This is a genomic window from Cytobacillus oceanisediminis 2691 (assembly GCF_007678455.1).
In the GTDB taxonomy this organism is placed as follows: Bacteria; Bacillota; Bacilli; order Bacillales; family Cytobacillaceae; genus Mesobacillus; species Mesobacillus oceanisediminis_A.
On sequence record NZ_VEEP01000002.1, the window covers coordinates 464868 to 580210 of the forward strand.

The window sequence follows — 115343 nt, forward strand, 5'->3', positions numbered from 1 at the left end:
GCATGAATTAAGACAAACGATCGAGGCACAAGAGGATGTAATGGAGACGATTAGTTCCGACAAATTCCCGTTCACGAATGAGGAATCAGGCTATTTCATTAAAAGCCTGAACAATAATTATGCTCGGATCGTTAGCGCTCTCGACACCTTCAAGGAAAGTTTAAACAGCATTTTCAATTTACAAATGACGCTCAAAGCCGACCATTCCAATACAATCATGAAGACGCTCACTCTCGTAAGTGTCATATTTTTGCCTATGACGTTCCTGGCCGGTTTATATGGAATGAACTTTGAAATCATTCCCGAATTGAAGTGGAAGTTCGGCTATCTTTACGCACTGATCCTCATGCTTGTGACGGGGTTATCCATTGCCTTATACTTCCGAAAAAAAGGCTGGTGGGGGAAAGGAGAGTAATAGTCCAATCTTGAGCTATGAAGTTCTAGAACCATCGGATGCCAATTTTCATTATTCTTGCAAATCTTGTGTTACAATGCTTGAAAGGAATGTTCCATAAAGGAGGACGGGTGAAATGGCGTTTTTTATTTCCCTTATTTTCATTGTGATTTCCGTGTTCATTTCCCTTATTTTTAAAAATGAGCTCGAGCGGATGTTTCTGAAAGGAAAAGAGTTTTTCCCCTTTCACATATGCAATGTCCTAATCACCTTGATGGTCGCATTCGCCTCCCAGGCTGTTATGACAATCTATGTTTTCGAACACCAATTCCATATCATCCGAGATGTGCTGATCCTGATCGCCATCATTTTGCCTGTTTATATCTCTGGACATTTAGCCTTTGAAAAATACAAATTCGTCTTCCGCAAATTCTCCGCTTCCGATAACGGAAAAGTGCTGGTACTGAACGAAAAGTACTTAAAAAAGAAAAAACGGTTCAAAAACCTTGAACACTATAATGCTATTTCCAAGGAAAAGTAAATAATCGCCTGCCAAAAACGAAAATGCCAGCAACATTAGCCGGCATTTTCGTTTTTTCGATCACTTTTTAAATTAATTTGGCGAATTTTTAATTATTTCGACCACATTTTGGGTTTATTCGACCACATTTTGATTTATTTCGACCACATTTTCGAATAATTCGACCAGGTGAGGAATATTCACCAAATTGTCAGCTTTTATCAACATCAAAATATACAAAAGGACATGCAGTCCTTCCGCATGTCCCTGTTTGTTTTCATTACCCTATACTCATATAGACCCGTTCCGGCCGCCCAACAGTGCCGTATGTTAAATCCGCTTCAATTTTTTCGATGGATACGAGATGTTCCAGGTAACGTCTGGCGGTTGTCCGGCTGACGCCGATTTCTTTTGCGACGCTTTCCGCCGTAAGTCCCGCTCCACCCTTGCCAATGACCTCCATGACTTTTTCAAGTGTCAGCGGGTCGATTCCTTTTGGAAGGTATGATTTTTCATTATTCAATTCATTCATTTCTTTCCGCAGCAGTTTATCGACTTGCTGCTGTGTCACGACAGGATTGGCTTTACCTAATTGCGATAATTTTTCATGATAATCCTGATATCTCAGCAGGGATTGCTTGAATCGTTCAAACACTAAAGGCTTGATAATATAATCGAAGACTCCAATACTGATCGCTTCTTGTACTTTTTCGATTTCCCTCGTGGCCGTGATCATGATGACATCGGTTTGTTTTGAATGCAGCTTGAGTTCCCTCAACAATTCGAGGCCGTTCATATCTGGAAAATAAACATCGAGCAAAAGCAAATCCGGCTTCAAAATATCGATTAAGGTTATAGCGTCTACATAACCGGCTGCAATCCCGACGGCCTGAAACCCTTCAATCTTTTCAATGAACCGCTTTTGGATTTCGGCTATCCTTAAATCATCCTCGACGATTAGAACTTCAATGTCCTTTTTCCCCATCGTTCATTTCCCCCTGCTTTTTGGTATCGCCACAGTGAAAATTGTGCCTTCCCCCGGATTAGATGAAAAGGTGATGTATCCACCTAATTGATTTATCGCGTTTTGCACAAGGCTTAGACCAATACCTGAATTACTGTTGCTGTTCTTCGTTGTAAAACCTTCTTGAAAAATGTGTTCGTTGTTTTCACTTTCTATCCCTTGCCCGTTATCTTCGACTTCAATGATCAGCTCTTTGCCAAGATCGGTCAGGAACAGCATGACCCTTTTTTCGGCTTTCCCGTTCTCCCTGACCGCTTCAAATGCATTATTGACCAGGTTCCCAATAATCGTCACCAAGTGATCTCTGTCAATTTCATTTGGCACATCTTTAAAGCTGCTCTCCCTGTCAATTGTAAAATCAACCTTCAATTCGCTTGCCAGGCTGAACTTTCCAAGGACGAAGGCAGCAATGATAGGGTCTGGCACTTCCTTCATTAAAAATTGAATGAATCCCTGGGCTACATCGACTTCCTTAGAAATGAAGTCGATGGCTTCCTTGTAAGAGCCGAGCTGAATCAGGCCAAGGAGAGTATAAAGCCGGTTGGAATATTCATGGGTCTGGGCACGCAACCCCTCCGCATAGGCTTTTACATGCGACAATTCCTGCAGTAAATTCGCCAACTCCGACTTGCTCCGGAAGCTTGCGACTGCCCCGATCACATCCCCTTTCTTATTAAAGATAGGTATTCTATTCGCTAAATATATTTCTCCTAAAATCATAATCTCCTTATCGTACTCTGCTTGTCCTGTTGCAACGACTGAAAGAAGATGCGTATTCTCCAACACCTCATCGATTCTTTTTCCGCGAAGAAGGATTTCATTCGGCACCCTCAATATCTTGTGAGCGTTTTCATTCACGACCGTGATGCGACCATCGGTATCAATGGCAATGATGCCTTCATGAATGGATTCTAATATGGCGTGTTTCTCCTGATACATCCAGGCAATTTCTTTTGGTTCAAGACCGAACAGAGCCTTTTTTATATTCAACGTGATCAGGAAGGCCACCATTAAGCCTCCTATTAAAATAAGAAACGTAGCAGTGAACATTTTTTTCTGTATAGCTGAGATTTCCTTTTCGATATCGGTCTGAAGATATCCTACAGACACCACGCCAACAACTTCTCCCTTGCTGAAGATTGGCGCTTTTCCCCTTAGAGAAGGGCCCAATGTCCCAACAGATTCGGAAATAACAGCTTCTCCGTTAAAGACACGGCCATTATCGCCACCGACCATTTTTTGTCCTAATCGAACTGGATTGGGGTGAGAATAACGTACCTCATCCCTGTTGCCAACCACAATGAATTCTGCTCCTACCTGTTTCCGGATCCTTTCAGCAATCGGCTGAATAACAGCAGCTGGATCATTCTCGTAAAAAGCTTCTTCAATTTCTGGCATATTGGCAATGGATTCCGCCACAGCCAGCGCTTTAGAGCCAATTTCCTTCTTCATGTTCGTCTCGAGAATATTTTTGAAAGTGATTTCGAAAATACCGCCAATTAAGAGAATAAGGATCACAATTAAGAGCATTAATTTAGAATGCAGCCTCACATCAACACCTCTATCCTCATTATAGTAAAAAAACTCCTTATAGAAAGGAGTTTTTTTACTATTTAAACTATTTAACCTTCTATATTGATAATGACTTCTTTCCCTCGCCTTTTCATTAAGAACGGAATCACTAGCCATAGGAGAGTGATTAGGAGAAAAGCGAGAGAAATTGGCCGTGATACAAAGATACTAAAATCTCCATTGGAAATCGTCAATGCTCTGCGCAGGTTATTCTCAACCATCGGCCCTAGCACCAACCCGAGAACAAGCGGAGCAATGGGATAATCATTTTTACTCAGGAAATAGCCGAAAATTCCACATGCCAGTAACAGCAAAAGATCATTTGTTGATACCTGGACAGCATAAACACCAAAAATCGAGATGGCAATAATGATTGGGATCAGGAATTGTTTTGGTGTTTGGATAATCTTCGCAAACACTTTTACGAGCGGAAGATTCAAGACCAACAGCATGACATTGCCGATAAACATACTGGCAATCAGTCCCCATGCTACCTGCGGATGGTCCTCGAATAATAACGGACCGGGCTGGACGTTATACATCATCAGGGCTCCCATTAAAATAGCCGTCGTCCCTGAACCTGGAATCCCTAATGTCAATAACGGGATCAGCGCACCGCCGGACGCGGCATTATTCGCCGATTCCGGTGCTGCCACACCTGCAATGGTCCCTGTTCCGAATTTTGAAGGAGTTTTCGAGATCTTTTTTTCTAAAATATAAGAAAAGAAGGATGCGAGAGTCGCCCCTGCTCCCGGCAAGATCCCAACAAAGAAGCCTAATATGGAACCACGTGCAATCGGTGCAGCAGATTCTTTTAACTCAGCCTTTGAAGGCAGCAAGTTATTAATCCTCGCGATTTCTCCCTCTTCTTCATCTTTTTCCAAAATCGTCTTAAAAACCTCACCAAGCGCGAACAGTCCTACGGCGATCGTCAGGAACTCTATCCCCTGATAAAGCCACGGAACATTAAAGGTGAATCTGGCAATACCTGAAACACTATCAATACCAATTGTCCCAAGCAACAATCCAGTAACGGTCATGATCAATGCCTTTGTCACTGATTTTCCGGCCAGGCCGCTGACAGCTCCAAGTCCTAAAAGCATCAATGAAAAGTATTCTGCTGGACCAAATTTTATCGCCACCGATGATAGTGGCTTGGCCAATGCAATAAGGGCGAAAAGCGTAACGATCCCGGCGACAAAGGAACCAATTGCCGCAATCGATAAGGCACTGCCTGCTCTCCCCTTTTTGGCCATCTGGTAACCGTCCAGCGTTGTGACCACCGAAGAGGATTCTCCTGGTGTGTTCAATAGAATCGAGGTGGTTGAACCTCCATACATGGCTCCATAATAGACTCCCGCAAGTAAAATGATCGCACTGGTGGCAGCGGATTCCGGCGGCAGCCAGCCAGTAGCTGATGCGGTTACAGGAATAAGCAGCGCTACTCCACTCATCGGCCCAATCCCCGGAAGAACGCCAACTGCTGTCCCAATCAAGACTCCAATGAAGGCAAATATGAGATTATACCAAATAAAAGCTGTTCCAAAGCCTTGAAATAAATATTCAAGTGTACTCAAAATTCTACAACCTCCAGCGGAAAGGCTGCTCCAAAACTATGAAAGCCAAATTGGCCATCCTGGCAGCGTTCCTTTTAATACTTCTACATACATAAAATAAACAAATCCGGAAAAACAAGCAGATATGATAAGGGAAGTCATCACCTTAGTGCGTTCCATCGTTTGAAAACAAACAAATAAAAATAAAAACGTTGTGATGACGTACCCGATTGTTTCCAATGTCAAAATATAAACCAATGTAGCGAAAAAAATGATCAAGAAAGGTTTATACAGTAATTTTTCTTTCGAACTTTGCTGGGTTTTTGCTACCATGGTTTCATAAAACAAACGAATGCTTAACAGAACAAGAATGATACCAAGTAATAAAGGAAAAATATCAGGACCAACGGAGCTGCCATATGATGAACTCGCAAGCTGTCTGCTCCCAACAATAAAAAGAACACCTGTAGCCAAAAATAGTATCGAGGCAATCCGATCGAATTGAATACTCATTGCTTACTCCTTTCAAGAATGGGGGAAGGGAGGAAAACCCTCCCCCTTTTTGGTTACTTCTGCATGCCCAGGACTTCTAATAATTGCTGAACCTGGCCTTCCTGGTCTTCCAGGAACTTTTTGAAATCTTCGCCATTCTTATAATCAAGATCCCAGCCCTGCGTCTCTACTTCTTTCTTCCACTCTGGGGAGTTTGCGAGCTTTTCAAGTGATTTCTCCCAATAAGCTTTTGCATCATCAGACATTTTTTCAGGACCAAACACACCGCGCCAAATCGTAAATTCAGCTTCCACTCCCTGTTCTTTTGCTGTTGGAACATCTTTGAAATCACCTGCTAAACGTTCCGCAGAAGTGACCGCCAATACCCTTACCTTGCCAGCCTTCAAGAATTCCTTAACACTGGAAGCGTCCGTACCAATGACATCAGCGTTACCGCCAAGCAGAGCAGTAATCGCTTCTCCGCCGCCATCATAAGAAACATATTTCACTTTAGTCGGATCAACGCCATATTTATAAGCTGGCAGGATAGAAATCAGATGGTCCATCGAACCAGGCGCAGATCCGCCGGCAAATGTAAGTTTACTAGGATCCTTTTTTACCTCTTCCAAAACAGATTTCAGGTCTTTGAATTTCGAGTCCTCTTTTACAACAATGGCTCCATAATCTTTTGTCAGCTGGGCCAATGGCGTTGTATTTTTGACCCCATATGGGCTGTTCCCTTCTTTTTTCAGATTGTTGATGATAATCGGAGGTGAATTGACAAAAAGCATCTCATTATTTTCTGCCTGCGCCGTAGCATATTCAGCCATAAACACAGCACCGCCGCCACCCGGCTTATTCTCCACTGTCATAGGCTGTTTCACAATCTTTGTTTCACTCAGTACCTTTGTCAATGAACGGGCAGTTAAATCCCATCCGCCGCCAGCTCCAGATGGCGCCACCACCGTAATAGCTTTAGTAGGATAATCTGAACCTTCCTTTTTAGCAGAGGATGCTGGAGCATCACTGCTGCAAGCACCCAGGCTAACCGCCAGTGCACCAGCACAAAAAACCGCAGAGATTTTTTTCATAGAAAACATTTTAACTCCCCCTTGTAAGCGTTTTCTTAATTTTACAAAGTTTTTGAAAATAGGAAAGATTATTCATTTAAACAGCATTAAAAACTTAGTTAACATTTTGTTCATTTTGTTCACGGGGGTTAATTTGGTCATTTTATTAAAATACATTCCTTAAAGAAAACAAGATGCCTCCTCTAATACCGAGGGGCATCCTGTTTTCACATATATCAAACGCCGTTTCACCATTTGAATTACAAGCCAGATTGGCTAAACAAACCGTGGAGACTTCCGCTGGCCAAATCTTTTTTACTAATTATCATTAGCTGGCTCTATCCCTTGAAACAATACTAATCTTCCAAATAATCCCCATACTTTTCATTTAATTCACCAATCATTTTTTTATGTGCTCTTGAATGAACTTTTTCGTAATGCTTAGTTTCTCTATCCTCAAGTCTATGTCTTTCGTTATTATCCTTTTCAAAAGCAAACTTCCCCATAACCACTCCTTGAATGTTGAAAGAACCTACAGCAGGTCCTTTTTCCGAATCATTCGGTTCGAGAAATAGCATGTATTGTTTATTATCTTCCATCGGTAAATAACCACTTACACTTAATATCTGATCATGATTTTCATCAAAAGCACTGGTTTCTAATATAGACACTTCTTGATTTTTTTCTATTTTCCGTCCTGTATTATTTTTTAATGACTGATTCAACCTTAAAATCTGAAACTGTAAAATAATAATTCGGAAATCCTTCCTCATCTCTATCGATAATTGATTCTCCACTTATTTTTTTCCCAATTAAATTTAAGGAGTTTGTTTTTCCATATCATCCAAAAATTCATAAGAATCCTGCAGTTTTCCTTCAGATACTACTACATTAGTTAAATCTTTATTACTGTACACATATCCCTCCTACTACTAGAGCCCCTATTAATATTAGTTTTTTCATTAGTGCTCCTCCTAATATGCATAAATCGAATTTATACCATTATAGTCATCCGTTTGAGGGTAGATACAGTTATACCAACCATCTGTTTGCTAATGTCCTAAAGTCTTAACGGCAGTTCTAAGGTTTCAATAAAGAATCGAGAGTTCTTATTTTAATAAACATTTGCATTAAAAAAGCTAGAGTAAATAAAACCCTAGCTTCCGCTTGTTCGATCTATTTATAACCACATTTCTTCGGATAAAAGGACATCCCCATTCCTTCCAAAATGAATCACAGCCCACGGTGTCTTCTTTCACAAGACCACTAAGTATATTGATGAAGTTTATCAAGAACTGTTTTGACATAATGCTCTTTCCCATTCATAGCAAAAAGCATACACGCTTTATCCATTAGTTCCTTGCCTTCATGAATGGCTTTTTCCTCTAAAAGTATTAACCCCTTCTGATACAGCAATTCTCCTAGCAAGTAATTAGATTCATTGTCTAACGCCAATTTTATTCCCTTTTCCGCAATCAGTATAGCCTCCATGTTTTCATTCAGATTATAATACACTTTACTCAAGTTGTAATAGATTTTTATCAATATCGTAAAGCCAATCGGATATAACAAATTCTTTGAAATATTTAATGCTTCGAGGAAATATAATACGGCTTGCTCCCACTCTCCCTCTTCACCATACATGATGCCAATACTATTCATGATTTGAATATCCTGTTTCGTCTTCTGAAATGAGCACTTAAGATTCAATGCATTCATTAACAAGTTAATAGCTTTAGAAAAATCATCTTCTAAGTAATATGTATAAACTCCTTTATGCCAATATAAGAATTGAACCTCCTCAAGTTTTTTAAAAGACGGATGTTTTTCTAATCGTCTAATTAATTTTTTTACCTCAACATACTCTTTTTTCTTTGTGTACTCTCTAATTTTCATTTTAGAATGCTCTACAAATTCATATTGTTCTTTACAGATTTGGTTAATAAAATAGTTTGGATCCATCCCAAGCCTATTGGCGATTTTAACCAAAGTATCTATATAAGGGCTTATTTCGCCTTTTTCTATTTTGCTGATTTGTGATTGACTGCAAATTCCTTCTGCTAGTTCTTTTTGGGTTACATTTAGCTTTACTCTAATTGTATGGATTGTATCACCAAGGTTTTTGAAATTGAATTCATTCATAATCTTGACTCCTTCCCATCATCTCAGAGTTTCTTTACCATTTTCCTTCTTCAAGAATATTTGGAAATATATTACTTTAACAATAATCATATAACACCTTTCATCCAGAAGAAAGGTGTCTTTTCTATTATTAGAAAAATTTCTTCTAAAATAAAATATTCTTATATGAATAAAGAACTATAAAAATCATCGCATTTTTACAAATTATTGAATTTCATCAATTACATATTACTATGTTGCACCATCTAAGTTTCTTAACACTATGCTATATTTCAATTAGGAGGGATAAAAATGAAAAACTTATCAAAGATTATTGTAGGACTAACTCTTATAGGCCTTATTACTTTAAACGGAATTAATATTGATATCATCGTTTTAGATCCATTGTATGACTTGCCTTTTGAACATTAAAAAACCACATAAAATAAGGCTGAACCAAGATGGTTCAGCCTTATTTTTTATGAAGTTCTTCTTGCTTTAACAGCAATAATTAGTGCACTAGCCAACAGTGCAATATGCATGGAATATAAAACTACTGAGTATTTCGAATCAACAACAGACACAGCTGCCAATGTAGAACTCGAAAGGAGAACCAATACAACAATATTTAATCTGATTTTTTTTTTGTTCCTGTTCCTGATTAACAAAAATAATATAAGACTAATAGAAATTGCATAAATGATGATTAATAATGTTTCCATACGGTGATTTCTCCTTTCTTGTTTGATTTTACCAGTTAAGATAGAAACAAGTTGCAATAGCACCAGTACTCATTCCAAGAGCTACTGCGAGACATGGCAGGCAGAGGACTCCAGTGAGACAAGCAATAGCGCAAATATTACCTAATTGCCAGCCAACAATAGAAGGGAGACCCAAACATTTGACGAACCCGCTAAAACTAAAGCCCATAGTGGAAATAGCCCCATCCTGGCTGTCAAAGTACTCTGCTGCTGTATAAAACGTTTCATCAGTCACTTCGTTGAAAGTTTCCTCACCATTAATATATGCAATTGTTTGGAAAGTATCAATCTCAGATTTCTGGATTAATATCTCTGAATAAGATTCCACTTTTCCTGGCTTTAGGAAATGCAGAGCTACATTGCTTATTTCATGGTGGCTTTCGCTAGATACAGGAATCGTTACAGAATGAAAGTCATTTTCCTTATAAGTAAATACTTTAGCATTCTCAAAATCTAATTCAGTAGAATAGATTTTAACTTGTCCTTTTTGAATTTGTTTCTCTGCTCTTTTAACCCATTTACTCTTTTCCTTCTTATCCGTAACCTCAACAAGTTTTTCTAATTGATATTTCACAGAATCCTCCAGCTGCGCAAGAGGATCATCTGATGTTACCTCAGCATTTACTTGACTTTGAGGGGTTGACATAGAAACAAATAGTAAAACAACTAATGAAACTAGAAAACTTTTCTTAAGCCACACTATTTTCCAACTCCTTAATTATGATAATGTTAATCCCAATATTGACCTAGACAAGCCAGTGCTGTACCACCCGTTACACCAATCGCTGCTGTGACACAGACAACACATGCAGTCCCCAAAGTGATTACACACGTTGCTCCACAAATGTACGATAACCATCTTGCTGCCATTCCTGAAATACCAAGACAATCACCGACTTTATTCCAATCCACACCTAGAGCGCCTATTTGTCCAGTTGAATTTTCCCGAACTTCTTTTTCAGTCATGAATGGATCCTCTGTAAGCTCGTTAATCTGTTCTTTTCCGTTAACATTCAAAAGGATATGGAAAGTATCTTGTTCTGACCTCTTAAATTCCATTTCTGTATAGGTTTGCAGCTTTTTAGTTTTTTCATTAAAATAAATGGACACATTGCTGACCTCGTGATGGTTACTACTTACAATCGGTATTCCAACAGCAACATAAGGACTATTGTCGATTTTATAAACTTTAGCAGTTCCATAGGAAAGATGCTCTTCCTTGACACTTACTTTTTTTGTCCCGATGACCTGCATAGCACGTTTTGTCCAAAAGGATTTGTCTTTACCATTTGTAACTTCACTGATTTTCTCTAAGCTTTCTAGTAACTTAGAATTCGGATCTTGTTTTATCTGATCACCGCTTTCTCTTGGCACATCAGTCGTTGCTTTTACAGTTAAGCCTTCCACATTCATGCTGAATAACAGAATAGTTGTCAGTGTGAGTAAAAATACTTTTTTCATTACATTCATTTACTTACTTCCCCCTTTTCCATTTTCTTCATATGGTACATTTCTACCATACGTAAATTAATCAAATAATCCGAACCTTCCTATTGCTCTTGTGTCATTTCAATTTCTTTTTTCTACTTTATATACTTCATATTACGGAAAGGCTTACCCTTTTATAGTTTTATAGGAATATTTCCCACTTAAATCATTATCACCACTTCTTGTATAAACTCGAGTAAAACAACTCATTATTTCTAAAAGACACATTAATCTTGAACCTGTAAATAATAAAAAGGATCCCTTTTCAGCTAAGGAATCCTTCATATAATATTAAGAGGTAACGAATGAGATACATTGATAATCCTTATGTTCTCACAAAAGATAGTATTCTGAACGATGCATGGATTAATTCTAGGCAACCGATAAGGATTTAAAGCCTTTTATGATAATCCAGGTCGATATCAATGCTATCCAATGCCGGATCATCAAAAGGATGCATTTTTCTTTTATAGTACTTCACACTTTTCCCGTTGACGGCTTCTTCGTAAAGGGTGAGGAACCTAGTGACCGGGGTTTCTGGCATATCCAATTCCGGTTCGGTTGTATAGCTGAGGAGGTCCTCCTTTTTTGACTCCGCAAAATCATGGATCAGGTCGCTTTTAAAGCCATGTTTCTCGTAAGTCCTGATGATTTCCACCAGCTGCTTGATTCTTGTTTCCGCCGGAAGGCCAAGGTGATACTCCACTCCTTCTCCTCCATCTGGATACAGAACCTTGCTTGTTTCAATTAGCTCCCAGCCTTCTTCAATCAGCCGATTCACACGATTAATCTCTGTATGCACAAAAATCTTCAAATATTGCTTCATGCGAGGCACCTCCGTTATTTTTCAAAATACGCTTTCAATGTTTTTTCCATTGCGGCTTTATTTTCAGCGAACTGGCGGTGACGGTGGCCATTCCCTCCTGATGGGTGCGGAAAACCACTTAGGATGCTTTCAGGTGAAAGGCGGTTGTTGGCAGCCAGAAACGCTAGTACCTTTTCGACGTTCACTCCTAAAGGTATGATCAAAGGATTTTTCAGGCTTTCAATTTCCCTTGCGAATCCTTGTAGGATATAGTCCCTCAGCAATTCAGTCTTCAGGATGTTCGGGGTCGAGCCACTGTAATTCTTTCCTTTGTGAAAAACAGGATAGGTAATGACTGATGTAGTATGTACCAGGCTGCTTGCCTCTCCAAACAATTCGCTGGTTGACGACAGCCCAAGATGTTTATGTAAATTCAGTTCATCGAGCATCGTAATCAGATTTTTCCTCATCGGCCCTTCAAAGCTCGAATTTTTCTTCACTTCATGAAGAATTGTTTCGTTTTCCGTTTCCTGGCCTTTAAAATCCAACACGGTTGAATAGGATTTTTTCATCTGGTGCAAGCCAGGGGTGATCCCCGCAATCACCACCTGAGCATGCTCATTCACATGTTCAAAAGGTGCATAATAGATTTCCAGCTGCTTCTTTTCATCCTTATCCAGCAAAAAGGACTCACTGATGAGAGCCTCATCCTCTAAAGGAAGTGATAAGGATTGAATTTCCTCTTTAAAACTATTAAATTTCGAAAAAGCTGCAATTGCCAAGACGGTTTACCCCCAAGCTCTCAAGTTGTTTTCCATTATACATGATTGATAGAGCCATTTAAGGCGGATGAATAATTTAAAATTGGTAAGAAAGCACCTGCCAATTCTCAACAGACAAGTGCTTCTTTCCGCTAAGGTTTACTCATTCTCCTCCATATCATCCGGGAACACAATCTGATCAAATTCTTCGCCGGTCGCCTGGTCCTTGACCTTAATCGTCACTTTATAATCATCTTTGTCAGCACCATTGAACAGCTGATAGTAGGCTCCGGAAATACCAAGGCCGAATACCGCAAAGCCATCCATGCTATTTTCATAGGTTTTTTTATCTACTTCCAGGGTAAATTCAGAGAAGGTTTTATTGTGATTCACATCCTTGATTGAAGCAAAGTCCCCACTCGTCTTCATTTCCTCAAGTGATTCCTGGATGCCTGTTTCAAGCTCCTTCATCATTTCTTTATGCTTGGATTTGGACATCTTGTAGGTGACGGAACCATCGTCATTCTTGATGACTTCCTTGACGCCTTCCGCTTTCACTTCCTCAATGGCACTGTCAATGTCTTCACCTTCAAACATCGATGCAGGTAAGGTCACTTCCACGTTAAAAAGGCCTTTATCCACCTCGACTGAACCTTCATCTTCTGCTTTGGCTTTATCCCCTTTTCCAGTCTGTTCCGTTTTAGTCGCTTGCCCACTTACTTTTCCCTCTGATGAACATGCTGCAAGCAAGGCGCTAAGTGTTAAAAGTAACACAAGTACTAGTTTATTCATGTCAATCTCCTCCTGTTGTGATATCCTTACTTCAATTTGATTTCGAACTCGTACTCCTTGGTCTCAGCTTCAAAATCATCTTCGTCACCCTGGTGCCCGGTAAAACTCATCTTGATCCATTCAATTGCTTCGGCATTACCTCGTTCCAGGTACCAGATGATATTTCCTTCTTTAATTACACCTTTATCAATTTCTCCTCCAATAGAATCAGACACCCACATATCAGGCATGTCGATCTGTTCACCAGTACTTGTAACCAAAACAGCCTGGTCTGGATAAAAAGTGAACTTTCCATCTGTCGTATTTTCCATCCTGAACTTTACTCCAACCGCAGAGGCATTAGCATTTTCATCATCCATAGTGGGGGCTTTATCACTCACAACGACCTTTTGGACTTCCAATTTCAGTCCATTATAATCATCAGACCATTTGGCGTTATCATAATATGTCCAAATATCTTCCGCCTTTTCTTCTTCCTCATCTTCTTGATCCTCATCAGCTTTTGATGCCTTATCCCCTGTCTTCGCTTCCGCCTTGTTTGTATCATTCTTTTCCAGCTCATTCTTTGCCGAATCTGCTCCACAGGCAGCCAACATGACCATCAGAAAAATGGTTCCTAAAACCAAAAACATCTTTTTCATTCCAGTTCATCCTCCTTGTATTAAATGGGTTAATCAATTGATAAAGTCATTTTACAACGTTTTTCCAGCCCACCCTTACCAAAAACGGGAAGGGTCACAAATCTGCGACCGTAAGTGATGACTCTTCTTCTCTTTGGGCGCAAAACCTCGAAAGGTGTGACCGTATTTGACAACGATCCTTTTTTTCGGGCGCAGAACCACGAAAGCTGCGACCGTATTTGATAACGATCCTTCTTTTCGGGCACAGAACCCTGAAAGCTGCGACCTTAGTTGACAACGCCCCTTCTTTTTGGGCGCAGAAAATAGAAAAACACCTGCGAGATTGCAGGTGTTACTGATACACTTTATAAAACCTTTCAACCTCTTCTTTTATTCTTTCCACAAGTGTTGGCGGGGTCATGACCTTGGCATCGCTGCCCCAGGTCATCAGCCACCTGACGAGTCCATCGCTGATGATGGCTTGGGTGGAAATCCTGAATTTATCGTCTCCGACTGGGCGAATATTTACGCCGCGTCCGAACCGGTCAATCACGACATTGATTAAATCCGCGTTAAACTCGATCTCGACCAGCGCTTCTTCCCCGGAATACATATGAAACAATTTTTCAGTATACTTCGAGACATCAAACCCCGGATCCGGGACAAAGGTTTCCTCCAGGGCCGCAACCTCTCTCATCCGGTCAACACGGTAATGGCGGATTTCCTCAGTCGGCAGGAATTCACCAATCAAATAATAAAAGTTATTATGCCACACAAGCGCATATGGCTTTAGCTGATAAAAATTACCGTTATTGCTCAGCTTGAATTTCTTTTCCAGGTTATATCGTCCATATTTGAACTGAATATAACGGTTTTCAAGAATCGCCGTGTGTAGCATATGAATTGAATATTTAATTTTCGTATTTTCATTCTTGGAGTTCTCGGATAAAACAATCCGATTCCCCAGTTGCTTAGCCTGATGGATGCTTGTCAGCAGCTTGATTTTATCCACCAAATCCTCGGTTTCCTTGGTGGAAATAAATTTCGCGGATGAAACCGCATCGATCAGCAGGCGCAGCTCATGGATTTCAAACAACCGCTGCTGATGGCTGTAGTACTTCTCCACCCCGTCCTTCTCCTGGTTCACCGTCACATCAAATAAATCGGACTCCTCCAACTCCTTCAAATCATCACGAATTGCCTTTTTTCCGGCATGAATCATAAACTCTTCGTAAAATAAATCCAGAATCCCATCCAATTTAAATTGGTTTTCTTCATCTGTATATTTTCTTAACACTTCCTGTAGTTTAATCAGCCGTTGTTTGGAGGAAAGTTTAGTCGTAACAACCTCATCCTGTTTTGTGCTCAACGATAACTCACTCCTTTATGTTTGCTCCGTCGTATAATTGTCAATATTAGGATAACATGATTCAACTGAATTTTTTCAGCTTTTTTCCATTTACCTTCACACATTAAGACCTCCCCAACAGCAATAGAAAAAGCAATGGAATTTAGTCTCCATTGCTTTTATGATCATCCTATTAATTTTTATAGCCAAAGCTTCCCATTGTTAGTCACCGCGCAATGAGGATACAAAGACGTTTTTCACGTCCTCCTAATTTCCCTATTCACCACCACTCACCCGGATACTTCAATCCCCACTGCCCCCTGATTTCATCCATCAGCTTCATGATTTTCAAGGATTCATCAAGCGGCACGACTGGGCTTTCTAACAGTCCTTGATTCAGGCATCTTCCTACTTCTTCTATTTCAAATGCATATCCTGCTGATTGCCGGTCATCCTTGAATGTCTCTGCTTCCTCACCATTCTTATATAAGCAGGCAGATTTGGCACTATGGAAAGATGGAATTCGAATAGATCCTTCTGTTCCATAGATGTGAGCTTCATTCGTTAAATCAATCCGGAATGCCCCATTGAGGGTAGCGGTTTTTCCAGAAGGATAGGACATGAGAATGGAAAACTGTTCATCGACACCCGTTTCACCAATATGTGCCGTACTCAAGATTTTCTCTGGGTTGGTTCCGAAGATCATGGTTGCAAAGGTTACTGGATAAATCCCTACATCAAGCAAGGCCCCTCCACCAAGGGCCGGATTCAGCAATCGGCGCTCGGGTTCCCACGGTGCACGGAAGCCAAAATCCGCTTTCACCATCAGGACTTCACCAATCTCCCCGCTGTCGATCCATTCTCTCACTTTTAAAATCGGCGGCAGGAACTTTGTCCACATTGCCTCCATCAAGAAAAGCTTTTGCTCTCTGGCAAACTGAATGACTTCTTCCAGCTCTCCGCTATTGATGGTAAAAGGCTTCTCGCAAAGCACAGCCTTGCCAGCACGAAGACAGGCCATTGCATTTTCTTTGTGAAAAGGATGCGGCGTCGCAATGTAAATGGCATCGACATCCGGATCCTGCACCAGTTCTTCGTAGCTTCCATAAGCCCTGGCAATGCCATGCTCCTCCGCAAACTTTTCCGCACTCTCTTTTGTACGAGAACCAACTGCAAGCTTCTCGGTATTTTTAGCAAACTCTAAATCCCTCGCGAATGCACTGGCGATTCCACCTGTTCCTAAAATCCCCCACTTGATCACTTTTCCGCCCATAGTTTCATCCAACTCCTTAAGTATCTAGTAGCCCAATTGGGATCAAACCTTGTTCGTCCATTATACTATTAAGTTTTTTCACAAGGACACCGGGAAGGTTTTTGCTGTCCGCTTGCTCTTTTAGAGTAAAGCTGGGAACTTCCCTATAACTCATCAAGTCTAAGGAAGGCTCTCATTGGAAAGAATTCTACTAAAAGCTAGAAGAGGTTTTTTCAGAAATGTATTTATTAGTGGTTATTGTTGTTTATATCATATTTGCAATAAAATTCGTTAAGTGGAAAAAGTGGAAAGAGTACTACCCAACAATTCAGTTCTATATTATCTGTAACCTTCTGTATAACTTCCTCTTCTATCAACATACTTTATGGAAGTATAAAGCTGTTACAGTAGACTGGTTAAACCACACTCTGATCGAGATTGCCTTCACATTTTTCATTATCCCTGTCGTCTTGATGCTTTATCTTGAATATTTTCCAAAAGAAAAAGGCAGAGGATTTTTGTATTTGATGGTCTGGGTGGCCTATTTCTCTGTGATTGAATATCTGTTTAAAACAAAGGGACTCTTTGTTTATGAAAATGGCTGGAGTACCTGGTGGTCTTTATTGTTTAACATCATAACGTTTACTGTCATTCGGATCCACTACAAAAACGCTCTGGCAGCATTCCTAGTGTCGGCACCCATTATTGCGATTCTCCTTTTGTTTTTTCATCCAGCGTTACATGATTTGAAATAGGAGGTGATTCGATGGATTCACTGTCCACCCCCTTATTCCTGTTTCTACTGTTTTCCATATACATAGGCATGGCTCTTTACCTGGAGAAACTGAGGAGGAGAAAAAAATAAAAGGTTCCGCTGTCTCAGCAGGAAACCTAAATAGTTATTCTTGTATAGACCTGAAATCGTCGCAGGTCTCATTTTCACCCATGGTTATTCCTCTAATTGCAGCTGATACCCCTGGCTCTTTAGAGTCTTATAAAGCTGCTCGATATGTGCATGGTCTTTTGTTTCTACTGAGATTTCCACCAGCGCATAACCCGGATAGATATGCTTGCCGATCCGGTGCAGATTGACAAATTGCACGTTCGCGTCCATCTCGGTTACGGAACTTAACACTCTTTGTAATTCTCCAGGCTTATCTTTTAAGGTCATCGTAAAATGTGCAAATCTTCCTGATTCAACCAACCCGCGTTCAATAATTCGGGAGATGAAATTGACATCTACATTTCCCCCGCTTAAAATTGCAGCAATCTTCTTGCCGCTAAGATTCGCCTTGTCATATAGCAATGCTGCAAGCGGGCTTGCCCCCGATCCTTCAACCAGCAGTTTGTTCCTCTCCAGGACGAGAAGCATGGTCCTGGCGATTTCCATTTCATCCACACAAAAAATGCCATCTACATACTCTCTAATGATCTCAAAAGTCTTCTGCCCGGGTTTCTGGACAGCAATTCCATCTGCCATTGTGGGAGCAGCTTCAACAGCAACTGGCCGGTTTTCTTTTAATGACTGTTTCATGCTCGGACAAGCAAGTGTCTGGACTCCATATACCTTAATTTCAGGATTCTTCTCCTTTACCGCCATCGCAACACCTGCTATAAGGCCGCCACCGCCAACAGGGCAGATGATCGCCTCAACGTCTGGAAGTTGATCAAGAATCTCTAATCCCACTGTTCCCTGCCCGGCAATGACTGCCTCATCATCAAAGGCATGGATAAAAGTAGCGCCTAGCTTGTCTTTCAGCTCCAGTGCATAGGCCAGAGCTTCATCAAAAACGGCACCTTCCAGGATGACTTCGGCACCATATTGCCGCGTTGCCAGTACTTTGCTAAGTGGAGCCCCTTTCGGCATGACAATGGTACATGGAATGCCAAGCATCTGGCTCGAATACGCAACACCCTGAGCATGGTTTCCCGCAGAAGCCGCCACCACTCCCTTTTGAAGCTCTTCAGGTGACAAAGAAATCAGTTTGTTATATGAGCCTCTCACCTTGAAGGAACCTGTCTTTTGCAGATTTTCAAGCTTCAAGAAAATTTCATTATTCGAGAGGGTGCTAAATGTTTTAGAATAATCAAGAGGGGTCGAATGCACAATCCCCTTCATTTTTTCACGCGCTAAAATCACATCATCCAAATTCATTGTGAAGCCCCCTGATCTCCATTCATTTTTTTATAGGTTGCTCAGGGAAAGGAAAAGTATGTAAAATGCTATTTGTGGGATGACTCGGTAAGAGATAGAGCCGCCCTTTGATAAAAGACAATAAAACATGAAATTGGTGGAACTTATATGGAAAACTATGTTAAAGCTTTATACCAGGCTGCTTTAAAACACCAGAATGAAGAAGAAGCAATCAGGCTATCCAATTACATGCGGAATCAGTTCAGCTTTATTGGTTTGAGAGCGCCGCAGCTGAAAGAAGTATTCAAGCAGCACGTGAAGAATCATGGCTTGCCAGCTAAAGAAGAATTACACGAGGTCATCACTTCTCTCTGGGAGCTGGAAGAAAGAGAGATGCAGATGGCCGGTCTTCTCTTGTTGGATTTGATGAAGAAACAGTTCACAGAAGAGGATCTTTCCCTGTTAAAATACATCATCACGACCAAGCCCTGGTGGGACACGATCGACCATATTGCGAAAAAACATTTCGGTTATTATCTTGAAAAGTTCCCGCTTACCAGGCAGCCGATCGTCGACAGGTGGATTGCCTCCGAGAACATCTGGCTGATCCGTTCTTGCATCTTATTCCAACTGGGATATAAAGAAAAAACGGACGTGGCTATGCTAGAGGATATCATCTCAAGAACATGCCACACCAAGGAATTCTTTATCAACAAAGCGATTGGCTGGGCATTAAGGGAGTACGCTAAACAAGACCCGGAGAAAGTGATCGAAATAACCAATACATATCCTCTGTCAAACTTGAGCCGGAGAGAAGCATTGAAGCATTTGAAGGTAGATTAATTAGAGAGCTGGGGGATTCATGAAAAAAGCAATTCTTTTGTTTATATTTTGGTTCCTCATCATTTTTTCCATCATTGCTCAGCTGTCTGATCGGTTCATTTACTGGCTGAGTCCAAACGCACTTTCTCTCATAGATGAAAGAATGACCTATACGTTTGTGCCTGTGCTGATCAATTTCTTCATTGTATTTTTACTGTGGAAAATAAGAGTTTCAAAATCTCTTTTCAATATGGTGTTAATCACCAACACTATTTTTTTCTTGTTTTATTTTTATTATCAATATGGCGATACGGGCCTTGGAATAACAAGATAGATTTCAGGCCCATTAACGCCAAAAGGGAGCACAGGGTACGTCCCCCATGCTCCCTCTTCAAATTATCCTCTTTTTTTCAAAGAAATAACCAGTGCCAGCAATCCTGCAATCAAAGCAGCGATCGAAAGGTAAAGCGGCAAATTGTTTGTTGCCGATTTTGCTTCCGTGTCATTTGCTAGGTCTCCAGCAGCATTGTGGTCTTTGGATGGCTCAGCTGCTGCAGCTCCATGTCCGTGATCCGAAGATCCATCAGCGGGATTTACTGTTGTCACTGAAGCTGGCTTGTCTGCGTCAGGTGCCCCGATCCATTCCACTGTACTGCCATCGCTGTAGGTTTGATAGGCTTTCCAAACGATTTCAGTCGCTTCATCGCCAACTTTTCCCTGGATGTTGAATTGAACGAATTCAGTTGCTGACAGGCCTTTTTCTTCCGCTGCCCACACAACACTTGTTATTTTTCCAGTGTCATCTTTTTGCACTTCATATGTCCAGCCTGGTTTGTCTTCAAAGCGGGTGATGTTCACCTCTTCAGGGAATTTCACTTCCACTTTCGTCGTTTGGGCATCCTCTTTTTCAGAAGGAACCCGGACAGTGAAGACTTCATAATTCCCTTGTGAAGTCTCCTGAGGCTGAACGGATACATGCGCGCTTGCCGCACCGGCAAAAAGTATGATTGCACCAATCATTGCGATCGTTAAGGTTAAAATTTTTTTCATGATGGAATCTCCTATATCTTCATTTTAATAAACAATAAAATCCTTATGGAACACCTTTTCATTATCCTCGGAATCTATTATTCGAAGCTCCGCTGTCCAGTTCCCTTCAATTGGCAGATACGAGCCATTGATCTTGAATTGGACTTTCCTGGATTGTTCGATTTCGGAAAAAGGAACTTGAATCGGTTGGATTTCAAGGTTGTCTTGATAGATTAAAAATAGTTCAATCCTTTTAATCTCCAGGTTTTCTTTCTGCGCATTTGCGGTCACTTTAAAATGATTGTAGCCAGGTGCCTTCGGTGAGATCGATGTCGTGAAATCAATATATTGATCTTCATTTTTCCAATCCAAAGGTTCATTTTCCGGAAGTGGATTCAAGTGGGTTAAGACACCAACAATCCCTAAAATGATGACCATCACACTGAAATCGATTTTCACCAGGATGCTGAGTGAACCTTCTTTTTTCTTTTTCATACTATGGCGTAAAAGTGCGCCAATCATGAACACAAGTGTGACCAGGCCAACTTTGACTAGAAGCAGTTTTCCCCATAGTGCATGGAGCAGATAATTGAGCTCCGGCAAGAAGATTAACGTGTAAGACACTCCCGTTAAAATCAGGATCAGCATGCTGATCAGAGCAACCTGCGAAAAGAATGGAAGGAATTGGCCAACGTGTTCCCTCTGCTTTTTCCAGTAGGCCAGAATATACAGGATGCCTCCTGCCCATATCGCGGCTGCGAGTAAATGGACGACATCCAGCTGCAATGACATCGAGCGGATTTCCGTTTCAAAGGCGGCAGCATGTCCGTTAAAACTCTTTGCTGACATCACCGCCAATACCCAAATCAAGTCGAGCCATTTGAAACGAAGCAGTAGCGGTAAACCTAATAGAGACAAAAGCACAGAAGCGACCAGGGACAACCCGACTGTTGTCCCTGTCAGAACCGACCCGATTTCAGTCAGTGTCCAGTGATCAACCAAATCGGATAATTGGACGAATACCAATCCCACAGTGGTGATCAACAGGGCAATTTGCAATCGAAACGCCCGCTGTCTAAAGGATGGCTTCATTTCTTTTTCCAAAGTATGTATGGCTCCCCATATGATCCAGCCAGTCGTCAGGATCATTGACATATAAAACAGGATCCTCACCGACGACTTCAATACATTAACTGCAGCCGAGCTCTCTTGCTTTTCCAGGACCTGCTGGTTAATATCCCTTTTGAAGACCGTTTCTTCCCCTATGGAGACGACATAAGAACTCTTTATGGGATGGCCATCCGCTGAAATGACACTATAGGAAATGACATAATTCCCGTCTGGCAGGTCAGGCAACGGCTGCGTGATGAATTTTTGATCCTTGCTCATCTCCGGCTTGCCGTTGACAACCATTTCCCCTTTTTCATTAAAGACCTTAATCGAATAGAGTTCGTTTTCAAGCCTTTCATCGAAGGTCAGAACAATCTTTTCCGGGGAATCTGTTAATTCACTATCAGGGGCAGGCTCAGCCATCTTTAGCGTCGCATGGGCAAAGACTTGTTGCGGAACCATAAAAATGAATATAAGAGAACATAATATAAAAAGATTACTAATAGCACTTCGCTTGCTCACAATAAATACCACCTGCCTTTTTCAAAACTCACATACCCATTAGTGTATCACTTGATTCAATACACTATCAATAAAAGGTTTATGATAAAAAACATAGGCACAGTGCTTTTCGCTACAAAGGGATTGTTCTGCTGTCTAATGAAATACATATTTTAACCCATTATGAATAAATCCCTTCATATGAAAAAAGAAGCATCGGTTACGTCCCATGCTCTGGTGAAGATATTAAAGTAAAAAAAAGCACCCGTTCCTCCATGAACTGGCACTCTGCTTCTACAGAAAAGACGGTTCTCGATTTCATGTTTGGCTATTTTCACCATTTCATGAACCAGAAGAACCGTCCTCGTTTTTATTTGCTTTCCTTCAACCGTTTATACTGTTCAACTATAATGTTGAAAAGTGGTGATTCCGGGGAAATCTGGGTAAAAGTTGCGATTGCTTTTTCAAACCCATTTTCCTCAATTGTGTTCTGGATTTTAACTGCTTCTTCGTCACCCTGGAAATCGTATAAGAAAGCTGCGGCTACTCCTTTTAGCAGGTTGACAGGTTCTTTGGCGACTACCTCGGAATACTGTCTTGCCGGACTTACAAGGCGGTCATTCGGACCGAGTTTCCTGATTGGGGAACGGCCGACCCTTGTCACTTCATCGACGATGTGCGAATTAGAGAAGCGCTGAAGAATCTTCTGAATGTATTTAGCGTGATCTTCAGCATTGAATCCGTATTTTTTGACTAGAAACTCGCCGCTTTCGTTCAGCGCACCTTCAACCAGCTCACGGATATGAGGGTTTTCCATTGCCTGATTAATGGTTTCTTCCCCGAAGTAATAACCAAAATAGGCTGCCAGTGCATGACCCGTATTTACTGTGAACAATTTACGTTCAATATAAGGGACCAGGTCCTGAACATAGGTGATTCCCTTAATTTCCGGCTTTCCGCCGACAAGCTTTGTTTCTTCTACTACCCATTCATAGAATGGTTCTACCTTCACCATCAATTTATCTTCATTCGTCTGGTTCGGGACAATCCGGTCGACAGCTGAATCCGGGAATCCGAACTGGCCGTCAAACTGAGCGATTTCCTCTTCCGATAATTTCTCAAATACCTTCTCTTTTAAAAGGGAACTTCCGCCAATCATATTCTCACATGCAATGATGTTCAGCGGTCTGTCAGACTGCGCAGCCCTTTTGCGCAGGCCCTCAGCTACCAATCCCGCAATCAAAGGAAGAATATTCGGCCCAATCGCAGTTGTGACCAAATCAGCCTCTGCAATTGCCTGAATCACTTGATCCGGATTCTCTGCGCTGTTGATGGCTCTGACATTCTTAATGACATCTTCTTGTTGGCCAGGCTCTGCGAGAACCACTTTATACTCATTCTTTTCATTAAGCAAATTAACAATTTCAGCGTTAACGTCTACAAAAACCGTTTCATAGCCTGAGTGATATAATAAATTCCCGATAAAGCCCCGCCCGATATTCCCAGCTCCAAAGTGTACTGCCAGCATATTAGTTTACTCCTTCAAAAATCTCTATAATTTCTTCTGGTGATTTTGCTGAAATAAGCTTTTCGATATTTTCCTCTTCAGAGCAAACGATCGCAATATTAGATAAGATGCTCAGGTGCTCATCGTTTTTGCCAGCAATACCGATCAGAAGCTTGACAATATTTCCTCCTCCGAAATCGACGCCTTCTGGCACCTGTACAAACGAAATGCCAGATTCTTTAACAAACTGCTTGGAATCCTCCGTGCCGTGCGGGATCGCTACGAAATTCCCCATATAAGTTGATGTAAGCTCTTCCCTTTCCATCATTTTTTCAATGTAACTGGGTTCGACATATCCTCTTTCGACCAGGACACTGCCTGTCAGCTTGATTGCTTCTTCCTTTGTGTTAAGAGACTTATTTAATAGAATGTTTTCTTTCGTTAAAATTGATGACATGTTCATACACTCCTTAGATGTTCTATTTTTTCGGTGAAAAATTGCTCGAATCTGGTTGAAAGATAGGATGAAATTTGATTTTCATCATTAGATTCGAAAATAGCTGTACTTTCTTCACTTTCAATCAGCAACGAACTTAAATGGCTAAGCACTTCAAGCGTTTTTTCATCAGGTTCCTCAGGAGAAAGCATCAAGAGCAGGAATCTGACTCCCATTGGGGAACCATCCATGCCAGCAGTGATGATGGGATGCTCCAGGGAATAAATCGTGAAGCTCGAGTGAATGACGCCCGGGGAACGGGCATGAAAAAGTGCCATGGCAGTACCCGGAATACCTAATCCCCCTAATTGTTCCCTTGCTTTCAGCGCATCTACCACAAGATCGATATGTTCTACTGCCTTTTTCCGGTATAGCTGTTGAACAGCCTGATTTAGGATTTCATCAGTAGTTTTCCGTTCCCTTATTTTAACCAATTCAAAACCCAAAAGAAGTTTTGAGATCGTTTCACTATATTTTTGAACAGTCTGTAGTTCTTCAATGAAATTTATTGCGTTTTTTGTCTTTCCAGTTTTTTGGCTCGAAAAAGGAAGACTTCGATCGGAACGGTTGATGAGTTTATATTTATTGATGAAAGAACGAATCTTTTCAATTTCGTCCTTGTTCAGCATTGGACTGACAATGATGTAGTCATTGTAATCAGGAATTGGAATCGTCGAAATGACGAGCTGGTAATCAGATTGCTTCAACTTTTTGAATTCCATGACTGATACATTTTGGACATTCTTCAGCTCCGGAAATTCCTTTTGCAGTCTGGTGACAAGCATTTTAGATGTGCCGATGCCGCTCGAGCAGATGACCAGTGTTTTAAAGTCAGCAAGTTCCCTGCGCCCCAGTACTGCTGCACCAAAATGCATGACAAGGTAACCAACTTCCTCATCAGGAACATGATGTTCCGGGAAAACTTCCTCTACCGCCTGTTTAACGATCGAGAACAGTTTAGGATAATCCTTTTTAACCTTCTCTGTTAAAGGGTTACTGATGCCCATCCCCTGTTTGATACGGTACATCGCTGGCTTCAAATGCATGACCAGCCCTTCAAATAATGAACGGTTCGCCGATAGTTCTGTTTCTACTTTTTTTTCAACATAATCAATCAGGTGCTTCGCCTTTAGCGCAACCTGCATGTTTGATTCTTCCATCAGATACTCATTATCATGTCTTAGCTTCGCGCCCTTAAGGTGCATGGTGATGTATGCCACTTCTGCTTCAGGAATTCCGATATTGAAAACCTGCTCCAATTGGGCAACGATTTTTTCGGCGAATTTATATTCCTTTGAGGATTGCTGATCCTCCATATAAGATGGATTAATGGCAATTCCTTCACCTTTTTGGATTCTTTCGATTGCCAGAGCAAGATGGACAACCAGTCCAATATAGGCACTGTCCGCCATTGCAAAAGGCAGCTCCTGTATGATGGAATCCACTACTTTTTCAACAATCAGCAGCTTCTGCTTTTCGACCAGGCCCAACAGCCTATCAGAAATTGTGTTCAATTGCTGGGTTGATCGCTTTTGGATGGTCTCCCTTGCAAGGGAAAGGATTTCTGATTCATCCAGATGAGCCGAAATCAGGTATCTCATAGCCCGCCTTTTTGCAGCTTCGTCTCCCTCAAGTTCGACTCCATACCCTCTTTTTCTAATCAGGCTCAAACCGAAGGATTCCAGCTTGTCCTCTAATTTTGATAAATCTGTGCTGACAGTGGCAATCGTGACGTTAAGGTCATTGGCCAGTCCGAGCAGCTTCACCGGACCCTTTGTTTCCAACAGTTCACACAGGATGATTGTCTGCCGTTCGTCTGGAGTATATTCTGTGTGAAAAAGATTAAACAGGAAAAGCTCCAATTGATGTATTTTCTCTGGGTCACCAGATATTTGGACGCCGACCCCAGCTTTTTTCAGCAAGGTAAGCTCATATTCCGCCAGGATATCTTCTATATTTTTCAAATCCCGATGAACGGTCCTTCCGCTTACACCAATCCTGTCTGCGAGATCTTTCACTGTCATTTCTTCTTTTTCAGTCAGCAAGATTTCTAAAACCTGTCTCTCTCTTGCTGAAATATACATAAAGGTCACTCCCGTCTGATGAAATCCAACTCCTCTTAGGTTGTTGACAAAATTGATATTTCATACTGACAATTCTATTTTAAAATGCAAAATCCCCTTATACAACAAATGATAAACGAAAATTAGTCAATTGAGTTGTTGACAAGATTTAATAAGTTAAAAGCCCAACCACAACTGGCTGGGCTCTTTACTTATTTTTTCAGTGAATTGATCAATTCATCATATTTAGGACTGTTCAGGAAGTTTTCAACAGAAATATGAGTAGCATTTGGCAGTTTTGCCTTCGCACGGTCTGTCAAATCTTTATGTGTAATAACAATGTCTGCGTCCTCTGGAAGATTATTAATCGCAGTATTGATGACTGTTTGATCAAGTCCTGCTTTTTGGACTTTATTTCTTAGGATTCCAGCGCCCATCGCACTTGAACCCATCCCTGCATCACAGGCAAACACGATTTTGTTGACATCAACAGCTTTCACTTCAGCAGGCTCACTTGTTAATGCAGATGAAACAGAGCTCTTCTTGCCTTTCATTTCTTCCATTTTAGCTGCAGCTGCAGTCAAATCTTCCTCTGTCGCCTTGCTTGTTTTCAAGATCAGCGATGCAACTGCGAATGAAACGGCTGCGGCTACGATTACACCAGCAAGAGTTGCGAAATAACCGCCTTTTGGTGTCATCGCAAGTAATGCGAAGATACTTCCTGGTGATGGAGCTGCCACTAGACCTGCATCAAGAAGATTGAATGTGAACACTCCGCTCACACCACCCGCGATTGCAGCAAGGATCAGCATTGGCTTCATCAGGATATACGGGAAGTAAATCTCATGGATACCACCAAGGAAGTGGATAATGACTGCACCAGGTGCTGTTTGTTTTGCTGTTCCCTTTCCAAATAACCAGAATGCAAGCAGGATACCCAAACCAGGTCCTGGGTTTGTTTCAAGCAAGAACAGAATTGATTTCCCAGCATCTGCTGCCTGGTCAATTGCCAATGGGCTTAAGATACCGTGATTGATTGCATTGTTTAAGAATAAAACTTTTGCTGGTTCGATAAAGATGTTAGCCAATGGCAGCATTTTTGCATTGATAATCGCTTCCACGCCGCTTGCAAGTACATTGCTTATTCCTTGTACAACTGGACCGATTCCCTTATATGCCAATAAAGTTAAAAGGCCGCCAAGAATACCAGCTGAGAAGTTATTGACAAGCATTTCAAAACCAGATTTTACTTTTCCATGGATGGCCTGGTCAAACTTCTTGATCACCCATCCGCCAATAGGTCCCATGATCATTGCGCCAAGGAACATGGGAATATCCGTACCGACGATGACACCCATTGTTGCTGTCGCACCGACTACACCGCCTCGGACATCATAAATCATCTTACCGCCAGTATAACCAATCAACAGTGGCAGCAGGAATGTGATCATTGGGCCAACCAGCTTTGCCAGATCCTCATTCGGAAGCCAGCCAGTCGGGATGAATAATGCCGTAATCAAGCCCCATGCGATAAAGGCTCCGATATTCGGCATCACCATGCCGCTTAAATAACTACCAAATTTTTGTATCCTTACTTTGACATCTTGTTTATTATCAACAGATTCATTCATCTAGATTCCCCCTCCAATTAGAAGAATTAACTTTATAGTTTTATATTAAAGCGTTTACAAATCTGTTTCAATTTAATGAAAAGTGCATTTTGGCAAAAGGATTGTTGACAAAATTAAAAAGGGACCAAAAAGCCTAATTCAAAGAATGGCTTTTCGGTCCTTTATGATCATTATTCAACCGTCACCGATTTGGCTAGATTGCGCGGTTTATCAACATCGCATCCCCTGTGAAGAGCTGCGTAGTAAGCAATCAATTGCAGTGGAATGACTGAAATAAGCGGAGTAAGCACCTCATGTACTTTCGGGATGACAAAGCTGTCTTCATCCATATTCAGCCCCTTCATGGAGATGATACAAGGGTTTGCTCCTCGCGCTGCCACTTCTTTGACATTCCCGCGGATACTTAAATTCACACTCTCCTGGGTTGCCAGGGCAATGATTGGAGTGCCTTCTTCAATCAAGGCAATGGTTCCATGCTTTAATTCTCCACCGGCAAAGCCTTCAGCCTGAATATAGGAAATTTCCTTCAGCTTCAGGGCTCCTTCCATACCGACAAAATAGTCGACGCCCCGGCCAATGAAGAAGCAATTAGGTGTTACTGACAAGAACTCAGTCGCGATTTGTTCGAAAATTTCCTTGGAATCGCAAAGGACTTCCATAGCATTCGCGATGATCCCAAGTTCTCTTAAAAGCTCAAACTTAACTGGAATTTGACGGCTCTGCGCGGAAACATCCGCTAAGATGGCCAGAACAGCAAGCTGTGCTGTATACGCTTTGGAAGAAGCGACAGCAATTTCAGGGCCTGCATGCAGGAGCAAGGTAAAATCCGCTTCGCGTGATAAAGTTGATCCCGCAACGTTCGTTATCGTTAATGCAGGGTAACCTAATTCTTTCACTTTTACAAGCACAGCGCGGCTGTCAGCTGTTTCCCCGCTTTGGGAAATAAAGATGAACAACGGCTTTGCAGACAGCAAAGGCATATTATAGACAAATTCGCTGGCAATATGGACTTCAACCGGCTTTTTAGCAATCGTCTCAATGAATTGCTTTCCTACCAGTCCGGCATGATACGATGTACCCGCAGCAATAATATAAATACGATCCGAATCATTCACTGCATTTACAATGTTGGGTTCAATCGTTAACTTTCCCTCTTCATTTTGATAAGTCTGGATAATCTTCCTCATCACCAAAGGCTGTTCATCAATTTCCTTTAACATGTAATGCGGATACGTACCTTTCTCGATATCCGTCGCATCAATTTCCGCGAGATAAGGTTCTCGTTCAATGCTTTCTCCATTTCGATCCTGAATCAGCACTTGATCAGCTTTTACAATGACCACTTCTTTATCCATAATTTCCACATATCTGTTCGTAACCTGGATCATCGCCATAGCATCGCTGGCAACCACATTGAAGTCATCGCCTAATCCAACGAGTAACGGGCTTTTATTCTTTGCGACATAAATCGTTTCATCGTCCTCATTATCGATCAGTGCAAGCGCATAGGATCCTTGAAGCAGATCAAGCGTTTTCTGGAAGGCTGTTAAAACCTCCTGTCCTTCCGAAACAAAACGTTCCATCAACTGCACAATCACTTCGGTGTCCGTTTCACTGGCAAAAGGAACATCACTCAAATACTCACGCTTCAACAAATCGTAATTCTCAATGACTCCGTTATGAACAAGTGTAAAACGCCCTTCAGCGCTTTGATGGGGATGCGAATTCACTTTACTCGGCACACCATGTGTCGCCCAGCGAGTATGGCCAATCCCCATGGAAGCGTCAATATTCTCATCTACGATCGCTCTTAAATCAGCAATCCGGCCCTTTTCCTTAAAAACATGAACACCCTCGCCATTCATGACAGCAATTCCGGCGGAGTCATATCCCCTGTATTCAAGCTTCTCGAGACCCTTCAATAAAATTTCCTTCGTATCTTTATTCCCAATATATCCTACAATTCCGCACATGTTAGTATCCTCCAATGAAGGGGCAGAACGCTTTAAGGGCTTTTCTGCCCCAATAATTTTTCGCATATCCTTCTCTTTGTCCAAAGGATTGCCCCTCTGTTTTAAAGAAGAAATTTCGGTTGTGCGAACCAACCGAGAGGTATCCGCCGAAAGTTCGATAAACCTCTTCCTCGTCAACTAACCACTTCCAGGTTAGTCCAGGCGCTTTCACTTACTAAAAACCTTCACAACCCACCTTTCTAAATCTGAAGTTAAAAGAACAACTTAATACTACCTGATGGCCAGAAATCCTACAATGCAGTTCATTAATTCGTCAATTTTCATTTTCCTGGCACAGCCACTTTAGAGTAGTGTGACAAGTTATGTCATCATACTCCCGCTCCCTAAGGTAGCAGGACTTAACCTACAGCTTCAACCATAAGCCAAGTCTGCCTGAGAGTAAAATGAAGCTGGCAGACGTGAAAAGAAGATAATTTTCTTTTAGACAGAGGGACGGTTCTGTAGTCTCACACCCTTAAGTGTAATGTATTCCCCGACCCTCATTAAAGAAACATGATGTACCAAAATACCTGTGTAATTGACTCCGTTTCGAGTCGTCTACACAGGTTCTTTTTTGGATGTTTCCGCGATTATGGTTTGATTCTTGCCGTTCCTTTTCGCTTGATACAAGCTGTCATCTGCTGCTTTGAAGAAGTTTTCCTTACCGAGGCCCACTTCGTATGAGCACATCCCGACACTAATCGTGACATTCACGCTGGCCCCAGTTTATGATTGAAACGCAACAGAGAAAGTGAAATGGCTCTTAATAGACAATTTATCCCCTTCGCATACGGAATTACTAATCAATTAAACCTGTAAAAAATGCTAAATGACCATTCCATGAGTTTGGGAAAAAGTTACCTGAACGATGTATTCATCGACTTAAAGGTGTGAAAATAGGCGCAAAAAGACGGACTTAAGAGATTACTAGATAAAAATAGAAAGCGGCTCGCCTTTTTAATCAGTTCTTATTGATAAAGCTTTCCTCCGGCTTTTTTAAATTCCTCTGCTTTTTCAACAAGTCCCCTCTTGATTGCGTCCTCCGGCTCTAGCTTATGCTCTTTTGCATAGTTCCGGATATCATGGGAGATTCTCATGCTGCAGAATTTAGGTCCGCACATAGAACAGAAGTGAGCAGTTTTTGCACCTTCAGCCGGCAATGTTTCGTCGTGGTATTCCAATGCGCGTTCAGGATCCAATGAAAGATTGAACTGATCTCTCCAACGGAATTCAAAACGGGCTTTCGACAGGGCATCGTCCCTTTTTTGCGCTCCAGGATGGCCCTTTGCCAGATCAGCGGCATGGGCGGCAATTTTGTAGGTGATCACACCCTCACGCACATCGTCTTTGTTCGGCAGTCCCAAATGTTCCTTTGGCGTTACGTAACAGAGCATAGCTGTACCGTACCAGCCGATCATCGCAGCTCCGATCGCAGATGTAATGTGGTCATATCCCGGCGCGATGTCAGTGGTTAGCGGTCCTAGTGTATAAAATGGAGCTTCCTGGCAAATCTCCAGCTGCTTATCCATGTTCTCCTTGATTAAATGCATCGGAACATGCCCGGGTCCCTCAACCATTACCTGTACATCATGCTTCCACGCAAGCTTCGTCAACTCCCCAAGTGTTTTGAGCTCAGCAAATTGGGCCTCGTCATTGGCATCAGCAATCGATCCCGGGCGCAAACCATCTCCCAGAGAGAAGGCCACATCATATGCCTTCATGATTTCGCAGATTTCTTCAAAGTGTGTATAAAGGAAGTTTTCTTTATGGTGATGAAGGCACCATTGAGCCATGATCGAACCGCCTCTTGAGACAATTCCAGTCAATCGTCTGGCAGTCAGCGGAACATACCGCAACAAGACGCCTGCATGGATGGTAAAGTAGTCAACCCCTTGCTCAGCTTGTTCAATCAGGGTATCTTTGAACACTTCCCAGCTAAGGTCCTCAGCAATGCCATTCACTTTTTCAAGCGCCTGGTAAATCGGAACGGTGCCAACCGGAACAGCTGAATTCCGGATAATCCATTCGCGTGTCGTATGAATGTTTTTTCCTGTAGACAAATCCATGATTGTATCTGCACCCCATCGGGTAGCCCACGTCATTTTTTCCACTTCTTCCTCAATGGACGAGGAGACGGCCGAGTTCCCAATGTTCGCATTTATTTTGACATGAAAGTTGCTGCCGATAATCATGGGTTCAGTCTCAGGATGATTGATATTGGAAGGAATGATGGCCCTGCCCCTTGCCACTTCAGATCTCACAAATTCCGGGTCCATATTCTCCCGTATCGCTATGAACTCCATCTCCGGCGTAATGATTCCCTTTTTGGCATAATGCAGCTGGGTAACATTCTTCCCTTCCTTCGCCCTCAATGGCTTACGGGATAGGTCCGGAAAAACCTTATCATTTGCCCTCGGGTCATGCTCACTTGAGTATCCATTGTCCTCGGGCTTTATTTTCCGGCCCTCATACGCTTCAACATCCCCTCGTCTCTGAATCCACCTGCTCCTCAGTGGAGGAAGACCCTTTCTAAGATCGGGTGTATAAGCAGGATCCGTATAGGGACCGCTCGTATCATATACGCGAACCGGCTCATTGGTTTCCTCTCCAAAAGATCCGCTGGTCGGACTTAATTCAATCTCTCGCATCGGAACCCTAATATCAGGCTGCGAGCCCTCCACATAGACTTTTTTGCTCCCAGAGAAGCTTGCCATAATCGAAATGCTGTCCTGGTTTAATGATTTTGCTGTTTTCACTGATAATCTCTCCCTTTTTTTAAAAATTGAGGGACGAGATCTGGCACCTGGGAAGTTCCCTAGTATGTAAAAAAGCCGGCCCATATAAAAATGGACCGGCTTTAACCGCGAATGTCTCTGCACAAAAAAACTGTGCACTTGTCAACTTCCCCACGCTGGTATGATCCAGATCAGGTCCAAAGAGTCAAGGAACTTTAACGCGTCCCTTTCTCAGCCCAAGCTATTGGGCACCCCTAGTTATTGCTATTCAGTTCCCTTCGAGTATACACAATACGAAAAATAAAGAAAAGTTTTTTAAGCAATAGAGTGCTTATTGCCTATATGGACAATAGAACACACTTTCAAGGAGTTTAGCTAAAGAAGCCCTTAGACAAATACCGACCAAATTCTCCCTCTTCCCTAGAGAGTACAAATAACTACTTGAAAATTAATATTTAAAAAACATGAAGACGATTAACACAGCTTCGTAAAGGCTGGTTGATTTATGTTATTAATCATTTTTAAAAAATCCCTCATTTCAAGTTCATACAGTACCTCTTCTGTTGAAAAAGCCATATTAAACATAAGTTTTACAATAGGGAAGTCCAAACAACACGGGTGCATTCCTAAATTAGGCAAGAAGGCATGAGGTTAACGCATCTGCTCCGATAAATTATTGTCATCCTCCTGCAACAAAAATCACTTTAATGCAGGCATGTGATTCTCCCTTCCAATACCACAATAAATTATTAAATATTGGGTTTCTTAGTTACTTGGCAACTCTATAATAAAAGTACTTCCTTCATGATCTTTACTATTCACCTTAATTTGACCATCATGAAGTTTAACAACTGTCCAGACAATCGAAAGCCCAAGTCCTGTTCCCTCGGTTGTCCGTGTTCTTGATGTATCTGCCCGATAAAAGCGATCAAAGATCCTCTCTATTTCTGTTTTGCTCAATCCTATTCCTGTATCTTCAAAGGTTACTTCGATCATTTCTCCTTTTTCTTCAATCGATATGTCAATACTGCCGCCAGATTGATTATATTTGATGGCATTCGTCAATAAATTATCCCAAACAGTATTCAGGAGAGAAGGGTCTCCGTTGATTTCAATGTCTGGTAAGGTGTAGCTGAGCATGATATTTTTTTCATTTACCAGCCATTGATAACTTCGCAGCAACTCCTTGATTTGCTGGCCCACATTATAACGTCTTTTTTTCAATATATCCTCATTACGATCTAACGACGCAAGGATTAATAATTGTTTGGTTAAAGTAGACAGCCTTCTGATTTCACCATTAATAATGGAAAAGTAATGGCTTCTTTCTTCTGCACTTACTGATTTATTTTCCAATAGATTTGTATATGCTTTTATATTAGAAAGAGGGGACTGGATATCATGAGAAATGTTCGAGATGAACTCCTTTCTCATGTCTTCCATTTGCTCCAATCTTCTTGCCATCCGTAAAAAACTATGTGAAAGCTCTCCTAATTCATCATGGCGAGTGATCTCGAGTTCGACATTAAAGTCGCCATTCGAGAGCGATTTTGTGGCTGTTGTTAATTTCGAAATAGGTTTGACCAAATACTTGGTACTGACGAGCACGATGACGATACTTAACATAATCGTGATTAAAAGCATCCATCCAAATAAAAGATGCATCTCATTAAAAAGAAATTTGATATCAGGCCTGACGAAAAGAGCATAATTCACTCCATTATGTGTTAACGGAACACCAATTGTATTCTTTAATTCATTTGCAAAAAAGCCTGTTACAAACGTTTTTTGCGGAAAATGAAGAATACCATGATAATCATTGCCGTTTAATACGGACTCTTTTGTTGAAACAAAAAGACTTTTGTCCCTGAACGGAGAGCCAAAGAAAGCTTCTTCTCCCGAATGGTCAACCAAGTAAATCTGATAGCCAATTGCAGAGATATTCTCCAGGTACTCGTTCAGGTTGGCATCAGGATGCTCGTCCGTGTACCTGGCAATCGAATGAGCAATCATTGTGATTTTTTGATCGTTCTGCGGCTTCAAATTTTGCTGGTAATAAGCATTGGATACGATAAAGGCCAGGATACTGCTAAAAACCATGATTCCGATCGTAATGACAACAAACTTCACATAAAGAGATTTCATTGGCGCTTAGCCTCCAGTGAATAGCCGACACCACGGACTGTTTTTATTTGAAAGTCATCTGTCAGTTTAGAAAAGCGCTCTCTTAACCTTTTTATATGCACATCAACCGTCCGCTCATCACCTTCATAATCCAAACCCCAGATATGTTCAATCAAATGGTCCCTGGTAAACACCTGCATCGGTTTGGACATGAGAAAATACAAAAGTTCAAACTCCTTTAAAGGAAGAAGGATTGTCCGTTTTCCGATTGTTACTTCATAGCTTTGTTTGTTGATCATTGTACTGCCGATGCGGAGGATGGATTCATCTGTTTTATGATCATATCGGCGCAGCAGAGCTTTAATTCGGAAACTTAACTCCTTCGGTTCGAAAGGTTTAACCAGGTAATCATCCGTACCTGCCCGGAATCCTTGCTCTTTATCCTCAATTTGACTTTTAGCCGTTAACAGGATCACTGGAATATTAAACTGGCTTCGAATTTTTTCAGTCAATGTATAGCCATCCATAAAAGGCATCATCACATCAACAACGGCCAGATCACATACTTCCTTATTAAGAATGTTCAGCGCTTCGAGTCCTTCCTTTGCCTTGTATACTGTATAACCCTGTTCAGATAAATGGATAGTTAAAAACGTTAAGACATTCACATCGTCGTCAACAATCAAGATATTCGCCATATTCAGATCTCCTTGGGTAAAAAGTTGCCGTCCACTTTTATTTCGTCACAATAAGCTATGATTCAAACAAAAAATAGCCTGGCGCAATAAGCCTGGGCTGTTTTTTGTGATAAAATACTGCTTTTCTCATTTTGCAATTTGGCCATCACTCATTTTAATGATGTGGTCAGCGTAACGAAGCATTTCCTCATCATGAGTGACCATTAAGGTAGTAATATTTAATGTCTTGGTTAAATCTCTGATTAATGTCATGATATCTTTAGATCTCTTTGAATCCAGGCTTGCAGTTGGTTCGTCTGCAAAAAGAACTTTAGGCTTATGAATGATGGCACGGGCAATTGCCACCCTCTGTTTTTCCCCGCCTGATAAGGAAGATGGATAAGCATTTTTCCGATGTTCCATTCCCACCAATTCCAGAATCCGTTTAATTTCTCTTTTTTGTTCCCGTTTCTCTAACTTTGCTTCCGAAACATCTAACATCAGCATGAGTTGTTCTTCAACGGTCAGGAACGGGACAAGGTGTGCAAATTGAAAGACAAAACCGAATTTACTTGCCCTTATTTTTCTGACCTGCTCTGGACTCATGTCCGTCAAATTTTCGCCTTCAAAAATAACATGTCCTTCCGATGTAGGCTGGAGGCCAGCAGCAATTGTAAGCAGCGTACTTTTACCAGAACCGGATGCACCCACTAAGGCGATGATTTCTCCTTCTTTAAGGGAGAGGTTGATTCCTTTTAGTATTTCTTCTTTGACTTCCCCATTCGTAAACGTCTTTCTCACTTCATCAATTTGAAATAATGCCATTTTACACCTCTCCTTGTTGTATCGCATGTAGTGGCTCGACCTTTTTGATTTGAATACCAGACAGTGTAGCTCCGATAAATCCAATGACCAAAAATACGACAGACAATTGTGCTGTTGTCTCAATTGGCAAACTGAAAGGCATTTCTTTTGGTGCTATCATATTAAAGATTTGACTGAATGCAATAGACAAAGCAAGTGACGTTCCTGTAATAAAAATCATTTGGGCCCACATCATTTTGAATAATTTACTTGTCTTCAGACCGATTGCCTTTAAAATACCGTACAAGCCAATCTTTTGAACGTTCATCATATAGAAGAAGATCGCGAACAGCATTCCACTAATCACGACTAAGAACCAGACAATCATGTTAAGAGACATCTGTTCCGCATTATAACTTGGAATACTATTGAGAAATTGGTTCTTGGAAAATGCCTGTAAACCATTCACTTCTTCTGCTTGATCCTCACCAGGTGCGAATACCAATTGCATTTCCTCTACTCGATACATTTCTTTGTAGTTCTCACTATTAATGAAAGCAACAGGTGCATGGCTGAACTTCGTTTGTTCAACAAATCCTTTTACAATGAACTCGCCACTGAATTGATTGTTCGTTAACGTATCCCCAACTTTTATCCCTTTATCCTCCATTGAACGGTCCAACCAAACTTCTCCGGCTTTGACATCCTTAAATAAGTCTGACTCTGTTGAGGTGACAAAAGCCACACTTTGCTGTTTTCCCTGCTCATCATTCAAAAAGCCCATTTGGATCGAAAGTGCCATAGCATCTTTCTGATCGTTCAGTAACTTTTCCTGGACCTCGCTATCTATTTTAGACAGATTAAAGGTTTCATCTGCCTCTTCATTCATATAAAAATATCCGTCTGGTAAATCTTTGATTAAAGAAGCATTATCCTGCGACAATCCATTCGCTAAACCAGAAATAATAAAGGTTAATAAACTAACCAGAAAAACAATCGAACCTAATATCAAAAATCTTACTTTATTTTTCTTCATTTCTTTCCAGGCAAGGTTCATCATTACATCCTCCATTCTCTCTTTGACTTCCTTAGAATAAACCTCTTATATGAATGGACGATGAACGGGATGTTACATTTTAAGACCTGGATTAACAAGGACATTGTGTCCCCAAAAATCGATTTCCTGATTAGGAATAAGATGACTCTCCCCCTGCATGTTTTGCTCTTACTTAATTAAAAAAGCATAAATTCTTCGGGCTATATTTTTGGTTAGCGAACCTAAAAATATGTTAGTATCCTGGGGAAGTTTTTTTCTACCGAGCTGAAGTCTTTATGGAAACGCGGGCATAGCCAGGTATTTTCATTTTCAAAGTAAAAAAAAGAGCATGCATCGATGCTCTTTTACCACCTATATCGGTTTGTAAGAAGTAACCTACTCCTTTTTAGCTGGCATCTGTCAGCCACCTTCAATGCAAGTAGCGCTTGAGCTGCCGACAACAAGATTGAGCTCTGATAACAAGGCAGATAGAACCGACTCTTGTACCAGCGTACCCAGTGTTTTTTCAGAGATTGGGACATTGTATTTTTTAAAGGTATTCTCTGTGTTTCCCCACACTTCAACAATTGCTTTTGGAGACATAGTTGATTGAATTACCACCTCTATCACTCCCTCTTTTACATTGTACCACTCTCTATTTCTATAGAACATACAACTTTATTTTCCCTGAAACTGCTTTTTCGATTTGAAATAGCTACTAATTTCTCACACGAAATCTCACAAAAAACAGGCTTAAAATCAAATAAAACAGACCACTCCGTCTCCTGCGGAATAGTCTGTTTTTTAACTGCTGCTTTTACCCCATCAGAAGGGAACCCGTTAGGATGGACATGCTGTCCATTAACATAAGCGACAAGCTGTACTGTCAAAAGCAGCCTGCCCTATTTAACTTGATGGAGCATTTTTTCAAGATGCTTGACCGTAGGAGTCAGATTAACAAGAAAATAGGATTCTCTTAATCTTCTTGATGGCGCACTGTACTTCAGATAACCCGCTCCGCCTTGATGAAGCATGCTGCCATGAGCAGCTTTTGAAGTTAGATAGGCAGTACGCAATCGTAATTGAAGGAGGTCTTTCCATTGTTGCAAGAGAGTCTCTCCGCCAGCAAGCTTATATGTTTCTTTACGGATTTGCTCTAATTCTTTTTCTAGATCATCAGGCTGAATGGAAAGATAGTCATTGCAGCCTCCCTGCTTATTGCAAACCTGACGGATGGAAGCGATCGATGCCTCTGTTACACCCAGACCAAGCGGGATTTGATATAGGACAAAGGCCGGCCTGATTTTTTCAATGAATGTATCCACATCATGCGAGACAACCCATTTCTCAGGAATTGTCACTTCATCGAATGCACATGAATAAGTGGCACTGCCGTTCACGCCTAAATACTCAAGCTTTGCTTTCAAAGTAAGTCCCTCTGCATGGCAAGGAACTACTGCCATCATTCTTTGATCGGGGCTAACCTCTGCAATGATCCCGAACCAATGGTCCTTACCCAGATTTGAAACAGAAGGCAATTGCCCATTCACCCTATATCCTTCATTCGTTTTCGTCGCTTTTAAATGCAATGTTTCCAGCCCGGCATAATACTTCATCGGATTGGAAAGCCCGGTCCCGCCCAGAAGCTGGCCATTTTCCAACTGAGGTAAAATTTCTTCCTTTAAGTACCTATTATCACTATTTCGGATATAAGTTAATGATGCAAGGTGGCACCAAAGGTTAAAACCAGTTGTCATGCAGACTTTAGATACTTCTTCTACCACATGGACTTCTGTTGAAAAGTCTACCCCAGTATCGGAATTCAAGAATCCAGCTTTGCCAATGCTTTTAAGAAATTCCTCCGCATAATAGGCTTCAGCGTCAATCCTGCGCACGAATGGCTTAAGCTGTTCCTGGATTAAGACCGCCAAACTCGTCATATCTTTCAAAGCTTCCCTCTCCCTTTTCATGCCGTTTTAAAAAGAAAACCTCCAGAAAAGGAGGTTCCGCACTTATGACAATTCAGTAATGGTATCGATCGGCGCCTTAACAGCTTCGCGAGCCTTCTTGACTGTAGACTCATCTGGAGAATCATAGAAGCAAAGGCATTTTGTCATATCTTCACATACATAGGTCCTTGAGAATGTGACTTCAGGAACTTCCGAATAGTGAACGGAATTCTTGGATTTCCTTTCTAGGTAAGCATCCATTGTCAGGTTTTCTGGAAGGTTCCATTCAACAAGGTAATTCACTTTGTCTGCCTGTTTCTTTACTTCCTCTAAATCCCTTCCGACAAGACGGACAGGCTTGATTAGAGTGACAGGAACTCCTAATGCTCTTAAACCTTCATTGATGACATTTCGCTCTTCCGCCTCAAGAATAAAGAAAGCCCTTGATAAATCCTTTGCCACTTGGACCTCAATTAAAGTGGCATTTTGCTTGCCTAACTCATCACGGATCTCACCGGCCTTCTTTTCAAAAGCCTCTTTATCTTTCACTGCACTGTTAAAAATTGATTCCACTAAATATAAAGTTGCCATTCCTTATTCCTCCTTAGTGTATGTGTATATATCCAATCTGTTTACTTGGTATTACTTATAGATTATTTTATTATACTAAGTAATAAAAAACAACTTAGTTGTTTGAAAATTTTTATGATATGATTTATTTAACCAAGCTTCGGAGGTTTTATCTATGAGAGAATCTAAATATGATTTGCCATGCAATATCGCCCAGACCTTGAATATCATTGGAGATCGGTGGACCTTACTGGTATTGCACGAAATCTTAGCAGGAAGAACCACTTTCAATGAAATAAAGAAAGAACTCAATGGTATTTCATCCAATATACTGTCGGACCGCTTAAAACATTTGGAGCAGGCGGGACTCGTGATCTCTTCCCTTTATTCAGAACATCCCCCAAGATATGAATACAGGCTTACAGAAAGCGGCAAAGAACTCGAAGGAGTTTTTAATGCCATGATCATGTGGGGCAGGAACAATCTTGAAAAATGCTACAAGAAGTTAATTCATACAGAGTGCAAGCACGAAGTGGAGTTAGCCTACTATTGTCCCCACTGCAAAAGAAATGTTGATGAAGTTGAAGCAATCGAGCTTGAAAAAGTAGACACAACTGGACTCAAATAAAACATCATTGAGACAGAGAGCGATCATGCCCTCTGTCTTTTCTGTTTAATTTTTCCCTATCCCCCATTGCCGGTTAATCCAGGCTTCAAATACACCCACTGCTTTATCCAGGAGCAGCCCGGAAATCCCAATAAATACAATGCCTGCCATTACTAAGTCAAGTCTCATTGAGTTTCTTGCATCAATGATCAAATATCCCAACCCTGATTGCGCCCCGACCATCTCGCCTGCCACTAGAAAGATCCAGGCAGTTCCAACCGCAATATGAAGGCCATTCGCAATATAGGGGAAAGCTGCCGGGAAAATGATTTTCGTCAATAGCTTGAACCCCTTAATTTCTAGGTTCTGAGCCACCTTCAAATAATTCCGATCCACTTTCCGTACGGCCGAAACTGTTGACAGCAATACAGGGAAAAACGCAGCAATAAAGATAATGACGATTGCCGGGATATCCCCTATTCCGAACCAAAGGACAATAAAAGGTGACCACGCAATCGGAGAAACTGGACGTAAAATCTGGGCTACCGGGTCAAGAACATTCCATAGTAATGGGATTCGCCCAAGAATCAAACCAAGCAGGACCGCTGCTAGGACCGCGGATAAATACCCTGCAAGGAACCGGTATAGACTGACCTGAAAATGTGTAAACAGGGTCCCGTCTTGAATCAGGGAAAGGATCCCTTCCCACACCTTGATCGGGGGAGGAAACAGGACCTGATCGTAATCGCCAATCACAATGATCAATTGCCATACTGCAATCAATAAGGAAAATCCTATGACCGCATTCAAAATAGTTCTGAGTTTCATGATTTTCACTTCGCTTTATCTATTAAAGAATGGTCGACAAATTCACTGTAAGTTGGAGGGTTTTCCATCAATCCCATTTCGATGAGATTTTCCCTAAGCTGCTCAAATTCCGCTTCCTTGATTTTCAAATCATCATAAGAGATCCATTGGAATGAGAGATCAAGCACATCCTTCTCAACTTTCATATACTTTGAAGACATATCCTGGGTCTTTTCATCCTTTAACTCGGCCACATCACCAGCCTTGACATACTGGTCGACAAATTCCTGCGCAATCTTATTTTCCTTTTTGATAAAATCATTACGCAACACCAAAGTGCAGTCGATCGAGTCTTTCCAAACGTCCTGATCCTGGTAAAGGACCTTGCCCTTATCAATGGAAACGGAAATGGCACCAAATGGTTCTGCTACTACATAACCGGCTATCCTTCCTTCTGCCAAAGCTGCCGGCATTTCTGCAGGCGGCATTTCAACTGCCTTTACATCCTCATATTTCAGCCCATTTTGCTTTAACATCTGATACAACAAAATGTTGTGAGTCGAAAATTTATGCGGAATCGCAAAATTTTTCCCTTTTAGATCTTCTGCACTGTTGATATCGTTTGCTGTGACGAATACATTTCCATCTCGGTGTCCCAAGGCGACGGCACTTAAATCAATCCCCTGTTCCTTCGCCTTCATCGCTAATGTAACCAAAACAGAAGCTCCATCTATTCGGCCTGTATTCAATGCATCCATCAGTTCTGGCCAGGAACCGAATTTGACAAGTTCCAAATTGAAATTCTCGTATTCTTGCATTTCTTTTTCAATATAAAGCGGGACAGCGTGTGTAATTGGCAGATAGCCAATCTTAACCGTTTTTTTCTCGCCATCTCCTGTTGATTGTTTGCTGCCGGAACCGCATGCAGCTAATGACAGGGTGAGGATTGAAACCAGCATAAGCAGGATGACTTGACGCATTGGCTTTTTCATTAAAATTCTCCTTTGTCTTTTAAAATAGTTAAATATGATACTCAATCGATGAGTTTGCACGATTAAAATGGAATTCTTCAAAAATCATCTTTCGGTAATGCTGAAAATCGCTGTGGCTGCGATCACGAGGTTTGGACAAGTGGATGTTGATTTCCTTGTGAATCCTGCCTGGATTGGCTTGCATGATAAAAATGCGATCCGACAAATAGATGGCTTCGTCGATATCATGTGTAACAAGGGCAATCGTTGTTTTTTCCTTGGATTGTATACGAAGTAGTTCGTCTTGAAGATAGTAGCGATTAAATGTGTCCAGTGCCGCAAACGGCTCATCCATGAGAATCATCTCAGGCTGCAGTGCAAGAGCCCTTGCAATCGCAATTCTTTGCTTCATCCCGCCTGAAACCTCATGGGGGAACAACTCACCTTTATCTTCTAAGCCCACCAGCGCCAAATAATGTAAAGCCCGTTCCATTCGCTCCTTTGCATTAAGGTTCAAGCCCTCAAGTCCAAGTTCGATGTTCTTTACAGCAGATCTCCATGGGAGCAGACCATAGTTTTGGAACAGCATGACACATTTGCGTGTCGGCTTGGTCACAGGTTTTCCTTCTAATACGACTTGCCCAGAGTCAACGTTTTCAAAGCCGCCGATGATGTTCAATAAAGTACTTTTCCCACATCCGCTCTCCCCCAAAATCGAAACGGTTTCCCCATGGTTGATATCAAGTGAAATATCGTCCAGAACCTTCATGCTCTTATTGTTGTTAGGAAAGCTTTTACTTACTTGATTCACTTTAATGATCGGACCCTGACTCACGTTCCTTACACCCACCTTCCTGACACACTTTATAATAATTATATTATTCCTATAAAATTAGTATGAATTAACTTTAAGTTATTTTATTATACTTTGTTCATTTTTACAACTTATAATGGCAGAATATTTTTTCAACAATTAGAGAGCGCTCCGGTTCCTGTTTTTGGTCCATTTATGGGACACAAGAACCGTTCCCGTGACTCTCAGGACACCGTTTCGGCTGCTTTAAGAAGTGGTATATAGAAAAGGGAATTTAAAGATAAGAAAAGGAGATTTTAAAATAAAGGGGGAAGAAACATGACGGAACATAAGGATATGCCGAAAGAGACAGGATTGATTGAAAACTTCCGCCTCCTTAGGGAAGGCTATCAATACATAATGAACCGGAGTGATAAGTTCGGCACTCCGGTTTTCGAAACAAATCTTTTAGGGGAAACCGGCATTTGTCTGATTGGAAAAGAAGCGGCGGAGATTTTTTATGACAATGATCGTTTCAAACGGGAAAATGCAGCCCCTAAACTCGCGCAAAAAACTTTATTCGGTGAAGGTGGCGTACAAGGGCTGGACGGCGAACGTCACCACAACAGAAAAGCCATGTTCATGTCCCTGATGTCAAAAGAGTCTCTTAATGAAGTTCAGGCAATTTTTGCAGAAAAGTGGGAGCGTTATAGCAAGAAGTGGGAAGCCGAAGAGGAAATCATCCTTTATCATGAAGTAAAGAAAATGTTGACTGAAACAGCCTTCGAGTGGACGGGCGTCCCGCTTCAAAATGATGAGTTAGTGGATTGGACAGACGAGCTCAGCGACATGTTTGAAGGCGCAGCGAATATTGGCTGGAAGCATTGGCAGGCACGTCGGTCCCGCTCAAAAGCAGAAGAATGGCTTGAAGCATTAGTGGAAAAAGTCCGCTCTCAAGAGATTCATCCGGATGAACAAAGAGCGCTTTATCAGTTTTCTTTTCATACAAATCCAAATGGAGAATTACTGGCTCCCTCTATTGTTGCGGTAGAACTCTTAAATTTATTGCGACCCATTGTCGCCATCTCTGTTTATGTCGACTTCACTGCTCTGGCTGTTTATGAATATCCAGAGGAAGCCGCGAAAGTGAAAAATGGAGGCAAGGAAGAACAGCAGCGCTTCATTCAGGAAGTGCGGAGGTTTTATCCGTTTTTTCCTTTTGCTGCAGCCCGAGTGAAGCGGGATTTCAAATGGAAGGGCTATATGTTCAAAAAAGACACCCTTACACTCCTGGATTTATACGGCACCAACCATCATCCGGAAGTATGGGAGCAGCCGGAGTTATTTGCTCCTGATCGTTTCCTCTCGTGGTCCGGCAGTCCGTTTGATTTCATCCCTCAAGGCGGAGGAGAATATGAGATTGGCCACCGCTGTGCCGGAGAGTGGATGACTGTGCATCTTCTCAGGGTGGCGGTTGATTATTTAGTCAATCACTTAAGCTATACCATCCCGAAGCAGGATTTAAACTACAGCATGAACGATATTCCAAGTCTGCCTGAGAGTAAAATGAGGCTGGCAGACGTGAAAAAAATATAATTTGCTTTGAGACAGAGGGAACCTTTTGCTCCTAAAAAAAACTAGAAAAGTGCCTGTTCTTCAATGAACAGGCACTTTATACATCATACTCCCATAACCCAAGCCTTCCTTTGGCAGGAATGAAGCTGTCCAGCATCTTCATATCGCTGACTTCCCAGACGTACCCTCCCACTTTAAAATCACCGAGGAAAAAGTCATTGCCTGAGACGATCCGTCCATCCTCCAGCACCGCCCATGTCTCGTGGCTTTCCATCACCCTCAAACAATCCTCAAGCAGGCAGGTGGCAATGATCACACCAGTTGGAAGGTCATCAGCAATATACCCATGCTTTGAAAGCAGCGACTTGATTGCCACATGACTGCAGACAACCTTATCGACCTTTTTGCTGGTATGAATCGCAAGAGGTCCGCGATACTTCGTACTCCATGACCTCGTTTCATATTGAGCCTCGCGCAAGACAAACAGACTAGCCCAAGGCTGAATCATCGACAACACCTTCACTCCAGCCACCCTCACCCTCAACAACTATTTAGTCTATAGCATTTCCCGGCAATCGCCTAATCAAACAGGGGGTGGTGACCCTGCCTTATGGGCCAGAGGGACAGTTGTGACGTCCCACGAATTCCCGGAATTTCCACTTCATCCATATACATTATCTTTTCCTGCACGAGCAAAGGGACCATCAAAAGGGCTGCCTTCATGTAGAGGCAACCAAATTCTTGAGATTAATAGAAGGTTAAAGTTGGCCAGAAGACTCCGCCACTACATCTTGCTCCACAACCCTATCCACAAACTCCTTTACAGCCAACCCTGCCTGTTCCGGGAGTTGCATCCAAACATAGGCATGCATGGAACCTTTGATGTTGATGATTTCATAGAAATCCACAAGCTTTGAAAAAGCATCCACGCTACTCCTGACTTTTTCATCAGCCCATTCTTCTTCGCTTGGCATAAAAAGGACCGGACATTTTATTTCCTTATAATAATCCTGGAATTGAAGCTCCTAATATTTTTCCATGTACTCCATCCTGACATGATTCCGGTAATGACTGGTTATGAAGCCATCTCCATTTTCTTCTGCTGTGCTTTTCAGGTAGGTCAGGAAATGTTCATTCAAAATCCCCATCCATTCAATAGGTATCTTCGCCTCAGCCAGGAATTCGGTGAGAGAAGGATGTTCTGGCATTCTTCGTTCCAATAACTTCTCCCTTTGCCTGTTTTTTTCAGCGGTAATCCCCTCAGCTATCCCATTGAAAATTCCATAATCCCCAAACTCATTGTATAGTGCACCTTCACAAACAATCGACTTCACCATGTCTGGATGGGACGCTGCCAAACTCAACCCCACTTCTGCCCCCATCGAACTGCCTACAACATGACACGTCTTGACATCTAGGGCTTGGAGCAGCAAGTATAAATCATTGGCCAAATCATCAATATGATATCCCGTAGGTGGTTTGGCCGATTTGCCATGCCCTCTAAAATCAGGAGCAATAATCCGGTATTCCTTACTGAAAATCGGCAAGATGCCATCCCACATATTTAAAGTCCCTCCGCTAAAATGAAGAAATAAGACTGCGGGTTTAGTTGAATTTGAATACTTTACATTCAATGCGATTGAATTAGATAACTGGATTTTACTTTCTGTTAGCATTAACGACCCTCCATGCTTCTTCTACTTGCATTCTTTCAGACAGGCTAGTTCTTGGATGCCCATTGATACTATTGGCCCTGGCTGTCAAGATGGTCTCTTCATTGCTTTTTCCTCTTAAAATCTTAAGAGTTGAATCCAATATTTTTATTTGAAGGACCTTGGCCGTTTCCAATACAGAAGCCAATTGTTGTGGCTGATATTCCATCTCAAAAAAACCAACGGAGATAGATTCATATGTTTTTCCTTGCCCTGAATCGATGAATATCCGATCATGCTCTTCCTTCATTAACTGCTGATAAGCCAATGGATTTTCCCAGAAAGCGATAATCCAGGCTGTGTTTGAATCTTTTTCACACCAGCCGCCCAACTGTCCAAGAAATCCTTTCATATGGCCGAGCTGCTCCCATTGTGTTTGTCCGTCTGAAAATAATTCCTTCTTTTGTTCTTCCACCTGGCACCGGATTGATTTTATGAGCATGATTTTTCCCCTAACCCAATCACAATAGATTCTGCAACCCATTCGTATCCAATTTCCTGATAGATTTTATTTGAAGTAGGATTGCTGAGGTCGGTATACAAGCTCGTTGTTTGGTAGCCCTGGTCCAGCATCATTTGTGAGAGTGCTGCAACACAATCAGAAGCAAAGCCTTTCTGTCGATGCTTGATAGGGGTGTAGACAAAATTGATGTTGATGTTTCTTTCCGTGGGCCTTGAGGCATTTGCCATCGAAACAATCTCCCCTTCTACTTCCCACCCCAGTAATCTTCCTCTCCGAATTAATTCATCCGCTTTGGCTTCCGCTTCATCCATGGTAATCGGCAGGTTCACGTCTTCGCAAAATTGATACACCCACTCTTTTACCAAAGCATGTTCCTCTCCTGGCAGTACCCGAGGCCTTCCTTTTGATACGATATTTTTCTTCACCTTATCCAGTTTGTATAATCCCTGGTTCATTTCCACAGTCGCCGTCACATCTCTTAGCTTAGAAAGATAGCCAGAGAGTTCAATAATCAGCTTCCTGTCACCTATAAGGCCAGGTATCCTCTCCAGCTCGTGATGCATCCGTTGTGCAATCTGGCGAAGTTCGTCCGGTGAAAAAGAAGCAGCTTTCGATAAGATGATCTTATCCGGCTGAGTTTGAAGCATAACCCACACAATTTCTTCATCCCTTTTCACGACAGCCATTAACAGCGGGGGTTTTCCTGCAGAATTCAGCACTCCCAGAGATAAATTATTGACCACTTCATCCTGTTTCAAAAACGCGGTTACCTCTTCTTTAAACTGCAAGGGATTTTCATATTTTTGCAGCTTGATCATTCCATCATCCCCATTCCATTGCCTTTCTCAACGTCTTGAATATCAAATCTATATTCGCTATTACAAAGTTTTATCCTGCTTTTACGGTGAAAGGACCAATGGAACGGTTTTGCTGTCCCCGTATTTTTCATGAGATGCTGTCACCGTCTCCATGTTTCATTCATAACTATAAAAACTCTTTTTCGAAGATATGTATGTGCTTGCGAGTTCTAATGCTTTTTCTTTTTCCCCTTTTTCAAAATAGTACTTAAAGAGCTTTCTTTCATAATGGTCGATGAGGATGACGTATCCGATTTGTTTTAAATGGGGGATTACTTTGTCCTCCAGGAATTGATAGTATTTCTCTTCTTGATTTGTCAGCTGATATATATGGAGCTGGAAGTCGATCCAGGTGTGTGAGTTGCTTGTTTTGGCATGTTTCAGGCCTTTTTCGGCGAGTGGGATGAGGGCAGCCTCTGAATATAGCTTACCGCTGGAACATGTCATGATATAGCCATCTAAACTGGTTAAGTAATGCGGCGAGGCATCTCCCATTAAATCGATTGCTTTTTGGTAGTAATCGGCAGACTGTTTATACATCTTGCGGCGGTAGCATTCAAATCCGAGATTGTGATAGATCTTTCCGATCCTGTCTTTTGAATGAAGCGATTCGCTCAATTTGATCAATTGCTCGTACTTGGCCTTCGTTTCGGCAAAATCGTGGAGCTCTTTGGCATTCAGCTGAACAATCAATAGCATTTCCGTATCAATAATTCTCAGGATATTTAATGTCCTTTGGAAATAGGCCAAAGCTTTTTTCCCGTAATAATAAGCGGTGATATTTGAGTGAATGGAATGATAGGCAATCGCTAAATGATAGTAATATTCTTCATTGCTGTATTGTTCGGGGTTGATGGAAGTTAAACAGTCGATACAATCTCGATATTGTCCCTTTAAAAAGTAATAAATCCCAAGGATATGCTTAAGTGTGTTTTGATCCTGAGGAGACATTTCAGCCTCATGCTTTTGCAGGGTTTGTACTATAGCAAATGCAGGTTCTAGTTTGTGCTCAAATAAGTAATGCCTTGCAGAAAGCAGTTGAAATAAAACCTGGAACTCTGGCATATCTATTAAACTCTCTTTTTCAAGTTCCTCCTTTAAGGCCCTCGGATCATTTTCACGCTGCATGATGATGGATTCTAACCACTGATGCAATTTCTGTGATGATTGATGATAGCGAATGATTTCATCTTCAAGGCTAATGTTCAGTTTCTTTGCCAGCAGCGCCGTTATTTCCGGAGAATATTCGGTAATTCCTCTTTCAATCTTGCTGATATGGGTAACCGAGCATACTCCATGGCATAGCTCTCCCTGTGTCAACCTTGCTTTTTCTCTGTAAAATTTAATGATTTTCCCCTCTATCATACGGCACCTCGACGGAAAATAGTTTTTAACATTATAACAAAAGCGGGAGACATTTCTCCCGCTTTCCTGCTAAAAATATTTATTCCTTTGGTTCAAGCCCAATCATCTTCAAAAAGTCTTTTAATCCCTTTTTCCCAATGGTCGCTATCGGCTTTGCACCTGTTCCTGCTGTCTGGCCTTTGGACATGAAGTTCTTCTCAATGAATCTTACATCGGTTTCATTGACCACGCCATCCTGATTGAGATCCAAGTTGATATTGTCTGGGTTCTTTTCACCATAATGATTTACAGCCTCTTTCAGGTCACGGATATCAATGATTTGATCTCCCGTCACATCTCCAGCAAGATTATCTTCCGGATTGTCCCTCCAGTAAATGCCACGGTATTCGCCCTCTGCTACAATACCGCCCATGACATTCTTCACCTGTGTCAAGTGTCCCGGAATTTCTGCATATATGCTATAAGAAACATCTGCAGGAACAACCACTTCATATAATCCGCGATCATCGATATCGGCAGGATAAATACTGCCGTCTTTTCCTTTTGCATAAACCTTGGCATTCAGCTTTGTTAAATCGTATTTCCGGTCGACCCAGCCGCCAGGCGTCAAGAAGGCCTCTGGTCCCATGTTTCCGGTCAACCGTGTATGCCTGGAAATGACCTTGAAGCTTGATAGGCCATAGGCCGGAATTTTCGTTAATTCTGCCTTCCCATATTCTTTATAAGTCAATTCATTCAAGCGGACTCCCAGGCTATCATTGCTGAACGTATCATCAATAAGTTTGAATGTAACATCAAGGAACGGTGTATCCCCACTGATTCCCTCAAATCCTTGTTTTTCTACTGCAGCTCCAACCTTGACGGTATTATCACCTACAACCGCTTCGTCCAGCTTCACTTCTGCGCCCATGCCAGCTGCGAGCTTTTCAAATTCTTCATTTACTTTAACACCCTGGAATTCCAATGTATCAACGTACGTTTTGATATCCAGGGAACCCGAAACAAAGTTCTTTACATTATTCAAGTCCAGGGTTACTGTGACCTCGTCATTTAACTCCAGGCGTTCCTTATTAAACCGGCTTGTTGCATACCCAGTTCCCTCTTTTATAAAGACGTATTTAGGAGATCCTAAGCTGTCTGCTGCGGTTGCTAAATCCCATGGCATCAAACCGAGCTGATATGGCTTTGTCCCATATTCTTCAGGAAGTACCCCAAATTTCGTGTCACCATTATCGGCAAGACGCAGGAATCCCATGATGAATGGAAGGCCATTTTCATAATAGCCTACAGTATTTGATTTCTGTGTGTAATCAAAGCCTCTTTGCTGCAGTAAATCGACTGTTGAATCGGTTACCTTTCCATGTACCCAAAGAGCGCGGGCACCATCTTCCTCTGTCAGCATGCTGTCACTCACTTCTGTTACGCCAGGTTCAATATCAAGCTCCACCTTTGGCGGTGTATTATCGACTAGCCCAACACTTTCAGAATGATAAGTTTTTCCGTCTTTATCTGTACTGATCAGATCAAGGACATATTCACCTTCCGGAAGCTTGTGAATATAGTCGGCAATTGGCTGCTTCTTATTCCCTGTAAAAGAATAAGCCAGCCCTCTATGTCCGAAGTAAATAAGGTATTCTTTATCAGGAGCAGCAGCTCTTGCATCATAGCTGCCGATCACGCCAACAGCCTCCCCTGTTTTGGCATCTTTTGCAATCAGGTCAAAACGCTCCATCGGGCTTTTGAACTTGAAAACAAAATGAGTTCCAGGTGAATAGTATTGATGGAACGGTGTATCATTCGAGACGGAAGGCGAGAGCGGTTCGGCATAAGCAATGCCTTTATCCGTTACCCTGATGGCAAAAGGAATCTGGTAGCTTTCCTCCGGATTTGCTTCATTTGTAAAATGAATATACCCCTCGTAGCGCCCTAGTTCAGCATCATGCGGAACTAGAATACTGGCTTCGACCTCTTTTACCTCTCCCGCTCCTACCGAGATGGTTTCCGGAAGCTGAACCTGGATTTGATTCTTAATCCCATCCTGCACACCTTCCCTAGCCTGATGATACTCGACTTCTGCCTTGAAGGATTGACTCGCAGTTCCTTCGTTCGTCACTTTAATGGTCCGGCTGTCCTGGACATCCCCGTCCTCTATGTAATGGTTTCCATAGCTGATCGAGCCTGTGATCTCATCGACTTCCACATATTCGCCATTTTCGATGTTGTCTGTTTGATCCATCACCTTAAAAGATACCTCAGAATGGACCGCCTGGTAGGCATCCAAACGGCCTGTCCCTACCTCGTAGACCGAATAATCGCTCTTCAGATCATCTGCCGTGTTCATAAGGGCAGTCTTTACTGCGAATGGGTCAAGCCCGGGATTTTCTTGTAAAATCAAGGCCGCTACACCAGCAACATGAGGGGTAGCCATCGATGTCCCGTTCAACCGGGCATAGGCAGCTGTGTAATCAAGGCCGTCCTCCGGGCTATTCATGAACTCAGGATATGTCGAGAAAATGGATACTCCAGGCGCAACCAGGTCAGGCTTAATGTCATAGTTGCTGTTAACCGGCCCTCTTGAGCTGAAGTCCGCAAGCGAATCTCCTTCTGTTTTAATAGAAGATAGCTGATTGAAAGTAATCGATGCATCATTCCTGCCCTTAAGCTGCTCTCCGTCCGCTTTTGACAGCTGGAACGTCGGTATATATTTCGTATTTTCACCGATATATACTGGGATTTCACCTTCTGCGTTGTTGTAGATGATCACGGCAATAGCCCCAGCATTTTTCGCATTTTGGACCTTGGCTTCAAAGGTCAGCTCTCCACGTTCAATCAGGGCGATTTTTCCGGGCAGATCCTGGCCATTGAAATCCTCTGGCTTGCCCAATCCCGCGAACACAAGCGGATACGATTTCCCTTCTAATTCCTTCAGGTTATCGGTAAAATTTTTCGCAAGCAGTTTCATATTTTCAAAGTTTAAATTCCCGGCACTCGCTTTAAAGGTCGGAATCGACATTGCTGCGTCACTTGCGCCAACTGTAATTCCAAATGCACTTGCACCAGGAGAACCCAGCGTTTTTTCATTCGGACCGTTATTTCCTGCAGCAACAACCGAAACGACTCCGGAAAGCATGGCATTATTAATCGCTACCGAAGTTGGATATAGAGGATCGTTGACGGCTGCTCCAAGTGAAAGGTTGATGACATCCATCCCATCAGCAACCGCCTTATCAATTCCTGCCAGTACCCCAGCAGTCTGTCCGGATCCATAAGGGCCCAACACTTTATAGCCATATAAATCCACATCAGGCGCAACGCCTTTTACCGAGTAATCCACATTGTTATGCTTCTGCGCAGCAATCGTCCCTGACACATGTGTACCATGGGATGTATAGTAGGCTCCTCCTGTATAGCTGAATTCCGGATTCTTTGTTGCCTTCCAATCTGCATAGGTTGTCTCCATCGGATCCGCATCATTATTAATGAAATCCCAGCCCTTTACCGAAGCCGGATCGACGGTTTTAGGATCAATCCCCTCCTGTCCGCGGAAACCTTTATAGGAATCTGCTAAATCAGGATGAGTATAATCAAGACCTGTATCCAACACCCCAACTTTGATGCCTTTTCCCGTTATACCTTCAGCATGCAGTTTATCCACACCAATTTGCGGAATGCTGTCTGCCATCTTTGGGGTAATTTTCGGCTGCTCACCTTTTGGGAACTCCAGCTGAACCTGGGCATTGCTCCAGATTCTTTTTACCGCCCCTGATTGAAGAAGCTCTTCAACGGCTGTTCCAGGCAAACTCATAGACACTCCGTTAAAAGCATTTTTGTATTCTCGTTTAATTTCGATTGTACTAGGATCATAGAGGGTGCCACTTCTCTTACTCTTCAAGGCATGTACATGCTGCTTGAATTCCTTGTGGGATTGCTCTACTTTGTCCTTCGCAGTAACAAGAGCCAGCTTCTTCCCCTTCAAAGATGCTTTCTTCACCTCAACCTTTGCTGGCGCCTGGCTGAACTCGACGATCACATCTACTAGTTCAGGAGTTTTCGTATTCACTTCGGGTGAAATGATGAATCCTGGACCTACCTCCAGCTGCTGCAGCGCCTCTCTTTGTTCTGCAGATAGACTGTTAAGGATCTTCTCAGCTTCTTCAACTGTAACTCTAGGTTTCTCTGCCATAACATTGAAAGGTACAGTAGCTGAAATCATCAAACCAGCTGCCAAGGCACCCGTTAATAGGTTTTTACGTCTCTTCATGCTCATCCCCCTGATTTCTCAAATTGATAGAAAAGTAAAAATACTTTCTATATTTATAGTAAGGGGGCTAATGCTAGGCGTAAATGGGGGTAATGAAAGCGGGACTAATGAGATATGCAGACGCTTATTCTGACCCTGTCCTTCCTGTTAAATGGTGATTTATCAGATAAAAGTACCCATCAACTTGGCCTGGTCTGAGCAAAGTAAAAGGGAAGCATTATTTTGCTTCCCTTTTTCAAGAGACATCGGTCATCTCTGGGTACGATCTTGTGCTTCTTTATATGCTTCCCTTCCGTTTTTTTAAGAGGGGCTTTGGAACATTCACATTTTTAAACTTTTCGGGTTCTGACTTTATGAGGGAGGTACATTCTGCAGAGAAATCAAAAGGAATAAACTGTTGAAAATCTATGGCGAAAATATCAGCATCAAAATTTTCCCTGTACTGCTGATCAATTGCCCGCATGCCATGGTCTTGTTCTCTCTTTAAAAATTTAATAATCTGATGTCCGATTGCTCTTCCTAATTCAATTCCTTCTGAGTTGTCAGAGGGAAAATGGACTCCGGCCAATAAACGGCTTAATGCATCTTCCTCAGCAATTCTTCCCAGCTTCTTTTTTTCAGCAGGAAAGTAAGAACTCAAGATGACTTCCGCACAACCAGACACTGCAGCATGTCCTGACGGATATGTTGGAAACCTGGGGGTACATAAAATGGTTTCCAATTCCTGGTCATACTGATTAGGCCTTGCAACATTCCATTCATACTTCAAACTCCATACAACAACCATTGTATCATTGATCGCTCCATGCAATACGGCCTGGATTCGAGCCGCCTGAGTAGGAGTAACACCATACGTATCAATTAGGCGGTCAGCGACAGGAGTCCACTGTTTAGTCGGTACTCCTGTCCCATAATAGATTGCTATTTTCTCCTGGGTTGGAGTTAGATTCTCGAGGGTCCTTTGTACGACCTTCAATTCTTTTTCAAAATTTATCAATCGTGGATGTCTTATGGGAAGCCTCAGCCTTTGTCCAAAAGGATCAGAAAAATATCCTTCTTCATCTCTTTTCAAAAAAAATAGCGGCCACCGTCCCGCTAAAGGTGTAACCGGATCGCGTGGAGATGATTCTTCTCCAGCATATGGCACTTCAGACCACTTTAAATAACTATATCTCAAATGTTTTCACCTCCAGATTTTTTTATCATTATATGAATGAAAATAAAATGTGGATAGACTTCGGCGGATTTACTTGGAGGGTCATAGGGACGGTTCACGAATATATAGAATTAGCTTCTCACCGGCTCCTCTCCTTTTCCCCACGAAAAAAAGCATAGGGTACGTTCCCATGCTCCGCTATCGTTTAATATAAGCCACTCTTCTCTACTGAAAATTCTATCAACCCAGACCCCGGATCAAACTCCGCTTCGTCTTGAAGCACACCATTCATTTGCACCTTCAACTCTTGGGTTGCTCCATGGACAACCAAACTCATCCGCTCCCATTCAGGGTCATACTGATTGTGTAAAACATCGACCGTGATTTCCAGGGAGTCTGCTGTTCTTTTGCCGTCGATCACCATTTGAAAATAGCTGCCCTGCTTATAATCAAAGGTTTTGCCGTCGTCTTCATAATGGACAAACTGGTCTAATCCGTTCTCTGAAGGATATAAATGAACCTTGATTTCCGATTCTTTCTGCTCGGTCGTATTTTTCACAGAGCCATGAACAAGAGTTGCCCCTTCCTTCACGAAAATCGGCATCACCGCTATGTCGGCTTCAACCAGGTGGTGCTTGCACCCCTCCAGTTTTTCGTCAGTCCAATAGTTCACCCAACTGCCCTCTGGCAAATAAACAACCCTGTGATAGGTGTCGGGCTTCATGATCGGCGCGACAATCACATGTGAACCAATCATGAATTGATCGGAAAGGTTGAAGGTATGTTGATCCTCTGGATATTCGAACACCAGCGGACGCATGACCGGAACTCCAGTCAGACTGGCTTCACGGAATAAGGTATACAGATATGGCAGCCACACATACCGCTCTTGAATATACTTCCTGATGATTTTTTCATACTGTTCCCCGAATGACCATGGTTCCTGGCGGATCGAATCGAGCACACTATGATTCCGGAAATACGGAGTGAACATGCCGACCTGTGTCCAGCGTGTCAGCAGCTGCCCGGTTGTATCATGCGCAAAACCGCCGACATCCGGACCGCAGAACGGAACACCAGACATCCCAAGATTCATGCACATCGGAAGCGACATCTGCAGATGCTCCCAGAAGCTGCGGTTATCCCCGGTCCAAACCGTGCTGTACCGCTGCACTCCCGCAAAACCAGCCCTCGTCAGTAAAAATGGCCGTTTACCATCGAGCTGCGCCTTCATTCCCTCATATGTCGCCTCACCCATCAGCAGGCCATAAAGATTATGCAGTTCCCGATGCGTCTTAGGGTTGCCATCATTCTTATGCATGACCTTCAAGTCCATCGTTTTCGTTTCGTTAAAAACGGCCGGCTCGTTCATATCATTCCAAATTCCTTCAATCCCCATCTTGGAATAGAGCTCATGCTTCTTCCCCCACCATTTCCGCACATCCTCACTCGTAAAATCAGGAAAAGCACTTTTGCCAGGCCAGACATCCCCGAAGTAAAGATTCCCCTCAAGATATTTGCAAAAGTAATCCCCGATCACACCCTCCTGGTAAATCGGATACTCCGGGTCCTCCTTCACGCCAGGATCGACTATCGGAATCACATGGATCCCTTCCTGCTTCAAATCCTCAATCAATTTCTCCGGATTCGGGAACCTCTCTTCATCAAAGGTAAAGACACGATAACCATCCATATAATGAATATCCAAATAAATGGCATCCAGCGGAATGTCCCTCTCCCGGAACTCCTTCACAAGCTCCCTCACTTCCTGCTCCGACTCATAGCTATACCGCGATTGATGATAGCCCAGCGCCCACTTAGGAGGAAGCGGCATCCTTCCGGTGACTTCCGTATACTGCTCCACCACATCTTTCGGCTTCGGACCTGCAAAAAGATAATAGTCCAGCTGCCCGCCTTCTGCCCAGAAAGAATACGTGTCGTTCCATGTCTTCATGTCAAAAACGCTCTTGAACGTGTTATCAAAAAACAGCCCATACGCCATTCCATTGCGTATACTCATAAAGTAAGGAATAGACTGATACAGCGCATCAATCTCAGGATTATGCGGAGCATACACATCCGTGTTCCACATCGTCATCTTTTCTCCACGCTTATCCAGGAAGCTCGTCTTCTCCCCAAACCCATAGAAATGATCATCAGGATGCATCTCTTTAAAACAAATAACCTCTTTCTTCTCATTGAATCCCATCGAAGGCTCATGATCGCGCACGATGGTCCGTCCCTGATCATCCAGCATCGTAATTTGTATCGGGCTTTTATGTATGACAACCGTAAGCTTCCCACTCGAAAGCTTCATTTCACCCTCACTCTCGGTAAAAGAAACCTCCACATCTTCAGGCTCTTTTACCACCGCGAAGCTTGATTGCAATGAAGGTTGCTCCTTAGGATTCATCACAACCCGCATGATGTCATCCCGGTAAAAACGAACTGTTACATACCCATTTTCACAACTTAGGTTCAGTTTGTTGTTTTCAAACTTACTAGAAACAACAGCTCCCACACTGCGAAAAGCTGGTCCTTTAGTTTTACTCTTCATTCCTGGCTGAATCGCAAAGCTAGTATCTTGCATGTATCTATCCTCCAGACTTGTGGTGTACCATTTAGTATTATTCCAGACAGCGGGGCGTCTTCGCTGTACCTCGAGTGAAGTAATTCAACACTCATTCAAAAAATCGCCCTTCTTCATCAATATACCTTATTTCTTTCTGCTTGACTCCCCCTTTGCCAGCCATCTGTCAGTACCTTCTTTGTAATTTTTTCTTAAAGGAATTTTTAAGGAATTCGGGAAGATGGTACTGTGTTTTGAGCATGCTTCGGATTGATTAACACCCAATTTCTTGAATATACAGAAAAAAGACCTGTTAGTAATCTCCTATGGAGCCAGTGAAGAATCTTTCTGGGTTTACATATATTCACATTAGCTTAAAACACCCCCTGTATAATCTGGTTTGTATTCAAAATCATTTTGCAGAGGGGAAGGTTTTACAATGAATGAGAGACCGTTTGATGAAATGATCAGCAGCTGGAGTCAAGAAGGTTTGAAAAAGAACATGGACCGCCGCAGCTTTTTGAATGGGGCTGGCAAGCTTGCAGGGCTTTCGCTTGGACTTGCGATCGCTCAATCACTTGGAGGCGGATTCAAGGTCAATGCTGCCCCAGTGTTTAACGAATACCCATTTAAGCTTGGAGTTGCTTCCGGAGATCCTCTTCATGATAGTGTCGTGCTTTGGACAAGGCTTGCGCCAGACCCGCTTGCAGGCGGAGGAATGCCTCAGCATTCTGTACCGGTAAAATGGGAAATTGCCGCGGATGAACACTTCCGCCAAATCATCAAGCGTGGAACTCAACTTGCTACACCTGCTTTAGCCCACTCTGTCCATGTCGAAGTAACAGACCTGAAACCGAACACCGTTTATTTTTACCGTTTTAAAAGCGGAGAGGAATTCAGCCCGGTCGGTAAAACCAAAACGCTTCCTCTACCTGGAGCAAATGTAGCTGCGATGACCTTTGCCTTTGCTTCTTGCCAGCAATACGAACACGGCTACTACACTGCATACCAGCATATGGCCAAAGAAAATTTAGATCTTGTTTTTCACCTGGGAGATTACATATACGAATATGGCCCGAATGAATACGTGTCGCCAACCGGCAATGTCAGGGCACACAGCAGTTCAGAAATCGTCACTCTTGAAGACTACCGCAACAGGCATGCACAGTATCGTTCGGATGAGCATTTAAAAGCTGCCCATGCTGCTTTCCCCTGGGTAGTCACATGGGATGACCATGAAGTCGAAAACAATTATGCCAATATCATCCCGGAAAAAGGGCAGTCCGTTGAAGAGTTCATCAAGCGCCGGGCAGCTGCCTATCAAGCGTATTACGAACATATGCCACTGCGCGTTTCTTCCATGCCGCATAATGAAGGAATGAAACTTTATCGTGACTTTTCGTACGGCAACCTGGCTGATTTTTATGTACTCGATACACGTCAATACCGTGATGACCAGGCAAATGGGGATGGAACAAAACCACATTCTGAGGAATCACTCGATCCGAATCGCACGGCACTTGGCGAAGAACAGGAAAAATGGCTCCTTGGTAACCTGGGTAAATCAACTTCCCACTGGAATGTACTGGCCCAGCAAATTTTCTTTGCCCAGCGAAAATTCGGGACAAGCACTGCCCCGAAATACAGCATGGACTCATGGGACGGTTACCCGGCTGCCCGCGAACGCATCATCGATTTTGCCGCAAGCAACAGCATCAACAACCTTGTAGTACTCACGGGTGATGTTCATGCAAGCTGGGCGTCAAACCTTATGGAGGATTTCAATGACCTGAATGCGAGGATTCTCGGTGCGGAATTTGTCGGCACCTCGATCACCTCTGGAGGCAATGGCTCTGACGTCCGTGCCGATACAGCGGCAACGCTTGAGCGGAATCCGCATATTAAATTTTTCAATAATTACCGTGGTTATGTAAGATGCCATGTAACGCCGGACAAGTGGCAGGCAGATTATCGCGTGGTTCCTTTCGTCACCGTGCCAGGGGCCGATATCTCAACCAGAGCATCGTTCGTGCTTAAGAAGGATGAGCAAGGAATCAAGGAAACTTCGTCCACGATCGTTCCAAACGGTGTCAAGCTATCAAGTGAAACAGAGGAAGACCGCCATAATGCACATGCCAAAGCGCATCAAAAACAGCTCGAAAAAAAGAAGCAAAAGGTCACTAACTAATAGCCTTACATGAGGAATGGAGGTACACTTTTATGCTGCAAAACATCGGGATTCCAGGGTTAATCCTTGTTCTTGTCATCGCCCTGATCATTTTCGGTCCATCGAAGCTGCCTGATATCGGGCGTGCATTCGGCACAACGATTAAAGAGTTCAAGAAATCAACGAGGGAATTAGTAGAAGATGCAGAATCGGAACAAGACAACAAAGAGAAGAAAACAGTTTAAACGGGAAGATGCAAGCAGTAATTGTACTGCTTGCATCTTTTTTTACGCTTAATTTGCATTGATCGTTACATCCCTTTTATAACCCTGCCCGATTTTCTTTCTGATAGACTGACCATCATTCCGCTATATGAAATCAGCATACATTGATCATGAGCGTCTATCTGAAAAATAAATAACCATAAAAAAGAAGCACTGGTACGAAGAAGTGAGCTCCAGTTGTTAGAGACACCTAACAACTGGAGTTGCAGTTCCCGTCCCAATGCTTCTTTCTCAAGTACAATTTCCGCTATAGCATACCTTTCTAATACATATGGATATCCCACATTACTTAGGAATCATCTATCCATTCCAGCTTTTAAAAAGAACTATATTTGCCAACTATAAGGAATGACTAGAGCAAAAGTCAGAGAGCAATTGAATCCTGGGTTCTTTTTGTACCTGTACTAATTAGACAGGAATCCTAGGATAGCCGCTGAAAAGACCTCGTGACATTTATTTAACGACTGTCACGGCCCTATCTATCCACTCAAGTTTACGCTGCGGATAGTTCAGTTCCCTGTTTTCGACGGTATACCACCTTCGATAATAAAACACTGCATTCATACAAAAATAACAGCGGGAGTATGACAAGTATGTCTGATAGAAAGTCTGGGGGTGTGATAAGAACCGCCGTTACGATCAACATAAAATAAGAATACTTTCTGGCTTTTTGCAGTCTGTATGGATTTAACACACCGAGGCTTGTCAGAAACATAATAATGACAGGCAGCTCAAATAAGAATCCGAAGGGCAGGATCATGTTCAGTAAAAAACGAAAGTATTTCTCTGTTGTGAAAAATTCCATGAACATGTCTTCCGACAGCGATAGCAGGAATTGAAACACAAGCGGAAAAATGACGAAATAACCAAAACTAATGCCCATTATAAAAAGCAAGAATAAGGCCGGTATGTAGGCTACTGTTACCTTTTTCTCCTTTTCTGATAAGGCAGGCCGTACAAAAAGCCAAATTTGATGGGCAGCGATGGGAATCGTACCTGCTATAGCAATCACAGCTGCAAGCATCATATAAACCCACAAAATATCACTCGGACCAAGAACGGCTAATTTAATGGATAAATCCTGGATTAACCATTGGTAAATATTCTTAACATAAATAAGAGCCAAAATGACAAATAGCATAAAGCTTCCAACAATGATCATCAAACGTTTACGCAATTCGCTCAAGTGGTCCACAAGATTCATCTGTTTTCCATCCATGAAATCACCTCTTAAAAAAGAAGATGAAAGGTAGTTACCTGCATCTTCTACTATTTCTATTGAATTTGCCTGCTTTTCTTTTCATCCTTTTCCGGCTCATCATCTGAAACCAACTCACGTGTTGATTTTTTAAACTCTTTTAATGTAGACCCAAACGCCCGGCCTATCTCAGGAAGCTTGGATGGACCAAAAATAATTAAGGCAATGACTAGAACTAAAATTAAGCCAGGTATCCCTATATTCTGTAACATTTCATAACCTCCAATTCTTCAATTCTTTCAAGTTCGGCCACAGCTGAGATGTTAAAAAGATGTAAACCATACAAAGTGTTCAGTTTACATCTTTTTAATGGTATCTATTCTATCGTTTTAAATCATTTTAACTCCGTGTCGCTCAAATGCCGCTGCTTCAAGAATGGACATACCTTGCGCCTTGGCCGCCTCAGCCACTTTTCCAGAAACCTGTGGTGTAAGATTCGCGGGTGCAGCAAAGGACATTTCCCTTGCGCGAGCAACATTACGGCGCTGGAACGGTCCCCAAATGGCAAATGTTTTACCAGGGGTTTGAATATTAACGAATAGCGTATTTCCATCTGGAGAGAAGGTCGGACCAGCCAATTCAGAATCGCTTAAACGGTTGGCCGCAAAAGGATATACCTTGCCCTCTGGAGTAATTCCCATAATCCGGTCCTGGCCAGAACCATCTTCTGCATACCAGAGGTCTCCCCAAGGGGTACAGCAAATATTGTCCGGATATTCCATGTACTTTTTGTCATTTCCCTCATAGAAAAGCTCCAATGTATTCGTGTGCGGAACATATCGGTACACGCGGCCAAGCTTTTTGTCACCAGCAGATGTGTCATCGAACCAGAAAACTCCTTCTTGAAAAAAGGCTCCCTCAAGCCTGGAGAACACAATACAGTTTTGCGCAGCAGCTTCTTCACGGCACCAGTGAGGATCTACTTCCTTCCAAACAATTTTAAAAGTTTGTCCTGTCTTAAATGTGCTGGCTGAAGGGTCAACAACTTCCTCAATCGCAGCTGCATACAGCTTGCCGCCTTTTTGCAGCGCACCCGGCTTTTGGCTTAAGTCATTCGGGATAAAACGATACAGGAAGCTTGGACTTGCATCCTCGGTTAAGTAGACATATCCTGTCGCTGGATCAATGGCACATGCCTCATGTGCAAACCTTCCCATTTCCTTGATTGGCGTTTTGGACATATCGTTTTCAGGCTGTGTTGGATCCACTTCGAATACATAACCGTGGCCCTCGGATCGGTTCTCCTCGCAGGTTAGCCAAGTACCCCATGGTGTCGCGCCACCCGCACAATTTCGGATCGTACCTGATGACGTCACATATTCTTTAATCACTTCACGATTTGCCCCTACAACTAGTGCGGTAGTTCCACCCTGGGCATTTGCATCATAAGGATTTCTGCCAAATGCCGGACCGGATGACAATTCATGGTTGCGAACAAGAATCGTCGTGTTGTTCGGTCCTTCAAAAGCTGCCATTCCATCGAATGCACCAGGAATCTTGGTTCCGTCTGTCATCAAGCTGCCTTCTTTGGAGATAATTTTGTAATGGAAGCCTTTTGGAAGATCGAGGATACCATTAGGATCTGGAACCAAATCTCCGTATCCGCCAAATCCGCTCGCTGGATTTTCAGCAGCATCCGCAAGTGCTGTTGAACCCAGTCCCATTACCCCAGTGGAACCAAGAGTAAGAGCAAGCGCGCTCATCCCACCCGCTTTCAAGAAATCCCTTCGGTTCAAGCCATTATTAGACATTTGATCAGTCATACCTTATCTCTCCTCATCTATGTATTTTTGAATCTAGTAATAGATTAAAAGGAAATTATTAAGACATAACCAGATTATTGTAAAAATTCAGTTTAAAGATAGTAAATGCAAATTAACAATACCTATTTGGTAGAGCTATCACCTTTCTAAGCCGGTGGAAGGAGCCATTCTCAATGTGGCGATTCAAATAAGCAGAGGGAACGAACAATGCTATATAAAATTGAAAACGACTAGAAAGAACCACAATAGCCGCAGACAGCAAATCATCAAAAGACTTTATCAGATGATTATTCATAACCACTCCTGAAAATTTGGCCTAACCAATATATAATTCCATAAATATCCAAATACCCCTTTCGGAAAAATATGAGGCTAAAGACTCAAAAGTCGATAAAAAAAGCTTGCTATCCATTTGCAGGTTAGCAAGCTAATGTATCTTCGAGACAGTATCACATGTCTAATATTATAAGGTTACTTCATTGACGGCTGCCTTTTTAACTCAAATTTTTGTAAAAATAATACCAAGCAACGCTGAAAAAATTCCAACGAGCTGGTACATTTTGATTTTCTCCTTGAAAAGCCAGATGCCAGCAAGTACTACGACCAGGCAATTCAGGCTAACAATCGGGAAGATGATGCTGGCTGTTCCATTATGCAACGCATAAAAATAACAGCTGTAACCGATGACACTGATCAGCCCAACGAGTGAACCGATATTGGCTTCCGTCCGCTGCCAATGCTCTTTTTCCCGAATGCTGTTAATCCCCAAATAAATACTTCCGCCTCCATACATGCAAATTAATGTATTAAGCGAACTGATTTGCAAATAAGAAGTAGTCTTCATCAAGATTCCCAGAACCCCAAACGAAAGAATGGCCAATAGTACCCTGAAAAGCCATGGACCATACTCGGTTCCGCGGTTCGAGCCTGGCGAATATTGAATCACTAAGGCTGAGCCCAGTATGAAAACAATGCCTAGCCATTGGAGCAGGCTGATCTGTTCGTGAAAAATAATCGCTGCACCAAGAATGGGAAATATCGCGTTTGCTCCTACCAGAGGTGATGTCAGGCTGGCCGGTCCGTTCTCAAATGCCCTCGACATTTGGATATTCCCATTTGCATTCAATATTCCAATCAGGCCGCCAAGGACCATTGCCAGTAAGTTAAACTCCAGCGCACCAGACACCACTCCATAACTAAGGGTGACCAGAAAGGCTATCAAGTAAAAGAAAAACTGAATATGTACCTTTGATAGATGTCGTGCAGTGCTCCACTTAAAAAGTGTATTATTGATCCCAAAGCTCAACGTCGTTACAAATGCCGCGGCAATCCACATGCTGATCCTTCTCTCTCTATCACTTTGACTCCCTCATTTTAAAACTCTATCAGAGTATTCGCAATCTATTTTTTCGTGTTTCTAAATAAAAAAAGAACCTCAATTAAGGTTCTTTTCACTCTACCACGGATAGCCTGATAAAAAAGTGCCCCTATCCAGAGTTTAGTGTGTTTCAATAGATTGAATGAATGAACATTCCTCGCCTTTTTCTTCAGTTCGTCCTGGTATTCATTTATTATTTTTGAATGTCTTTTATTCTGCATTTTGCGGTTGAAGTGGATTATTTTCTAAAATGTTTTCTACTTCTTCATACCCCTCTGGAAATGCATAGTTATATCTAGGTGGAAGTGCAAAAACATACTTATTATTTTGTCCCAGGATTGATGGGCGAACAGGTGCTGCTCCGATATGAAATTCCCCCTTTTCAAGTAAGGACCATTGATTAAGTGTAAAAATCATGATCGGAATATCTTGTTTCGGTTTTTCCTCCATCCATTTAGGATGTCTAATTGAAAGGATTTGGCCACTTTCAATTATTTGTTGATCAGTAGAAATACCTTCCCAGGAATCAGAGACAATCTTGTAACCCTCCCAACTTTTTGGAAGTTCAAAGTTGAATCCATATTCTGTATTTTCATAAAGAATCGTATCTGTTACTTTATCATCAGGTTCGTTCTGATCTAGAGGATCTTTATTATCGTCCACTTTGTTTTCATCTATTGGAGGATTTCCCTTGCTTTGTTGCCCTTGTTCATTTGAATCAGGACTTGATGGACGTTCCTCATTAAACGGAATAATAAGGATGGCGAATAATAGTATAGCAGCTACACTCGCTAAACCCGCTGTAATCCTTTTCATTGTCGCAGCTCTCCCTTTTTTCTTCTTATCATTTGACCTTGCAAATTTCAGCAGATTTTCATGGATAATATCTTGTGTATCCTTAGTGAACTTTTTATCATAATCAGGTTCTGGTAATGATTTGATTTTTCTCTCTAAATCATAAAATTTCTCATGGTCTTTCATAGTGAAAATCCTCCTTCGCTTTTTTGCAGTATCTTTAACGCACGATGGTAGTTAATACGCACCTTATTTTCAGTCCAATTTAAAATGGATGCTGTTTCAGATACAGAAAGTTCTTTAATACCTCTAAGGATGATGACGTCCCGATAATTTGCTTTAAGCGATTGGACTGCTTGATAAAGCAATCTGTTATTTTCATTAAGCTGGAGGATTTCCTCAGGCGTTGCCTTATCTGTTTGGTCATCCCAGAACCTGATCATTTGCTTCACCCTAAGACGCTTCCTTTTTCTAATTTCATCTATCCCCACATGGCGCGCAATCGAAAAAAGCCAGGTTTTGGGACTTGATTTTTCCTGATACGTATCAAAGCCTTTAATTGCCCGCATAAAAACTTCCTGCACCAGATCTTCCACATCATTTGAGCCGATATAATAAACTAAAAAATGGTATATATCTTTGTTGTACAAGTAAAACCACTCTGAAATTTTGTTGCTAATCATCAGCTGGTCAACTCCATTTTCCCATCAATTTTTTATACTCATAAATTAGTCGAATCCGAACAACATTTATTTCACTTTTTACAGTAATTTTAAAAATTATTTTTAATTAGTTTAATATGAAAATTAATGTCCCACGCTAAACTTTCTGAAAGATAAATAAAAAAAGCAACGGAACTTATCTCCATTGCTTTTCTGTTGAAATTTAATTGTGATCGCTAAAGCTCCCCACTGCTTCTCCTGCTGTGGAGTATAAATTTCATAAGTGCCCTCTACCATCTCTTTCATTGTCCAACCTTCACAATCAAAGTCATGGAATGGAATATTTTCATACATCTCTTTGAAGGTATCATAGCTCCGCAGTTCTGTTACTTTTACAGTCAATGTTTCATCTTGTTCAGGCACCTTAACAAATTCGATCAGATTGCCTACTTGAATTTTTTCGTCTCTTTTCATCGTTCAAACGAACTTCTACTTTCTTCTTCCCCTCAATGATCGATTAAAGGTATTCTTCATACAAACCCATACGATGCAGCACGTACTACACTCAGAAGAGAAAACAAGACGGTTCCGCTGTCCCACAAAACGGCCACAAGTCTCTGTTTTATTACATAGAAATCACCTTTTTGTTTTTTAAGCTAGATAACTTTTCAATCCATGTTGTACAGAGCTTGTAGGAAGCCTGGAAAATAGGACTCTGGATAAATGTATAAATAATGGTGAAAATAAAGACCGGCCCGCCCAGTAACAGGGCAACCACCAGCACGACACTCTCGACAATAATTCGCACTCTGCTGATTGAATACCCGAGCTTAACTGAAATCGCAAGCATAAACCCGTCTCTGGGCCCTGATCCAATTCGAGCAGCATTATACATTCCGCCTCCGATACCCATGATCACCACACCAAGCAGCAACACCAAAACATCAAACATGAGCGTGGAAGCCTGGGGCAAGATATCCAGCCAGAGAAAAAAGTCAACCATCGTGCCAACCATCAGTGCATTAATAAAAGTACCAATGTTAACATAAGTTCGATCAATCAAAAGCGTTACAAGAACTAACATGATACCAAAAATCACGTTCCATGTTCCGATTGTCAAACCAAACTTATCATAAAGTGCAATATTCAATACATCCCAAGGGTGGACCCCTAAGTACTTAACCTTGATTGCCACCGCTATACCGTAACTAAAAAGGATAAGTCCGATTATAAAAAAGGGAATTTGTATTTTCAGCTTCAATTTTATCACTTCACTTCTTTTAACTTGCTTAATGAATTTAGTTTAAATCAACACGGAAAGCATTTAAAGCAGAAGTTTTAGTACAAGTGGCAACATAGCACCAGACAGTGAGGGACATGGGGACGGTTCTTGTATCCTGAAAATCCCTGTTTCTTGGTTATTAAATCACCAAAAAAATTCCGCTCGCATGTCTCTAATCAAATTTAAAGGGAAGCGTTATTTAGCTTCCCTTAGGTTATTTAAGCACCATTCAGCTTTTATTTCGACGCCTGAATGGGACAAGATCATCGTTCCTCTTTCCCTTCCGCTATTTTGCACGAATCATACTAATTCCTAATACTGTGGCCGGAAAAAGTGCCAGGACAGCACCAATAAAAAACTGATAAGATTCCTTTCCCGTATCTGGCTGGGTGAAGATTTTATACCTTATGACATTGAGCATCAAAAATATTAACGCAATAGTTACCACTGCTAAAATTGTTCCTGTTACATAGGCTTTGTAACTATTCATTCTCCGTAGTTTTGGGGAAGAGATAAATAGAGACAAAACAACATAAATGACAGCACTAGCAAAATATACGACTAGGGTTAACTGGGAGTAGTTAACTTCCTCGATAATTTGCCCCTCCCTGACTCCAATTGTATACATTCCAGTTGAAGTCAGGAGGAGCTGAAAGCTTATGACAAGGAGGAAAAAGAAGATTTGGAGTCCTCCATTAAACCAGGATATGCTCTTTTTAAAAAGTGATACTCCATAACCGAAGATCACAATTGAACAGATTAGTAGAATGATGGAACTTATATTCAACCAACTTGGCAGCGTCGAGATTGATTGTATATTCATCAATGAAATGAACAGACTGATTATGAAAAACGCAATAGTTACAAATCTGAAGTTCTTTTGCATCTCGTCTTGAGTTGTATGTCCCGACCGGGCTTTTACCGTCTTCATGGCAAACTCCTTTCTGTCTTGCAAACCTTTCTACAATGCAAAAAAGGAGCACAGGGTTTGTCCCCACGGCTCCTAAATGTTCATAGGAAATCACTTAGCATAAAGGGTATTTTAAGCATAACAGCCAATAGCATTTAAAATTATAACCCCAATTCCAGTTACAGCAATCCCTGTTATGGCAGTGACGAATACTGTTCTTAATTGCTTAGTATCCACCCATACTGTAATCCCTAAAATAATCGTAAATAGAATACCAAAAAATATAGATGCTAAAGGATTAGTTGGTGTTATCCAATCATACCAAGACAAAAAATCCATTAAACCCACCTCCATGAGATCGCAAAAAGTTCTATCATTATATTCTAAATATTACCATAAAAAGTAAATTATTTCAAACACTGTAAAAAAATTAAAACCCCGGTTACCATCCAGTTTAAATAAGTGTTAATGCTATAAATTAAGTGAGCTTAACAAAGACTCTTTGATGCTAAATGTTTGCAAAAAAATTGCATCAATCCCTGTGGATCGATGCAATCATACAGCCTGCTTATTCATTATATTTTCGGTGATTTTATCAAGTTCTATTAAAACGCTTTGCTTAAAAACTCATCATTCTCGATAATCCTACTTATAAATTAGCCATTAACGAAGTAGTGTAATGGTCCAAAATCTTCTGTTTTTCTTCTTTTGCTAGTTTGTAATAGGGTGTCTCCTTTACAAATAGAACATTGCTGACAAGGATGCCGGTAATCTGGTGTGCAAAGATGCCTGGGTCGGCGGCAATGTTTTGTTTTTCAAAATGCAGCTGGATTCCTGCCTTCAATCCATTATAAATTACGCTCGGAAAATCAAGATCACCAGTCAGGTTCCCCATCATGCTTTCGGAAACAAGCATTTTAATCAATTGATGGTTCTTGGAGATTACCTCCAGACGTTCATCGAGAATTTCTTCAAAAAATCGGCCGGTTTCCTCTTCCGCCAGTTTAAATATCCTGGTTTTGAAGTGATTCTCCAGTGATTTCTTAATAACTGTCTCGAATAAATTTTGCTTCGTTGAAAATTTCCGGTATAAGGTAACCTCTGCAACATCTGCTTCTTTGGCTATTTCCTGGGTAGTTGATTGCAAAAACCCTTTTTTGATAAAGACATTTATTGCAGCTTTTATAATTTGGTCTGTTTTATCTCTCAAACCACGTTCACCCCGTTTTTGTTTGCACTTCCTTCTCAGCTTTCGTTTTAGTCTTTACCAGCCGGTCTAGAAGGACCAGTATGGCTGGCATAACAATGATTGTGCTGATCAGTGAAAAGAAAACGTTTATTAAGGTCATCATACCAAAATTACTTAAAATAACGAAGTCTGAAACAAGAAGGGCACTAAAGCCTCCTATTACAGATAACCCTGAAGCTAAAACTGCCTTGCCAATTTTTTTGTTGGCAATCAATATTGCTTCAATGCCAGAGAAACCTTTTTTCCTTTCCTCATAAAAACGCTCCATGATCAAAATGGTAAACTCTGTCCCTATTCCGATAATCAAAGCGCCAAGTGTGGCAGTAAGCGGTGTATAGCTTATATTAAACAAATACATGATGCCCCCAGACCACCCAACAATGAAAAGAATAGGAAGCAGCGGGATAAAGGCCTTAACGGGATGTCTGTAGATTGCCAAAAGTCCAATAAAGACAAGCCCAATTCCAAGCAAGGTCATATCATGACGACCGGTTGTCAGCGAAGATACCATTTCAACATCCAGTACTGATTTGCCCGTAACAGTTGTATCAATGCCATTCTGCTCCTCGTCTTCAACATAGGACTCCAGATTGCCGATAAACTCTTTCAGTTCGCTCGCCTCAAGATGTTTAATGCCAACTGTGATAACGCCTTTTGTCCGTCCTTCATTCACCAGAAGCTTAACCTGATCCTCTGGCATATCATTTACAATTCCCTCTGGATCCTCTGGAATCTTCCCGTCATTTGTCTGTTCAAGGACACTTGCAATCGACTTTGTTTCTACTACTACTTCAGGAAATTCATTGCTGATTGATTCTGTCATTCTGTCTGTCCAGTTGATTGTTTCTTTATCGAGTACATTGTCGGTGCTGTACATAATCGTTACCTGGTCGGTTGTTCCAAGTATATCTCTTAATTTGTGAATATCCTTTAATTCCTGTGTATCCTGCGGCATGAAAGTTTCTACATCGGTCTCTACTCCCGCTTTCAAATCTCCCCATATGCCAAAAACCGCTGTTGATAGAGCTAGAAAGATGACCAGCCATTTTAATGAAATTACTTTCTTTGTCAATCCCTCAAGTAATCTCTCTGATTTTGACGATTCACCTGTTTTGATGCCTTTCTTGCTTTCTTTTGCAAAAAAATGGTCCCTTGTAAATAGAATGGGAATCAAGATGAATAAGCCAGCAAAAAAGCTGATGACGATTCCAAGTGTCAGCATTTTCCCGAAATCCTGGATCATGGGAACAGGTGAGGTAAATAGCGCCATAAAGCCAAGCCCTGTCGCAATAATGGCTGTCATTACAGCAGGCACTATGTGTTTGACGGTTTGTTTTAAACTTAAAATGCTTTTCTGTTTATTGTTTTTTTCCATTATGCCTCACCCCTTGTGTCCATTTCTTCTGAATAGCGGCTCTGGAACTGGATCGCATAGTCAATGCCAAGCCCAATTAAAATCGGGAATACGGCCATTGAAACCATTGTCATCGGAATGCTCAGCCATCCCATCAAACCTACAGTTGCGACAACCGCCAGCAAAATGACCACAAGCGGAAGCAATCTCCATCTGACCTTGAAGACGAGCGTTAAAACAAGGATCATGAACAGGATCGACAGACCCATCATTTTTTGCATGCTGTCCTTCATTGATGTCCTGATCGCATCGTCAAGCACTGGCTTCCCTGATACCATCGTTTCGACGTTTTCCAGTTTATTGTCTTGAAGATATTCTTTAATCGCGCCTGAAATCTCACTTTTCACCGAGTCATCCACATTCCCTTCCAGCTTCACGATGAAAAGCATGTACTTTTCGTCTACGATCACCTCACTGAATAAATCGCGAAGGTCACCATTTTCTTCATAAATCATTTTATTCAGCGTTTTTTGTTGTTGCGGAAGGCCCGGGGACATATTATCCGAATAGGAAACCATTGTTTCCAGGTTTTCGCTGATTTTGCCCAAATTGCTCCCCATTTCCGAAAGTCCGGCAGACAATGTTTTTAAATCATTCAATTGGCTTGCTTGCTTCTTATTCAATTCACTGAAGGCCGCTTTTTGACTATTAAGCCCCTGTTGCATCCCGTTTAGTCCTTTAATCGTATTTTCAGGTATGGCCGTCATTTTCGTACCCTTCACGGAGGCTTCATTCATTTTTTGCGACAGCTGGACGAACTGATTGCTCATCTGGATCAGCTGCTGGACCTGTTTTTGCTGCTGCGGATTTGAATCAAGCGATTTGCCCAGTTGCTCGCTGACTTTTTGCATGTTCAGAGCAGCCACGTGCAATTGTCCACCCATTTGCGCATAGCCATTCGCCATCTGTGCAGTTCCAGCAGACAGCTTTTTCTGCCCATCGATCATTTTGCTTAATCCATTATTTAACTCATTCAGGTTCTGTTCGATATTTTTTCCGCCGGTCGGCTGCCCAGCGGAATTCTGGTTCAGCTTTTTGCTTATATCAGTCAAGCTGCTGCCCATTTTGTCCAATCCAGAAATGACTTCATCAAGACCTTCCTTGTATTTTTCGGACTGCTTGACAGAAATCTGATTGATCATCGTATTAGGACTTATAACCGTATAAATATCTTCATAAGAACTCAGCCTTTTTTCCAAACCCGCCATGTGGTTAACAGTATCGATTGTAAGAAGGTCCTCAGATTTTTCAGCTTCGTATAATACAAGAATCGATTCACCCCCAAACTCTTCCTCCAATGCCAGGTTATCCTTGTAGGCTTTCGTATCTTCCTCAATCAGAGTTTCATTGCCTGTAGCCATTTTCATTGCAGGCGCACCAGCAGCAAAAAGCAGGACAGCGACAATAGATAGGATAATAAGCTTCATAGGAGTCTTTCGGATCATCTCAGATAAAAACGTCAGGATTTTCATAGCTTCCCCCAAAATTAAGTTAGTACAAACTAACGTTTTGTGTAAACTTTCGTTATTCCTAACACACTTTGACTGAATGTTAGTTATAACTTTGACTGGCCGCTTTGATATAACATTTGAAATTCGTTGAAGAATCTTGCTTTCCTTGAACGTGTTCGTTAGTGATAACTAACATACAACTCAAAAAAACTCATTTTTTAACTTACCCTGCCTTTCTCTGATTTACAGGGAAGAAAAACTTTTTCATAAGAATATTGACTAGCGGAGTTTTGGACATAAATTGTACGAGATATGGACGCAACTGGGATACTATAGGATTTGTAGTAAAAATCAATGATTCCACTTTGATTTGTAATCTTTGAAGTTCATCGGCTTCCGGCTTTCGTTTTTTTTCAATCTCTGACAACTTATTAACCGAATAATCACCTTCGTTAAGGGCTTCAAGAATTACTTCAGCAGCCACAATAGAATCAGCTAAAGCCACATTAATTCCGATTACACCAATTGGAGTCATCACATGAGCAGCATCACCAACCAAAACTAATCCATTTGAAGCCCAACGGTCTAATGTCAGGGAAATGACTTGTAGCTTGACGAATTGTTTTGAGTTCTCCACCCGTTCTTTTAATTCCGGAATTTGTTCAATTACAAGGTTTTTAATTTCTTTATAGTTATTTTCTTTTACCCTGGCTTGTTGTTCTTTTGTAAATGTATATCCTATTTGCATTTTATCTGGGTACTTTGGAATCATGAATAGGTTATTCTTCCCGGTAAACATATACATCAATTCATGAGGTAAATGGGATGGCCAATCTATTGTGAACCAAATTAAGTTACTGCGATGATGCTCATTAACTTCCTTAAATGACGCTTCTTTCCTAATTGTAGATTGTCTTCCATCACTGCCTACCGTTACTTTAGCAAAAACTTCTGCTGGCTCCTTTTCAATGGTACCTTGCACTCCAATCACTTGACCGGTTTCATCTTTTAAAAGTGTTTTAACATTAGAGTTGAAATGCATTTTAAAGTTCGGAAATTTTTCTGCCTCTTTTATTAATGCCTGAATGAATGTTGATTGTGCCATTTGAATGGCATAAGGGTATTCTCTAGATATGTCATCCATTTTAAATTCCATTATTCTTTTTCCTTTATAATGGATCCCGCCTTGTGCTATTTTCTTATGAGGCTGCTCCAGAATATATTCAAGCAGACCAATTTGATCCAGCAGTTGCAGGGTAGATGGCTGAAGAATTTCTCCCCGGTAATCTCGCTCAAGATTAGCGAACTTCTCTAAAAGCAATACTTCATGTCCTTGTTTAGCTAATAACAAACCAAGTAATGCACCCGAAGGCCCTGTACCTACAATACATACATCTGTTTTGATATTTTTCATGTTATTCCTCCAATACCACAAAGTATGTTAGCTATAACTAACATTATCTGTGAAAATTTTTTTTTAACCACCTAACAATAGAGATACTCTGTAGCTAATCACCAGAAATGATAAAGAGATTACGAACTCTATTATAAGTGCATTATAGTAGTCACTAACACAAACTAATGTTAGTGATAACTTACACTTATTATATTTGATTGTTATCGAGATGTAAACCCTGCTCTTATTTTTATTTAACTAATTCATTTCTTTCTTCTGGTCTAAAAAAATGACGTTTCTGCTGTCTCAAAAATTTACATATTTTCACTTCTAAAATTAATTCTACAAATGTTCCTCCACCTACGAATACATTGCCACCAGTTGTGAAATTTTCGATTAATTTAAAGTTTATTACACCCCCCGAGACATGAGAACCGTCCCTCTACATACCCAAAATGACCGGATCCTTCACTTTTTAAATTTTCACACAACACCCATTTTGCTATGATATAGATATTCACTAGTTTAATAAATTGGAAATGGAGGAATTTCCAGATGTCAGATACATATTTAAAAACAGCTTTCCAGAACTGGATGAGCCGGCAAAAGAAATCGAATGGGGAACCTTATAAGAAAGGGACCATTAATGCATACACAACCGCTTTAAAAAATGCAGCCGCTAAACTGGAAATAGAGGACCTCAATGAAAAGGATTTATTCAGGATTACATCTTCCAACACTTTCGAAGAAATCTATAAAAAAATTACATCTGCTCCTAATTTTCATGAAGTAGATTTGGCGGCTGGCAACCGGGCATTTTCAAACAGCCTGATTCAATACGAAAAATTCTTAAAGGAGTTTGAACAGCCATCCTGCTGGATTTTTCAAGGCAACCCCAAATATTATGACGTCATTGGAGCGGTTCAAGATCTTGATGAAATTACATGGGCTGTTAATCAGAACAAGAAGCAAATAAAGAAAGACGATAAAGTTTATATATGGTTGTCCGGCTCTAATGCTGGCATTGTTGCCTCTGGAACAATCCTTAATGACCCCTATATGGCCGAACCGGATGAGGAAGATCCATACAACCGAAGCGAGCAATTGAATCGCGAACCCTATCTCGCCGTAGATATTGAACTTGATCGTAAATTTATCGATCCCGTTGTGGAACGTTCAACCTTGCTTAAGGATGACCGTACAAAAAGGATGGAGATTTTAACATATCCTGGAGCCACCAACTTTCGGGTGACACCGGAACAGGAAGTGGTGATTGAAAGCATTATTGACGGGACTTATCATCATGTTCCAATAAACGGCCAACCAGAACCTCATCCCCAAACTGTGCCAGATAAGAAAAGGTACTGGATGTATGCCCCCGGTGAAGGTTCGAGAATGTGGGAAGAATTCTACAACAAAGAAATTATGGGAGTCGGTTGGGATGGCCTTGGAGATTTAACCCAATATTCAACGAAGGAAGCCATGAAAGAGAAAATGAAGGAAATCTACGGCGAAGAATTTTCATATAAAAACGCCGGTCACCTGACCTGGCAATTTGCCAATGAAATGAAAATCGGCGATATTGTTTTTGTAAAAAAAGGGCTCAAGAAAATCATTGGCAGAGGGGAAGTATCTTCAGAATACAGATATGACAGTATCAGAAATGAGTATAAACATATTCGTTCGGTGAATTGGACCCATAAAGGCGAGTGGGACCATGAAGGACAAATCGTCTTGAAAACACTAACAGATATTACTCCATATAGGGATTATTATAAGAAACTCGAAGAAATGTTCGATATAGAACAAAGTGAAATTACAAGTGATATTGAACCAACCCAGTATCCGGAATATACAGTAGATGACTTTTTATCTGAAGTATATATGAACGAAGACCAATACAACACCCTGAAAAGTCTTCTGCTTAGAAAGAAAAATCTCATCTTAATGGGTGCCCCGGGGGTGGGGAAAACGTATGCTGCGGAGCGGCTTGCCTATTCCATCATTGGGGCTAAAGATACAAGCCGGGTCATGACAATCCAATTCCATCAAAGTTACAGCTATGAGGACTTCATTATGGGTTACCGCCCTACCGAAAGAGGATTCAGCTTAACAAAGGGGCCTTTCTATGAATTTTGCAAAGAAGCGGAGCCTGAGGATGAGCAACCATATTTCTTTATCATTGATGAAATCAACCGAGGAAACCTGAGTAAGATCTTTGGTGAATTGCTGATGTTGATAGAAAGTGATAAACGAGGAAAAGAACTGAGGCTCCTCTATTCAGATGAGCAATTTTCCGTACCGAAAAATGTCTATATCATCGGTATGATGAATACTGCGGACAGAAGCCTTGCCATGATTGACTATGCTCTGCGCCGCCGATTTGCCTTTTTTGAATTTGCGCCTGCCTTTGAGAGCGAAGGATTTAAGCTGTATCAGGAAAACATAGCAAACAGCAGTTTTGACAGGTTAATTGATATGATCATTGCCCTAAATAAAGCAATTGATGAAGATGCTTCTTTAGGCAGCGGCTTCCGGGTCGGCCATAGCTATTTCTCAACGGACCAGGAAATCGACCAGGACTGGCTTGAAGAACTTGTGGAATACGAACTCGTCCCCCTTCTCAATGAATACTGGTTCGATGAATCTTCAAAGATTGAGTACTGGTCCTCCAAACTTCGGGGTGCCATTCGTGATTAAAATAAAAAATATTTACTATATGCTTGCATACGCTTATCAATCATTAAACGAAACTGAGTACAAGTCCTTGCATTCAGAGCAGTTTGAAAACATTCATGATTTAATGTCAGCCATTTTAATACGCGGAACCTCAAATCAAATTAAGCGGGGCCTGCATAAGAATTATAGGTCCCACACAGAAGAGACAGGAAATTTGCGCGGCAAAATTGACTCGACCGCTTCCATCAAGCAGAACACTTTTTTAAAGCGGAGGATGGTTTGCCACTTTGATGAGTTTTCCGAAAACACTTTATTCAATCAAATTCTAAAGACCACAATGCTCCTCCTGCTTCGCCATGGCAAAGTGAAAGTAACCAACCAGAGGGAATTGCGAAAACTAATGTTATTTTTCGGAAATGTCGGGACAATCGACCCTCAATCCATAAGATGGAGCTCATTAAATTACCATAGGCATAATGCTGCTTACAAGATGCTCATGAATATTTGCGAACTGGTCATTAAAGGTCTCCTCATAAGTACCGAAAATGGCGAGTATAAAATGAAACAGTTTCTTGACGACCAGCAGATGCATAGGCTTTATGAAAAATTCCTGCTCGGATATTATCAAAAGGAATACCCTCAATATTCGGCAAAAGCATCCTATATTGATTGGGTTATTGACGACGGCATCATCGACTTCTTGCCTGCAATGATATCGGATATAACACTGACCCACGGTCCAAGAACACTCATTATCGACGCCAAATACTACGGCAGGAGCATGCAGACTAATTCTTTATATAATAACAGTACCATTATCTCTAGCAACCTTTACCAGATCTATACCTATGTGAAAAATAAAGACAGGCATGGCAGCGGAAACGTAAGCGGCCTGCTTCTATATGCCAAAACGGATGAGGACATCACCCCTGACAACGATTATCAAATGGGTGGAAACCGGGTTAGTGTCAAAACACTCGACTTAAGCGGGAACTGGGTGGAGATAAAAGAACAGCTGGATTTGATTGGTGAGATGATGTGGACAAAATAAAGGTGCACTGGCATTACTTGAAATATGGCGAACAATCCTCAGAAGAATATTGCAGGTTAGTGGAAAAAAATATGATAAGCAGCGTGGACTGCTTATCGTATTTTTGGATCTCTTAGTGTTTTATCAAGCACGCTCTTTACTAATTTATAATTTCCAACGGCTTGCTCAACCTCAGGTCCGGCAGTCCGTATTATTTCTCTTTAGCGTGAGGGAGATTTCGGTGATTTACGATGTCTTTTTAAATGCAGATATAAAAGACCCGGCCATTAGACGAGCACACAAGCAGGCATTGAAGGCTGATAATACAGAGATTACCACTCAAGCAACTTGTTCAATCTGCAATAAATCCGTGTCTGATAAAGTTAAATCATATTGTTTATCAAACCACAAATTCAATTTGAAGATTTATTGTTATGAGCATAAGAAGAATAGCAAAATAAACGATTAATGCGATAAAAGAAAGAGGATCGAATTGGGCTATCCTCTTTCTCTTCGTTTTCCTTTATTACCCTTGTTACAAAAGCAGTATAGTAAAAGGAGATTATAACAATTTAGACAATTCCCCCAGTGGTTCCGGACAAATTCCACCGCCATACTATTTATTCACAATTATGACTCACGAATCACCCCTATGTTTCTAGTTCACTTTTTGAATTTCTTAAAGATAAAAAAAACAGCCGGTATAATTGGACCAATCACTTTACCAATTCTCCCAGTTATATTGCCTATTTTAGTTTTACAGTGAGAACAAAAAAGGTCATTCTTAGTTAACGGCCTTCCGCATTTCTTACATTTATTCAAGATTCACTTCCTCCTTTTTTAACAGTAGTTGTTCGCCTGTTAATCGTATTTCTATATATTCCGAGTCTAATTTGTCGATATGGGAATCAATCATTTCTATAATTTTGTCGGGGTTTTTGTACCACATATCTTCTTTTTCAATTTTAGGATTATATGGGAGAAATTCTGCTACTTTTTCCATTTTACCTGCATATTCATTAATACATGCTTTCAAAGGTATTAGGGATTCTTTTAATGAGTTGACTTCTCCCAATTCTTCATAAATTAGCGCAAGATAATTTGAGGATTTGATTATACTGTCAAATATAGTCTGAGTGTCGAGAAATTCACCTTCAATTTTATTTGTATCGACTCTATGAAATAAAGAATAGAAGATTTGTTTAAAAGATGATTGAGGTAACTTATTTATAAATTTTGTATTGGCTTCAAGGGATTCAATTAGTTGCCTTCTTCCTTTATTCAACTCAGATACAGCCTGAGTCAATAATTGCCTACTTACGATTTTGTCATTAGCTAGCAAAGCTTGCTTATATGTGTCTATAGCACCTTCGATTACACCAATTCGGTCTGTGAGTTGGCCACGTAACACATCAGATACTTGTTCATTAAGTAATTCCAATTGCTCTAAAACTGCAGCCATTGTTGATTGTAAGGCTATATTATTTAGATTACTAAAATTAATAGGATTCGTTTCTTCTAATCTGACTTGGCAAACAAAAGAACCATTTTGATCTTTTATAGTTGGTAACTTCATCCCAGTTTTATCAAAGTTCCACTCCGCACTTCCCTCTTCCAATCTCTTACTGATATCTTTAGGGATTATCACTTTGTAGAGACTATCCTTTTTAATTAATTTTTGCGCCTCATAAAATGCCGGGACTTTTCTAAACCCATTTATCACTTGATTTAAATTAAGATTGTATCGTTGACTAAGTTGTTTTTTAGATAATTCCAAAGTAGGGTCATTAGAGGATTGTTTAAAAGTAAGGTTGCTCTGTACATTAATAATTTTTTGCTCATTATCCATTTTTACATCCCCTCTATAATAGATATCATGATAACCTTCCCTTCTTTGAAATACTATACCTTCCTTATTCCTAATAAAACCCATTCCAATTTTAGCATTTTCGAAATATATAGACGAGGGAACTATTGTCTCTCGTCATTTTTAATGTAACGCATCAATACTATAGTTTGGTAGACCTTCCTCTCTCCATGAGCCAGGTATTACTCCTTTTAACTGCCCACCAGATAGATTTTTGCATTGCCGTTTTATAATAAGATTGAACCTCCTTGTTATGGAAAGAGGATGATTCAAATAGCGTGACCAACTCTTTATTTGTAAAAACTCTATTCTTTTCAACTTTCTTTTCTAAACCAAGTACAAAATTTAACGTTTGTTCATTAAGGTTATACCTTTCACCCATCACCTTAGAATTTCCTCATTTCAAATTTATAGAGAAGTTTATGAAGCTGTTGACAGGTCAAAAGCATATTACACAAAAGAACCACCCTTTTGGATAACATCGGGTTTAGAAGACTTAAGGAGCTTGATATTAACTGGTCAACTCAACTGGATCTTTTCTTTCTCTTTCTATTTTTACCTTGCATAAATTTTATGAGACAGGGGACGGTTCTACAGACTCTGATATTTACATATTTTCTCCTTTTATGAGACACGAGAACTGTCCCCTTGTCTATCTTCATCTAAAATGCAAGTTACAAAGCTAGTTATAAGTTCTCTAATTCTGCAAGTTGGCCATGAATAACATTTACACATTGGCCAATGGCCATTACTCCATTAATTTCATTTAAATACTTTACTTCAGCATCCGTCCCATATTGTTCATGACTCAAGTATGAAAGAGACTCAATAGTGTTTGCGATATTATTCCCTATTTCTTGAGAAGGGAATGGCATTTGCCTCAGCTCCGGATATTTCTCGATTACTTCAGTTGCTACCTGTTCCCTGGTGCTATAGAGTTCTTCGCGTGATCCGGTTGCCACAGCACTGTTCAATCTTTCGTACCAGGCTTTTATGTCATCATGGAACTGCCTCGATAGTTGAAGACCTACCTCCTGATTTGAATCCAGTTCTGCCGGAACGGTTTGGTTTACATAAATTGAACCATTAAAAAAATCTGAATTCATCAGGCTTGCATGGATTAATTCCATTGCTCTAAAATACTTAGTTGCTTCTCCAAGCGGAAGATAAGCATCACCATCTTCATTTATTTGATAATGGTTTACATAGGGGTCCTCCATATTTGCCGTATATACATATTCGAGATTATTCTCTCTATCCTCATAATTCACAAGCTTATACAACTCTTCATTCATGAAGCCCTCTTTGGAATTTGCCGACTGAGACTCAATCGTTCCAATTAAGACTTTATCGTTCAGCAATGATTGGTCAATATAATAAATAAATGTTTTCACTCCATGCGTTTCTGGATCTTCTTCAAAGATAACATCTTCCCCTAATCGATCGTCCAGCTGAACAGTATATTTATAATCAGAATGCTGAAAAGTCATTTCCTCCTTTGGCGGAGTCTCTTCTTTTTCAACAACTTCATTGGTTTCAGTATCATTTGTCTCTGTTTTTTCAACTGCTTTAACTTCATTCGCCAGAGTCTTTTCTTCTTGCTTTGCCTGACTGCATCCAGAGATGATCAGCAGCATGATAAATAAAGGTGTCATTATTTTTTTCATTCCCATGTTCCTTTCTCTCATTTGGTGTACTTCGATATAAGCATCGGGTAAAAGTGAATTATTTTAATATTTTTCTACAAAGAAATCATGCTGAGCAGTTAAACAAATCAAAGTTTCAAAATGAGGAAGGCATTTTTAGATAATCGGGCTTTATAGTAATTTGAACATGAACAGAAAAATAGAAAATTAATAATTAGAGTATAAGTGGGAAACTACTGTATTATTTTACAAGTAGTAAAATTATAAATTCTCTTTCTTTTGTTCCGATAAATAAACAAGAAATTGTTTTTGAAAAGGGACTAGGGGGACAAAAGAATGTTTAAGAAAATTCAAACGAAGATTATGCTTACAATGAGTGTGCTTATTGCAGTCACGCTGATAGGAGTCTCGGCACTCACGTATTTTCAAACGAAAAGAGAAATTCTATCTAATGTAAATACAAGCTCCAAATCTCAAATCGACGATTTAAAAAGTAATATCGATCTTTATCTTAATTTTTATGGCAGTACGGTTGACCGCTATAGCAAAGATAACCGGATAGTTGAATATTTAAAAGAAGTGAAGCAGAACGAAAAAACAGGCATTGAAACATATTGGCCTATTGTGAGCAGTGATTTTGAGAATTTTATGGGACTTAATCAAAACGTAGCTGTTATTTACGTTGGGGCTGAAACAAAACAATTTAAAACGACCCCAGTGATTGATTTGCCGGCGGACTTTGATCCGACTGGACGGCCATGGTATACAGCTGCTCTTAAATCACCGGATAAAGCACTTTGGACAGAACCATACCTTGATGCCAGTTCGGGTGAATATGTGGTTACGGTTGTTAAACCCGTTTTAGATCCAGCATCGAAGCAAGTCCTGGGTGTTGTAGGATTAGATTTAAGCTTATCAGGTTTGTCAGAAATGATTAATAAGACCGCAGTAGGATATAAAGGCTACTCCTTGCTTTTGGATAGCAATGGAATGGCACTCGTCCATCCAAAAGCACAGGGCAAGGATTTGAGTAAGAAACCATATTTCTCTGTATTGAAAGAAAAGGACGCTGGTTTTACATTATTTGACGAAGGTAAAACAGAAAACCAGCTATTTTACCAAACGTTAGACCAGACAAACTGGAAAATTGGAATGGTGTATGAAACAAACGAATTATTGGCAAGTGCACAAAAGCTAAGAAATTTAATTCTAATCATCGCTTCATTGACCGTTCTCGCCAGTCTTGCCATTACTTATTTCCTGGCAAGAAGTATCGCCAATCCAATCACGCTGTTGAATAGCCGGGTCCAAAAGGTTGCTCAAGGCGACCTAACCGTCAATGTAGTGGCAAATTCTAAGGATGAAACCGGACAGCTTACCGAACATTTCAATGTGATGGTCAAGAATATGCGTACACTCATTTCATCTGTAGAACATTCAGTTGAAAGCGTAAATGATTCTGCTTCGAGTTTAACGGCTGTGGCTGAAGAAACCATCGCTGCAAGTGAGGAAGTGGCCAAAGCGATTGGTGAGGTGGCTGCAGGAGCTACACAGCAAGCCCAGGATTCTGATGAAGCAAATCATCGTACTGTAAGCCTGTCTCTGCAAATTGAAAAAGTCCAGGAGAGCATGGATCAGATGACAGGCCTATCAAAACAAGCGGAGAAAACAAATCATCAAGGACTTGAACAAATGAAGTCCCTTAGGCATAGTACCGGAGAAAGTGATGAAGTCATTAAGAATGTAGGCAATGTCATTAACAAGCTGGCTTCAAAAGTTCAAGAAATAGAGCAGGTTATCCATTCCATAACGGAAATTTCCGAACAAACAAATCTGCTTGCTTTAAATGCAAGTATTGAAGCAGCAAGGGCTGGCGACAGCGGAAGAGGCTTTGCCGTTGTGGCAGAGGAAGTCCGAAAACTGGCGGAGCAGTCGGCAAAAGCGGCACAACAAGTTAAAATCACCATTTCCTCCATCGAAAACGAAACCAATATCGTCGTGAAGGAAATGGAACAAACGCTTAAAATTTCCCATTTGCAAAACGAAGCAGTCAGCCATACAGAAATTGCTTTTAACGAAATCTCTGAGACCATTCATCATATTGTTCAATCCATTGATACAATAAAGGCGGATGTAGCGAATATCAATGAGCTAAAAGACGATGTAGTGGCATCCATTCAAAGCATCGCCTCCGTTGCGGAACAATCAGCAGCTTCATCTGAACAGGTTAGTGCATCCACTGATGAACAGGTACGTGCGTTAGGTTCAGTCACCCAATCTGCCATAGAGCTTAATGAGTCCAGTGCCGAATTAGCCGCATTGATCAAACAGTTTAAAATTTGATAACAACTTTCATTGTTCTGTTGATCTAAATATAGAAGCTGAATACCCGAGGAGTCCATACTTCATAAAGAAGTATGGACTTTCTTAATTAGGCCAATGGGCAGCCATACGAATCTCAGAAGTGTAAATCTCCATTTTCACAGTACGATGAGCGACGGGACGTATCTTTGCTCCTAAAAAAACTGGACACAGGTACAGTTCTAAACATTTTTCCTCATTATTCAAGACACAAGAACCTTCCTATCCTCTCCCTTTTTAGAACGTACACTTATTATGAACCGAAGATTCTCCTCCCTGGTCTTCTCTACACTTTAAAATGAAAAGAGAGCACAGGGTACGTTCCCATGCTCCCATTTGTATAATACTTTTACGCCGTACCCAGACTGACTCCAAGCTCTTTTAAATACTGTCTGTATGCAATGCTCATCCGGTCACAGACTAGTGAAAGCTCGACTTGCAGATCAAGCGGCAGCTCCTCAGGCTTTTGGTTTTCAACTACCGGTTTGTCTTGTGCGAAAATCTCATTTTGAAATTCGACGATTTCGGTATCAGAAAGGCCTGTCTCATAGTTAAAGGAGAGAATTCCGTAGGCCACTGATGTGTTTTCACTTTCAGGACGCACTGTTAAAAGGATGGTCATTTCCGTGTTATTTTCACGATCTCTTTTTGTGAATTTAACCGTCAAAGGACGAACAATTTCATAAGTGTAATAAACATATTTCGGTTTTCCTGATCCATCAGGATCTGGCTGATAGATTGGTATTTCGTCTGAAAAAATTCGGTTATCGGTCCGATTCACGGCATAATCTTCTATGATTCGATGGCTATCGGTTCCTAAAAAGCCCTCATGGACCACCGCCAGATGGCCTACATCCAGGAAATTTTCGATGATACGAGGTGGCTTTGCCTCAACGGATTGCGGTCCCCAGATCACATTATGCCAGCTGTCCTCTTCCATTTCCTCATATAAGAAAAGCTCTGGCTGATTATTGGCTAGATTCACCCAAATAAATCCATACTTCTCGATGCATGAATAGGAAATGGTTTTTGCCTTCTTAGGAATCGCACGTCCTTCAGGAAGCTGCGGGATGTTCACACATTCTCCATCCTGGTTATATTCCCAGGCATGGTATGGGCAAACAAGGCAATCATTTTTCACTTCTCCCAAAGACAAGGCAGCTCCCCTATGTATGCATAAATCCTTGAATGCATGTACACCTTCACTATTTCTGAAAATCGCTAACCGTTCTCCCATAATGATGACCTGTACAGGCTTTTCCTTTAGGTCTTCAGCTCTGCAGGCAACAATCCAGTCTGCCCGCAATACATGATCTTGCTGCATTTCCTTCTCCCCCACATCCGTTTTTATGACTTTATTGTAATGGAAATTCATTTGCCGGTCAACCAAAATACGAACAATAAAATATAATAAAATAAAATTATTCGTTTTTTATATACAAACTTCATTCATTTCTATATAATCCAGTTAAAAAGATAACAAAACACGAATCATTTAAAGGGAGGCAGACTTGATTGGACAAGAAACAGGATCATAACATTATCATTGGTGTCGATGATAAAATCAGCTACAGCAAAGCATTTGTATTGGGCTTACAGCATGTGCTGGCAATGGATTTATACATAGCACCGATCATTATTGCAGGCCTTTTAGCATTGAGCACCGAAAACACGTCATTTTTCATTCAGATGTGCTTTTTAGCCACTGGAATTGCTACACTGATCCAAACTGGCGCGGGAATTAAACTACCTGTCGTACAAGGGCCATCTTATGTGCCAATCGGAGCCATCGCGGCCATTGGAGGAAAGCTGGGCCTCGGCGCCATAGCCGGAAGTTTGATACCGGGTGCGATTATCATTGCTCTTCTTGGCTACCCATTAAAATGGTTCGCCAAAGCAGTCCGGAAGATCATCCCTCCACTTGTAGGCGGAACAGTGATCATCATTGTCGGGATTGCGTTAATGCCAATCGGCCTCAATAATATTTATCATTCATCAGGCAATATTGGCGAAAACATTCTTGTTGCTGCAATCTCTGCAGGAGTCCTGGTCATTTGTATGCTGCTGGGCCGCAAAAGACATGGGCTAGGAACATTTTTCCGTCTCGTTTCCGTCATTATTGCGATTATTGCCGGAACAGTTGCCGCAAGCTTGTTTGGCGGAGTTGACTTCTCGCCGGTTAAAAGTGCAAGCTGGTTCTCCTTGCCAACATTATTTCCATTCGGGAAACCTATTTTTGATGTAAGTGCCATCATTACCATTGTATTCGTATACCTAATTATCCTGATTGAAACAACAGGAACATGGTTCGTCGTTTCCACTGTTACAGGAAAAGAGCTTGATGAAAGGCGACTGAACCGTGCTTCTGTCGGTGAAGGGCTTGGATGCTTCGTCGGTGCACTGTTCGGAAGCACGCCTATGACAGGCTACTCCTCTAATGCAGGATTGCTTGCAATCACAGGTGTAGCCAGCAGATTGGCCATTATGGCGAGCGGTGTCATCCTTATAGGTTTGGGGCTTATCCCTAAGCTTTCCACTGCTATCACATGCATACCTGAGCCTGTTATCAACGGAATTTTCGGCATCGTCTGTGTGGCGATCGTGACAAACGGCATGAAAGTGATTCAGCCGCTCAATATTGACGACCGCAACATGATGGTCATCGGCCTTCCAATCCTGTTGACCATTGGGGCAACCCTTTTGCCAAAAGAAGTCCTATACAGCATGCCAGACTGGGCTAACTATATCTTAGCTTCCGGAATTACTGTCGGTGCCCTGGCAGCCGTGCTGCTGAATTTGATCATACCAGCAGAAAAAACCACACAAGCCTCAGAAACAAACAAAGAAGAAGCGTACAAGGTTCCAGGACTTGATACTTAAGGATACAAAGAAGAAGCAAAGGGCGCTTAAACTGCATCCTTTGCTTCTTTTTTTATTCCCTGCATACAGGGGACATGAGATCCCCATATCCCACTTCGATTTATTAATAATGCGGCCTTCATGCTAAAATAATGACGAGATCAGTAACAGGAGGTTCAGCCTTGGGTAATCAGTTGGTCATTGAAGCAGAAAGATTTATACGGAACTGTTATGTAGAACTGCAAAAATCGGAAAAGGAAGCCGAAACGAGAATTCATTTAATTAAGCAGGAGATTTTTCAAACCGGAACTTATGAACATACTTTCGAGGAACTTGAACATGGCGCGAAAATGGCATGGAGGAATAGCAACCGCTGCATCGGCCGTCTTTTTTGGGACAGCTTGACGGTGTTTGATGCTCGAGGTCTGCAACAAGAAGAACAAATAAAGGATGCCCTGTTCCATCATATAGAATTTGCAACGAATCAGGGGCGGATTAGACCGGCAATCACCATTTTTAAGCAAAAAAAGAACGAAAAGGATTTTGTCCGGATCTGGAACCATCAGCTCGTGCGGTATGCTGGTTATGAAACGGAGACTGGCATCATCGGTGATTCAAGCTCTATTGATTTTACAAAAGTGTGTGAACAACTTGGCTGGGCAGGGGCTGAAACAGATTTTGACATCCTGCCCCTGGTTATTCAAGTCGAAGGCAATCCGCCAAAATACTACCCCATACCCGAAAGCCTAGTGCTTGAGGTCCCGTTGCGCCATGAGGAATTTGAATGGTTCGAGGAATTAGGATTAAAATGGTATGCCGTTCCGTTCATATCCGATATGAAGCTGGAAATTGGCGGAATAGAATATTCAGCTGCTCCATTCAACGGCTGGTATATGGGAACAGAAATAGGGGCACGAAATTTGGCAGATGAAAACCGCTACAATCTATTGCCAAGAATCGCAGATCATATGGGATTAAATATGAAGAAGAATGCTTCCTTATGGAAAGATCGCGCCCTTATTGAACTTAATAGTAGTGTTCTCTATTCCTTTAATGAAGACAGAGTGGCAATTGTCGATCACCATACTGCTGGAATGCAATTCAAAGTTTTTGAAGAGAAGGAAAAGGGAGCTGGAAGGAAATTGACAGGGGACTGGACATGGCTTATTCCCCCAGTATCTCCTGCTACGACACATATTTTCCATAAATCATATGAAAACGAAATCATGAAGCCAAATTATTTTTATCAGGATAAACCCTATTAATCATATTTCATTGGAGGACTAAAAAATGAAAAACAAAGTAATCTTGTTATCATCCGACCAGCTTGGAAAAGGTGAGCCAACTTTAGGTGAAGGACTTTTAGAAACTTTTTTCACGCTCCTAAAGCAACAGGGGGAACTGCCTGTCGCTGTATTCTGCATGAACAGAGGTGTATTCGCTCTAACGGAAAGCTCATTCGTTTCTCTCCACTTAAAAGAACTGGAAGAAAAGGGTTTAGACGTACTCGCCTGTAAAACATGTGTAGACCATTATGAACTAAACGACAAACTCGCAGCCGGCAAAATCAGCGGAATGGCGGACTTCATTAAGCTAGCCTCACAATATGAAGTATTGACATTGTCGTAAAAGGAAATAAGCGGAGCACGGGGACGGGAGCACTAGAAGCAGAGGGACGTACCTTTTACTTCCAGAAAAGGGCACAAAATGTTCCTCCTCTTGCCCCACTTATTCATATTATTCCCACCTACTCCACTCTCCTAGCCGCCTGCTGAATAGGATCCCACACCCCATTATACGGGGGAGCATACGCCAAATCTAAATCAAGCAGCTCTTCGGTCGTCATAGAATGGAATATGGCCGTCGCTAGGACATCGATTCGTTTATCGACGCCATTTCCCCCAATAATTTGCCCGCCAAGAACCTTGTGTGTCTCTTTATGATAGACAAGCTTCAATTTCATTTTTTTATCATCCGGATAATACCCAGCGATATCAGTTGCTGTGATGGTTACAGAGCCATAGGGGATGTTCAGCATTTTTGCCTCTTTTTCTGATAGCCCTGTTCTCCCCAGGGTTAGATCGAAAAACTTAATAATGGATGTGCCTACTATTCCTTTAAAGGTTTTATGTACATCAACCATGTTTAATCCGGCGATTTGCCCTTGCTTATTGGCATGTGTGCCCAATGGGACATGATCATCCTTTTCTTTTACCCGGTGATATTGTGTGGCACAATCTCCTGCCGCGTAGATATCCTCGATACTGGTTTGCATATAGGCATTTACCTGGATCGCGGCATTTTCGATGGTTTTGATACCCGTCCCTTCTAAAAATGAAGTATTAGGCTTCACACCTACAGCGACCAGTACCAAATCTGTTTCATACTCTCCTTTATCGGTTTTCACAGATTCCACATGGTCACTTCCACCGAATGCTTCCACGGATTCACCCATTTTCAAAACAATTTTTTGTTTTACTGCTTCATCATGCATCAGTTCCGCCATGTCTGGATCAAATATTTTGGCCAATTGCTCATTTCTTTCAATGATCGTTACCTTCTTGCCGAGCTCCGCAAAACTTTCGGCCATCTCAAGCCCAATGTATCCGCCACCAATCACCGTCACATTATGTATATCTCTTTCCAAATAATCCATTATTGCCTTGGCATCAGGGATGGTTTTTAATGAGAAAATACCTGGAAGTGTCACACCTTCCCACTCTGGAACAACCGAGCTTACACCTGTCGCAATCAGAAGGCGGTCATATGGAAGGCTAAACGTTTCACCATTACTATGGTTTACTCCACTTACCATTTTATTTTCCACGTCTACCTTCTGGACTTCATGATATACCCGTGCATCAATGCCATACTTCTCTTTAAAAGCAGACGGAGTGCGAGCGATTAACTCATCTGTGGACTCAATCTTCCCACTGATCACATAAGGCAGACCGCATTGTCCGTATGAATACACGCCTCCCTTTTCCAATACAGTGATCTCATGTCCAGAGCTGTTTCGCACCATTTGCATCGCAGCACTCATACCCGCTGCATCTCCACCAATAATAAGTATTTTCATCTTCATCCCTCCATTCCTTGTGTATCCATTTATGATTGAGTTTTAAACATTTATATCTATATATAGGTGACTTTAGAAAAATCCACCCTTTTTATCTTTGGAAAAAATAATTCCCCGTCATTGCCATTAATGTAACTGATTGGATTTATGTAATCGCGACCTTAACCAACCTGCATCTCATATAGCTCCTCAAAATAAAGCTCCTGGAACTTCTTATTCAAAATCCCGGTAAAATAAGCAATCGGATTCTTCACTTCCACCTTTGATTTCAGCTTCCGTACGAGCTGCCTGAAGGAGTCAAGTGATACTGATAACAGGAGGTCGGTGTCTTTTTCAAAGTTGTTACGGTATGCAGCGACCTTGCTCATCCGCCAGAATTCCTCAATCGACTTTGCGGCTGGGTAAAAGTATTTTACAAGATTGACGAATTCGCATGGAACCCGATCACTGACAAATAGATGGTCCTCTCGTGCTTGTTCAGCAATGGGTTTTACCCCTGTGATTTCTGATGATTTTTCTTCAGCAGCCTTTTCTTCACGTTTATTTTTCTTTTTAATGTTAGTTTCAGAAGGAATGATAGTTTTATATTGGAGGCTCAATTGATCGCCAGCCGGTAGTTCATTCATCGGGAAACGATTGAATACATACAGGTTGCTAGACTGTGAGCCATTCTTGCGCGCAGTTTCATATACAGTGAAAATACCAATTCCACTAGCCTTCAGGATCATCCTTTTAAAAGTAGAACGGGAAATCCCCATCTCCCCATACTCCTCATAAATCGCCTTAAGGACCGTTCCGATCTTGGCATTCGCCACCCCAGGAACCTTCGCAGCAAAACGAGCCAGCCGCTTCAAGCCAATCAACTCACCCTTACTGAAAAAACGCTTCTTATCCGCCATCCACATCTCAAAATGGTTGTTAAACTCCTTCAACGAACCAAACTGAGAATACTCCGCAAAACTCTCAATAACCGCCGATTTAATTGTCATGCTAATGCACCACCCTTTCACCCTTTATATATGGATGAGAGGGTAGAAAGGATAGGTTGGGAGATGGAGGATTGTGGCGGTTTTGTGAACAGTTAGATAGGAATTTTCAGAGCAAAGTGGGCTGGTTTATGAAAAAAAAACGATAAACAGCTTGAACTGCTTATCGTTTTTTTGGATTTCTAAATTTTATTTAGACTCTTAAATGATGCAATTCCTAACTTGGAATTTTAGCGGATTGTGTATCCACTTAATACTTTATCTCAACTTTCGACCGAGACACTAGAACTGTCCCTATGTCTCTTTGGTTTCTAAATTAATGGGATTCTATTTTTGTTCTTGATTCTTTATATTCTTTGTAATCATCGGCCATCCCTTTTGCCAATCTATCAATTGCAATAAAAATAGTTAGTATTAGGAAAATAAAATAATCATTAACATCATTTTTATTTTCAATTTCTAATAATACCTGGAAATCTTGATAACTTTTGTTAAAGGATAAGATTAGCAAAATGAAATAAGCAAGAATCCTTCTTAAGTTTTGGGATGTCTTATCAAATGAGATTAGATATACCCACGCAGCAAGACCCACTGGAACAAAAATTAAAATTAAATACCCTGCTTGATATGGCATCCCCTTAAAAGTTATCAGACCAATAAATAATATGTATATCACAAGAATAAGGACCATAAAACCAATAGCTGTTTTTCCTAATAAAAGAGTAATACGATTAATAAAATAATTTTCTTTGTTAATTTTATAGATAAGGTCATTTAAAAGACTCTTATATTTTGGTTCTTTTAGTTTACTTTTTAATTCAGTCACAAAAGATGAAATTATCACGATAATCACAGAGTACACCAACATGGCTATAGTTATTAAAATATTATTTTTTATTACTAAGGTATAAACCATCGCTCCTAAATATATTAAGGTAAGGACTATAAAAAAACCTTCAATAACTAATAAAGCTTTTTGGTAATTTGAAACTTTTTTGATTAAGAATAAAGATAGTTTATTTCCCATCCATTCTAAAAAGGGAAATATTATTTTATTCAGAATAAAATAAGATAGTGTAATTGAAACTCCAATAAATATTAAGTATAAACAGAAAGCAACTAAATCACTCATGTGAATCTCCTTAACCTTTTTATTGATTATTATAATAATACAGTCTGCATCTTATAAAAATCATATAACTTCTACTCTCTCCTCCCTTGATGATCCAGCTTCCACCCAGTGAGGTTGCCAACTACCTAGTAGTTTCGGTGTTATCTACTTCCTCCTTTCGTCAATCCTATTCGACAAAAAGAAACAATACCCCTCCTATTATTTAACATAAATAAAGCATACCCCTTGCTATCTATCTTCCCGTCCCAATCCCACAACTCCTATAAGAACTTATAGAAATTGTCATAAAAATGGCCCGTACCCAAGGTCCAGGCCTCCTCAATTTATTTAACTACTTTCTCCCTAACCTCATTACTCTTCAACAACTTTTTAACCTTCATATCAATTCTTTCAATTTCAGTAGTAGGATTCTTCCACCAGTTCCGGCTCCAGATCCGTTCGATTGTCCAGCCTCTGCTTTCAAGGAAGCGCTGGCGATAGACGTCTCTTTCTTTGGCATTGGCGGAGCTGTGATACATGGCACCGTCACACTCAATCCCCAGGATATATTTCGAATGATCATTCGGATCCACGATGGCCAAATCAATTCGATATCCTGACATCCCTACTTGCGTGACGACTTCGTAGCCAAGGTTTCTTAGCTGCTTATACACCTGCTCTTCGAATGGCGAGTCGAAATGTAATTCTTGTTCCTGTACATGCGTGTTCACATTTTCGTTAATTTCTTGGACGACAGCATTGATTTGTGCAGGCAGGGCAGCAGCAACTGCTTTCACGAATTTCAAATAGGACTTTAACAGTTTCGGTCCCAGACCAGCAGTACCAGCTACATTCAGCTCCTCTGGCTCGACACTTGAAACAACCATGATCTCTTCCTTGGCACGAGTGATCGCCACATTCAAGCGGTTCTCTCCACCTTTTTGATTAAGCATTCCAAATCGGTTGTAAATCCTACCTTCTTCATTTTTGGCATAACCAATAGAAAATAAGATGATATCCCGCTCGTCTCCCTGGACATTCTCGATGTTTTTCACAAACACCCGTTCATCCAGATCCCTGGACATCATTTTGTTATAAACAGCACTGAATTTTTCATCTTCTCCTGCCATTTTTTCAATTAAGTCCAGGATTTTCGTTTGCTGTTTGGCATTGAAGGTAATAATACCGACCGTCTTGTTCGGCCGCTTTTCAAAGATATCCTTCAGAGTTTTAACTACTTCAATGGCTTCTACCTCATTGCACTGGTTAATCCATCGACCATCTACTTTTTTCCACTCCATCGCAGGCGGTTTCTTGAATGGGACTACGTTAGGAGCAATTTGGACGTGACCATTGTAGAAAGCATGATTAGAGAAATTGATTAATTCCTCATATTTTGAGCGGTAATGCCATTGCAAAATCTTTTCCGGGAACCTTCTTTTCGCCAAGTTCAGTAAGCTGACAGACTCATCTGTATCATATTGTTCTTCCTCGTCATCATCATTCACTATAGAGGATTGGAACATATTAAATGGAGGAAGTTGCTTTTCATCTCCTGCTACAATGAGCTGTTTGGCTCGGTAAACTGCCGGAATTCCGCTCTCCACAGTACATTGGGAAGCTTCATCAAAAATCACCAAATCAAATAGTCCTTCTTCTAATGGGAAGATCGAGGAAACAATCTCCGGCGATGCAAGCCACACAGGCAGAATATCCACCAATCCATCACTGGCAAATCCGTTAACCAGTTTACGCAGCGACCAAATCATTCGCTTTTTGCCAACTTGGTGTTTTAGATCCTTCACTTTTTTTGCATTCCGCAGTTGGGTCATATTCACATTGGAAGTCAAAGTATGGATTAAAAACTGTGTAGCCGCTTTTCGCTTTTCATCTACCAGCTTGGCAAACGACTCTCGGATTCTTGCAAACTCATTTGTCGACACCTTTTTCACTTGAGGATACTTTTGCTCGGTTTGATCGATCCAATGCACATAGGCTGAATTTCGGAAAAGGTCCACCCAATAGTCAGGCAGCCCTAGCTCGGTGTTATTGTTTTTTGTCTGCAGCTTTAAAATCACTTTTTTCTCAATTTCTGAGCATTGTGCCCAATAACTATCCATCTGCTGAAGATCCTCGAAGTCGCTGTGGATATATTCCACCATTTTATCTAGTTCGTTTAAAGGAATATCTCCTTCAGAAATGCGATTCTTAAAATCTTCTACTAAACTCTGATCAAAGTACCTTTTTAGACGCTCTATTTCATCCGCCATCGTTTTCGTTTCCTTACCAAGTTGGTGCATCGTCATCAGGGACTTTTTGATTTTCAGCCACTCCGTAGAACTAGTACCTTTAAATTTCTCGCCTTCAATCAGTTCTTCGATTATTGACTTACCGGAAAAAGATGTCCACCACCATAACCTCAATCCTTGCAATGTCCGTTTGTTGGCTTCCTCAAGATCCGGGTATATTTTATCCAGCTTATTCTGCACTAACCAGGTATAAGCAGGAGTAATCTTCTCATGATCAAGCGATTCCAGATACTCAACCGATTTCCTCGCACGTAGGATTAATTGATCCATCAACTCGATCAGTTCCAACTTGTCTTTCATGCTTAGCTCCGCAAAGGATTTACACTTCTTTAACTGGTAGGAATCATCCCCAAACCGTTCATACCATTCTGCAAAGGTAAACACCTTCTCAGAAACGTCGTCTAAAATATCCCGGTTCAACGAAGGCAATACGTCGGTTAAGTCAACAATTTGTGTTGTTTCCCCGACTGGATTGGCTTTCCCGTATAAATCGTACAAACGGAAGCCAAAATCCTGATACTCATACAGCGAATTAGCAATACTATTCAACAAATCCTCTTGAGAAGCTAGTTTTTTGGAGACGGATGCTAAAAACTGGACCGCCTGCTCATATGTGATCTGATTATGTTCCAATACGGTGGAAATCTTACTATAAAGTTTCTTTCGATCATTCTTCTCGTCATGCACTAGGGCAATATGACCGCTTAACCCCAGTCCATCTAGCCTCTGATAAACCACGTCTAAAGCCGCACGCTTTTGGCAGACGACGAGAACTTTCTTCCCCTGCTTCAAGGCATCAGTAATCAGGTTGACAATCACTTGGGACTTCCCGGTACCAGGTGGCCCATGAACAACAATTCCTTTTTTATAGCGGGCTTCCTTGAGAATCTCCTCTTGTGATCCGTCCGCTTCCAGGAGGTTGAGAATGTCAGGATTCTCACGTTCTGAAGGATCCTCGACATTTTCTGCTCCTTCATTGAATTCAAGGTCATCAGGTGAAATTAATTCGCCCGCTAATCCTAATGTCCCTTTCTCCGACATATCAATGAGTGCATCATAATCTTTTACCAGGGAAGAACTGCCCTGTGGGAAATTCCCAATCACGGCATTTTCTAATAACGTCAGGTTGGCCACTTCAGGTTCGTCTACTTTTTTATATTCCTTTAACTTTGTCAGGCCGTTTTGGGTAAAGTGAATGTTTATATCACGTTCTTTTAAGAACGTAAGCCAGGATTGATAGTCATAGTTCTTAGCCACCTCTGCAGCTTCCTCAAAGAAATCTTCAGTAAATATGAGGTTATTCAGCTTCTTAAATGCCAAAAATAAAGTACGATTAATCTGCGGTTCCCCTTCATCCCGCTTCAATACCCATTTTTGAGAATTAACATTGTTCTTTTCAATCCTGACGGGATATAAAAACAAAGGAGCCTGAAAAAATGTCCCATCTGCCAAAGTACCTGACAAAAACGGAAAACCTAGATAAAAATCATGAACCCCTGTTTCCTCTTCCATTCCCCTAATGTTTCTACTGAGCTCCGTCAGCTTTCTTGAAATAGCCATCGATTTCTCTTCATCTATCGAGGGCTGCAATAAAACCATTTCACCCTTGCTTTGCTTGATGATTTTCGAGACAATCGACTGACTATCAGCCTCTCCGTCCAATTCGTCCAACTCTGTCAGGTCAAAACTCCATTTATTATAAAGCTTAACCAGCCGAATCGAGCGGTTACGCCTGCTGATATCATTAAGCTTATCCCTCATGTGGATTAATACTTCTTTCATTTCAAAACCTCTTTCTTATTGCCATGTTCTAATATCCCGTTTCATTAATACGCTTCGAAAGAACCTGAAATACCAAGGTTCTTTAAAAGTAAAATAAAATCCCTTGCCAATCGTATATTTTATGTCAAATATTATATCAGATTTTGGAAAAAATTGACGAATAATCTTTAAGTATACCTTTATTTACTACAGAATTAATTATGAAATAATAGAGAATCCTGTAGCATTTTCCAACAAAACTGCATATCATAAAGCTCTTAAAAATAACGTTCCTGAAACTGCGCTGATTTCGAAAGCTACCCGACTAACGTCGTTGAACTAATCTTAGTTTTATAAGATTTTTTCTTTTTTTCCAATTTGATATAATTTAAGTAACACTCCTACGAGATTTATTTTCCTTAGTAATATCATCACTTATAAAAGAGGGTCGTATATGAAAAATAAAACCGTTAATTTAATACAAATAGATTGGCAGGGACCATTTAAAATAGAAGATCTACACCTCTTAAATGATATTTCACACGATTATGGTATATATCAGATTTATGGGAAGCATATCGTTTACGGAAAAGATGTTTTGCTATATATAGGAAAGGCAGATTTTCAAACAATCGGCAATAGGATTTCTCAGGAAAATTGGTGGGACACAAACGATTCAAACCATTTAAAAATATATGCTGGTCGTTTAGCTGGTGAAAAGACTCCAGATGAAGAACAGTGGTCTTATGAAATAGATTTGGCTGAAAAGCTCCTAATCAATGTACATAAACCTGCTTACAACTCCAAAAGTCTTTCATCTATCCCGGTTGAGATACAAGATGTACATATTACTTCCTGAAGTCTCAGGATTACGCTGGACAAGTAAATTAGATCCCCTTTTGTACGATACTTATAAATTAAATACTCCGGTCAAATGATAAAAAAAAGTGAATGGATATCCCATTCACTTTTTTTATATTGATGTAACTAATTTATCTTCCTCAAGACTCAAACTCTGACGATATTCTTCTGCCTTCATAGTTAGAGTGAATTCTGCTGTTGGTTCAATTTCCTGAACCAAATCTTGCAAATTTGCCACATCGGCATAGAAGAACTCTTTTCGAAGATTGATTTTGTTAACTCGATTCTCTTCAAGTAGTTCATGCATTTTCTGTTCTAATGCTACAGCGTTCTCACTAAAGACCATGGCGTGTATATCGAACTTAAATGGAACAGATGCATCTCCTAATTCATCAATACGGTCTAGTGGATTCAACCTTCTAGTCATACCAATTTTAAACATTTTCTCACCAAATGATCCAAGGTTTGATATGACATATACATATCCAGCCTTACCGTTGGCTCTCTTTACAATTTCTTCTTTTTCATCTTCAAGCTTTTCAACCATTTCATTTAATTCTTTTAAACGTGCTTCCAGCGCAGCAATCTTTTCAAGGTCAATTTCCTTGCTTAACATTTCTTTGTTTTTCTCAATCTCATTTAAATACTTTTCTTCTTCTTTTTCAATCTTCTTTCTTTCCTGGTCAAGTAGTCGCTGCTCCTCGGCTTCCTGTCGCATTTGCTCACGAATCTGTCTTTGTTCTTCTTTCTCTTTTTCCTTTTGTATATAATACTTGTATTCTATTTGAATTGCATTTTCAAACAAAGGTTCTAACTCTTGAATAAAGCGCGTAATTGTCGGCAAAATGTTTGCATTTCCGTTTCCGGCAATCGTTAGGTATTTTTGTGTCAGGGATTTAGCTGAGGTCATTGCCTTATCCAGGTTTGTGTAGCTTAGAGTATAAAGTATATTTTGAAGTTCAGCTTGTAACCCAATAACCATTAAGTGATAAATAGTCTTGTTTGCCTTCGTATTATACCTAGATTCATAACTCTCGACTAATTTTTTTATTTCTTTATTGTTGGCGTTCATTTCCTTCTTTAAAGCTTTAGAATCATCATGGTGTAAGTTCAGCTTAACAACAGTACCGTATATCCCCTCGCCCAGAGAAGCTTCTAATACTGCTAACTCACTTTCGATTTTTGTATAATCGACAGCATCAGGGAAATTTTCAATTAACCTTTTAATTCCTCCAGTTTCCGCCTTTAATTTTTTGGCTGCATTCTCTATTCTTTTATACTCTTTTTGTTTTTTCTCTAATACACTTTCTGCTTCCTCGGCTTCATTTCTAAGGTTTGCTATTTTTAATGCAAGTTCAGCATTTTCCTTCTCTGCTTTTTGAATATAGTTATCTGCTTCTTCTTTTGCTGTAGATATAATTTGTGCTGCTTCTTCCTGAATGGATTGCTGAGCCTCTAAAACTGTATTGTTAAAAAGGGAGTCTCTGTCCCTTACCTTTTCTTCAATCTCTGCAAGATAGGATTCCTTTTCTCTTATTGTTTCTTTAAGATTAAGAAGTTCTTTAATCTTTTTAAACATAAATACGCCCCCTAAACATTTACTTATTTTGTAAACCCCTTCTTATAGTAACACTTTTTTCACATACCGGTTTACCCAAAATTTGTATTTAGATATTGCTCCTGAATAATTATATCTGTATAAAGCTTCCTTTTTGTTTTATGATATGATGTTATAAAAATGGTTTTTTTGGGAGAATAAGTATGAATGAACTCATTTTTGAAAACAGAAAATTTAACAATAATAACCTTAATCAGATTAAATCTGTTTATCTTAATAATTATCCAATAGTTTATATTCTGTATAATGAAAAGCGTCCAACCGCGTATATAGGACAAACAGTTCATGCATCCCGACGAATGAAAGATCATTTAAGCAATCCAGAGCGTTCAGTGTTTGACAACACGATACTAATAGGCCATGAAGAATTTAATCAATCTGCCACTTATAATATTGAAACTAATCTCATCAATTATTTTATTGCAGATAATCACTACAAATTACAAAATGTCAGTCAAACTGTTAGAACGCAAATGCATAACTATTATCAAAAGGAATACTACAATGAAGTCTTATTTCAAAAAGTTTGGGAGAAACTTCGAGATGAGAAAATAGTATTTGAAAAAATCGAACACCTTAGGAATAAAGACATTTTCAAGCTGTCGCCATACAAAGCTCTTTCCGAACAACAACTTGAGATTAAGAACAAGATTATTGATTTTTGCAAGAGGAACATTGATCAGCCAGGCCATCACGTTTTAATAATTGAAGGAGATGCTGGAACGGGTAAAAGCGTCCTGCTAAGTTCACTATTTAACACTATTCAAGATTACTCTAATGATGCTAGTTCCAAGTTAGTTGGTACTAATAACTTCTTGTTGGTCAACCATACAGAAATGATCAAAACATACCAAAGTATTGCGTTTAGCTTACCAAATTTAAAAAAGAAAAACTTTTTAAAGCCAACGCCGTTCATTAACACCATGGATAAAACATCCAGTAGTGCTGATATTGTTTTGGTTGACGAGGCACATCTTCTTCTAAGCAAAGAAGATTCATATAATAATTTCCGATACGATAACCAACTGGAGGAAATTATTAAACGGAGTAAAATATCCGTCGTTATTTTCGACCCTAAACAAGTGTTGAAAATTAAGAGTTATTGGAATAATAATTTGTTAGAAGAAATCACTCAAATGTATAATGCAGAAACCTTCAAATTGACAAACCAGTTTAGAATAAATGCGGGCCCTGAAGTCATAAACTGGATTGATCATTTTGTTTCAAAGGAGTTATTACCGATTCCTAATAAAGACGAAAAATATAAAATTAAAATAGCTCAAAACAATAAAGAATTTAAACGGGCAATCCTGGATATAAATATGGAACACGGACTCTCTCGTATTGTATCAACATTTGATTATCTTCATAAAAAAGATGGAGAAATATATTATGTTGATGAAGATGGATTAAATATGCCTTGGAATATTACTAAAGACAATACAACTTGGGCAGAAGAAGCCCATACTATTAGAGAAGTTGGCTCCATTTATACAATTCAAGGATTTGATTTAAACTATGTAGGAGTCGTTTTAGGACCATCTGTTGGATATGACGAGGAAAACGATCGATTGAAGATTGATACCGCAAAATATAAAGATATCGAGGCCTTTCGTACCAGAAAGGATTTAACAGATGAGGAAAACCTTAAAGTAAAAGAAGAAATCGTACTGAATTCAATTAATATTCTTATGAAGCGCGGCATACATGGTTTATATATTTATGCTACAGATCCAAAGCTAAGAGAAAGGCTTCTTGAGTTAGAAAAGGAAGGGAAAAGTTAATTATCAAGATTAACGTTAAAGAAGGAAGGTTCCCAGAAAAAGGAGCCTTCCTTCTTAATTTCAAAGCAACATATGATCAAGTCTGGTAATATGATGAGTCGTCTAACGTACTCCCTTTTTAATGACCAACTCCACATTCGCCTCTTTACCTTCAATCTTTTTAATAGCTTCGACTTAACAACGACAATTGATTGTTGACATTCTGATACCAGCTTGAAAATAGAAAGTCCCCACTCCTCTAGGTGTAAGGCAGTTTAAAAATACAATCGCCACCCCAGCATCAATAGGAATCTCACTATAACTCAAAACACTATCCATATACTGTAAGTGTTGTCCCAAGACCTAACCTCCCGCTCATTAATTCGGCCGATATTGTGTTATAATTGCTGACAAAATTGATCATCAGCTCATCATCAAAAACATTCTTAAAGAACTCACCCTTGTAGCCTCATATACGATCAACTACCCCTTCTGCACGGGATACTTTTGCGCATTCTTCTTCATCTTCTCCAAAACTTCTTCTTCTAGATCAATATCCAATTTATCCGCCAACTGCACAAGATAAATCAAAATGTCAGCCATTTCTTCTTTTATATTTTGTTTAGAATCCCTTACCGCCTCTTCGCTACTTTTCCATTGGAAGTTTTCTAGGAGCTCATTCGCTTCAAGAGAAATCGAAATTGCTAGGTCTTTTTCTTTGTGGTATAGCTTCCAATTGCGTTCGTCTCTGAAGTTTAGTATGGTATTGCGGATTTTGTCCATTGGTTGGTCACTCCAATCATTTACTTAATTTAATATAGTTATTTAGATTCTAACATTATTCAAATAGCGAGAACATCGTTAAATAAACAGAAATTAATAGAGCCCAAACCGAGAATTAGACTCAAAAGAATTCTCTATACTGATTCCGGATTTTTCCTATATCTCATTCTTAACACTCTTCTCAATTATTGTTAATTTTATGTTATAATTTAAAAATCTTAGTTATACAGAATTAAACTATACTAATCACTTGATTATCGTTATATAGTGAAAATAAAATTTAATCTTGGGGTAAGAAAAATGAACTTACTTGACGATTTAGATAAAATATATAAAAATGTAAAAAATAGTGATTTGTTTCATACAAATTATTACCATTACATGGATATTAATATAAAAGACTGTAATACAAATAATAGTTTTATATGTTTGAAACAAAAAAAAACCAAATTCTTATTAATAGAAGAAGTAGATAAAATCAAGTTGTATTTATCTGATGCTGACATCATTCACCAAATAAGTCTACTTGATAACATAATATTTGAGGTATTAATGGAATCTTTTTCCCAATTATATAAAGGTTTTGGAGAGGAATTTAATTTCACCATAAATGAACAGTCATATAAGACTATAGGCCTGAAATTTGCACAGGAAGAAAAACATAGGTATTTTAATATTGGATTAGAGACTAAGGCAGATTTCGTTATAACATTTGAGGAATTTATTATATTAATAAACCTGATTTTAGCTAAAGAAAGCTTTTCTATGCAGATGATTGAGAATCCCTCATTTGACAGATCAAAAAGACAACTTGCTAAGTATATTTCTTTATCAAATTTTTATAGAGATAAAACTAATGAAGCTCACAAAAAATTCCTCGAGGAAATAAAATATAATGTGGAATTAAACGACATTTTCTTAGTTTACAATAATGATTGGAAACAAAAAAAGATCGATTCTAAATTTAATAATACCAAAGTGTTTGAAAAATATTTCATTGATGATAAAATAATCTTAGGGAATCCTAGAAAAGCTTAGGCTGCCTTAGCTGCTAAGGTTAGTGTAATTTAATTTAGTTAAATTTTTATTGACTACCGTCAATTCTTTTGGTCTGCAAACATATTTCTTTATTATAACCATGGGAATTCGCAACTCAGCTCATTCCCAGAACATAATAAAGAAATATTTTGCTCCAAATAAATATTTAAAAATTTAAGTAGGATTCCTTTTCTTTTTTAAAAAAGGTGATAATGATGAAAAGTGAAGAATACAAGTTTAATAAAAAAACACAAATAACAGACCCGCTAAGGGTGTTTTTTTTATGTGGAACTAAATTCAGTAAAGATCAACCTGATGATAAAAGAAATGTACTAAAATCACATTTAGAAAATAAAAATTTCAATTACAAGGTCATTATTTTAGAAGAACATTTTATATTCGGAAGCACTACGAAAGAGTACTTATCTTATGATGAAATTTTCATGAAAAATTTAAAGGATATAGAATTGTTAACAGGGCTATTCTCTGACAAAATTATCATTCTTCATGAAAGTATTTCAACTGCTGCGGAATTAGGTCTGTTTGCTTCCAACAACAGTCTTTTATCTAAGACATGTTTGTTATATCCAGACACTTTTTCAGTTGAAGAAGATAAAGTCTCTTCTTTTATAAGGTTAGCCTTCCTAAACCACCGCTCTCCTGAGGAGAATGTGAAAAAAATAACTTTTTATCCGAAAGTTAAAGAAAATATTATTTCGAATGTTAAGACCGAATATCATACTTTCTTTCCCAGAAATATCATACCTAAAAATTTATCCTCAAATATTGATTCCTTTATTTTGGAGGATTACTCAGAAACATTTCAAGTATCATTTAAAAAACAAAAGTTTAAACCATATAAGGATGAAAACATTATCTCTTACTCTATCCAAGATACTTCTGTTACATTATCGCCAAAAGTTTTCAGAATATTATTAACTTCATTATTTAGTTCTAAAAAATTTAGGCATGAAATTCGTAGCAGCAGTTCTATTGTGGAAACTGTAAATGTAATACAAAAGGCATTCTTAAATACAATAAAAAATACAATTGCTCATATTGAAGGTATTGACCTACAAAAGTCAAAAATAGAAATCACAATAAAAGACAACAATGTCAAATTAAGAGAAACAATTGGATATTTCTTATATACACTTCAAGCTATCGGGATGCTTCAACTTCCTGTGAGGGAAAAAAACGAAAAAGTCACGATTTCTTCAAACTTCAAAGAATTATATGAAAGTCACGCCAAAATTATTGAAGCAATACCCGTTAGTAAATTTAATGATTCACTTTAATGGAGTGAAAAAGAATGGATTACCAAGAAACTAAAAAAGGCTATATAGTTAAATACATAAAAACTAAAAATAAAATTAGAAAAATTGTTACTTATGGTGATAATGCTCAAGAAATAAAAAAAATTCATACAGAAATTGCTGAATTTATAAATGAAAACTTTATGCCTTCTAAATTTTCAAAGGCCTATATTAGGCATAAATCAATATATCAAAATGCGTTAGCTCATATGTATAATGACATTTTTATATCCTTAGATATAAAAGATTTTTTTAGAAATATTAATCATCAAAAATTAATTAATGCTTTATTTCTTGAACTTAACAAACATAGTAATAATACTATCAATAAACTAGAATGTTCCAAGATTGTTTCTAACTGTACTGTATCGAAGAAAGGTTTGCCCCTAGGACTTATTACATCTCCAACCCTTTCAAATGTATACTTAAAAGAATTTGATAATATCTTATATGGTAAATTAAAAAGAATGAAAGTAGAAAATATTATCTATACAAGATATGCGGACGATTTAGTCATTTCATTTAAAGATATTGAATCGAAAACAAAAATTATCGATGATATAATTATGCTAGTAAAAAAATTATTATCAAAATACAATTTACGATTAAATTCTTCCAAAACTAGAATTATAAGTTTGGATAAATCCAATCATGTTAAAATAACAGGAATAAATATTATTAAGTCCCCCTCAAATTATCGAAAGTTAACTGTTGGGAGAGAATTAAAAAATGACCTATTTCATACGGCAGTAAAATACTATGAAGATGGGAATACTAACAAATATGAACTATTAAAGATAAAGGGGCTTGAATCATTTATTTTATCAATTGAGAAAAATGGGTATGAAGAGGTATATTCTAAAAACATGAAACTCAAGATAAAAGATTTAGGTTTTAAATCATTAAATGAATTAATAAAAGGATTAACTTCTAAATAATCCACTTTATAAAAGCTACGACATGTGTCGTAGTTTTCTTTATAGTATTCTCTTAACACCTACCTTAACGCAAGGCGTGTGTAAATAAATCAGTGGCAGGCACTTTTTATGCCTGCCACTGATTTATTTTCCATTGTTCTTTAGAATATAAAATAAAGTATTATTACGGTTAATACACAAGCTGCCAATAAGCATATTCGTCTATTTGATCGTATTTAAGCGAGGAATATTTTAATTTATATATCCCCATTGTTTGTAAGATTCCTCGTTGTAATAGTGAAGAGGTGTAGTTAATTGATCCTCTTTATTATTTAAACTAAACTGATAAATGGCTGATGTAATACATTTTTGTCTAAAAGGGATATGAATGCATTTCGCTGTTTGATTACTTATTCTTTCATGGAGCGCTTTCGGCCATTTCTCTGCTAGCGCTTGAGGGTTCATAATATACTCATAACCTGTATAAGCAACTATGATAGGGATTTCATAGTAATCAACAGCCTTTTCAATTTCAAAATTCAACATACCACGGTTCCAGTTTGTTTCTTCCGATATGATTAATAACATGTTCTTGGAATTTCTCATTCGTTCTAAAAGTCGAGCCTGCAACGTTCTCTTTAAACTTGTATCCTTAACTTGGAATGTCTTTTTATGACTATCGCTGAAGGTGAAATCCGTTTTCTTAGAAGTATTCCAACTCCTTAAAAGCCCAAAATATTTAATATCACTTTTGGTTGGATTGGTTGTTCCGTTTCCATCAAATGCAACATAAGTTCCATTTCTATAGGCCATTAGTTTGCTCCTTTATTTTATAGAAATTAACCTTATCCTTTTTTGATTCGTGAATGATAATTGAGACCATTGAAGGATAAGTGAATTTTATTTTACTGACTTTAAAGGACCAAATTAACAATTCAAGTAACTCTTGGTCTGTAATCATTTCATAATTTTTAAACCTTGTTAATCCTGACCCCAATAGTGGAATGACAATCGATTTACCGTTATAAACAATATCTACTTCATTCCAAAAGTTTAATAAAAAATTTATGTAATCATTCATATGTAAGTAGGCTCTATTCTCTCTATCAAATTTAGAAAAGGCGGTCAGTAAATAATCATCATGACAAAAAATTGTCCCTAACTTATATCTTTCCTTTTTCCCTTGACTTCTAGTTTCATTAAAGCCTACTTTAATTCCATCTGAATTTAAATGTTCGTCCTGCTCTATTGATCGATCCAAAGCCTCGATATCCTGTATTTTAGTTTTTAGATAGATGCCGTTTAAGGTTGTCTCTGAAATGATTTTATTATCGACTTGAGTATCAAAATATTCATTAAAAGCCACTACTTTTAATCCCGACTCTTCAAAAACGTCCCCAACTTTAATCGTAACGGTTGAATTATTTATTGTGAGTTTCCTTTCAACCAGTAAGTTTGCTCTAACCCATAAGTAAACGTAAATCGAGGCGAAAACAAAAAGGATAATCATAAACGTCGAAAATTTATATTCATCAGGAATACTAATAGCTATTGAAATACATGTTACCAAAACACTAATTGGGGACAGAACTGTTAACCAATCTTTTAATAAGCTTCGGTTAAAAAAACTGACCTTTTTCTTAAATCCCATCTCTTAATCTCCCACTCTATTTTTTCATTAAATGGTATTATAGAATTCCTTTGTTTTAAGACAATGAATGCTCCAACAATAGCTTTCTCATTCCATACAATAAATCTAAAGGATGGTTCTCATGATGTTGTGTGAATAGCCTTTGCCAATCTAGAAAATCCGACTGTCTTATATCGTATAAATGGTCCAAGTCCAATTTATATTGAATTGAAAGGTCTTGGGCATTTTCAAACATTCCTTTCTTAATAATGCCCTTTCTATCGGGTTCGCGTTTTCTAACGAACCTGGAAACCGCTATTTCGTAATATATCCACGGAGATTTTGTACTATTAATCACTGAGGAAGTATCAATAGATTGTGGTGTATTTAAGAAAAACATGCATTCTGATTGATCAATTACCATCGTTAAGGCTGTTGAAAGCATTGTATGAACATGGCTTGTAGAGAAGTTTCTTTTTTCATAGCTATACGTAGAGCCATCAGTGTTCTTACAATATCGGTCATCTATCTTTTTAAGCAGTTCATCAGCACTTCCCCATACAGAAGAATCAATAAAGACTTCTAAATCAAACGTATGTTTTAGCCAACCTGCTAATGCAATTGCTTTTTCTTTATCGTTATGAGAGTGAGAAAGAAAAACATCCGCATGAATCTGCGGAAACCAACTATTTTGCATATCATTTCCATTTATAGTTCCGTCTTCAAGTATAAATTTACTCAATTCATCTTTGACTTTTTGCTTTTGTAAATTGTAGATAGTATTTCCAGTTTGTTTGTAATGTGTAAACTCTTCATCCATTACCAGATTAAAACCAGCATACATTTTAAATCCCCCTAAATTAATTTTTTAATATCTATTTTTAGTACCTACAAAGACTACTTGGTATATTCCCTAATAACAGGATAACCGACAAAATGACAATTGTAAATAAAATCCAATGGTGGATTTTCTCATCCCTTGCTGCAATCGTCCCCTTCCATATTCCTACAGGAATATCTCTTCGACATCATTAATCTTCTTTGCTTTATTAAAGACTCCCTTCGCCACAGCTAAATCAAAATGAGCAGCCCCAACAGATTTAAAAATAGTAATATCCCCAAGTCCACGTTCAACCGGATTCACATGAAGCTCAGCTAATGTCCCAGATAGATTCTCAAACGTCCACTTCCCTCGTTTCACTGCATCAATGAATTCTCCAGCTTCGGTTTTGAATCCCTCATAATCATCTGCATAAATCAACGCTGCTTTTTCAATCGCACCCAACGGGATTTCACGCATTTCAGGTAAGTAACTTCCCACACCGATGATATGGGTCCCTGCTTTTACATAATTGGCTTCAAATACTTCTTCGGTTGACCGGGTCGCACAGCAAATGACGTCTGACTGGGCGACGGCTTCGTTCCGGTCGACTCCGGTATGTATTTTAGCGGTAATGCCTGCCTCTTTGAGCCTTTCGCCGAATGTGTATGTCTTCTCGACAGAACGGTTGATTAAATAGATGTCTTGAATCGGCAGCACGTTCACGATCCCCAGTACTTGCTCGAACGCCATTCCGCCTGTGCCAATGACGGTCAGCACTTGGCTGTCGGGCCTGGCGAGATGGCGGGCTGAGATGGCGCTTAATGCGCCGGTTCTCAATCGCGTCAGATAGGATGCGGACAGTAAGCTTATATGTCTTCCTGTTTCGAGTTCTGTGAGTAGAATGGCTCCTTGTGTGGTCGGAAGATCTGCTGAACTGTTATCAGGAAAAATCGAGACTATCTTGGTCGCTGCCATGGATGTTCCATCCGAACTTGGCATATAGAGAACAGATCCGTTGCGTTCCGGGACATTCAGTACTGTCCGATGTGGATTTTCAACACGTCCTTCATGAATGGCCACCAACATGGCTTCGACATCGCGAATGGCATCTTCGATTTTATAGATGGATTGGATTAGTTGTTCGTTCAGTATAAGCATTTAGAATCTCTCCTTCTTATGTAAAAACTCGGCCAATTACTTGGCCGAGCTCATTTTACCAGTGATCACAGTTGGTTCAACGCGGCTTTTGACTGCCCAGATGGCAATCAGTGACACCACTGCAGTGAACATGATGTAGAGTGCAACAGGGACGTAGGAATTATCGAATGATGCGAGCAGTGCTGTGGCAACGAGCGGCGCTGTACCACCAGCGACTGCGGCCCCGATTTGATAACCTAGCGAAACACCCGTATAGCGAACCTTGGCATCAAAGATTTCGGAGAACATGGTTCCAAGTACAGCTGTAATCGGAGCCCATATGATCCCGAGGCCAATAATCGTCGCCAAAACCAGCATGAGTACACTGCCTTGATGAATCATCCAGAAGTATGGGAAAGCGAAAGCCATCATCGCCAATGTACCGGCGATATACATTTTCTTACGGCCCACGCGGTCTGACAGGCTTCCCATAATTGGAATAAGGATTGTCGTAATGACGGTTGAAACCATGACAGAACCTAACACAGCGGAGCGGCTGAATCCTAGAGTGCTTGTCGCATAGGAAACAATAAACGTACTGAAAATATAGAATGGAGCTGTCTCCACCACTTTCGCACCGATTGTGATCAGCACTTCTTTCCAGTAATAGCGAAGTGTATCGACGATTGGCAGCTTTGGAATTTCACCTTTTTGCTGTACTTCCTTGAATTCTGGTGTCTCATCGATTCCTTTTCGGATCCATAAACCAAAGACTACGAGCAATGCACTGAAGATGAACGGCACGCGCCAGCCCCATGACATGAATTGCTGCTCTGGCAATAAACTCATGAGCCAAAGAGCGAGTGTTCCCATCACCATTCCGATCGTCACACCCATTTGCGGAATCGAACCGAAGAATCCTCTGCGTTCTGCCGGAGCATACTCAGTCGCAAGCAGCAGAGCTCCTCCCCATTCCCCGCCGATTCCAAGTCCCTGGATCAAACGAAGTGTAATCAGAATGATTGGTGCAGCTACACCAATTGCTTGATATGTAGGCAAGATACCCATTGCGAATGTCGCAGCACCCATCAAGCTCAATGTTAAAACGAGTGTCTTTTTCCGGCCGATTCGATCCCCGATATGACTAAAAATGATTCCTCCAAATGGCCGGATGAAAAACGAAAGTGCAAACGATGCATACGCTAAAAGCAATCCTACTGTTGGATCCTCGTTGACAAAGAATAATTGGTTAAATACAAGTGCGGCCATCGTTCCATACAGAAAATAATCAAACCATTCAATGGAACTGCCAACAAGGCTGGCAATCAATACACGATAAGTCGTTTTCTTATCCAATTGCATTTTCCCTTCCCCCTTTTTAAAAAATTGAAGTGACACTTCAATTAGATTTTAGATAATGGATAATTTTCTGTCAACTTTGTTCAGATTGACACAATCCATATATAAGGGAAAAATAAGAATTAGGAAGGTGAGATTTTATGATTGGTTTACGACTGAAAGAAATCCGGAAAGAGAAAAAGATGACTTTGAAAGAACTTGCCGAAGGGGCAGATGTATCTATAAGCTTTTTATCACAAGTTGAACGCGGAAAGTCCAGCGTCACACTGGAGTCACTGCGAAAAATATCCGAAGTTCTTGGCGTCAACCCAAGTACCTTTTTTCCAAGTAACAATGAGCCGGCGAGTGAACCTTCATTTCATTATCAAGATCTGACACAGCAAGTCCCAAACCCTGACTTTCACCCAATACTCGTCACACTCCCAGCGAACCAAAGCGACGGACAACCCTTCGCCCACAGCGGACATGAATTTGTCTATGTAATAGAAGGAACTTTGACCCTGCAAATAGGCACAAAGATGATCGAACTCCATCAAGGAGAATCCTGGTTCTTTTCAGCGAGTGAAACACATTACTGGTATAATCATACAGATCAGACGATTCGGTTTTTAGTTGTGTCTTCCAGGTAAGACTTTGTGGTAACTGGGCTGGCCTTCTGTCCTATGTGGGAAGCATATAAAAACTTTTGGGACATGGACCGACCTCCCATGTCCCCGAGTTCCAATTATACCGTTGCCTCAGACTCGCTCTCACTCATATTGATCACTTGCTCAAGCAGCACGATGTCCTCCATGATGTACTCCTTAAGCAGTTCGTCCCCGCATTTTTGATAATCCTCTTTCAGCCGCTGAAGTTCCTTTTTCAATAATGCCATTTCGATGTGGTTCATCTGTAAAATTCCTTTCGTAGTAAGGTAGATGTCGTATGTGCTGCAACAAAGGAGCTCCGGTATGCTTTTACTGTGTTAAAAAGGCTGATTCCGCATTGATTGTATAAAAAATTTCCATGCCGCATTTGGGATGTCTTCAAGGCTCTTTTCTTGATGCTCTCTACACTCCTATTTGTGGAAACAGCAAAGTTTACGAAAAGAACTTTTAAAAAAGAAAAGCCGAAAAAAACAGGGTCATACCTGCTCTTTTCGGCTTAAGTCTGGCACAATGTGTCCAGTACACCACTGCCTATGCTTTATTTGGTTTTAGAATTAAAGTAATGACACTCTTATCAAGTTCAAAATCCCAGTCGACAAAGACATCCTGGATTTTAGAATCAAGTATTTCAGAAAACTGGGTGCTGCCAGTCAGCATTCCGCCTTCAAGCTGTCTTTTCGCAACGCTTAATGTCTCGTCGAATCCAAGAGAAACCAACTGTTTTTCAATTGGCACTAATATTCCCTCCCGGATGACAATCAATGACCGGGGGCTGAGCATGTAAGAGTATACGCTATCAGGCGCTTTTTCTGCTTGCTCGCTTATCTGGATGATTTCCTTGTGGATCTCATCTCTTCCTTTATAATCAGCTCGATCATCTTCACCCTCATCCGGACTGTCCGGACTGATGGCCACAAAAACTCCTGAAAGGTTATGGAGGTTCCAACCATAATAGATATGCTGTACTTCCATGTCCGTTAATGCTTTAATTTGACCGCGTATTTCGGGGTCCAGTGATTTCATAAGATATTCTCTTGTGGTCAGGACGGTAAGTTCTTGTCCCTGTTCCAGAAGTGCCTGTTCCATTGGAGAAATAAAGCCGCTTATATACACCAATACATACGGCTGGGATATGGTAACATGGATGACTTCTGGCCCTTTGCCAAATTTATCGCGCAGCAGCTTGCCGAAATTGTTCGCCAATTTTGTTTGCTGTGCTTTTTTATCCATTACATAACTCATCCTTTTAAGAAAGAAGCATCATATCCTCTTTCCTGATTTGATTTTATCATCATCCTAAATAAGATGAAATAGTCCAGTATGCTTTTTCCCAGTTTTCCCCCAATTTAAAAATCAAAACATGAATTAAATCAAAGGGATTCAACATATGGATGTAGAAAGTATAGGTAAGGAAAAATAAATGACACTGTATGCTATATTATAATGAAGGATTTCTTGTCTTATACTATTCTTACATTTCGTCAAAACAATAAATGAATTCAGGATACTAGGCTTGAATTTGAAGAGGATGACGAGAATGGATTTGAAGAAGGAAGAAAAAGCGCTGGGGAGTTACATAGGGAGAATTTTAAGAGAACATTTTGGCAAAGGGCCTGGTTCTGTATTCGCTACTATTTCCCACCCCTATATCACTGTGTATATAAAAGACTTTTTGTCTCCGATGGAACATAAATTAATGTTAAATGGGCAAAGCAAATATGTCGAGAATATCCGGGACATGGTAATGGAAACACTTTCTGAAGAAATCAAAGTCTTTATGAAGAACGACCTGGGTTTAGATTTAAGTGAGTTCCATTATGATTGGAATCTTGACAGCCACTCAGGTATGTTCATGGGAGTCACAGTAAATGAACCCGAAGATACTGGCTGCTCCTATAAAAATCAGGAAGATGTCCATGATGAAGTCATAAAGGTGAGTATAAAAGCAGAAAAGGCTCCAGGTGAAGTCTACTCATGCATGCTGAATCCACGAACATTAGTCGTTGTCCGAAAAAAAATCTTGGTCGCTGTTGAAAAAGAAATGATCAGCATAGGCTTTTCCGAGGCTCTCACCCTTGCTAAACGAAACCTTGAGAAAAGACTTCTCTATGAGCATGCAGACTCACTCCAGACCTACCTCGACGCCAAATTGGAAAACGCTTTTGTATCCTGGAATTTTGATTTGGATAATAGCTTGATGGTATTTATTTTAAAGCCGAATAAATGATGGCCGTAATTATCTGGGCGATAGAACCAGACATAAGCCAAAAGAAGGTGAACCCACCTTCTTTTGGCTTTTTTCTTTTTTAGGGGATCTTTTTATAATATCTGAAGGGTGGGGAAAAGAATGATAGAGGAATTCCAGGATATGCATAAAAAAGCATTGGTTCAGATCCAATGTGAAAACGACATCACCACAGCTCGAAAAACCGGAAGAATTTTTTCAAATCACCTTCACTTTAATTCTATTAATCAAGCAAGAATCATTACCACAGTATCGGAACTCGCAAGAAACATATATAGATATGCCGGCACAGGACAAATCAGCTTTGAGCGGATTGAAGAAGCAATTAAAACAGGTTTAAAAATCACAGCCATTGACCAGGGACCTGGAATCATAGACATAAGCAATGCCCTGAAACACGGATATTCTTCATCAGGCGGTCTCGGAGCTGGCCTGCCTGGCGTAAAAAACATGATGGATGATTTTTATATTGAATCTTCACCAGTCAATGGGACGAGGGTGACTGTCGTTAAGTGGCAATAAAAATCATAAATTGGGACATGAGAACTCTGCCCATGTCCCTGATGAGAACGGTTCTAATGAGACGCCATAACCGTCACCATGTCTCATACAGGGAAAAAGGCATGGTGAGCAACTATTGCCCCCGTGCCTTTTCATGTGTCATTCCGTTCGTTAGAATAAATAGAGATCTTGACCTCTCGCAGTTTCAGAATCTCCCGAATTTCGCAGTTTCCCTTTGCTGTGATTATTGGCCAGATTCTTCTTCAGTTTCAGTTTCTTCTTGTTGGTTTTCTTCAGTTTCTGGATCCTCTGAATCTTCATTGCTGCAGCCTGTGGCTACTAAAGCTACCATCAGTGCCGCCATTAAGGTCATAAGCCATTTTTTAAAATTCATCATTTTAATTTGCCTCCTTAAAAGATAGATTAGATCCTGCATTCCTATCATACTGCTTTTTATTTTTAAAAATGGCTATTTAACTGAATATTAACAACACTTAACTGATTCTTCACCATTGCTAAATATTCTTAACTATTAACACAAACTTTGACCATATCCTATTCAGAAACCCTTTATGGACATACCTTGAATGAGTAGGTCTTCTGGGCGTTTTTACGGGAAAAGAGAACACCCCATGTCCCCTGAAGGAAAAAAGGAAGCGCAAAGCTCACTATTCGAAACCTTACGATAATGATAAGATATTGCTACACTGAACTATTTTTATGAAATGAGGTATAGCCTTGCTAGTATTCGAGACAGAACGTTTGAACATCCGCTGGCTAGAAGTCAGTGATCAAGAGTTTATTTTTACATTGCTGAATGAACCAGGATGGATAAAATATATTGGAGATAAAGGCATTCGGTCGCTTGAGGATGCGAAGAATTATATTTTGACCGGGCCAAGAAAGATGTACAAACAATTTGGGTTCGGGCTTTTTATGGTTGAACTGAAAGAGAGCAAGCTGCCGATTGGTTTATGCGGCCTGATTAAACGGGATGGATTAGAGGATGTTGATATTGGATATGCCTTTCTTGCCGAACAACAATCAAAAGGTTTTGCCTTTGAATCAGCAAAAGGAACATTGGAATATGCACGCAAACTAGGATTGGATCGTATCGTTGCCATTACAACCAAAGACAATGCTTACTCCTCCAAACTCCTTGAAAAGCTTGGTATGCGTTTTGAAGGATACGTGACTCTGCCTCAAAGTGATGAAGAGTTAAAACTCTATGCTATGAATACAGCAAAATAATAGATTTAGGGTTATTGCATTGAGCTATTTACCAAACAGAAGAGCTATTTTTGGAGAATAGTCATTTAAAAAGTTAAACGCCTGGTTTTACCAACCAGGCGGTATTTTCAGATGATCATTTTAATTGTTTACATTAACGAACTTTCCCTCCAAAGCCTCAATATACCTTTTAGCGGAATTTTGAACAGACTGATGGGCGTCTTCCTTAATGACACGATGAAATGCATTATATAATCTATCAAACTTTAGAACGCTGACTTTAGCTGCCATCTCCTGAACCTTGTTAGCTGGCAATGGAATAAGGTTTGGATAACTATACATGAAACTTACCCATTGCCGGTCGGCCACTATTTGAATAATATCACCAGTAAGAAGAACCCCTTGCTTGTTCACATCATTTTCCCAGTGTAAAACACTTCCCCCATGAAAATGGCCACCCAATCGATACAATGTTACACCCGCATCAAGCTCCAGGGAATCACCAGACCAGAATATGATCCTGTCACTCGGCCTGGTGACCCACTGGCGGTCAGCTTCGTGGATATAAATGCTTGCTCCAAATCGTTCAGCCCATTCAACCTGTGTCGAATAATAATGCGGATGGGATAATGCGATGGCATCAATTCCCCCTAGAGAATATATTTCCTTTTCTGTTTTTTCGTCCAGGTAGGTGATGCAGTCCCATAACAAGTTGAACCCTTCATTCCGAACTAAATAAGCAGTCTGCCCAATCGCAAACGAAGGAGTAGTCGTAAGGCTGTACAATCCTTCCTCTTCTTGGACAATGGTATTTTTATATTTCCCTGAATCGACAAGCTGTTGAAGCGTTGTCCATGACTGTCCATCCGGATGGATGTACTGTCTTTCGTCAGCGCAAATCAAACAGCTTTCAGGAGCATGAGCAGAACTGGGATATTGGACACCGCAAGTATTGCATATATAATGGTTCATTTTGAACACCTTCCTATGATTTTTCTTATCTTTATTATAAGAAAACCGTTAAGCGAAAGCTTCGGATGAATGGTGTAAGCTATCTACAACTTTTGGCTGAGATTTTTATATTTCTATATCGAAGAAGCATAGGGGCGTACCTTTTGCTCCCACAACTAATCAAGGTATGTCTCCTTGCACCCCATTAGGTCCCCCTTCCCATCCTTGTGGCCCAATCATTAAAAGGGTTTTTACAGGTTTTGAGCGAATTCTTAATGTAATGGAAAGGAGTTGGAAAAAGTTATGGTTAAAGACAGTAAAGCTACTGAAGTGAAGCGCTACACAATACAGCAGTTTTATGGATCAGAATCGATTACGGGTAATTCGATTTCATCTGATGGTGGGAAGGTTTTGTTTTCAGGAGACAAAACTGGGATTTACAACGCGTATTGTGTATCGGTTGAAGACGGTGTGAGGACACAGCTGACGCATTCTGAGGATAATGCAGTTCTTGTCGCGGGTTACTTTCCCGATGATGACCGCTTTTTATTTTTAAGCGATAAAGGCGGAAATGAAATCTTACATATTTATGTGAAAAATGAGAATGGAGAAGAAATTGACCTCACTCCAGGGGAGCAAGAGCGTGCGGAATTTTACGGCTGGAGTCAGGACGGAAAAAGCTTTTTCTACGGGTCCAATAAGCGGAATCCTAGTTACATGGACGTCTATGAAATGGATATTGCCACCTTTGAACCTACTTGTATTTTTATGAATGATGAAGGGTATGAATTCGGGTCCATCTCTCTGAATAAGCGGTTTATTTCTTTAGGAAAAGTGAACAATGCCAATGATTCCAATGTTTACATTTTTGACCGGCAAACGGAGAAGCTTATGCATGCTACACCGCATGAAGGGGATATCCAGAACATCCCTCAAGCATTCTGCAGGAATTCCGAAAACCTTTATTTCCTTGCTGATGAAAATGAAGAATTCCTATATCTGAAAAAGTATCATATTACTACAGGTGTAACAGAGGATGTTGTGAAGGAAAATTGGGATATCATGTTCACGCGCTTCTCCAAACAGAATACCTATATGGTTTATGGGGTTAATCAGGATGCCAGCACTGTCGTGAAGGTCCTTCATATGGGCACTGGAGATTATCTGGACCTGCCACAACTTCCTGAAGGGCAAATTTCGGACTTGAAATTCTCGGCGGATGAAAGTCTGATAACCTTCTTGTTTAATGGCCCGAATTCACCTACTAACTTATATAGCTACGAGCTTGGAACATCTCAATTAAAACAGCTCACCGCTACCCTTAACCCGGAGGTCAGCCAGGCAGACTTGGCGGACGCGGAAGTGATTCGCTACCCTTCTTTTGATGGATTGGAGATTCCGGCCATTTATTACCGGCCAAACGTGAAAGCAGGCGAAAAGGCTCCGGCACTTGTCTTTGTCCATGGCGGTCCCGGCGGGCAGTCAAGAACGGATTACAATCCGCTTTTCCAATACCTGGCCAATAACGGCTATGCTGTTTTGGCAGTAAATAACCGCGGCAGTTCGGGGTACGGCAAAACCTTCTTTAGCGGTGCTGACCTGAAGCACGGGGAAATTGACCTTGAGGATTGTATCCAGGCTAAGAAGTTTTTGCAGCAGCAGGCTGATATTGATGGAGAGAAGATCGGCATCATTGGCGGAAGCTACGGCGGCTATATGGTTCTGGCCGCACTGGCTTTCAGGCCTGATGAGTTCAATGTCGGAGTGGATATCTTTGGAGTCTCGAATTGGGAACGCACGCTGAAGAGCATTCCTGCCTGGTGGGAAAGCTTCCGGGATGCCCTTTACAAAAAAATCGGAAACCCGTATACGCAGACAGAATACATCCGGAGCATCTCTCCATTGTTCCATGCTG

Annotated in this window: 103 protein-coding genes and 1 riboswitch (2 of these 104 cut by a window edge); of the genes, 25 read left to right on the top strand and 78 right to left on the bottom strand. The window is 40.5% G+C overall.

The window, feature by feature from the left end; genetic code table 11:
• A protein-coding gene (locus tag FS736_RS05750) for a magnesium transporter CorA family protein (protein ID WP_144475395.1) crosses the window boundary here: on the top strand, positions 1-415 show its 3' portion. The gene continues 533 nt to the left of window position 1, outside the view; only the last 415 of its 948 coding nucleotides appear in the window; the start codon falls outside the window, past its left edge; its stop codon occupies positions 413-415.
• Positions 416-530: 115 nt separating this feature from the next.
• On the top strand, positions 531-935 hold the full coding sequence (locus FS736_RS05755; RefSeq protein WP_144475396.1) for a hypothetical protein: 405 nt from the start codon (positions 531-533) through the stop codon (positions 933-935).
• Between the two features lie 259 nt (positions 936-1194).
• On the opposite strand, the gene FS736_RS05760 is transcribed toward FS736_RS05755, so the two are convergent.
• The 16 genes from FS736_RS05760 to FS736_RS05835 all read right to left on the bottom strand — a co-directional run bounded on the left by FS736_RS05760 (position 1195) and on the right by FS736_RS05835 (position 16597).
• A complete protein-coding gene (locus tag FS736_RS05760; protein WP_144475397.1) occupies positions 1195-1899 on the bottom strand; it encodes a response regulator in 705 nt (234 codons plus the stop codon).
• Positions 1900-1902: 3 nt separating this feature from the next.
• Positions 1903-3489: an ATP-binding protein gene (locus tag FS736_RS05765; protein ID WP_144475398.1), complete on the bottom strand. Its 1587-nt coding sequence runs from the start codon at positions 3487-3489 to the stop codon at positions 1903-1905.
• 71 nt (positions 3490-3560) lie between these two features.
• Positions 3561-5087 carry a tripartite tricarboxylate transporter permease gene (locus tag FS736_RS05770; protein WP_144475399.1) on the bottom strand — a complete coding sequence of 509 codons (1527 nt, stop codon included), beginning with the start codon at positions 5085-5087 and terminating at the stop codon, positions 3561-3563.
• Between the two features lie 36 nt (positions 5088-5123).
• Positions 5124-5579, bottom strand: coding sequence for a tripartite tricarboxylate transporter TctB family protein (locus tag FS736_RS05775; protein WP_144475400.1), 456 nt, complete (start codon positions 5577-5579; stop codon positions 5124-5126).
• Positions 5580-5632: 53 nt separating this feature from the next.
• The gene (locus FS736_RS05780) at positions 5633-6658 is read right to left on the bottom strand and encodes a Bug family tripartite tricarboxylate transporter substrate binding protein (protein WP_144475401.1); all 1026 of its coding nucleotides are present in this window, start codon (positions 6656-6658) and stop codon (positions 5633-5635) included.
• 326 nt (positions 6659-6984) lie between these two features.
• Positions 6985-7425: a hypothetical protein gene (locus tag FS736_RS05785; RefSeq protein ID WP_144475402.1), complete on the bottom strand. Its 441-nt coding sequence runs from the start codon at positions 7423-7425 to the stop codon at positions 6985-6987.
• A 469-nt stretch (positions 7426-7894) separates the two neighbouring features.
• Positions 7895-8770: a helix-turn-helix domain-containing protein gene (locus FS736_RS05790; protein WP_144475403.1), complete on the bottom strand. Its 876-nt coding sequence runs from the start codon at positions 8768-8770 to the stop codon at positions 7895-7897.
• 458 nt (positions 8771-9228) lie between these two features.
• Positions 9229-9471, bottom strand: coding sequence for a hypothetical protein (locus FS736_RS05795; RefSeq protein ID WP_144475404.1), 243 nt, complete (start codon positions 9469-9471; stop codon positions 9229-9231).
• 28 nt (positions 9472-9499) lie between these two features.
• Entirely contained in the window at positions 9500-10210 is a 711-nt protein-coding gene (locus tag FS736_RS05800) for a hypothetical protein (protein WP_144475405.1), read from the bottom strand.
• Between the two features lie 29 nt (positions 10211-10239).
• Entirely contained in the window at positions 10240-10980 is a 741-nt protein-coding gene (locus tag FS736_RS05805) for a hypothetical protein (RefSeq protein WP_144475406.1), read from the bottom strand.
• 409 nt (positions 10981-11389) lie between these two features.
• Positions 11390-11824 (bottom strand): hypothetical protein, encoded by a 435-nt coding sequence (locus FS736_RS05810; protein WP_144475407.1) that lies wholly within the window; start codon positions 11822-11824, stop codon positions 11390-11392.
• A gap of 14 nt (positions 11825-11838) precedes the next feature.
• Positions 11839-12585 carry a hypothetical protein gene (locus FS736_RS05815; RefSeq protein ID WP_144475408.1) on the bottom strand — a complete coding sequence of 249 codons (747 nt, stop codon included), beginning with the start codon at positions 12583-12585 and terminating at the stop codon, positions 11839-11841.
• Between the two features lie 138 nt (positions 12586-12723).
• On the bottom strand, positions 12724-13356 hold the full coding sequence (locus FS736_RS05820) for a hypothetical protein (protein WP_144475409.1): 633 nt from the start codon (positions 13354-13356) through the stop codon (positions 12724-12726).
• Between the two features lie 26 nt (positions 13357-13382).
• Positions 13383-13997: a hypothetical protein gene (locus FS736_RS05825; RefSeq protein WP_144475410.1), complete on the bottom strand. Its 615-nt coding sequence runs from the start codon at positions 13995-13997 to the stop codon at positions 13383-13385.
• 331 nt (positions 13998-14328) lie between these two features.
• Positions 14329-15345: a helix-turn-helix transcriptional regulator gene (locus FS736_RS05830; RefSeq protein WP_144475411.1), complete on the bottom strand. Its 1017-nt coding sequence runs from the start codon at positions 15343-15345 to the stop codon at positions 14329-14331.
• A 259-nt stretch (positions 15346-15604) separates the two neighbouring features.
• Complete coding sequence (locus FS736_RS05835; RefSeq protein WP_144475412.1) at positions 15605-16597, bottom strand: Gfo/Idh/MocA family protein; 993 nt, start codon at positions 16595-16597, stop codon at positions 15605-15607.
• 218 nt (positions 16598-16815) lie between these two features.
• Here FS736_RS05835 and FS736_RS05840 point away from each other — a divergent pair, with 218 nt between their 5' ends.
• Positions 16816-17331, top strand: a complete 516-nt coding sequence (locus FS736_RS05840) for a CBO0543 family protein (protein ID WP_144475413.1) — start codon at positions 16816-16818, stop codon at positions 17329-17331.
• A 194-nt stretch (positions 17332-17525) separates the two neighbouring features.
• Here FS736_RS05840 and ilvA read toward each other — a convergent pair whose 3' ends face one another.
• On the bottom strand, positions 17526-18731 hold the full coding sequence (ilvA, locus tag FS736_RS05845; RefSeq protein ID WP_144475414.1) for a threonine ammonia-lyase: 1206 nt from the start codon (positions 18729-18731) through the stop codon (positions 17526-17528).
• 147 nt (positions 18732-18878) lie between these two features.
• On the opposite strand from ilvA, the gene FS736_RS05850 reads away from it, so the two are divergent.
• Both FS736_RS05850 and FS736_RS05855 read left to right on the top strand, forming a co-directional pair.
• Positions 18879-19553, top strand: coding sequence for a DNA alkylation repair protein (locus tag FS736_RS05850; RefSeq protein WP_144475415.1), 675 nt, complete (start codon positions 18879-18881; stop codon positions 19551-19553).
• Positions 19554-19572: 19 nt separating this feature from the next.
• Complete coding sequence (locus FS736_RS05855; RefSeq protein ID WP_144475416.1) at positions 19573-19866, top strand: hypothetical protein; 294 nt, start codon at positions 19573-19575, stop codon at positions 19864-19866.
• 62 nt (positions 19867-19928) lie between these two features.
• On the opposite strand, the gene FS736_RS05860 is transcribed toward FS736_RS05855, so the two are convergent.
• From FS736_RS05860 to FS736_RS05940, 17 genes are all read right to left on the bottom strand, one after another.
• Positions 19929-20582 (bottom strand): YcnI family copper-binding membrane protein, encoded by a 654-nt coding sequence (locus FS736_RS05860; RefSeq protein ID WP_144475417.1) that lies wholly within the window; start codon positions 20580-20582, stop codon positions 19929-19931.
• Between the two features lie 24 nt (positions 20583-20606).
• Positions 20607-22193 carry a copper resistance CopC/CopD family protein gene (locus FS736_RS05865; protein WP_144475418.1) on the bottom strand — a complete coding sequence of 529 codons (1587 nt, stop codon included), beginning with the start codon at positions 22191-22193 and terminating at the stop codon, positions 20607-20609.
• Between the two features lie 349 nt (positions 22194-22542).
• Positions 22543-23700 carry a mannitol-1-phosphate 5-dehydrogenase gene (locus tag FS736_RS05870; RefSeq protein ID WP_144475419.1) on the bottom strand — a complete coding sequence of 386 codons (1158 nt, stop codon included), beginning with the start codon at positions 23698-23700 and terminating at the stop codon, positions 22543-22545.
• A gap of 1 nt (position 23701) precedes the next feature.
• Positions 23702-24136 (bottom strand): PTS sugar transporter subunit IIA, encoded by a 435-nt coding sequence (locus FS736_RS05875; RefSeq protein WP_395883497.1) that lies wholly within the window; start codon positions 24134-24136, stop codon positions 23702-23704.
• Between the two features lie 2 nt (positions 24137-24138).
• A complete protein-coding gene (locus FS736_RS05880) occupies positions 24139-26259 on the bottom strand; it encodes a BglG family transcription antiterminator (RefSeq protein ID WP_144475421.1) in 2121 nt (706 codons plus the stop codon).
• Between the two features lie 191 nt (positions 26260-26450).
• Complete coding sequence (locus FS736_RS05885; protein WP_144475422.1) at positions 26451-27869, bottom strand: PTS mannitol transporter subunit IIBC; 1419 nt, start codon at positions 27867-27869, stop codon at positions 26451-26453.
• Positions 27870-28039: 170 nt separating this feature from the next.
• Positions 28040-29842: a glutamine--fructose-6-phosphate transaminase (isomerizing) gene (glmS, locus tag FS736_RS05890; protein WP_144475423.1), complete on the bottom strand. Its 1803-nt coding sequence runs from the start codon at positions 29840-29842 to the stop codon at positions 28040-28042.
• Between the two features lie 597 nt (positions 29843-30439).
• A complete protein-coding gene (locus tag FS736_RS05895; protein ID WP_144475424.1) occupies positions 30440-30595 on the bottom strand; it encodes a diguanylate cyclase in 156 nt (51 codons plus the stop codon).
• 254 nt (positions 30596-30849) lie between these two features.
• Entirely contained in the window at positions 30850-32595 is a 1746-nt protein-coding gene (thiC, locus tag FS736_RS05900) for a phosphomethylpyrimidine synthase ThiC (protein WP_144475561.1), read from the bottom strand.
• A gap of 172 nt (positions 32596-32767) precedes the next feature.
• Positions 32768-32882, bottom strand: a riboswitch (TPP riboswitch).
• Positions 32883-33381: 499 nt separating this feature from the next.
• Positions 33382-34761, bottom strand: a complete 1380-nt coding sequence (locus FS736_RS05905) for a sensor histidine kinase (protein WP_144475425.1) — start codon at positions 34759-34761, stop codon at positions 33382-33384.
• Positions 34758-35438, bottom strand: a complete 681-nt coding sequence (locus FS736_RS05910) for a response regulator transcription factor (protein WP_144475426.1) — start codon at positions 35436-35438, stop codon at positions 34758-34760. Before FS736_RS05910 ends, FS736_RS05905 begins: the two co-directional genes overlap by 4 nt.
• A 126-nt stretch (positions 35439-35564) precedes the next feature.
• Positions 35565-36242, bottom strand: coding sequence for an ABC transporter ATP-binding protein (locus FS736_RS05915; RefSeq protein WP_144475427.1), 678 nt, complete (start codon positions 36240-36242; stop codon positions 35565-35567).
• Position 36243: 1 nt separating this feature from the next.
• On the bottom strand, positions 36244-37278 hold the full coding sequence (locus FS736_RS05920) for an ABC transporter permease (RefSeq protein ID WP_144475562.1): 1035 nt from the start codon (positions 37276-37278) through the stop codon (positions 36244-36246).
• A gap of 399 nt (positions 37279-37677) precedes the next feature.
• A complete protein-coding gene (locus FS736_RS05925; RefSeq protein ID WP_144475428.1) occupies positions 37678-37878 on the bottom strand; it encodes a hypothetical protein in 201 nt (66 codons plus the stop codon).
• A 17-nt stretch (positions 37879-37895) separates the two neighbouring features.
• A complete protein-coding gene (locus tag FS736_RS05930) occupies positions 37896-38147 on the bottom strand; it encodes a hypothetical protein (protein ID WP_144475429.1) in 252 nt (83 codons plus the stop codon).
• Between the two features lie 12 nt (positions 38148-38159).
• Positions 38160-39197, bottom strand: a complete 1038-nt coding sequence (locus FS736_RS05935; protein WP_144475563.1) for an acyl-CoA dehydrogenase family protein — start codon at positions 39195-39197, stop codon at positions 38160-38162.
• Positions 39198-39269: 72 nt separating this feature from the next.
• A complete protein-coding gene (locus FS736_RS05940; protein WP_144475430.1) occupies positions 39270-39797 on the bottom strand; it encodes a DUF4242 domain-containing protein in 528 nt (175 codons plus the stop codon).
• Between the two features lie 154 nt (positions 39798-39951).
• Between FS736_RS05940 and FS736_RS05945 the strand changes: the two genes are divergently transcribed.
• Positions 39952-40404 (top strand): winged helix-turn-helix transcriptional regulator, encoded by a 453-nt coding sequence (locus FS736_RS05945; protein ID WP_144475431.1) that lies wholly within the window; start codon positions 39952-39954, stop codon positions 40402-40404.
• 45 nt (positions 40405-40449) lie between these two features.
• On the opposite strand, the gene FS736_RS05950 is transcribed toward FS736_RS05945, so the two are convergent.
• The 3 genes from FS736_RS05950 to FS736_RS05960 are packed head-to-tail and all read right to left on the bottom strand — an operon-like array spanning position 40450 to position 42996.
• A complete protein-coding gene (locus tag FS736_RS05950) occupies positions 40450-41211 on the bottom strand; it encodes an ABC transporter permease (RefSeq protein WP_395883498.1) in 762 nt (253 codons plus the stop codon).
• Positions 41212-41216: 5 nt separating this feature from the next.
• Positions 41217-42182 carry an ABC transporter substrate-binding protein gene (locus FS736_RS05955; protein ID WP_144475432.1) on the bottom strand — a complete coding sequence of 322 codons (966 nt, stop codon included), beginning with the start codon at positions 42180-42182 and terminating at the stop codon, positions 41217-41219.
• A 28-nt stretch (positions 42183-42210) separates the two neighbouring features.
• Positions 42211-42996, bottom strand: coding sequence for an ABC transporter ATP-binding protein (locus FS736_RS05960; protein WP_144475433.1), 786 nt, complete (start codon positions 42994-42996; stop codon positions 42211-42213).
• 297 nt (positions 42997-43293) lie between these two features.
• Here FS736_RS05960 and FS736_RS05965 point away from each other — a divergent pair, with 297 nt between their 5' ends.
• Complete coding sequence (locus tag FS736_RS05965; RefSeq protein ID WP_144475434.1) at positions 43294-44550, top strand: cytochrome P450; 1257 nt, start codon at positions 43294-43296, stop codon at positions 44548-44550.
• A gap of 76 nt (positions 44551-44626) precedes the next feature.
• Here FS736_RS05965 and FS736_RS05970 read toward each other — a convergent pair whose 3' ends face one another.
• From FS736_RS05970 to FS736_RS06005, 9 genes are all read right to left on the bottom strand, one after another.
• Positions 44627-45052, bottom strand: coding sequence for an ASCH domain-containing protein (locus tag FS736_RS05970; RefSeq protein WP_144475565.1), 426 nt, complete (start codon positions 45050-45052; stop codon positions 44627-44629).
• 235 nt (positions 45053-45287) lie between these two features.
• Entirely contained in the window at positions 45288-45458 is a 171-nt protein-coding gene (locus tag FS736_RS24175) for a hypothetical protein (RefSeq protein ID WP_222125054.1), read from the bottom strand.
• A gap of 96 nt (positions 45459-45554) precedes the next feature.
• Positions 45555-46205 (bottom strand): alpha/beta fold hydrolase, encoded by a 651-nt coding sequence (locus tag FS736_RS05975; protein ID WP_144475435.1) that lies wholly within the window; start codon positions 46203-46205, stop codon positions 45555-45557.
• Entirely contained in the window at positions 46189-46683 is a 495-nt protein-coding gene (locus FS736_RS05980; RefSeq protein ID WP_186326679.1) for a YdbC family protein, read from the bottom strand. The genes FS736_RS05975 and FS736_RS05980 overlap by 17 nt, the downstream gene beginning before the upstream one ends.
• On the bottom strand, positions 46674-47522 hold the full coding sequence (locus tag FS736_RS05985) for a GNAT family N-acetyltransferase (RefSeq protein ID WP_144475437.1): 849 nt from the start codon (positions 47520-47522) through the stop codon (positions 46674-46676). Before FS736_RS05985 ends, FS736_RS05980 begins: the two co-directional genes overlap by 10 nt.
• A gap of 156 nt (positions 47523-47678) precedes the next feature.
• On the bottom strand, positions 47679-48926 hold the full coding sequence (locus tag FS736_RS05990) for a helix-turn-helix domain-containing protein (RefSeq protein WP_144475438.1): 1248 nt from the start codon (positions 48924-48926) through the stop codon (positions 47679-47681).
• A 79-nt stretch (positions 48927-49005) separates the two neighbouring features.
• The gene (locus FS736_RS05995; RefSeq protein ID WP_144475439.1) at positions 49006-53187 is read right to left on the bottom strand and encodes a S8 family serine peptidase; all 4182 of its coding nucleotides are present in this window, start codon (positions 53185-53187) and stop codon (positions 49006-49008) included.
• A 277-nt stretch (positions 53188-53464) separates the two neighbouring features.
• On the bottom strand, positions 53465-54364 hold the full coding sequence (locus FS736_RS06000; protein WP_144475440.1) for a vanadium-dependent haloperoxidase: 900 nt from the start codon (positions 54362-54364) through the stop codon (positions 53465-53467).
• Between the two features lie 184 nt (positions 54365-54548).
• A complete protein-coding gene (locus tag FS736_RS06005; protein WP_144475441.1) occupies positions 54549-56933 on the bottom strand; it encodes a glycoside hydrolase family 31 protein in 2385 nt (794 codons plus the stop codon).
• A 418-nt stretch (positions 56934-57351) separates the two neighbouring features.
• Here FS736_RS06005 and FS736_RS06010 point away from each other — a divergent pair, with 418 nt between their 5' ends.
• Both FS736_RS06010 and FS736_RS06015 read left to right on the top strand, forming a co-directional pair.
• Complete coding sequence (locus FS736_RS06010; RefSeq protein WP_144475442.1) at positions 57352-59100, top strand: alkaline phosphatase D family protein; 1749 nt, start codon at positions 57352-57354, stop codon at positions 59098-59100.
• A 32-nt stretch (positions 59101-59132) separates the two neighbouring features.
• On the top strand, positions 59133-59324 hold the full coding sequence (locus FS736_RS06015; protein WP_144475443.1) for a twin-arginine translocase TatA/TatE family subunit: 192 nt from the start codon (positions 59133-59135) through the stop codon (positions 59322-59324).
• A gap of 532 nt (positions 59325-59856) precedes the next feature.
• Here the strand turns inward: FS736_RS06015 and tatC are convergent.
• The 14 genes from tatC to FS736_RS06085 form a co-directional block, all read right to left on the bottom strand.
• Positions 59857-60582 carry a twin-arginine translocase subunit TatC gene (tatC, locus tag FS736_RS06020; protein WP_144475444.1) on the bottom strand — a complete coding sequence of 242 codons (726 nt, stop codon included), beginning with the start codon at positions 60580-60582 and terminating at the stop codon, positions 59857-59859.
• Positions 60583-60638: 56 nt separating this feature from the next.
• Positions 60639-60833, bottom strand: coding sequence for a twin-arginine translocase TatA/TatE family subunit (locus FS736_RS06025; protein ID WP_144475445.1), 195 nt, complete (start codon positions 60831-60833; stop codon positions 60639-60641).
• A gap of 117 nt (positions 60834-60950) precedes the next feature.
• Complete coding sequence (locus FS736_RS06030; RefSeq protein ID WP_186326680.1) at positions 60951-62384, bottom strand: alkaline phosphatase PhoX; 1434 nt, start codon at positions 62382-62384, stop codon at positions 60951-60953.
• 499 nt (positions 62385-62883) lie between these two features.
• Positions 62884-63720, bottom strand: a complete 837-nt coding sequence (locus FS736_RS06035; RefSeq protein WP_144475446.1) for a DMT family transporter — start codon at positions 63718-63720, stop codon at positions 62884-62886.
• Between the two features lie 252 nt (positions 63721-63972).
• Positions 63973-64743: a hypothetical protein gene (locus FS736_RS06040; protein ID WP_144475447.1), complete on the bottom strand. Its 771-nt coding sequence runs from the start codon at positions 64741-64743 to the stop codon at positions 63973-63975.
• Positions 64740-65240, bottom strand: a complete 501-nt coding sequence (locus tag FS736_RS06045) for an RNA polymerase sigma factor (RefSeq protein WP_144475448.1) — start codon at positions 65238-65240, stop codon at positions 64740-64742. Before FS736_RS06045 ends, FS736_RS06040 begins: the two co-directional genes overlap by 4 nt.
• 123 nt (positions 65241-65363) lie before the next feature.
• On the bottom strand, positions 65364-65693 hold the full coding sequence (locus FS736_RS06050) for an ASCH domain-containing protein (RefSeq protein ID WP_260983533.1): 330 nt from the start codon (positions 65691-65693) through the stop codon (positions 65364-65366).
• Between the two features lie 151 nt (positions 65694-65844).
• A complete protein-coding gene (locus tag FS736_RS06055) occupies positions 65845-66480 on the bottom strand; it encodes a YitT family protein (RefSeq protein WP_395883499.1) in 636 nt (211 codons plus the stop codon).
• A gap of 307 nt (positions 66481-66787) precedes the next feature.
• A complete protein-coding gene (locus FS736_RS06060) occupies positions 66788-67432 on the bottom strand; it encodes a hypothetical protein (RefSeq protein WP_144475450.1) in 645 nt (214 codons plus the stop codon).
• Between the two features lie 111 nt (positions 67433-67543).
• Positions 67544-67750 (bottom strand): hypothetical protein, encoded by a 207-nt coding sequence (locus FS736_RS06065; protein WP_144475451.1) that lies wholly within the window; start codon positions 67748-67750, stop codon positions 67544-67546.
• 310 nt (positions 67751-68060) lie between these two features.
• Positions 68061-68621 (bottom strand): TetR/AcrR family transcriptional regulator, encoded by a 561-nt coding sequence (locus tag FS736_RS06070; RefSeq protein WP_144475452.1) that lies wholly within the window; start codon positions 68619-68621, stop codon positions 68061-68063.
• 7 nt (positions 68622-68628) lie between these two features.
• Complete coding sequence (locus FS736_RS06075) at positions 68629-70035, bottom strand: efflux RND transporter permease subunit (RefSeq protein WP_144475453.1); 1407 nt, start codon at positions 70033-70035, stop codon at positions 68629-68631.
• Positions 70035-71546, bottom strand: a complete 1512-nt coding sequence (locus FS736_RS06080; protein WP_144475454.1) for an MMPL family transporter — start codon at positions 71544-71546, stop codon at positions 70035-70037. The genes FS736_RS06075 and FS736_RS06080 overlap by 1 nt, the downstream gene beginning before the upstream one ends.
• Before the next feature lie 202 nt (positions 71547-71748).
• A complete protein-coding gene (locus tag FS736_RS06085) occupies positions 71749-72939 on the bottom strand; it encodes an FAD-dependent monooxygenase (RefSeq protein ID WP_144475455.1) in 1191 nt (396 codons plus the stop codon).
• A gap of 537 nt (positions 72940-73476) precedes the next feature.
• Here FS736_RS06085 and FS736_RS06090 point away from each other — a divergent pair.
• Both FS736_RS06090 and mcrC read left to right on the top strand, forming a co-directional pair.
• Entirely contained in the window at positions 73477-75621 is a 2145-nt protein-coding gene (locus tag FS736_RS06090) for an AAA family ATPase (RefSeq protein WP_260983534.1), read from the top strand.
• Positions 75614-76651 carry a 5-methylcytosine-specific restriction endonuclease system specificity protein McrC gene (mcrC, locus tag FS736_RS06095; protein WP_144475456.1) on the top strand — a complete coding sequence of 346 codons (1038 nt, stop codon included), beginning with the start codon at positions 75614-75616 and terminating at the stop codon, positions 76649-76651. The genes FS736_RS06090 and mcrC overlap by 8 nt, the downstream gene beginning before the upstream one ends.
• A 793-nt stretch (positions 76652-77444) precedes the next feature.
• On the opposite strand, the gene FS736_RS06105 is transcribed toward mcrC, so the two are convergent.
• Both FS736_RS06105 and FS736_RS06115 read right to left on the bottom strand, forming a co-directional pair.
• Positions 77445-78479 (bottom strand): hypothetical protein, encoded by a 1035-nt coding sequence (locus tag FS736_RS06105; RefSeq protein ID WP_144475457.1) that lies wholly within the window; start codon positions 78477-78479, stop codon positions 77445-77447.
• A 704-nt stretch (positions 78480-79183) separates the two neighbouring features.
• On the bottom strand, positions 79184-80164 hold the full coding sequence (locus FS736_RS06115; RefSeq protein WP_144475459.1) for a hypothetical protein: 981 nt from the start codon (positions 80162-80164) through the stop codon (positions 79184-79186).
• A gap of 315 nt (positions 80165-80479) precedes the next feature.
• Here FS736_RS06115 and FS736_RS06120 point away from each other — a divergent pair, with 315 nt between their 5' ends.
• The gene (locus FS736_RS06120; RefSeq protein ID WP_144475460.1) at positions 80480-82486 is read left to right on the top strand and encodes a methyl-accepting chemotaxis protein; all 2007 of its coding nucleotides are present in this window, start codon (positions 80480-80482) and stop codon (positions 82484-82486) included.
• A 367-nt stretch (positions 82487-82853) separates the two neighbouring features.
• Here FS736_RS06120 and FS736_RS06125 read toward each other — a convergent pair whose 3' ends face one another.
• On the bottom strand, positions 82854-83828 hold the full coding sequence (locus FS736_RS06125; protein WP_144475461.1) for an aromatic ring-hydroxylating dioxygenase subunit alpha: 975 nt from the start codon (positions 83826-83828) through the stop codon (positions 82854-82856).
• Between the two features lie 191 nt (positions 83829-84019).
• On the opposite strand from FS736_RS06125, the gene FS736_RS06130 reads away from it, so the two are divergent.
• From FS736_RS06130 to FS736_RS06140, 3 genes are all read left to right on the top strand, one after another.
• Positions 84020-85384, top strand: a complete 1365-nt coding sequence (locus FS736_RS06130; protein WP_144475462.1) for a uracil-xanthine permease family protein — start codon at positions 84020-84022, stop codon at positions 85382-85384.
• 131 nt (positions 85385-85515) lie between these two features.
• Positions 85516-86628, top strand: a complete 1113-nt coding sequence (locus tag FS736_RS06135) for a nitric oxide synthase oxygenase (protein ID WP_144475463.1) — start codon at positions 85516-85518, stop codon at positions 86626-86628.
• A gap of 25 nt (positions 86629-86653) precedes the next feature.
• A complete protein-coding gene (locus FS736_RS06140; protein WP_144475464.1) occupies positions 86654-86992 on the top strand; it encodes a DsrE family protein in 339 nt (112 codons plus the stop codon).
• Between the two features lie 118 nt (positions 86993-87110).
• On the opposite strand, the gene FS736_RS06145 is transcribed toward FS736_RS06140, so the two are convergent.
• The 4 genes from FS736_RS06145 to FS736_RS06160 form a co-directional block, all read right to left on the bottom strand.
• A complete protein-coding gene (locus tag FS736_RS06145; RefSeq protein ID WP_144475465.1) occupies positions 87111-88442 on the bottom strand; it encodes a CoA-disulfide reductase in 1332 nt (443 codons plus the stop codon).
• 161 nt (positions 88443-88603) lie between these two features.
• Positions 88604-89431, bottom strand: coding sequence for a hypothetical protein (locus FS736_RS06150; protein ID WP_144475466.1), 828 nt, complete (start codon positions 89429-89431; stop codon positions 88604-88606).
• 313 nt (positions 89432-89744) lie between these two features.
• On the bottom strand, positions 89745-90560 hold the full coding sequence (locus FS736_RS06155; RefSeq protein WP_144475467.1) for a hypothetical protein: 816 nt from the start codon (positions 90558-90560) through the stop codon (positions 89745-89747).
• 323 nt (positions 90561-90883) lie between these two features.
• The gene (locus FS736_RS06160; protein ID WP_144475468.1) at positions 90884-94630 is read right to left on the bottom strand and encodes an AAA domain-containing protein; all 3747 of its coding nucleotides are present in this window, start codon (positions 94628-94630) and stop codon (positions 90884-90886) included.
• A gap of 433 nt (positions 94631-95063) precedes the next feature.
• On the opposite strand from FS736_RS06160, the gene FS736_RS06165 reads away from it, so the two are divergent.
• A complete protein-coding gene (locus FS736_RS06165; protein ID WP_260983535.1) occupies positions 95064-95468 on the top strand; it encodes a hypothetical protein in 405 nt (134 codons plus the stop codon).
• 114 nt (positions 95469-95582) lie between these two features.
• Here FS736_RS06165 and FS736_RS06170 read toward each other — a convergent pair whose 3' ends face one another.
• Positions 95583-97049, bottom strand: a complete 1467-nt coding sequence (locus FS736_RS06170; protein ID WP_144475469.1) for a GIY-YIG nuclease family protein — start codon at positions 97047-97049, stop codon at positions 95583-95585.
• A gap of 182 nt (positions 97050-97231) precedes the next feature.
• Here FS736_RS06170 and FS736_RS06175 point away from each other — a divergent pair, with 182 nt between their 5' ends.
• Positions 97232-98872, top strand: coding sequence for a DUF2075 domain-containing protein (locus FS736_RS06175; protein WP_144475470.1), 1641 nt, complete (start codon positions 97232-97234; stop codon positions 98870-98872).
• 462 nt (positions 98873-99334) lie between these two features.
• Here the strand turns inward: FS736_RS06175 and FS736_RS06180 are convergent, their stop codons facing one another.
• Positions 99335-99634, bottom strand: a complete 300-nt coding sequence (locus FS736_RS06180; protein ID WP_144475471.1) for a nucleotide pyrophosphohydrolase — start codon at positions 99632-99634, stop codon at positions 99335-99337.
• Between the two features lie 300 nt (positions 99635-99934).
• On the opposite strand from FS736_RS06180, the gene FS736_RS06185 reads away from it, so the two are divergent.
• The 3 genes from FS736_RS06185 to FS736_RS06195 all read left to right on the top strand — a co-directional run bounded on the left by FS736_RS06185 (position 99935) and on the right by FS736_RS06195 (position 102926).
• A complete protein-coding gene (locus FS736_RS06185) occupies positions 99935-100672 on the top strand; it encodes a hypothetical protein (protein WP_144475472.1) in 738 nt (245 codons plus the stop codon).
• 212 nt (positions 100673-100884) lie between these two features.
• Entirely contained in the window at positions 100885-101970 is a 1086-nt protein-coding gene (locus FS736_RS06190; RefSeq protein ID WP_144475473.1) for a retron St85 family effector protein, read from the top strand.
• 14 nt (positions 101971-101984) lie between these two features.
• Positions 101985-102926, top strand: coding sequence for a reverse transcriptase domain-containing protein (locus FS736_RS06195; RefSeq protein ID WP_144475474.1), 942 nt, complete (start codon positions 101985-101987; stop codon positions 102924-102926).
• A gap of 231 nt (positions 102927-103157) precedes the next feature.
• On the opposite strand, the gene FS736_RS06200 is transcribed toward FS736_RS06195, so the two are convergent.
• The 5 genes from FS736_RS06200 to FS736_RS06220 all read right to left on the bottom strand — a co-directional run bounded on the left by FS736_RS06200 (position 103158) and on the right by FS736_RS06220 (position 107851).
• A complete protein-coding gene (locus tag FS736_RS06200) occupies positions 103158-103718 on the bottom strand; it encodes a TIR domain-containing protein (protein WP_144475475.1) in 561 nt (186 codons plus the stop codon).
• Positions 103708-104556 (bottom strand): macro domain-containing protein, encoded by an 849-nt coding sequence (locus FS736_RS06205; protein WP_144475476.1) that lies wholly within the window; start codon positions 104554-104556, stop codon positions 103708-103710. The genes FS736_RS06200 and FS736_RS06205 overlap by 11 nt, the downstream gene beginning before the upstream one ends.
• A gap of 55 nt (positions 104557-104611) precedes the next feature.
• Positions 104612-105379: a TIR domain-containing protein gene (locus FS736_RS06210; RefSeq protein WP_144475477.1), complete on the bottom strand. Its 768-nt coding sequence runs from the start codon at positions 105377-105379 to the stop codon at positions 104612-104614.
• A gap of 162 nt (positions 105380-105541) precedes the next feature.
• A complete protein-coding gene (locus FS736_RS06215) occupies positions 105542-106516 on the bottom strand; it encodes an ornithine cyclodeaminase family protein (protein ID WP_144475478.1) in 975 nt (324 codons plus the stop codon).
• Positions 106517-106552: 36 nt separating this feature from the next.
• On the bottom strand, positions 106553-107851 hold the full coding sequence (locus tag FS736_RS06220; RefSeq protein WP_144475569.1) for an MFS transporter: 1299 nt from the start codon (positions 107849-107851) through the stop codon (positions 106553-106555).
• Positions 107852-107994: 143 nt separating this feature from the next.
• Between FS736_RS06220 and FS736_RS06225 the strand changes: the two genes are divergently transcribed.
• Positions 107995-108483 (top strand): helix-turn-helix domain-containing protein, encoded by a 489-nt coding sequence (locus tag FS736_RS06225; RefSeq protein WP_144475479.1) that lies wholly within the window; start codon positions 107995-107997, stop codon positions 108481-108483.
• Positions 108484-108578: 95 nt separating this feature from the next.
• Here the strand turns inward: FS736_RS06225 and FS736_RS24180 are convergent, their stop codons facing one another.
• Both FS736_RS24180 and FS736_RS06230 read right to left on the bottom strand, forming a co-directional pair.
• Positions 108579-108743, bottom strand: coding sequence for a hypothetical protein (locus FS736_RS24180; RefSeq protein WP_186326683.1), 165 nt, complete (start codon positions 108741-108743; stop codon positions 108579-108581).
• Between the two features lie 289 nt (positions 108744-109032).
• The gene (locus FS736_RS06230; RefSeq protein ID WP_144475480.1) at positions 109033-109731 is read right to left on the bottom strand and encodes a Na-translocating system protein MpsC family protein; all 699 of its coding nucleotides are present in this window, start codon (positions 109729-109731) and stop codon (positions 109033-109035) included.
• 307 nt (positions 109732-110038) lie between these two features.
• Here FS736_RS06230 and FS736_RS06235 point away from each other — a divergent pair, with 307 nt between their 5' ends.
• Both FS736_RS06235 and FS736_RS06240 read left to right on the top strand, forming a co-directional pair.
• A complete protein-coding gene (locus FS736_RS06235) occupies positions 110039-110728 on the top strand; it encodes a Na-translocating system protein MpsC family protein (RefSeq protein WP_144475481.1) in 690 nt (229 codons plus the stop codon).
• Between the two features lie 141 nt (positions 110729-110869).
• Positions 110870-111268, top strand: a complete 399-nt coding sequence (locus tag FS736_RS06240; RefSeq protein WP_144475570.1) for an anti-sigma regulatory factor — start codon at positions 110870-110872, stop codon at positions 111266-111268.
• A gap of 223 nt (positions 111269-111491) precedes the next feature.
• Here FS736_RS06240 and FS736_RS24185 read toward each other — a convergent pair whose 3' ends face one another.
• Positions 111492-111644 carry a hypothetical protein gene (locus FS736_RS24185; RefSeq protein WP_186326684.1) on the bottom strand — a complete coding sequence of 51 codons (153 nt, stop codon included), beginning with the start codon at positions 111642-111644 and terminating at the stop codon, positions 111492-111494.
• A gap of 341 nt (positions 111645-111985) precedes the next feature.
• Here FS736_RS24185 and FS736_RS06245 point away from each other — a divergent pair, with 341 nt between their 5' ends.
• Complete coding sequence (locus FS736_RS06245; protein WP_144475482.1) at positions 111986-112498, top strand: GNAT family N-acetyltransferase; 513 nt, start codon at positions 111986-111988, stop codon at positions 112496-112498.
• Between the two features lie 120 nt (positions 112499-112618).
• On the opposite strand, the gene FS736_RS06250 is transcribed toward FS736_RS06245, so the two are convergent.
• A complete protein-coding gene (locus FS736_RS06250) occupies positions 112619-113449 on the bottom strand; it encodes an MBL fold metallo-hydrolase (protein WP_144475483.1) in 831 nt (276 codons plus the stop codon).
• Positions 113450-113731: 282 nt separating this feature from the next.
• Here FS736_RS06250 and FS736_RS06255 point away from each other — a divergent pair, with 282 nt between their 5' ends.
• Positions 113732-115343, top strand: partial view of a S9 family peptidase gene (locus FS736_RS06255; protein ID WP_144475484.1) — the 5' portion only. The gene runs 215 nt beyond the window's last position; 1612 of the gene's 1827 nt are visible here — the first part of the coding sequence; the start codon lies at positions 113732-113734; its stop codon lies off the right edge, out of view.

Bases quoted from the DNA above. Each gene is read 5' to 3' on its own strand.
- FS736_RS06090 (WP_260983534.1), top strand. From the start codon at position 73,477: ATGTCAGATACATATTTAAAAACAGCTTTCCAGAACTGGATGAGCCGG.
- FS736_RS05860 (WP_144475417.1), bottom strand. From the start codon at position 20,582: ATGAAAAAAATTTTAACCTTAACGATCGCAATGATTGGTGCAATCATA.
- FS736_RS05880 (WP_144475421.1), bottom strand. From the start codon at position 26,259: ATGTATATTTCAGCAAGAGAGAGACAGGTTTTAGAAATCTTGCTGACT.
- FS736_RS06115 (WP_144475459.1), bottom strand. From the start codon at position 80,164: ATGAAAAAAATAATGACACCTTTATTTATCATGCTGCTGATCATCTCT.
- ilvA (WP_144475414.1), bottom strand. From the start codon at position 18,731: ATGAATTTGGATGATGTGATTTTAGCGCGTGAAAAAATGAAGGGGATT.
- FS736_RS06200 (WP_144475475.1), bottom strand. From the start codon at position 103,718: ATGGCCTATAGAAATGGAACTTATGTTGCATTTGATGGAAACGGAACA.
- FS736_RS05905 (WP_144475425.1), bottom strand. From the start codon at position 34,761: ATGAAATCTCTTTATGTGAAGTTTGTTGTCATTACGATCGGAATCATG.
- FS736_RS24180 (WP_186326683.1), bottom strand. From the start codon at position 108,743: ATGAACCACATCGAAATGGCATTATTGAAAAAGGAACTTCAGCGGCTG.
- FS736_RS05825 (WP_144475410.1), bottom strand. From the start codon at position 13,997: ATGAAAAAGATGTTTTTGGTTTTAGGAACCATTTTTCTGATGGTCATG.
- FS736_RS06165 (WP_260983535.1), top strand. From the start codon at position 95,064: ATGAAAAATAAAACCGTTAATTTAATACAAATAGATTGGCAGGGACCA.
- FS736_RS06170 (WP_144475469.1), bottom strand. From the start codon at position 97,049: ATGTTTAAAAAGATTAAAGAACTTCTTAATCTTAAAGAAACAATAAGA.
- FS736_RS06080 (WP_144475454.1), bottom strand. From the start codon at position 71,546: ATGAAAATCCTGACGTTTTTATCTGAGATGATCCGAAAGACTCCTATG.
- FS736_RS05955 (WP_144475432.1), bottom strand. From the start codon at position 42,182: ATGAAAAAGCCAATGCGTCAAGTCATCCTGCTTATGCTGGTTTCAATC.
- FS736_RS06145 (WP_144475465.1), bottom strand. From the start codon at position 88,442: ATGAAAATACTTATTATTGGTGGAGATGCAGCGGGTATGAGTGCTGCG.
- FS736_RS06195 (WP_144475474.1), top strand. From the start codon at position 101,985: ATGGATTACCAAGAAACTAAAAAAGGCTATATAGTTAAATACATAAAA.
- FS736_RS05795 (WP_144475404.1), bottom strand. From the start codon at position 9,471: ATGGAAACATTATTAATCATCATTTATGCAATTTCTATTAGTCTTATA.
- FS736_RS05840 (WP_144475413.1), top strand. From the start codon at position 16,816: ATGTATTTATTAGTGGTTATTGTTGTTTATATCATATTTGCAATAAAA.
- FS736_RS06215 (WP_144475478.1), bottom strand. From the start codon at position 106,516: ATGCTTATACTGAACGAACAACTAATCCAATCCATCTATAAAATCGAA.
- FS736_RS06025 (WP_144475445.1), bottom strand. From the start codon at position 60,833: ATGTTACAGAATATAGGGATACCTGGCTTAATTTTAGTTCTAGTCATT.
- FS736_RS05850 (WP_144475415.1), top strand. From the start codon at position 18,879: ATGGAAAACTATGTTAAAGCTTTATACCAGGCTGCTTTAAAACACCAG.
- FS736_RS05920 (WP_144475562.1), bottom strand. From the start codon at position 37,278: ATGAACCTTGCCTGGAAAGAAATGAAGAAAAATAAAGTAAGATTTTTG.
- FS736_RS06105 (WP_144475457.1), bottom strand. From the start codon at position 78,479: ATGGATAATGAGCAAAAAATTATTAATGTACAGAGCAACCTTACTTTT.
- FS736_RS06250 (WP_144475483.1), bottom strand. From the start codon at position 113,449: ATGAACCATTATATATGCAATACTTGCGGTGTCCAATATCCCAGTTCT.
- FS736_RS06210 (WP_144475477.1), bottom strand. From the start codon at position 105,379: ATGTATGCTGGTTTTAATCTGGTAATGGATGAAGAGTTTACACATTAC.
- FS736_RS06065 (WP_144475451.1), bottom strand. From the start codon at position 67,750: ATGGATTTTTTGTCTTGGTATGATTGGATAACACCAACTAATCCTTTA.
- FS736_RS06125 (WP_144475461.1), bottom strand. From the start codon at position 83,828: ATGCAGCAAGATCATGTATTGCGGGCAGACTGGATTGTTGCCTGCAGA.
- FS736_RS06235 (WP_144475481.1), top strand. From the start codon at position 110,039: ATGGATTTGAAGAAGGAAGAAAAAGCGCTGGGGAGTTACATAGGGAGA.
- FS736_RS05950 (WP_395883498.1), bottom strand. From the start codon at position 41,211: ATGAAACTCAGAACTATTTTGAATGCGGTCATAGGATTTTCCTTATTG.
- FS736_RS05975 (WP_144475435.1), bottom strand. From the start codon at position 46,205: ATGCTAACAGAAAGTAAAATCCAGTTATCTAATTCAATCGCATTGAAT.
- tatC (WP_144475444.1), bottom strand. From the start codon at position 60,582: ATGGATGGAAAACAGATGAATCTTGTGGACCACTTGAGCGAATTGCGT.
- FS736_RS05820 (WP_144475409.1), bottom strand. From the start codon at position 13,356: ATGAATAAACTAGTACTTGTGTTACTTTTAACACTTAGCGCCTTGCTT.
- FS736_RS06010 (WP_144475442.1), top strand. From the start codon at position 57,352: ATGAATGAGAGACCGTTTGATGAAATGATCAGCAGCTGGAGTCAAGAA.
- FS736_RS06035 (WP_144475446.1), bottom strand. From the start codon at position 63,720: ATGTGGATTGCCGCGGCATTTGTAACGACGTTGAGCTTTGGGATCAAT.
- FS736_RS06015 (WP_144475443.1), top strand. From the start codon at position 59,133: ATGCTGCAAAACATCGGGATTCCAGGGTTAATCCTTGTTCTTGTCATC.
- FS736_RS06060 (WP_144475450.1), bottom strand. From the start codon at position 67,432: ATGAAGACGGTAAAAGCCCGGTCGGGACATACAACTCAAGACGAGATG.
- FS736_RS06050 (WP_260983533.1), bottom strand. From the start codon at position 65,693: ATGAAAAGAGACGAAAAAATTCAAGTAGGCAATCTGATCGAATTTGTT.
- FS736_RS06030 (WP_186326680.1), bottom strand. From the start codon at position 62,384: ATGACTGATCAAATGTCTAATAATGGCTTGAACCGAAGGGATTTCTTG.
- FS736_RS05835 (WP_144475412.1), bottom strand. From the start codon at position 16,597: ATGGGCGGAAAAGTGATCAAGTGGGGGATTTTAGGAACAGGTGGAATC.
- FS736_RS06140 (WP_144475464.1), top strand. From the start codon at position 86,654: ATGAAAAACAAAGTAATCTTGTTATCATCCGACCAGCTTGGAAAAGGT.
- FS736_RS06230 (WP_144475480.1), bottom strand. From the start codon at position 109,731: ATGGATAAAAAAGCACAGCAAACAAAATTGGCGAACAATTTCGGCAAG.
- FS736_RS06185 (WP_144475472.1), top strand. From the start codon at position 99,935: ATGAACTTACTTGACGATTTAGATAAAATATATAAAAATGTAAAAAAT.
- FS736_RS05990 (WP_144475438.1), bottom strand. From the start codon at position 48,926: ATGATAGAGGGGAAAATCATTAAATTTTACAGAGAAAAAGCAAGGTTG.
- FS736_RS05855 (WP_144475416.1), top strand. From the start codon at position 19,573: ATGAAAAAAGCAATTCTTTTGTTTATATTTTGGTTCCTCATCATTTTT.
- FS736_RS06240 (WP_144475570.1), top strand. From the start codon at position 110,870: ATGCATAAAAAAGCATTGGTTCAGATCCAATGTGAAAACGACATCACC.
- FS736_RS05780 (WP_144475401.1), bottom strand. From the start codon at position 6,658: ATGTTTTCTATGAAAAAAATCTCTGCGGTTTTTTGTGCTGGTGCACTG.
- FS736_RS05870 (WP_144475419.1), bottom strand. From the start codon at position 23,700: ATGCTGGCAGTACACTTTGGAGCTGGGAATATCGGGCGGGGCTTTATC.
- FS736_RS05755 (WP_144475396.1), top strand. From the start codon at position 531: ATGGCGTTTTTTATTTCCCTTATTTTCATTGTGATTTCCGTGTTCATT.
- FS736_RS05790 (WP_144475403.1), bottom strand. From the start codon at position 8,770: ATGAATGAATTCAATTTCAAAAACCTTGGTGATACAATCCATACAATT.
- FS736_RS05945 (WP_144475431.1), top strand. From the start codon at position 39,952: ATGAGAGAATCTAAATATGATTTGCCATGCAATATCGCCCAGACCTTG.
- FS736_RS06120 (WP_144475460.1), top strand. From the start codon at position 80,480: ATGTTTAAGAAAATTCAAACGAAGATTATGCTTACAATGAGTGTGCTT.
- FS736_RS05805 (WP_144475406.1), bottom strand. From the start codon at position 10,980: ATGAATGTAATGAAAAAAGTATTTTTACTCACACTGACAACTATTCTG.
- thiC (WP_144475561.1), bottom strand. From the start codon at position 32,595: ATGGCAAGCTTCTCTGGGAGCAAAAAAGTCTATGTGGAGGGCTCGCAG.
- FS736_RS06180 (WP_144475471.1), bottom strand. From the start codon at position 99,634: ATGGACAAAATCCGCAATACCATACTAAACTTCAGAGACGAACGCAAT.
- FS736_RS06135 (WP_144475463.1), top strand. From the start codon at position 85,516: ATGACGAGATCAGTAACAGGAGGTTCAGCCTTGGGTAATCAGTTGGTC.
- FS736_RS06225 (WP_144475479.1), top strand. From the start codon at position 107,995: ATGATTGGTTTACGACTGAAAGAAATCCGGAAAGAGAAAAAGATGACT.
- FS736_RS05760 (WP_144475397.1), bottom strand. From the start codon at position 1,899: ATGGGGAAAAAGGACATTGAAGTTCTAATCGTCGAGGATGATTTAAGG.
- FS736_RS05910 (WP_144475426.1), bottom strand. From the start codon at position 35,438: ATGGCGAATATCTTGATTGTTGACGACGATGTGAATGTCTTAACGTTT.
- FS736_RS06150 (WP_144475466.1), bottom strand. From the start codon at position 89,431: ATGACAATTAAATCGGCGGTTATTGAGAGTTTTGCGGAGTATTCTCAG.
- glmS (WP_144475423.1), bottom strand. From the start codon at position 29,842: ATGTGCGGAATTGTAGGATATATTGGGAATAAAGATACGAAGGAAATT.
- FS736_RS05875 (WP_395883497.1), bottom strand. From the start codon at position 24,136: ATGTCATCAATTTTAACGAAAGAAAACATTCTATTAAATAAGTCTCTT.
- FS736_RS06045 (WP_144475448.1), bottom strand. From the start codon at position 65,240: ATGATTAGCAACAAAATTTCAGAGTGGTTTTACTTGTACAACAAAGAT.
- FS736_RS06040 (WP_144475447.1), bottom strand. From the start codon at position 64,743: ATGAAAGACCATGAGAAATTTTATGATTTAGAGAGAAAAATCAAATCA.
- FS736_RS06075 (WP_144475453.1), bottom strand. From the start codon at position 70,035: ATGGAAAAAAACAATAAACAGAAAAGCATTTTAAGTTTAAAACAAACC.
- FS736_RS05885 (WP_144475422.1), bottom strand. From the start codon at position 27,869: ATGAATGAATCTGTTGATAATAAACAAGATGTCAAAGTAAGGATACAA.
- FS736_RS06085 (WP_144475455.1), bottom strand. From the start codon at position 72,939: ATGAAAAATATCAAAACAGATGTATGTATTGTAGGTACAGGGCCTTCG.
- FS736_RS05915 (WP_144475427.1), bottom strand. From the start codon at position 36,242: ATGGCATTATTTCAAATTGATGAAGTGAGAAAGACGTTTACGAATGGG.
- FS736_RS05935 (WP_144475563.1), bottom strand. From the start codon at position 39,197: ATGACGAGTTTGGCGGTCTTAATCCAGGAACAGCTTAAGCCATTCGTG.
- FS736_RS06005 (WP_144475441.1), bottom strand. From the start codon at position 56,933: ATGCAAGATACTAGCTTTGCGATTCAGCCAGGAATGAAGAGTAAAACT.
- FS736_RS06155 (WP_144475467.1), bottom strand. From the start codon at position 90,560: ATGAGTGATTTAGTTGCTTTCTGTTTATACTTAATATTTATTGGAGTT.
- FS736_RS05980 (WP_186326679.1), bottom strand. From the start codon at position 46,683: ATGCTCATAAAATCAATCCGGTGCCAGGTGGAAGAACAAAAGAAGGAA.
- FS736_RS05810 (WP_144475407.1), bottom strand. From the start codon at position 11,824: ATGAAGCAATATTTGAAGATTTTTGTGCATACAGAGATTAATCGTGTG.
- FS736_RS06205 (WP_144475476.1), bottom strand. From the start codon at position 104,556: ATGGGATTTAAGAAAAAGGTCAGTTTTTTTAACCGAAGCTTATTAAAA.
- FS736_RS05775 (WP_144475400.1), bottom strand. From the start codon at position 5,579: ATGAGTATTCAATTCGATCGGATTGCCTCGATACTATTTTTGGCTACA.
- FS736_RS06190 (WP_144475473.1), top strand. From the start codon at position 100,885: ATGATGAAAAGTGAAGAATACAAGTTTAATAAAAAAACACAAATAACA.
- FS736_RS05985 (WP_144475437.1), bottom strand. From the start codon at position 47,522: ATGATCAAGCTGCAAAAATATGAAAATCCCTTGCAGTTTAAAGAAGAG.
- FS736_RS05965 (WP_144475434.1), top strand. From the start codon at position 43,294: ATGACGGAACATAAGGATATGCCGAAAGAGACAGGATTGATTGAAAAC.
- FS736_RS06175 (WP_144475470.1), top strand. From the start codon at position 97,232: ATGAATGAACTCATTTTTGAAAACAGAAAATTTAACAATAATAACCTT.
- FS736_RS05995 (WP_144475439.1), bottom strand. From the start codon at position 53,187: ATGAAGAGACGTAAAAACCTATTAACGGGTGCCTTGGCAGCTGGTTTG.
- FS736_RS06160 (WP_144475468.1), bottom strand. From the start codon at position 94,630: ATGAAAGAAGTATTAATCCACATGAGGGATAAGCTTAATGATATCAGC.
- FS736_RS05940 (WP_144475430.1), bottom strand. From the start codon at position 39,797: ATGGCAACTTTATATTTAGTGGAATCAATTTTTAACAGTGCAGTGAAA.
- FS736_RS24185 (WP_186326684.1), bottom strand. From the start codon at position 111,644: ATGATGAATTTTAAAAAATGGCTTATGACCTTAATGGCGGCACTGATG.